Here is a 115,343-nt window from a genome sequence, read left to right on the forward strand (position 1 = left end):
CCGATGGGCGGCGCCCGGCGGCGTTGTCGTCACTCGGCGACGCTCCGCGTCGCCTCCCTCCTCCGCCTTGCCGGACTTGCCCCTCGCCCCGCTCCTTCTCCCGCCCCACCTATCCACGCGACCTCTAACTTCGGGGAAATTCCCGGCGGTTGTTCTTGACGTGTGCACGTCTACGCGCGTCATCATGAGGCATGCGAATTCCCCCACGTATCGCCACCCTTGGTGGCCTCGCCGCACTGGTCTCGACTCTGCTCGTCGGTGGAGTCACCACTGCCGCCAACGCCGCCCCCACAGCGGTCGGCAGCATCTGCTACTCCAAGCTGCCGTCCCAGGCCCACGACACGCTCGACCTGATCGACGCCGGCGGACCGTTCCCGTACTCCCAGGACGGCGGTGTCTTCCAGAACCGGGAAGGCATCCTGCCGAGCCAGTCCAACGGCTACTACCACGAGTACACCGTCATCACGCCGGGCTCCTCGAACCGCGGCGCGCGGCGCATCGTCACCGGCAGCAAGGCCAGTGAGGACTACTACACGGCCGACCACTACGCGTCGTTCTCGCTCGTCAAGTACTCCTGCTGATCCCCACCCCGGAAGGTAACCTCCGTCCCATGACGGTGACATACGTGATCGACGGGGCGGAGGTCACCGGCCTCGACCGCTTCTGGCAGGTGATCGGCGCCGCCGTGAACGGGCCCGACGGGTACTTCGGGGGCAACCTCGACTCGCTCGCGGACTGTCTGCACGGCGGCTACGGAACGCCGGACGACGGCGACTTCGTCATCGAATGGCACCGGCACGAGCTCTCGCGCCGGGCCCTCGGCCAGGAGGAGACCGTGCGGACGCTCCAGCGGCGGCTGGAGCGCACGCACCCCGACAACCGGCCCGCCGCGCGGGCCCGTCTGGAGGACGCGCTCGCGGGCCGGGGGCCCACCGTCTTCGACGAACTGGTCCAGCTCATCGAGGAAGAGGCCCCCGGGACGCTGCGGCTCCGCTGACCGCGCCGCGGTCGGCGGAGTGAGGAGTGGCGTACGGGCCGTCAGCGGCGGCGCGGAAGGGTGCACTCCAGACGGCGCCGCTCCGGGCCCTTCGGCAGGTACGCCACGGCCTCCACCGCCGTTCTGCGCGGCCGCCCCGCCGGATCCTCGTCCAGCAGGATCCGCTCCAGCGCGGCCACCGCCCGCGGATCACGGCGCACGGCCAGCCCCCACGCCGCGCGCGCCGCCGTCCCCGCGTCCGGCTCGTTCAGCCGGGCCGCCAGCGCCTCCCGGATCTCGTACGTGTCCGCCGCCGGCTCCGCCAGGGCCATGACCGCGCGGTCCCTGACCACCGCGTCCGCGTCCCGGCTCAGCCGCACCACCGCCCGTACCGCGTCCTGACGGTCCGCCGGTACGAGCCCGGCCGCCGGTACGAGGCCGGCCAGCGCGACGGCGACCCGGCGGCGTACCCCCGCGTCCGGGTGCGCCGTGTGGCGCAGGACCTCCGGCAGCGCCGCGGGATCGCCGTGCTGGCCGAGCGCCACGACGGCCGAGCTGATCAGCTCCGGCTCCACCGCCTGCCGGGACAGCTCGCGCAGCAGGGGCACCGCGCGCGCCGTGTACGGGCCCCCGCCGTCGGCGGCTTCCGCGCCGCCGCCGGGGCCGCCCGCTCCGGCCCCGTCCGCTCCGGTGCCCTGCGGCCCCGCGCCGCCGGTCGCGCCCAGACGCGCCAGCACATCGGCGGCGAACGCCTGCCGCAGCGGTTCGTCGCTCGCGCACCACGCGGCGCAGGTCGCGAAGGTCTCCTCGTCGCCGCGCCGCCACAGCGCGGCCACCGCCTCGGTCCAGTCGTCCCGCTCCGGGTCCCCGCAGCCCAGCGCGCGCCCGGCCAGCTCCTCGTACGGTGTCGCGATCCCCAGCTCCGCCTCCAGCAGCGTGGCGACGGCCGCGTGTCCCGTCTGCTGCTCACGGCCGGCCCCGGAGCCCCCGTCCCTGAGCAGCTCGACGATGACCGTCTCGGAACCGTCCGCCCGGATCCGGCGCACCACCGTCTCGTACCCCTCGGCCTCGTCCCCGTCGCCGAAGGTGCTCAGCAGCCCCTTCCGCAGCTCCTGTTCGACGTCGAGCGCCATCCAGCGCCGGGCCTCGGCAAGCGCCGCCCCGCGCGTGCCGGAGTCCGCGCCGGGATACGCGCCGGAGCCCATGCCGTGATCCGCGCCGGGATACGCGCCCGCGCCCGCCGTGTTGTACACGGAGCCGCTGTCGCGCGCGCCCGCGCCGTACCGCAGCAGGACGCGGACGGCCGCCGTCGAGCCGCGCCGGGCCGCCAGCACCAGCGGCGCCTCTCCGCCGGGGCCCGGCAGATCCGGGTCCGCGCCGTACTCCAGCAGGGTCTCCGCCGTGTCCGCGAAGCCCTGCACCACCGCCCAGACGATCGCCGTGTAGTCGAACGCCTCCCGGCCGTCCGGCGCCGCCCCGGCCGCGAGCAGCGCCCGGACGACCTCGGTGTGGCCGCCGCAGGCCGCCGCGCACAGCGGCAGGTCCCAGCCCTCGGGGCCGCTCGCCCGCTGCGGATCGGCGCCGGCCGCGAGCAGCAGCCGTACCATCCCCGGCTCGTCGCTGACCGCCGCGCGGTACAGAACCGTTTCCCCGTCCGTATCGGTCGCCTCGGCGGACACGCCCGCCCTGAGCAGCCGTACGACGGCGTCGTCCTTGCCGCCGATCACCGCCTCGAACAGGTCGGTGACGCCCGCTGCCGCCTCTTTCGCCATGCTTCGACCCTACGTTTCCCCGGGCGGCCACGTTGCGCCGTGGTGTTCGGCGGAGCCAGGCCCTGCCGTTCAGGTGTCGCAGTGCAGGACGGTCCCGCACAGTCCGCACCGCGCCCGCACCCGTCCGCGTACGGGTACCCGGATCCGCTGGAGACACGTCGGGCAGGGGAACGAGACGCGGGGCCCGTCCGGCCGGCTCTCGAACGCGTACGGTGACGCCGGGTCCGGGGCCGCGCCCGGGTGGTCGAGCGCGTAGCGGCGGTCCTTGGCGTAGCGGTGGCGGCCCGCCCAGCCGGCCGTGGTCAGCGGTGGCTGCTGCTCGTCGCGCTGCGCCTGCGCCCTGCCTTTCGTATACGACGTGTAGGCCTGCGGGCTGGTGAACCAGATCCGCGGATCCTCGTCGAAGACCTCCGCGCGCTTGGCGAGGACGTAGCCGAACTCCTCGGGGGTGAGGTAGCCGAGCTTCTGGCTGGAGTCGCGGTCCTCGCGGTACGCGTCGAGCAGCAGCCAGCCCGCGCCCAGGTAGGTGGTGGCCGTGTCGGTGAGGATCTCGTTGTCCCGGGTGCCGGGGAAGCTCAGCCCGAGCCGGTGCAGCAGGACATGGGTGATCTCGTGGGCGAGCGCGGCGCCGATGTCCCTGCGGTGGGTACGGAAGCGGTCGTTCAGCTCGACGAAGTACTCGGGGCCCGCGGTCAGCTCCACGTTCGCCGCGTGTGTCATCTCCCGGAAACTCACGATCACGCGCGCGTCGGGCAGCCGGAGCTGCTGCACGAGGGCGTGCGCCACCCGCTGGGTGCCCAGATGGAGGTCGTCGAGATCGGAGAAGGCGACATCGGCGGGCGCCACGCTGGTGGCGTACGCCCGGACCCCGTCGGCCGAGAGCCGGTGGTAGAGCGCGGTGATCGCGGCCCGCGCCGTGTCGAGATGCGGATATCCGTGGACGACCTCGTCGCCGTCTCGCACGTCCCTGCCCCCTCCGCCTGCCCCGTGACCGGCTCGTGGGGCGGTCGGGCCCCGCACCCGTCAACTGTACGGCGGTGTACGGACGGGGAGCGGGAGCGCGCCGCGAGAGCGTGCCCGGAGTGCGGCTCGGCTTGCGGCCCGGAGTGTGCCGGGAGTGCGGCCCGGCGCCCGGCCCGGAGTGTGCCGGGCCGCACTCCGGAGTGCGGCCCGGCGTTGTCCGGTCAGCGGGCGTTGGCCGACAAATGATCTACCTCGATGGCCGAAACAGGGTTCTTGTGGCCCGGCGTATTCGCTCCGCATAATCCGGATCACGCTTTCTTGTCGGGCTCATGTCAGTGCAACGCGTCGCGGTGCGGCACGGCGCAGGCCGGCACGGTGCATGCCACCGCGCCGTACCCCACCGTGCCCGTAACACACCGTGACGCAACGCGCGTCGACCCGTGCCCGGTGCACTGCCTCCACCGCATCCCCCACGAAAGGCAGACCGTTGAGCATTCTTGGTGCCCTGAAGAGATGCGCCGCCGTCGGCGCCGTCGCTCTCGCCGCCATCAGCCTTCAGCCGTCCTCCGCCATGGCCTCGCCGCTGCCGGCCCCGGCGCCCGTCGCCCAGGCCGCCGCGCCCCTCGCCCCGCCGGTCGTCGGCGGCACCCGCGCCGCCCAGGGTGAATTCCCCTTCATGGTCCGCCTCTCCATGGGCTGTGGCGGCTCGCTGTACTCCCCGACCGTCGTGCTGACCGCCGCGCACTGTGTGAGCGGTTCCGGCAACAACACGAGCATCACCGCCACCGCGGGTGTCGTGGACCTCCAGAGCACCAGCGCCATCAAGGTCAAGTCCACCAAGGTCCTCCAGGCCCCCGGCTACAACGGCGCGGGCAAGGACTGGGCGCTGATCAAGCTCGCCTCGCCGATCAACCTGGCGACGCTGAAGATCGCCACCACCACGCAGTACAACACCGGCAACTTCACCGTCGCCGGCTGGGGCGCGGCCACCGAGGGCGGCGCCCAGCAGCGCTACCTGCTCAAGGCCACCGTGCCGTTCGTCTCCGACGCGAGCTGCAACGCCTCCTACGGCGGCGACATCATAGCCAACGAGGAGATCTGCGCCGGCTACGCGAGCGGCGGCACCGACACCTGCCAGGGTGACTCGGGCGGCCCGATGTTCCGTACGGACAACTCCGGCGCCTACGTCCAGGTCGGCATCGTGAGCTGGGGCAACGGCTGCGCCCGGCCCGGCTACCCCGGCGTCTACACCGAGGTCTCGACCTTCGCCTCGCAGATCGCCTCGGCCGCCGCGACCCTGTAGCGGCGCCGCGCACGCAGTGACCTGAGGGGGTGTGTGCCGGACCGGTGGGTCCGGCACACACCCCCTCGTCCGCGCGTCTCAGGCGAGGTGCACACGCGGCTCGCCCGCGCCGTCCAGCTCCAGCACCCACACCTCGTTGGCGCCCTCGCGCAGCACGGGGCCCGGGACGTACAGCGACTCCTGCGGCCCGGCGGACCAGTAACGGCCCAGGCAGAAACCGTTCACCCAGACGAAGCCCCGGGTCCACGACGGCAGCGTCAGCCTCGCGTCCCCCGCCCCGGTCACCGTGAACGCGGCCCGGTACAGCCCGCGTTCCGACGGCACCGACGGCACCGCCTCGTACGGGATCCGCGCCACCGCCTCCGCGTCGTCGAACGCGTCGAGCCGCAGCCCCCGTGCCCGTACCCCGTGCAGCTGCTGCCGCTCGTGCAGCACCCCGCCCGTGATGCCCTTCGGCTCACCCAGCCGCGGCCCGTAGTTGACGCGGGCCAGCGACTCCACCCAGATCTCGACCGAGGCCGGCCCGGCCACCGGCTCCAGCAGGGCCGGCGCCCCGTCGCTCAGGGGGTCCGCCTGGGCCCGGGCGCCGTCCACGTACACCACCGCCAGATCCCGCAGCCCGGCCAGCGTGAGCCGCTGCGGCGCCCGCGGGCCAGGGATGTCCACGCGGTAGCGGACCAGGCCCCGGTCCACGCCCAACTCCTCGAAGGCGGGCGGCAGCGCCGACTCGGCCTCGGGACCGCCGAGCGCCTCCATGACCGCGTCCAGCGGCGCCCACCCCGTGAACTCGGCCGTCACGGGCGCGGCCAGCACCGGCGGCGCCTGCGGGATCTCCGGCAGCGGGCCCTCCTGGTACTCCGCGAACACCTCACGGAACAGCCGGAACTTCTCCGTCGGCCGGCCCGCCTCGTCGATCGGCGCGTCGTAGTCGTACGACGTCACATCGGGCTCCAGCGCCCCGTCGTTCAGCTCCCCGGCCCGGTTCGCCCCCGCCCACCCCGCGAAGCTCGTCCCGCCGTGCGCCATGTACACATTGACGGAGGCACCGGCCTCCAGGATCTCCCGCAGCGCGCCCGCCGCCTCCGCCGGCTCCCGTACGGCCGGCTTCCCGCCCCAGTACTCGAACCAGCCGCACCAGAACTCCATGCACATCAGCGGGCCTTCGGGACGGTAGCGGCGCAGCGCCCCGAAGGCCGCGGCCGCGTCCTTGTCGAAGTTGACGGTCGCGAGCACCCCCGGGACCAGGCCCCCCGTCAACATGTGTTCCTCCGGCCCGTCCGAGGTGAAGAGCGGCACCGTGATCCCGCACGCCCGTGTCAGCGCTGTCAGCCGCGCCAGATAGACCTGGTCGGTGCCGTAACTCCCGTACTCGTTCTCCACCTGCACCATGATCACCGGACCGCCCCGGCCGAGTTCCCTCGCCGCGACCTGCGGCAGCAGCTCCCCGTACCAGCGCTCCACCGCGCCCAGGAACTCCGCGTCCCTGGTCCGCACCCGCGCCCCCAGCGGCCCCGTCAGCCAGTGCGGCAGCCCGCCGTTGTCCCACTCCGCGCAGATGTACGGGCCCGGCCGGACGATCGCCCACAGCCCGGCCGCGTGTGCCGCGTCCAGGAACCGGCCCAGCGCGGCGGGGTCGTGGAACCGGCCGGGTTCCGGCTCATGGAGATTCCACGGGACGTACGTCTCCACACAGTTGAGGCCCATCGCGCGCAGCATCCCCAGCCGGTGCGCCCAGTGCTCCTCATGGACCCGGAAGTAGTGCAGCGCGCCGGAGAGCAGCCGCACCGGACGGCCGTCCACCTCGAAGTGCTCTTTCCCCACCGTGAATCCGGTCGTCATCGGCTCAGCCACCGTCCTTCTGGTCGTCCGTCGCGGTCCTCGGCCTCTCCGTGCCGCATCCACCTTGTCCCGGTGGCGGCCGGACGGTCCATGGACAAAGATCGCCATTGGTTGGACGGAACGGTGCGGGGGACAGGGGAGGGAGCCGGGATGACGTACCACACGTGGATGCGTTTCTTCAGCCCCGGCCCCGTCCACCACGGGCTCGGGCTCGTCTGCCTCGGCGTGGGACTCCAGCGGGGCAGCCTCCCCGTCGTCGGCCCCCGCGCCCTCGACCACCACGTCGCCGTCGTCATCAGCACCGGCAGCGGCTGGTTCCGCGGCGCCGACGGACGCCGCACCACCGTCACCGCGCCCGCGCTGCTCTGGCTCACGCCCGGCGTCGCGCACCACTACGGGCCCGACCGGCCGGGCGGCTGGGACGAGAGCTTCGTCGACTTCACCGGGCCCGCCACCGCCACGTACACCGAACTCGGCTACATCGAACCGGACCGGCCCGTCGTCCCCCTCTCCGACGCGACCGGCGCGCGCGCCGCCGTCGCCCGGATCGCCCGCGCCGCCCGCCACGGCAACCCCCTGCTGGAAGTCGAGACCGGCGCCGCCGTCCACGAACTGCTCGTCGCCCTGCGCCGCGCCCGCGCCGACACCGACGCCGAGGGCGACCCCGTACTCCAGGCGCTCGCCCGCGACGCCTGCCGGCCGCTCACCGTCGCCGAGCACGCCGCCCGCCACGGCATGACCCCGGCGGCCCTGCGCGCGGCCGTACGCCGGGCCTCCGGACGCAGCCCCAAGGACTACCTGCTGGGGATCCGCCTCGGCCATGCCAAGGAACTCCTGGTCGCCACCGAACTGCCCGTCGCCGCCGTGGCCCGCCGGGTCGGGTACGACGACCCCGCCTACTTCTCCCGGCTGTTCACCCGCCGCGTCGGCCTGGCGCCCGGGCGCTTCCGGGCGCAGCAGAGCCGTACGGTGCCGGGCGCGTCGGGCGGGGACGGGGACGGCCCGGGCGTACCGGCGGGCTTGGACGGCCCCCGCGTACCGGAGGGCGGGGACGATCTCCGCGTACCGGAGGGCGGGGACGACCCCCGCCTCCCGGAGGACGGGATCCCGCATGCTGACCACCCCGGAGGCCCCGCGCCCCGCTCCGTCTAAGCTGCCGGACCATGACCACGAGCGACCCCGGCACCACCCCCGGCAACGGCAGCGGCGGCGGTAGCGCCGTCGACCCGGCGGTGCAGGCCGAACTGACCCGGCTCCGCGAGAGCATCGACAACATCGACGCCGCCGTCGTCCACATGCTCGCCGAACGCTTCAAATGCACCCAGCAGGTGGGCCACCTCAAGGCCGAACACCAGCTCCCCCCGGCCGACCCGGCCCGCGAGGCCCGCCAGATCAACCGGCTCCGCCAGCTCGCCGAGAACGCCCGCCTCGACCCCGCCTTCGCGGAGAAACTCCTCAACTTCATCATCGCCGAGGTGATCCGCCACCACGAGACGATCGCCGGCGAGAACCGCGCCGACCACCCCTGAGACAGCGCGGATCCAGTGGGGGGAGCCGTGCGCTCAGAGCGCAAAGAACCTTGCTGCGCGGCCCCCGGCCCATCGGGCAGCATGGCTCCATGCCCGTACTGACGCGCGACGAAGCGCAGACCCGAGCCCGGCTCCTCGATGTCCAGCGGTACACGATCACCCTCGATCTGACCACCGGCGAGGACACCTTCGACTCCAGCACCGTCATACAGTTCACGGCCCGGGCGGCCGGAGACACCTTCGTCGAGCTGAAGCCCGCCACCCTGCGCACCGTCACCCTCGACGGCGTGAGCCTGGATCCCGCCGCGCTCGACGGGAACCGGCTCGCGCTCGCCGGGCTCACCCCCGGCGCGCACGAGCTGCGCGTCGACGCCGCGATGCGGTACTCCCGCACCGGCGAGGGCATGCACCGCTTCACCGACCCCACCGACGGCGAGACGTACGTCTACACCCAGCTCTTCATGGAAGACGTCCAGCGCGTCTTCGCCGCCTTCGACCAGCCCGACCTCAAGGCCGTCTTCGAGCTCACCGTCACCGCGCCCGACCGGTGGACCGTCCTCGGCAACGGCATCGCCGAGCGGACCGCCGCCGGACCGGACGGCACGGGCCACTGGAGCATCGCCCCCACGCCCCGGATCTCCACCTACCTCGTCGCCGTCGCCGCGGGCCCCTGGCACTCCATCCGCACCGAACACGCCGGCCTCCCCTTCGGCATCCACTGCCGCCGCTCCCTCGCCCCCCACCTCGACACCGACGCCGACGAGATCTTCGAGATCACCCGCGCCTGCTACGACCGCTACCACGAGAAGTTCGAGGAGCCGTACCCCTTCGACTCCTACGACCAGGCGTTCGTCCCCGAGTTCAACGCGGGCGCCATGGAGAACCCCGGCCTCGTCACCTTCCGCGACGAATTCGTCTACCGCTCCGCCGTCACCGACAACGAGCGGCAGACCCGCGCCATGGTCATCGCCCACGAGATGGCCCACATGTGGTTCGGCGACCTCGTCACCCTCACCTGGTGGGACGACATCTGGCTCAACGAGTCCTTCGCCGAGTACATGGGATACCAGACCCTCACCGAAGCCACCCGCTTCAGGGAGACCTGGGTCGACTTCGGGATCCGGCGCAAGGGCTGGGGGTACGACGCCGACCAGCGCCCCTCCACCCACCCCGTCGCCCCGGACCCCGACGCCGTCCCCGACACCGCCTCCGCGCTCCTCAACTTCGACGGCATCTCCTACGCCAAGGGCGCCTCCGCCCTCCGCCAGCTCGTCGCCTGGCTCGGCGAGAAGGACTTCCTCGCCGGCATCAACACCCACTTCGCCCGCCACAAGTTCGGCAACGCCACCCTCGCCGACTTCATCGACTCCCTCGCCCACGCCACCGACCGCGACGTCCACGCCTGGGCCGAGCAGTGGCTCCGTACCACCGGCGTCGACACCCTCACCCCCCGGATCACCGACCACACCACGCAATGGAGCCTCGACGTCGTCCGGGACGGCAGCAGGCCCCACCGCGTCACCGTCGGCACGTACGACACCGCTCCCGACAACGGCGCCGGCCCCGCCCGCCTCGTCGCCCGCGAACGCCTCGAACTCGACGTGCCCCTCACCGGTCCCGTCACCCTCCCCGGCCGCAGGCCCGCGCTCGTCCTCCTCAACGACAGCGACTACACCTACGCCAAGGTCCGCCTCGACGCGCCCTCCTGGGACACCGCGCTGCACACCCTCTCCGGCATCCCCGAACCCCTCACCCGCACCGTCCTGTGGAACGCCGCCCGCGACATGGTCCGCGACGGGGAACTCGCCCCCGCCGCCTACCTCGACGCCGCCCGCACCCACCTGCCCCACGAGACCGACGTCGCCCTCGTCGAAGGCGTCCTCGACTTCGCCGCCGCGCAGGTCGCCGACCGCTATCTCGCCCCCGAGCACCGGCCCGCCGCGCTCGCCACCCTCACCGCCCTCTGCCGCGACCTCATCCGCCGCACCGAGGACGGCAACCACCCGGGCCTGCGCCTCACCGCCGTACGCCACTTCATCGACGCCGCCACCCAGCCCGACCCCCTCCAGGACTGGCTCGACTCCGGCAGCGTCCCCGGCGGCCCCGAACTCGACCCCGAACTGCGCTGGCGCGTCCTCACCCGCCTCGCCGTCCTCGGCGCGCTCGATACCGCCACCATCGACGCCGAACTCGACCGCGACCCCAGCGCCACCGGCCAGGAGGGCGCCGCCCGGTGCCGCGCCGCCCTCCCCGACCCGGCGGCCAAGGCCCGCGCCTGGGCGCTGCTCTTCGACACCGACGAGCTCTCCAACTACCTCTTCACCGCCACCGCGAAGGGCTTCTGGCAGCCCGAACAGGCCGACCTCGTACGGGAGTACGTGCCCCTGTTCTACCCCCGGGCCACCGCCCTCGCCGACCGCAGGGGCCCGGCCATCGCCGACGCCGCCGGCCGCTACGCCTTCCCCGCGTACGCCGTCGACGAGGAGGCGCTCCGCCTCGGCCAGGACTGCCTGGACGGTACGGAGATGATCCCCTCCCTGCGGCGCAAACTGACCGACCAGCTCGACGACCTGGGCCGCGCGCTGCGGGTCCGCAGGGCCTGAGAGGACACCGGGATCCGTTCCCTCCGACAGGGCGGGACGGATCCCGGAGTGTTTTTCAGCCTTTTCGGCGACCGGCGCCGGATCCCCCGATACCCCTGACAGTGTCGCCTCGTTGTGCCTACCGGAGACCACCACTCGTGGAAGGCAGCACACGCCGATGACCGCCCATTTCACCGACCTCGCCCACCCCCACGACCTGGTGGGCATCGGCATCGGCCCGTTCAACCTCTCCCTCGCCGCGCTCGCCGACCGCATTCCGTCACGGGACGGCGTTCCGGGGGCGGCGGGCGTTCGGGGAACAGGCGGCGTTCCGGAGGCGGGGGGTGCCTCGGCCCCGCTCAGCACCGCCTTCTTCGACCAGAGCCCCGCCTTCCACTGGCACCCCGGTCTGCTCCTCGACGGCGCCACCCTCCAAGTCCCGTTCCTCGCCGACCTGGTGACCCTCGTCGACCCCGCCAGCCCCTGGTCCTTCCTCAACTACCTCAAGGCCGTCGACCGCCTCTTCCCCTTCTACTTCGCCGAGCGCTTCCACATCCAGCGCGCCGAGTACGACGCCTACTGCCGCTGGGTCAGCGAACGGCTTCCCGGACTCCACTTCGGCCACCAGGTCGACGCGGTCCGCTGGAACGGCGAACGCGACGTGTTCGAGGTCGACTTCACCCAGCTCGACGCCGACGGCGAGGCCGAGGCCCTCGGCCGGGTCCACACCCGCCACATCGCCCTCGGCATCGGCACCGAGCCGTACGTCCCCGACCCGCTCAGGCCGCTCGTCGAGGCGCCCACCGTCCCCGTCATCCACTCCGCCGACTACCTCGACCACCGGGACCGGCTCCTCGCCGCCGGACACATCACCGTCATCGGCTCGGGACAGTCCGGCGCCGAGGTCTTCCTCGACCTGCTGCGCGCCCGCCCCGCCGGAGCCGAGCGGATCCACTGGCTGGCCCGTACCGAGGCCTTCACGCCCATGGAGTACTCGAAGCTCGGCCTCGAACAGTTCACCCCCGACTACACCCGCTACTTCCACGCGCTGCCCGAACGCGCCCGCGACGACCTGCTCCCCAGCCAGTGGCAGCTCCACAAGGGCATCGGCCCCGAGACCATCGCCGCCATCCACGACGAGCTGTACCGCCGCACCCTCCACGGGGGCTGGCCCGACGCCGTCCTCACCCCCGGTGTCCACATCCGTACGGCAGGCCGCGTCTCCACCACCAGGCTCGAACTCCACCTTGAACACGGCCGGCAGGCCACGCGCTCCCGGCTCACCACCGACGCCGTCGTGCTCGCCACCGGCTACCGGGAGCGCTCGCTCGACCGGATCCTCGCCGGGCTCGACCCGTACATGTGCCGGGACGCCTCGGGACGCCCCCGCATCGATGCCCACCACCGGCTCGTCCTCGACCCGGGCGTCAGCGGCTCCGCCTACGTACAGAACGCCGAACGGCACACCCACGGCGTCGGCGCCCCCGACCTCGGCCTCGCCGCCTGGCGGAGCGCGACCATCCTCAACCACCTCGTCGGCGGCCGCACCGGGACCGAGCCCTACACCCTGCCCCGGCGCACCGCCTTCACCACCTTCGGACTCGACGGACAGGACCGGACCCACACGGTGCCCGCACCGAGGGGCCTGGTCCCGCTCACCGAAGTCCGCTGAACCCGCTGGAACAGCAGACAGCTCAGCAGATTGCTCGGAAGACGGCTCAGCAGACAGCTCAGAAGACCGGCGTGCCGTCCCGCGTCAGCTTCCAGTCCACCGACGCGAACACCGCCGGATCGACCGTGCCCGTCTCCTTCACCCAGCCGATGATCGTGTTACGGATCTCATCCGAATTCGACCAGAGCTGCTGCGCCCCCGGCACATGCGGGAAGTTACCGCCCCCGCTCGCCCGGTAGTTGTTCACCGCCAGCACGAACTTCGCCGCCGGGTCCAGCGGCTGCCCCCCGAACCGCAGATCCACGATGCGCGAACCCGCGGGCTTCGCGATGTCGATCTCGTACGTCAGCCCCGACACCACATCGTAGTTGTAGTCCGGCGTACCGCCCGCGTTCGTCAGCTTCGCCGTCTCCACCGGCGCGCCCGCCGCCGTCTGCACGTAGTACCGCGCCGAGTACTCCAGGTACGCCAGAATCTGCGCCCCCGTCACCAGGCGCGCCTCCAGCGTGTTCTCGAACGGGTAGAGCCCCGCCGCGTCCCGGATCGTCACCTCGCCGGCCGGGATCCCCGCCGTACGGGAGAAGCACGAGGCCTGCGACAGCACCGGCAGCGCCGCCCACTCGCCGCCCGCCAGCGCCGCCTTCACCGTCTCCGTCTGGACGTGGTTGATCAGGTCGATGATCGGCTCGTCCCGCCACGGCGCGTCCGCCGTGGACATCGCCGCCGTCGACGTACCGATCACCTGGTTGACGTACGCGACGACCTTGCGGTGCTCGTCCGCCAGCAGCCCCGTGATCTTCTTGTCCTCCGCGACCGTGTTCGAGTTGAGGACCTTCGAGGAGACCTTCTCGACCGTCCAGCCGCCCCGGTCCCACACCACCTCGATGTCGAAGAGCGTCAGCCGCTGGCCCCACTTGAGCGGCTCGGACAGCACCACGTCCTTGCCGGTCTTCTGGTTGACCACCCGGCGCTCCGGGATCTCCACGTGCGCGTGACCGACCAGGATCGCGTCGATGCCCGGCACCCGCTCGGCCACCAGGCCCGCCGCGTTCTCCACGTACGGCAGCTGGTCACCCCACGACGACGAACCGTCCGACCCCGAGTGCGCCGACACGATCACCACGTCCGCGCCCATCGACCGCAGCTTCGGCACCCACTTCGCCGCCTGCTCCTCCAGACCCGGGAAAGTCATCTTCCCCTGGACGTTCGCCTTGTCCCAGATCGCGATGCCGGGGTTGGTGAGCCCGAGGATCGCCACCCGTACGTCCCGGCCCTGCGGCGTCCGCAACTTCTTGATGACATACGGCGCGAACGCCGGCTTCAGGGTCTTCGCATCCAGCGCGTTCGCGCCGAGCAGCGGAAAACGCACCTGCTCCTCGAACTTCCGCAGCACCGGAATGCCGTAGTTGAACTCGTGGTTGCCGAGCGCCGCCGCGTCGTAGCCGATCGCGTTCATCGCCTGCGCCACCGGATGCACCGGACCGCGCTTCGCCGTGATCGGGTCGACCTTCGCGTAGTAGTACGCGAGCTGGGTGCCCTGAATGGTGTCACCCGCGTCGATCAGCAGCGTGTTCTGCCGGCCCTTCTCCTCGCGGACCTGCTCGACCAGCGTCGAGATCTTCGCCAGGCCGACATCGTTGTGCGCGGCGTCGTCGAACTCCCTGTCCGTGAAGTAGTCCCAGTTGAAGACGTTCCCGTGCAGGTCGGTCGTCCCCATCACCGTGAACGCGTACCGCTTCTGCGGACGTCCAGGAGCGGAACCCTGACCAAGCCCGGCGGCCTGCGCCGGAGCCGTCCCCCCGGCTGCCAGCGCCGCACCGGCACCGGCGGCGGCCGCACTGCCCAGGAGCGTCCTACGGTTCAGCGGCATTTCTTCTTCTCCCTCGGTTCATTGCACAACCGATCCATTGCACAACGCGCGTAGATTCTGGCTCAGAACCACCGCGCGCAACACCCCCTGAGGGTTTCGATCAGATGACCGTCGGAGGGCGCGCACCCGCGAGTGTCCGACCCGGATGCGAGAGTAGGCACAGCCGCAGAGCCGGCCACCGCCGTACCCGCGCCGCGAGGGAGCCGCCCCATGACCACCGACACCCCGACCCCCACCCCGCCCTACGGCACCCCCGAGACACCGCGGGTCGCCGTCCGCGGCGAAGCACGGCTCGAAGTCGACCCCGAGATCGCCCGCATCTCCATCACCGTCGGCGCCCGCGGCACCGACCGGCGCACCGCCCTCGAAGACCTCACCCGGCGCAACGCCCGGGTCCTCGACCTCGTCAAGGGGTACGGCGACGCCATCGAGAAACTGGAGACCGGAGCCTTCTCCATCACCCCCGAGCTCTCCAAGCACGGCCGCGGCGAGCGCGTCCGCGCCTACCACGGCCGCGTCCACCTCACCGTCGAGCTCTCCGACTTCACCGCCCTCGGCGAACTCACCACCCGCATCGCCGACCTCGAACTCACCAGCGTCGCCGGCCCCTGGTGGTCCCTGCGCCCCGACTCCCCGGCCCGGGGAAACGCCCGCCGCCAGGCCGTACGGGAAGCCGTCAAGCGCGCCAGGGAGTACGCGGAAGCCCTCGACGCCCGCCTCGCCGCCCTGGTCGAGCTCGCCGACATCGGCGCGGAGAACAGCGGGGGATACGGCGGGCCCGCCGCCCCCGGCGCCCTGCGCAGCGTCGCGTACAAGGGCGCCTCGGACGAGGCCGCGCCCGCGCTCGACCTCGAACCGCAGCGGCAGACCGTCTACGCGCAGGTGAACGCACGCTTCACCATGACCCCGCCGGACCTCACCCCCTGAACCCCGCCGAAAACGCTCATCGGAGCACCCCGCCGCACAATTAAACACTTGTCAACAACCTTTAACTCAAAGGTTGTTGGGCAGTCATGCACCGCCAATTCCCTACCGGCCGGTAAGCCCTACGCTCGATATATGCGCCGAGCCAAGATCGTCTGCACCCTGGGGCCCGCCACCGACTCGTACGACCAGATCAAAGCACTGGTCGAAGCCGGAATGGACATCGCCCGCCTCAACCTCAGCCACGGCACCCACGCCGAACACGAGGAGCGTTACCAGCGCGTACGGAAAGCCGCCGAGGAAACCGGCCACAGCGTCGGAATCCTCGCCGACCTTCAAGGCCCGAAGATCCGCCTCGGCCACTTCCGCGAAGGCCCCGTACTCCTTGAACGCGGCGACGAATTCACCATCACCGTCGAACCCCACGAAGGCGACCGCCACGGCTGCGGCACCACCTACGAAGGGCTCGCAGACGACGTCACCACCGGCGAACGCATCCTCGTCGACGACGGCAAGGTCACCCTCGAAGTCACCTCCGTCGACGGCCCCCACGTCCACACCCTCGTCGTCGAAGGCGGCATGGTCTCCGACCACAAGGGCCTCAACCTCCCCGGCGTCGCCGTCTCCGTCCCCGCACTCTCCGAGAAGGACATCGACGACCTCCGCTGGGCACTGCGCCACGGCACCGACCTCATCGCCCTCTCCTTCGTACGCAGCGGCGCCGACATCGAGGACGTCCACCGGATCATGGACGAGGAACACCGCCGGCTCCCCGTCATCGCCAAGATCGAGAAGCCCCAGGCCGTCGAGAACATCGATGACATCGTTGCCGCCTTCGACGGCATCATGGTCGCCCGGGGCGACCTCGGCGTGGAAATGCCCCTCGAACAGGTACCCATCGTCCAGAAACGCGCCATCAAACTGGCCCGGCGCAACGCCAAACCGGTCATCGTCGCCACCCAGATGCTCGACTCGATGATCGACAACTCCCGCCCCACCCGCGCCGAAGCCTCCGACGTCGCCAATGCCATCATCGACGGCACAGACGCCGTGATGCTCTCCGGCGAGACCAGCGTCGGCAAATACCCCGTCGAGACCGTCAGGACCATGAGCCGCATCGTGGAAGCGGCCGAGGAGGACATCCTCGCCAAAGGCCTCCCGCCCCTCACCGACCACAACAAACCCCGCACCCAAGGCGGCGCGGTCGCCCGCGCCGCCGCCGAGACGGGCGACTTCCTCGGCGCCAAGTTCCTCGTCGCCTTCACCCAGTCCGGCGACACCGTCAAACGCCTCTCCCGCTACCGCTCCCCGATCCCCCTCCTCGCCTTCACCCCCGACCCGGCCACCCGCTCCCAGCTCAACCTCACCTGGGGCGTCGAGACCTTCCTCGGCCCGCACGTGGACTCCACCGACGCGATGGTCGCCCAGGTCGACGAAGAACTCCTCAGGATCGGCCGCTGTCAGAAAGGCGACATCGTCGTCATCACCGCGGGCTCCCCGCCAGGGGTGGCGGGCTCCACCAACCTCGTCCGCGTCCACCACATCGGCGAGGACGACTCCCCGAAGTAGCCGCCCGCCCCCCGCACCCTCCCACCCGCACCCCGCTCCGGGGCGCGGGCTCACCGGCGGGCGCCGTCCCCCGCCGCCGCCAGCCGACGGGCCCAGAAAGCACGGTGCGCCCAGCGCGCCTCCTGCGCGTGGACGCCCCGGTGACCACGGACATACGCGGCACGCGCCCGCCGCACCCCCTCCGCGTAGCCTTCCAGCGCCCCCACCTCGCCACGCAGCCGGGCATCGACGGCCCGGCCGGCACTCATCCCCGTGTACAGGGCCGTGAGGACACCCTGCGAGGAGAACGGATCGAAGGCGACGGCCGCGTCCCCGGCCGCGACCCAGCCCTCCCCGTACACCCGGTCCAGATACGCGCTGTACGCGGGCGCCCTACGGGGCACCGCCGACACGGCGAACCCATGCGGCCCAGCCCGCCGCCCCACATAGCGGGTCGCCCGCACCCGCAGCCGCACCTGTTCCGCGGTACGCAGAGCGGCGGAGGGCAGATCCGTATCGGTGAAATAGGTGATCAACCGGCGCCCCCTCGGCAGCGGCGCCGTATACCACCACCCGTCCTCGACGGACTCCACCAGCGAACAGCCGTCAGCGGCGCCCGGGGCCGCGTCGAGCGCCAGACACACAGCCGTCAGCCGGTCACGGACCCGCCGCACGGCACCACAGCGCACGGCGATCGCCGCGCCCCGCCCGGTGGCGTCGACCAGCCAACGGCAGCGCACGGCACGGTCACCGCCCGGGCCACGCAGCACCAAGATCCAGCCGCCGTCGGGCCGGCGCACCGGCCGGCGCACCGCGGTGCCCTCGACGACCTCGGCCCCCGCCGCGCGCACGGCCTCCCGCAACCGCCCGTCGAACACCTTCCGGTCGAGATGCCACCCGGGGCCCTGCGGATCGTTGACGAAGTCCACCGCGCGCAGCTCGTACGAACCCCACGCCGACAGGTTGGCGTAACAGGTCAGATGCCCCGAACCCAGCACCCGGTCACCGGCCCCGAGGTCGTCGAGCAGCACCCCACCGGCGGACACGAGCGCCTCACCGGCCTTCGGCGGCCCGGTACCGGCGTCCGCCAGCAGGACCTGCCGCCCCGCCCGGGCCAGCGCGAGCGCGGCCGCACAGCCGGCCGGCCCGCCACCCGCCACCACCACGTCGTACCCGGTGCGGGGACGGGCGCCCGGAGACCTGCCCGGGGCGGACGCGCGGCTCACAGCCCCTCGTGGAACGGGTTGACGTACGGTCCGATCCATGGAGGGCCTCCGGTCTCCTGCTCCGAAGGCCACAATTAATGCGGCAATATTATTTTTGACATCGCCGCTCCGTCCGGAAGCGGAGCTTCACGCGATCAGGCCAAGGGGGTCCGCCGGCTCCCTCAGTACTTGGGCCCGATGTGGGCATCCATGAGCGCGACGGAGGCGCGCTTGGCGACGGAGATGTTCTTGGCATTGGCGCGTCGCCACTCGACGCCCACGGTGTCGAGGGTGTTGGTGAAGAGCTGGATGATGTCGGCGGACAGGTTGGTGAAGAAGTACCGGGCGTACTCGTACCGCTTGAGTTCGCCGCCGATGATCTTCTCGGTCCAGTTGATGCAGCGGCAGCCGTCCGAGTGGATGAGGCCGCGGATGAGTTCCCACGGGTGTGTGTCCACGATCTTCTGCTGCCAGGGTTCGAGGACGATCGGGCGCGTGTGTTTCATGCCGGGGCCGTGCTGGGGGAACATGCACCAGAGGTGTTTCGAGTAGACCTTGACGTTCTGGCAGCCGATCCGCTGCACCCGGCAAACGGAGTTGTCCGGGAATACCGCACGCATGGTCTGCTCGCATGCGTCCATGAGCCCAGGCCACGTGTTGTCGCAGGTGATCATGAGGCTTGGCACCCTGTGCTGGGAATACTGGATGATGTGTCCATCGCCGAGATACAGCCCCAGCAGATACGCGTATGCCCGTTCGTCGAGTTCGCGTCCGTCGCATCGGGGACACAACGGAACAGGTTTGTCTGGACACTCTCCGCGCTTCGCGCGATCGACGTGGCGCCAGTAGCCGACGGTGCCTGTGGGTACCTTTAGCTGCCGTGCGACGTCTGCGTTCTTCGCGCCGCCGCGCAGCAGGGTGAGTGCTTTCTGGCGTACATCTGTGCCGTGGAAGTTCATGAGGGCACTCTGCGTCACCCGTCATCACGCTAGGTGTGAAAAAGCGGATGTTCACGAGAACGTGAGCATCCGCTTTGAAGGGTGTGCCGGGTACGGGACTCGAACCCGTATGTCCTTTCGAACAGATGTGTTTGAGACATCCGCGTATGCCAAATTCCGCCAACCCGGCAAGGTAGCTGGTGAGAGTGTACCGGCTAACCGTCGAGGCCATCAGCTAGGTACGCTCATGGGGAGCAGCACCATGCCCCGTAACGAGGAGCCCCCGTGACCGCCCCCGAGTCGCCCCAGCCCGTCGACGATGACGACAAGTCGCACGTTCCGCCGCTGACGACGCGTGTCGTCATCGCCGAGGACGAGGCCCTGATCCGTCTGGATCTCAAAGAGATGCTGGAGGAGGAGGGGTACTCGGTCGTCGGCGAGGCCGGTGACGGGGAGCAGGCTGTCGCGTTGGCGCGCGAGCACCGGCCCGATCTGGTGATCCTCGATGTGAAGATGCCGGTGCTGGACGGGATCTCCGCGGCGGAGAAGATCGCGGAGGAGTCGATCGCGCCGGTGCTGATGCTGACCGCGTTCTCGCAGCGTGATCTGGTGGAGCGGGCGCGGGACGCCGGGGCGATGGCGTATCTGGTGAAGCCGTTCAGCAAGAGTGATGTGGTGCCGGCCATCGAGATGGCGGTGTCGCGGTTCACGGAGCTGCGGACGCTGGAGCGTGAGGTCGCGGACCTGACGGTGCGGCTGGAGACGCGGAAGCTGGTGGACCGGGCGAAGTCGGTGCTGCAGACGCAGTACGGGCTGACGGAGCCGGCGGCGTTCCGGTGGATCCAGAAGACGTCGATGGACCGCCGGATGTCGATGCAGCAGGTGGCCGAGGCGGTTATCGAGGACGCGGCGGAGAAGAAGGCGGCGAAGGGGCAGTAGGCCTCTGGTTGTCTCGTACGGGTCTGGTGGTCTCGTACGGGTGAGGGCCCGTCCCCGGGAGAGTGGGGGCGGGCCCTCTGGTGTGTGCGGTCGGCGGGGTCAGTCCTCGCCGAGGTAGGCCTTGCGTACGGATTCGTCGTGGAGCAGGGATTCACCGGTGCCGGACAGGACGATCTTGCCGATCTCCATGACGTGGCCCTGGTCGGCGAGGGAGAGCGCGGCTTGGGCGTTCTGTTCGACGAGCAGGATGGTGGTGCCCTGTGACTTGAGCTCCACGATGGTTTCCATGATCTTCTGCATCATGATGGGGGAGAGGCCCATGGAGGGCTCGTCCAGCATGAGCAGTTTGGGCTGGGACATGAGGGCGCGTCCCATGGCGAGCATCTGCTGTTCGCCGCCGGAGAGGGTGCCCGCCGCCTGCTTCCGCCGTTCGCCCAGGATGGGGAAGAGGTCGTAGGCGCGCTGGATGTCCTTCTCGATGCCGGCTTTGTCTGTTCGGAGGAAGGCTCCGAGCTGGAGGTTCTCCGTGATGGTGAGCCGGGGGAAGATGTGTCGGCCTTCGGGGGAGTGGGCGAGTCCGAGGGCGACGATCTTGTGGGCCGGGACGGTGTTGAGTGGCTTTCCGTCGAAGACGATCCGGCCGCCGGAGGGCTTGAGGAGCCCGGAGAGGGTGCGCAGGGTGGTGGTCTTGCCGGCGCCGTTGGTACCGATGAGGGTGACGATCTGGCCGGCTTCGACGCTGAAGGAGATGCCCTTGACGGCTTCGATCTTGCCGTAGGCGACTTTGAGGTCTTCGACCTCCAGAAGCGCGGTCACTTCGCGTCCCCTTCCGTACCCGTGGTGCTGGTGGTGCCCGTGGTGCCGGCGTCGCGCGGTGTGTCGGCGGCCTCGGCCGCTGCTTCCGCCGCTTCGACCGCGGCGACCTCTTCGCCGCCGGGGGCGCCCTCGAAGGGGGTGCCGAGGTAGGCGGCGATGACGCGTTCGTCGCCCTGGACCACCGAGGGGGTGCCTTCGACGAGTTTCTCGCCCTGGACGAGACAGGCGACGCGGTCGCAGAGGTTGAAGATGAACCGCATGTCGTGCTCGATGACGAGGACGGCGATGCCCTGGTCCCGGATGGCGAAGATGAGTTCTTCGGTGACCCGGGTCTCCTGCGGGTTCATGCCGGCGGTGGGCTCGTCGAGGAGGAGCAGGCCGGGCTCCGCGGCGAGGGCGCGGGCGATTTCGAGCTTGCGCTGCTCGCCGTAGGGGAGGTTGCGGGCGAGGTGGTCGGCCTTGTTCTGGAGTCCGATGAACTCGAGGAGTTCCATGGCCCGTTCGTGGGAGGCGGCTTCGGCCTTCTTGAAGCCGGGGCCGCGCAGGAGCGCGGACCAGAGTCCTTCCTTGGTGCGGGTGTGGCGTCCGACGAGGACGTTTTCCAGGACGGTCATGTTGGCGAAGAGCCGGATGTTCTGGAAGGTCCGGGCGATGCCCGCGTTGGTGACGAGGTGGGGCTTGGGCGGGAGGATGGTGCCCTTGTAGGTGACGGTGCCCTCGGTCGGCACGTACAGGCCGGTGAGGCAGTTGAAGAAGGTGGTCTTGCCGGCGCCGTTGGGGCCGATGAGGCCGACGATCTCGCCCGCGTTCACGCTGAGGTCGACGGAGCGTACGGCGGTGAGGCCGCCGAAGCGCATGGTGACGCCGGTGGCGTCGAGGACGCTGGTGGTTGTGGTCGCGGTCGTCATGTCGTTCACGCCCCCGCCTTGGCGACGCCGGCGTCCTTGCCGGTGGTGCCGTCCGGTACGTCGAGCTGGTCCGTTTCGTGGAATTCGAGTTGGGCGCGCCGGTTGGCGATGAGTCCTTCGGGGCGGAAGCGCATCAGCAGGATGAGGGCGATACCGAAGCCGAGGAGCTGGTAGTCCTGGAGGAACTGGAGCTTCGCGGGGATCAGGTAGAGCAGGGCGGCGCCGATGAGCGGTCCGGTGATGGTGCCCATGCCGCCGAGGATGACGGCCGCGAGGAGGAACGCGGAGTTGGGCGGCACGGGGCCGGCGAACACGTACATCTCGGGGACGACGGTGTGCTGGACGTGTGCCTGTACGGTGCCGGCGAGGCCGGCCAGGGTGGCGCCGAGGGCGAAGGCGATGAGCTTGACGCGGAAGCCGTTGATGCCCATGGCGGTGGCGGCGGTCTCGTCCTCGCGGATGGCGACCCAGGCGCGTCCGATGCGGGAGTCGCCGGCGCGGCTGAAGACGATCACCACGAGGATCATGGCGAGCAGCATCAGCAGGTAGTAGTTGGCGTAGGCGCCGAGTTCGAAGCCGAGGATGGTGTGGGACTCGCCGAAGTTGTACCCGAAGAAGTTGAGGTCGGGGATGTTCGGTACGCCGTTGGGGCCGTTGGTGACGCGGGGGCCGGAGACGCCGTCGAGGTTGCCGACGGCGATGCGGAAGATCTCTCCGAAGCCGAGGGTGACGATGGCGAGGTAGTCGCCGCGCAGCCGTAGGGTCGGGGCGCCGATGACGACGCCGAAGATCAGGGAGACGACGGCGCCGGTGAGGACGGCGGCCCAGAAGGGGAAGTGGACGTCGAAGACGGAGGCGGTGGTTCCGGAGACGAGGGCGGCGGTGTAGGCGCCGACGCCGAGGAAGGCCACGTATCCGAGGTCGAGGAGTCCGGCGAGGCCGACGACGATGTTCAGTCCGAGGGCGACGGTCGCGAAGATGAGGATGTTGACCGCGATGAGGGTGAACTGGTCGGTGCTCTGGGTGAAGGGGAAGGCGGCGGCGGCGACGAACGCGGCCGAGACGGCGATCAGGCGGTATTTGGCGGTGAGGCCGTTGATCCGCGCGATGAGGCCGGCCCTGAAGAGGGCGGTGGCGGTGAATCCGACGGTGAGCAGGTAGCCGGTGAAGAGTTCGGCGTACTCGGTGTCGATGCCGTAGGTGAAGACGAAGAGGCCGACGGCGAAGACGGCGACGATGATCAGGATCTCCGCCCAGGAGGGGAGTTCCTTGGGCCGCTTGGCCTGGCGGGTGTCGTCGGGCAGCAGGAAGGCGGCGGCGACGGGGATGACGGTGACGACGGCGGCGACGAAGCCGCCGGGGTCGAGGTTGACGAGTCCGCCGAGTTCGACGGCGATGGCGATGACCGTGAACCAGGTGGTGGCGAAGGCGCCGAGGGCGAGCATCTGGAGTGCTTTGGTGGCGCCGGTGGGGGTGAGCCAGGTGAGGCCCTTGATGCCGAGTGCCGAGAGCGCGAAGAGCGCGATGAGCAGGCCGGCGGTGAGGGTGAGGAGCTGGAGGCCGCCGGGGTAGCCGTAGACGGTGAGGTCGCCGGGGAACTCGGTGGTGTAGGTCCAGGAGAGGAAGGTGCTGGCCACGGTGGCGATGCCGCCGACGAGGGCGAGTACGCGCAGCTGGGTGGCGCGCTTGGCGTCGGCCGGTGCCGTGGCGGGGGTGGCCTTGGTGGTGTCAGTCGTGTTGTCAGTCATGAGGGTCACGCCCGATCCGCGACGCGCTCACCGAGCAGACCCTGTGGCCTGACGAGGAGTACGACGATAAGGAGGACGAAGGCCCAGACGTTGGCCCATGCGCCGCCGCCGAGCTGCTGCATCCCGGGGATTTCTTCGATGTACGCGATGGACATGGCTTCGGCGAGGCCGAGGACGACGCCGCCGACCATGGCTCCGTAGATGTTGCCGATGCCGCCGAGGACCGCGGCGGTGAACGCCTTGAGTCCGAGGATGAAGCCCATCTCGAAGTTGATCTGGCCCTTGTCGAGTCCGTAGGCGACGGCGGCGACGGCGGCGAAGGCGGCGCCGATCGCGAAGGCCATGACGATGATGCGGTCGGTGTTGATGCCCATGAGCTTCGCGGTGTCGCGGTCCTGGGAGGTGGCCTGCATGGCGCGTCCGCTGCGGCTCTTGGAGACGAAGAGGCCGAGGGCGATCATGCACAGGGGTGCGAGGACGAAGAGGAAGGCGTCGGCGCGCTGGATGTAGAGGCTGTCCGTGATGTGGAAGGACTCGCCCTTGAACTCAGGGAAGCTGACGGCCTTCTTGGCGTCGGGGTAGAACGCCCAGACGAGCTGCTGGAGGGCGATGGAGAGGCCGATCGCGGTGATGAGCGGTGCCAGCCGTGGGGCGCCTCGCAGGGGGCGGTAGGCGAATCGTTCGGCCGCGGTGGCGACGGCCACCGAGGCGAGGGCGCCGCCGATGATCATGAGGGGAATCGCCACCACCAGGGAGGTTCCGTTGGGGAGCCAGGTGTAGATGGTGAGGGCGCCGAAGCCCCCGATCATGAAGATCTCGCCGTGGGCGAAGTTGATGAGCTGCACGATGCCGTAGACCATGGTGTACCCGATGGCGATCAAGCCGTAGAGGGCACCGAGGGCAAGGCCGTTGGCGAGCTGTTGCGGCAGTTCGTTCACCGCAGGGCCTCCGATGGTGTCGGATATGACACCGCGCGAGGGCGCTGTTGCGCCCTCGCGCGGTTCGGTCGGTGTGTGGGGGCGTTGCGGTCCGGGTCAGTCCTCGAACGTGGCGCTCTTGACGTCCTTCCAGACACCGCCTTCGACCTTGTAGACGGTGAGCTGCTTGTTGGTGGTGTCGCCGTACTCGTCGAAGGCGACCTTGCCGGTCACACCGTCGAAGGCGACCTTGCCGGTGGCTTCGAGGACCTTCTCGCGGGCGTCGTCCGGGAGCTTGCCGTCGTTGTCGGCGACGACGGCCTTGACGGCCTGGATGATGGCCCAGCCGGCGTCGTAGGAGTAGCCGCCGTAGGCGGCGTACGGGTCCTTGTAGCCGCCCGCCTTGTAGTCGGTGATGAACTGCTTGGCGGTGTCCAGCTTCTCCACGGGGTAGCCGATGGAGGTGGCGAAGTCGCCGTCGTTGGACTCGCCGGAGGCGGAGATGAAGTTCGGGTCGTAGATGCCGTCGCCGCCCATGGTCGGGACCTGGGCGCCGGTCTTCTTGATCTGGTCGGAGAGCAGGCCGCCCTCGGGGTACTGGCCGCCGAAGTAGACGGAGTCGGCGCCGGTGGACTTGACCTTGTCGGCGGTGGAGGAGAAGTCGGTCTCCTTGACGGTGACGTGGTCGGTGCCGACGACCTTGCCGCCGAGGCGCTTGAACTCCTCGGAGAAGATCGCGGCGAGGCCGGCGCCGTAGGTCTGCTTGTCGTCGACGACGAAGACCTTCCGCTTCTTGGCGTCGTTGTAGTAGTACTGCGCGGCGAACTTGCCCTGGACGACGTCCGTGGCGGCGGTGCGGAAGTAGGAGGCGAAGGGGCGCTTCAGGTCGCCCTTGGCCCAGTTGTCGCCCTGGGAGAGGGCGGGGTTGGTGTTGGCGGGGGAGACCTGGACGAGCTTGGCGGTGTTGAAGACGCCCTGCATCGACTGGGCGACACCGGAGTTCAGGGGGCCGACGACACCGAGGACGTCCTTGTTGCCGACGAGCTTGGCGGCGTTGGACTGACCGGAGGCGGGGACGGCCTGGTCGTCGAGGGCTTCGATCTTGAACTCGACGCCGGGGACCTCGTTGTTCTTGTTCGCGGTCTTCGCGGCGAGGTCGACGGAGTTCTTGATGCCCTGGCCGAGCGCGGAGAGTGATCCGGTGAGCGGCGCGTCGACACCGATGACGACGGTGATCTTGTCGCTACCGCTGCTGTTGCTTCCGCTGTCGTCGCGGGAGCCACAGGCGGTGAGGGTGAGCGCACCCGTTGTTATCGCGGTGGTGAGCATGATCAATGAACGGTGTCGCACGGTTGAGTCCTCTCCCCTGGCGCGGCCTCCTCTGCTGAGGTGCCGGTTGCGTTCGCCGGACTGTACTCGTGCGTACATATGAGCTGATGCTCACACCGGCGGCGCGGTGACTGGGCGTGACTCTAAGCGCAGGTGAGCGAGGTGGGGAGCGGTGAGCTAAGGATGTGACTGTCTTGTTATGCCGAGGCCAACACTTGGTGGGCACAATCCGGGCGAACCGTGACGTTCCACGTTTTCCGAATTTCGACCACATCGTGAGAACCTGCAGTTCCGCTAAGGGACTTGAGCGGTTTTTGGTGCTGACGGCCGATCGGGCAGCGGCGGGGAGCGAAACGGGCAGCGAGGTGTTCCGCGCGGGCAGCGAAGGGATCTCAGTTCACCTGATTGTTACACAGGGTGATGGATGGAGGGGGCGCGCGGAGGCTCGGAGAGGTCCTCCGGGAGCGGTCGGGGTGGTCGGTGCCCGTTGTCCGGACTCCCGGTGGCGCCGCCGCGCGCCACGCACAGAGGGCGGCGTACGGTTCGGCGGGGGTGGCGCGATACAGCGCGGGGGTGGTGCGGGCGGAGGACGCCGATGTCGCGGCGCTGCCGCAGCCTTTGCAGCCCCCGGCGCGGACGGTCGGAGCCAAGGCCTCGGTGAGCGTGACAAGGGCGATCGGCGGGGCCGGGGAGCGGCCCGCGCGCGTGTTGGGACCGGCGGGATTCGTATGGGGGCGGTCAGGATCTGTACGGGAGCGATTCGCCCGCCCGTACCGGATCCGCGCCATCTGCCCGAGACCATGGGGGCACGGTAAGCGGTGCTCCCGGCCCGTCCAAGGGGTCCGTGGAGTCCTGCTGGACGAGTGGGCGGCGACGGTGGCCCCGTCCGCCTCTCCCCGCGGGTGGGACATCGGAGGGGCAGGTCCTACGGCGCGGTGCTGGTGGGGGCCGCGGGCGTGGTGCGCAGCAGGCAGGTCAGCCGGGCGGTGCAGACCCGCTTGTCGTGCTCGTCGGTGATGACGATCTCGTATGTCGCGGTGGTACGGCCGCGGTGGACGGGGGTGGCGACGCCGGTGACCATGCCGCTGCGCACGCCGCGGTGGTGGGTGCAGTTGAGGTCCACCCCGACGGCCATCTTGGTGGGGCCCCCGTGCAGCATCGAGCCGATCGAGCCGAGGGTCTCGGCGAGTACGGCGGACGCGCCGCCGTGCAGCAGGCCGTATGGCTGGGTGTTGCCCTCGACGGGCATGGTGGCGACGACGCGCTCCGCGGACGCCTCGACGATCCGCACCCCCATCCGGGTTCCGAGGTGCCCGCCGGAGATGATGGCGCGCAGATCGATGGAGTGCGCGGCGAATTCGTTGAGGACGTCCTGCGGGAACTGCACGGTGGTCTGCTCACCCATGGGGCTGGCTCCGATCGGCTGCGGTGTCCGCTTGTGTGTGCGGTGTACGCCGTCCTGTGTATCAGATGGCTGAGCGGACGCTTATGGCTCGAGATCGTGATCGTTGATTACCTTCTGTGTGGTGGAGACTCAGGCGGGTGCGGAAACCATTCGAGTTGGCGGAACGCCGGACTCGAACTGGTGTGATCAGCTCATTGCTGAGATAGTCCGGCTGTAACTTGCCGATGGGTGGTCGGAGCAGGGGAGGGCAAGCTGGTCTCAGCCTCGATCCATCGACGTGCTCTGAACCTGGATCCACCGCGTTGACGTGACCACCGGAGTGTGGACACAGGGGTTGATGCCGCGAGTGTGACTCTACGTTCTTCTTGGTGCTGCCGTTCGAACGCGGCAGGTGAGAGGCAGTTGAGGGCGCTGTGGCGGCTGCGGGCGTTGTAGTACGTCAGCTATAGGAAGATCTCCAGCCCCGCCTGGCGCAGCGTCGAGAACAGGCTCTGGTGCATCGCCTCCCTCTTGAGTCCCTGCCAGAATCTCTCCGCGAGGGCATTGTCGTAGCTCGAGCCGATGCGGCCCATGCTCCTGCGGATCCCGAAGCCGTCGCAGACCTGCGCGAACGCGGCGGAGGTGTGCTGGGTACCCCTGTCCGTGTGGAAAATCACCCCGTTCACATGGCCGCCACGGGTCGCCACCGCCATCGTCAGAGCGCCGATGGCCAGTTCAGCGCGCATGTACGAGGCCATCGACCAGCCGATCACCCGGCGTGACCAGATGTCCAGCACGCCGGCTAGAAACAGCCAGCTGCCGCCGACCTGACGTATGTGATGTCGCCGCACCACTCGTCCAGCCGTCCGGCAGTGAAATCGCAGCGGACGAGGTCCGGGGCAGGCAGCGCGAGCCGGTCCGAGAGCGTGGTGCGCTTGCGTCGCCGCAGATACCGGCCCTCGATCCCATGCTGGCGCGCTCGACGCGCTTGCGGCTGACGGCCTGCCCAAAGTCGCGGAGCTCGGTGTGGACGCAGCGGACCCCGTAGGTTCCTTGTGCTCGGTGTGGATCTCGCGGATCTCCGCGATCAAGGCTTCGTCGGCTGCTTGCCGCTCGGCGCGGGCCAGCGTGCCGGCGGTCCACCGGTAGTAGCCGGATGGAGAGAACTGGAGGACCCGGCATATCCGCTGCACGCCGAAGGTCTTGGCGTGCTCGGAGATGAAGTCTCCGCGGCGGGTCTTCACTTCATCTCCTTCGCGAAATAGGCAGCTGCGCGGCGCGGGATCTACCGAGGTGCCATTTCTTCTCAGCCTTCAGCAGTCGGGCGGTCTCTGCCTGCAGCCGGGCGAGCTCCGCCTGGACGTCCTCCACCTCCGGCCCGCGGCCAGGCGACGTGCGACCCTCCGCATCACGTACCCACGTGCGCAGCGTCTCGGGGGGTGACGTTCAGATCGGCCGCGTGCCCTTGTAGAGATCGGCGTGGTGGGTAACGGGCCAGTCGCCCCGGCGGCCCTTCCTCTGCCGGTTGGCGGCCTGGGCCCCGCTTCTCATCAGGTGTCCTTCTGTATCGAGATCAAGCGTGCAGACGATTCCATAATCGGACATCTGTTCGACCTCCATGGGGTCGTCAGGTATAGACCTGTCGGTCGGCTCACGCTAGGATCCGGCAGGCGTACTCGGAGTGCACGTCGATGCACAGAGGGTTGTGTGGATGGTCCGGATGAGTGTCGAAGGGATTCGGCGTGCCGGAAAGGAATAGTCCATCACTCTCGTGGGGATTCTGCTGCGCGGCTAGGCCTTCGGGAGCAGCAGCCCGGACGGCCTGGTCTCGGTTGCGCATGCCGGGAGCGTCTTTGTGCTGCTCGCATCATCTGGTCCGGCGTGCTGCCGTGAAGGCTGCCCAGCCGTTCGCCGTGGTCGATCCGAGCCCGCCGTTTCCCCGCACGTATCGAAGAATCGAAGGAGTGGATTGCCGACATGGCTGACGAAATGGTTCTTCAGGCCCAGAAATGGGTCAATGCGACGTACAAGAGTGTCGTCGGCTACAACCCCGTGACGGAGGATGGGAAGACCGGATGGAACACCATGTACTCCCTGACCCGGGCGTTGCAGCACGAACTCGGGATCACGGCGCTCTCCAATGCCTTCGGTCCCACCACGTTGTCGATGTTGGCGGCCAGGGGGCCCATCAAGGTCGGTGAGTCGAACAAGAACATAGTTAAGATCATCCAGTGTGGTCTTTTTTGCAAGGGTTACAATGCTGGGGCCATCGATGGGGAAATGTCGAACTCTACTTTGTCCGGATTCAAAACGATGATGTACGACATTGGAATCTGGGAACCAGAGATCGACAATACTCTGCCGGCCAAGGTCTTCAAGGCCTTGCTCACCATGGATGCCTACATCTTCCTGTCCGGCGGACTGGAGCAGATCCGCCTCATGCAACAGTGGCTCAATTCCCTCTACTGGAAGAAGTCGACCTTCTTCATCGGCCCGTGCGATGGGTTCTTCTCCCGCGACGTGCAGCAGGCCCTGATGAAGGGTATCCAGTACGAGTCGGGAATTCCGGAAGACTCGGCCAATGGCGTCTTCGGCCCCGCCACGGAAGCAAGTCTGCGGGCTCATACGCTCTCCGAAGGCGACTCCGGAAAATGGGTGCAGCTGTTCTCCGCTGCCTGTGTGGCGAACGGTCCGTCGAACACGAGTGGCGACATCGCCAGCTTCAGCTACGAATTCGGACCGAAGCTCGCGAGTTGGGTGAAGAAGTTCCAGAGCTTCTCTGAGATCAGCGTGACGGGTAAGGCCGACTTCGATACTTGGGCGCAGTTGCTGGTTTCCTATGGGAACCCCGACAGGGCAGCCAACTGTTGCGACACCCGCTTCACCATCACCTCCTCTCGGGCGAAGGCGCTTTACGCTGCTGGCTACCGCGCCGTAGGCCGCTACCTCGACGAGCCGGCCGGGAGCACCCTGAACAAGGAGATACAGCCCGGCGAGCTGGACGCGATATTCTCCGCCGGCTTGAACGTCATCCCGCTGTGGCAGTACGACGCGCGGAAGCTCGCGGACTTCTCCTACCCCAACGGCTTCTCGCACGGGCGTAAGGCGCACGAACGGGCTGAAGGCTACGGATTCAACCGGAGCACAGTGATCTACTTCGCGGTCGACTACGACGCCACGCAAGCGGAGATGGACAAGATCGTTGACTACTTCACCGGCGTGAACGACGCCCTGAAGAGTAACGGCAGCAAGTACATCGCCGGCGTGTATGGTTCGCGGAACGTGTGCGCAAGCGTGTCCGGAGGCGCCTATGTGCCGTACGCGTACGTCTCGGGTATGTCCTACGGATTCTCCGGCAACCTCGGATTCCCCCTCCCGCAGAACTGGACGTTCAACCAGATCAAGGAGTTCAACTTCTCTGCAGGTTCGGACACCTTCGCGCTGGATCGGGTGACCCACCGCACCGGCTCGGACTTCGGTCAAAACTCGGTCAACCAGCCGGGAAGTTCATCGGTCGATGAGTTCATCGCGTACGTCCAGAAGGTGTACGACGCTGCAGTCGCGTACGGAAAGGGTAACGCGAACGAACTGTGCCTGCAGTTCATGCGCTGGGACAAGTACACCGACTCCCGGTGGGGATCACTGTTCGGCGATGTGGACAACGCGTTCATCCAATTCGCGCGCGACCGAGGACTCGGCCGCGCGAGGGAGCAGTCGTACCTCGACCCGTCGATGGGTGTCACCATCAGCCCAGACCACCTGATCGCCAGTGCCGCAGGCTATTTCCTCAAGGGGAATGCCGGAGTCGGCAAGGCGAATCGTGCCGAGCTCGCCAGTTGGGGTGGGGACCTGCTCACGTTCTACGGCGAATGGAGCCGTTCGGACAACGCATCCCCGCTGGACTTCTGCCGCAAGACACTGGCCAGGCCCGACGTCGCGTCTACGTTCTCGCTCAGCGACCTGATCGAGGACATCGATGGGTTCACGGTCGCGACCAAGCTGAAGGCCGGCAGCACGAACATCGTCACCGAACTCAGGAAAATTCTGCTCGGTGGGGGTCACGCAACGCGTTTCAGTGATTTCAAGGCGGCCAGGTTCGGCACCACCACTGACGGCGTCACGAAGACGGCGAAGGCGTTTCTCGAGGACCAGATCGACGACACTCTGCTGTCAAGTACGCGTGCGCTGTTGATCCAGAGGAACTGTCCGCTCCTCAAGGAGCCCTGGAACGAGCCCGACTCCGTGATGGACGAGTTCTACCGGGGATTCGCCGAAGTTCTGCAGCGTCTCATCGGCCAGGAAGCGGCCCGCTGAAGCAGGTGTTTCGACCAGCGGGCTGTACCCGTTGTCCAGATTCTCACGGAAGTGAACTCTCGCTAGAGTGCGCTCATTCTTCATCGCAGCCAGGGTGACAGCAGAGGCAGAATCCTGTGCCCATCGAAAGCGGTAAGTCGGGTAACTTGCCCAGTCATGGGGAAACGCTTGACGCGGGAGACAGGAAGAATCACGCGGCTCTGTGTGTCCGCGAAACCGGATCAGGAAGAGAAAACGCAATGCCGATGCCTTTTATGGGCCTGCTCCTGCTCATTAGTGTGGCGGCTGTGCCGGCGTGCATCCTGCTGATCGTTCTCATGCTGAGGAACCCGCCCCGTTCGCTGTCCAAGCTCTGTGGGATTCTCGCCCTGGTCTTCGGTTTCTCGGCCGCGGCCGTGTACTGCTACGGCTGGTTCTCCGTCACACTCGGGGGTCCGTTCCCAGAGCTGTGCGAGGACAGGAACGCGTCCGGTGCCCCGTTGGCGAGCCTGAATCAGAATTACTGGCCCCTTCGCAACGCCTGCATCTATTCCGACGGCTCGACGGTGGAGCACGTTTCCATGTCGATCAACGTGTTCGTCTGCGTGCCGGCTGGTCTTGCCATCGTCCTGACCTGTGCCGCCGCGTTCCTGTACCGGCGGGCACGACACATTCCCGAAGGGACCTCATGACCATCGAATTCTCGCGTCGCGCTACACTCAAGCAGCTCACCGGCGTCGCTGCCGGTGCCGCACTGGTCTCCTGCGGAGGTGCACTGCTGGCTCCCGCCACCGCCGTTGCCGCGGACACCACGTGGCGCAGATCGGTTTCGGCGAATGGCTGGAGCATTTCGAACGCCCGCTCTTCGTTTACCGGCACCTGCGACATTCAGGGAACCGGCCTGACCGTCGTCCTGCGCGAAGGAGACACCGCAACGGTCCTGGCCTACCTGGCACAGCGTTTCCACTACGACGTCGCCCGGCTGGAGAGCGAGCTCGGCGAGATCGTCGGATACCGCGCCGATCGCGAGGTCAGGGCAGACTTCGAGTCCAACCACCTGTCAGGAACCGCACTCGCGTTGTATCCGGAGGTCTACCCGCTGGGAGTCACGGGGAACTTCTTCCCGTACCAGGTCACGGCGATCCGGGACATCCTTGCGGAACTCGGAGGCGTGGTGAAGTGGGGCGGTGACATGAGGCCGACCATGGAATCCATGTTCTTCATCGACGTGCCGCCGGAGTCGCAGCAACTCAAGCAGGTCGCAGCGACGCTCAGAGAATGGCAGATCACTCCGGGCAAGGGCGCCGGGACTCAGAACTTCGGGGACCCCAAGCGCATCAAGGCGTCGAAGGAACTGGCGAAGAGTCAGAAGGTCTAGTAATCCAGCAGTACTTCGTGGTTTGACCTGGGGAAATATTGAGCGGTGGGAGTGTAGCGGGCAGTTGGCCGTCACGGGCGACTTCTGCCCGCACGACCCTCGAAGGAGTGCCCACGACGGTGGTAGTGGTAGCGGCGCGGGGAAGCTCCCGATCGTGACCACCGAACAGGCACACACCCGGGACCGTAACCTCAACGACCTCTTCGCCACCATCTGGCGCCGTTTCGCCAGTGCTGAACTACGCCGCCGCATGCGGGACTACGTGCGCGCACCGCTCGCCCCGGTAGCACGCAAGAAAGGAGAACACCGAACTCAAGCGGCGAACGACATCCTGAAGGCCGCGGCGAGTTGCTTCACGGCCGAACTCGATCGACCACTCACACGCTCGTAGCGTTTATCGACGAGCACCGGGACGGCTTCGGCGGTGTCGAGCCGATCTGCAGGACGCTCACCGAGCACGACTGCAAGATTGCCCCCTCCACCTACTACGCCCACAAGACACGTCTGGCCGAGCCCTCGCCCCGCACCCTGCACGATGCAGACCTCATGCCCGTCATCCGTGAGGTGTTCGCCACCACCTACCGTGTATACGGGGCTAGAAAGATCTGGCGGGAGCTGAACCGGCAGGGCCGTCAGGTAGCCCGTCGAACGACTGATGCGCGAACTCGGCAGCACCGGCGCTATCTGCGGCAAACGGGTCATCACCACGATCCCGGGCGGCCAGGTCGACCGGGCCCGAATCTCCTCGACCAGAAATCCCCTACGAGAAAGGTGAGTTGATACATCCCTCCGACGCCGTTTCTCAGTAGACGAGTTTCAAGCTTGCCGAGCGTCTGGACGTTGTCAGCATCGCGGCAAGCATTGGATCAGTCGGAGACGCGTACGACAACGCTTGATGGAATCGACGATCGGGTTGTACAAAACGGAGTTGATCAAACTGTAGAGACCCTGACGGACGCTGTCCGAGGTCGCCACCGCGGAGTGGGGCGACTGGTACTGCCACCGCCGACTCCACGGTGAGAGAGGGCACATCCCGCCCGTCGAGCGCGAGACCGACTACTGCCTGGCACCCACGAAACGCCAGGTCACAACCACAAACTGAGATCTCTATCGAACCTGGGGCGGTTCAGTACCTCAGGAGTAGTCGTTGCAGCAAGGGGTGGACACTGGTGCGGTACATGACCGGTGTGGGTGGGTCGACGCGCCAATACTCTGCGTGGTCAGCGGGTGTTCATGGTGCGACGGCTGGCGGTGGGTGCTCGATAGCCCAGGCTGCGGCCAGTCGCAAGTCGTCGTCCGCCGGCTCCGAGACTGGGAACGCCCCGCACTGCCCGCTCCGAAACTAGAAAACCGGTGCTTACCCGATGCGACAGTTGGCTACCAGTTTGCCCCGGATTTCAAAACCTGACGTTTAAGAATAAAGTCCCCATCAGTGAACTGATGAGGACTCGAGAGTGCTGGAATATTTGAGCGAGGCCTTCTATGTATCCATCAGCCAGTCGGTGCATGAGTTCAACAGTGTGTCACCCTCGAACCGGGCAACTTGCACGCCGACGTTGGTGAAACCGCTGCTGTATTCAGCATAAGTAGTCCAGTTCTTGACTGTGCCACTCCCCTCGGTGACAGACCTCCATGGGAAGCTAAGAGGGCTTCCGCCGATAGTCTTTCCCACGACTCTGATTCTGACATGATGGCCGTCGGCCAGTGAGTCGGCGAGGGCCAAGGTGAGATTTACTCTCTTGTCGCCTGAAGTCCATGACGGGGTTGTGAGGGATCCGCTGGCACCGGTTGTTACGCACGCGGCAGTTTGAACTGCTGCGTGTGCCGGACTGGTTGTTACTGCAACAATGAAAATTGAAGAGATTGCGCCCAGTGTGAGTTTTGTGATGCGATTTTTCACGTGATCCTCCTGTGTGGCGTTTTTCGTCTTCCGTGATCGTATGAGCGTGAGTGTGTAGTGTCAATGAATTGGAGGATTCCGGGTATCGGAAGGTCGAAGAAAGGCCAAATTTGGTCTCTTGTGTGTGTCGCTCTCGCGGTCAGGCGAGGGGCTCCTCTTCTGGCTTGAAGAGTGCAGCATGGTAGGGAGGTGGAGATCCGTGGTTATTGAGGTTGAACTCGTGATGTCGCTGGGTTGCTCAGGTGGGTCTGATGGTCGGGCCGGTTTCGGTGAGGCAGCCGTCTATGAGGTCGCTGCGGTACTGGATGTGGCGTAGGCCGTGTCGGATGCGCTGGACGAGGTGTTCGGGGGTGCTGAAGGCGACGTTGGAGAGCCGGCCTCGCCGCAGGAGGGACCAGATCCTTCGACGGGGTTGAGGTCGGGTGCGTAGGGCGGCAGGTAGTAGATGGTCAGCCAGTCCCGGCAGGCGGCGAACTCCCGGAGGCCGGCGGCCTTGTGGACGGTGAAGTCGATCCGGGGCGCGGTTCCGGTCTTGTCGACCGGCCCGTTTCCCCAGACCGCTTCCCGCACCCGGCGTGCCCGTTTCCGAGCACCGGGTGCTCCACAAGTCCTGTTCAGAACACGTGTGTTGTCCTCATTCCAGGCCGAGCCATGGAGTCGGGATGACTGTTCCCCGGTAGCGGTAGCGCGTGGTGGTTGCCTTCGCGGGGTTGAACAGCGGCCTTTCCTCCGAGGCCGGCCACCATCCGACGTCGCAGTAGCGGCGGTGGGGGTCCTTCCAGGTGGACCGGCGGTGTTTGCGGCGCAACCAGCTCCCGACCTGGCGCCACGTGTAGTAGCTCAGGTAGGCGAAGGTCGCGCTGGACACGCCGGGCCGGAAGTAGACGCACCAGCCCTTGAGCGCCGGGTTGAGCTGACGCAGCAGGGCATCGAGCGGCCGGCTCGTGTCCGTTGTCCGGCACATCGTCCTGACCTTGCCGGTTATGGCCTTGACAGCCTTGCCGGACGGATAGGTGTAGATGTAGTGCCGGGTGCTGCCTCGTTTTCGGTGACGCTGGATGCGCCAGCCGAGAAAGTCGAGGCCCTTGTCGATATGGGTGATCAGAGTCTTCTCCGGTGACAGGCGCAGGCCCATCCCGGACAGGACTTCTGCGATCTCTTCCCGGAGAGCTTCGGCATCGTCGTTCGTGCCCGACACCATCAAGCACCAGTCGTCCGCGTAGCGGACGAGCCGGTAGTTGGGCAGGCGGTGACGACGGCGCTTGGCTCTCTCCGTCTGGCTTGAGGCGGGTCCGCCGGGGCCTTGGGCGATGTGCTCGTCCAGGACCGTCAGAGCCACGTTGCTCAGCAGCGGTGAAAGGATCGAACCCTGCGGGGTTCCGGCGCGGTTCTCTCGCAGCATGCGGTCCTCGCCGAGGATGCCTGCTTTGAGGAACGCCTTCACCAGTGCCAGGACGCGCTTGTCTCCGATTCGTTCCCGCACCCGGTCCATCAGGGCCGGATGAGAGATTTCGTCGAAGCACGCCGTGATGTCTCCCTCGACGACCCACTCGTAGGAGCGGGACGCGAAGTAGCGCACCTCAGCCACGGCGTCGTGAGCACGACGATTCGGGCGGAACCCGTAGGAGCACGGGTAGAAATCCGCTTCGAAGATCGGCTCCAGCACTAGCTTCAAGGAAGCCTGCACCACTCGGTCGGCGATGGTGGCGATCCCCAGTCGGCGCAATTTGCCGCCCACCTTCGGGATCACCCGTTCCCGTACCGGCAGCGGGCAGAAGCTGCGGTCCTTGACCTGCGACCGCAGCCCGTCGAGGAAGTCCACGACGCCCTGCCCGGCCTCGATGGAACGGGCCGTGCGCCCGTCCACTCCAGCCGTGCGCGCTCCCTTGTTGCCCCGCACCCGATCCCACGCGACCAGAAGGAACGCGGGATCGGCAACGAGGTTGAACAGATCATCGAACCTGCGATGAGGGTCATCACGGGCCCAACAGTGCAGCTTGGTCTGGATCTTCAGTACCCTGCGCTCCGCTCCGAACAGAACGGAGTCAAGTTCGTCGGTATTCACAGGCGACAGCCTCCTGACCTTCCAGTACGTCCACCGCTGACTTGCTGGTCTCCTTCGCCATGTACGCGCCTCTCGCGCGCTCGGACTACTACGAGACCTCCGCCCCGCCCAACGGCCATCAGTTGGCAACGGACCTGCCCGCCTCCGAACTGGCTGTCCGGCGGGAAGGGCGACCGCAGGCGGTTCCCACGTTCACTGCAGAATCGATCAAGGAGGGAGGTGCCCTCCTCTACCCCGACAGCCTCGCCATGCCTACGCCGCAGGCTTTCGGCATGGCCTCCCCACCGGACCTAATAACCGGCTTCGGAGTTGAACTCCACCCAGACGAGTGACAGTTCACGCGCTGCAACCCGGCCCGTATCCGTCAGGTTTGAGCCGAGCGGGACACTTACAGGGCGTCAGACGGCGGTTCCTCTCGTACACCTTCTCCTCGCTGCTTGCCGGACCCGGGCCGTCTGACAGTGCCGACCCGTCCCGTACTTTGTCGGGGCTGCTTCCCGCCGCCGCCTGCGTTCCCACGTGGCGACTGCCCCCAGCTTCACCGAGCGGCTGCGACCGCCCGGCGGTGGAGTCCTTTCACCTCCACTCGATTCCGTAGCGCCTCGTGGCGCACTTCAGGTTGTCCCAGATGAGGACGATGGGGCCGCCGAGTTGCTGGTGGGCGGCGATCAGCAGGTCCGGGGTAGTCGCGCCAGGAGAAGCTTTTGCGGCCGTCGCGTCGGCCGTCGTCCCTGCGCGGCCGGTAGATCAGCCGGGTCCGGTGCAAGGCAGCGAAGTTAAGGGGTGGCAGGCGCCGTCAAGGGTGAATGTGGGCGGATTGTGCTGCCGAGAGAACGGGACCTCGGATAGAGCTGGGGGATCTGCCAAGATCTTCCAGCTGTGCGAGGCCCCGTTGTGTGACCAGTGTGCCATCCCGCCGCCCGAGGCTGTCAGCGACGACGCCAAGTGTCGCTACCTGCCAGGCCACTTGGGTGAATTGACCAGCTACCTTCCCGTGGAGCTTGTCGATGCCGTGCTGGCTGAGACCCGGACCGTTCAGCAGCGGCTGCGGTGCCTGCCATCACGGGTCGGGGTGTATTTCGTCCTGGCCCTGGGACTGTTCCCGTCGCTCGGATACCTGCGTGTCTGGGACAAGCTGACTGCTGGGCTGCCCGGCCGGGAGGTACACCGACCGGGTGAGAAGGCTCTTCGTGATCTGCGCAGGCGGCTCGGGCCGGCTCCGATGAAAGCTCTGTTCGAAGTCCTGGCAGGTCCGCTGGCACAGCCCCGGACTCCTGGGGTGTGCTATCGCCGCTGGCGCACGGTCGCCTTCGACGGGTGCAGCTCCATCAAAGTCCCAGACCGGGAACGAAACCGCAGCTGGCTGGGCCGTCCGAGCAGCGGGTGGGGCTGGGCCGGCTATCCGCTCGTGCGGCTGATGGTCCTGTGCGAGACCGGCACGCGGGGCCTCCTTGGAGCGGTTTTCGGTCCTACGCGCAATGGCGAGATGTTCTATGCCGGCCAGCTGATGCCTCTGCTCTCGCCGCGGATGCTGGTGCTGGCCGATCGGGCTTTCGACGCCAACGACTTCCTGGACGCTGTGTCCAAAACCGATGCTATGTTCCTCATCCGTCTCAACCCACGTCGTCGTCCCGCTGTCCTGGCGGTCCTGTCCGACGGCTCCTACCTGACCCGTTTCGGCGCCCTCCGCGTCCGCGTCATCGACGCTGACATCACGGTGACCACCAGCGACGGCACCCGACTGAGAGACCACTACCGGCTGGCCACCAGCCTGCTGGACCACCAGAGCGACCCCGCCGAAACCCTCATCCGCCCCTATCACGAGCGATGGGAAATCGAGTTCGCCTACTACGCCCTGCGCCACACTCTGCTTGAGGGACATGTACTCCGCTCGGCAGACCCCGTCGGCCTGGAGCAGGAACTCTGGCCCAGCTCACCCTCTACCAGGCCCTGCGAGTGGCGATGGTGGAAGCGGTGGAATCCGTCCCGGGAACCGACCCCGATCGGGCCAGCTTCACCATCGCGCTGGAGACCGCTCGCAGCCGGACCGTCATCGCTCACACCCACGATTCCGCCACAGCACTGGGAAGCATTACGCGAGCCGTCCTGGCCGGGCTTCTGCCGAAACGGCGCCCTCGCACCAGCCAGCGCAAAGTCAAATCACCCACGTCCCGCTACGCCACCGCCAGCCACAACGACCAACGCCCTCCAACCAGCCAGGGCATCGTCTCGCTCACCATCGGTATCCACGATGCCACGCGCACCCCGCCCATCATCCCGACGCCCCAGCACGACCAGCGGCGCGTCACTCGCGGCCCCGGCCGCACCGGCGACGGACCCCGCAACCAGACCCTCCAGCTCATGCGCGCCGCTCCAGACCGAGTCTGGCAACTCCGCGAGATCGCGAAGGCACTCGGATACGCCAACGTCAAGAGCCTCGCCGCCCTGCTGGGCCTGTGGACAACCGAAGGGCTCCTCAGGCGAGTAAGCCGAGGCTTCTACACACTCGCCCCCCCTCGACCCCGGCCAGCGTTGACGAACCAGCCCCACCCCTTAACTTCGCGGCCTTGGGGTCCGGTGGCCCGGTTTGTAGCAGGTCGGCGCGGCGATCGATATTCGTCTGCGGGACCGGCCGCGGACTCGCACCACCGGGGTGCGGCCGCGCTGTGACCAGGTCTTGGCCTGCGGCGGTGTCATGGAGAATCCGGCTTCGTCGCTGAGTGGGCCCGGGGCGCGGTGCCGGGATTGCTCCCGGTCCGTTTCCCCGGACCTCTCGCCGAACCCGCCGTGCCTATTACTAGGCAACGGGCTCTCCACGGTCTCTGCCGTCAGGTTGTTGCAGGGGTCCAGGGGGTGGGGATCGTGTTGCCGCGGTAGCGATACCGGGTGACCGGGATCGCGCTGATCTTCCGCAACTCGATCTCGCCCGCGCTGATCGGCCGCCACCGCCCGGTGGGGGTGGTGAGCCGTCTGCGGACGTCCGTCCAGTTCCAGTGATGCCGCTCTTGCAGCAGCCGGATGACTCGCCACCAGACGAGGTTGTCCAGGTTGCTGAAGGTGCGCTTCGCGACGGCATGCCTGAAGTAGTTGGCCCATCCGTGTGTGACCTGGTTGAGGTTCACCAGGACCACGGCCAGGTCCTGCTGCGACGTTCTGTGGGTGAGGGTACGGATCTTCGCCTTCACCGACCGGATTGGCCGGTCGGCGATGAAGGTGTAGACGTACCACTTGTCCGTTCCGCGTTTGCGGCGCCACTGGATGTGGAACCCCAGGAAGTCGAACCCCTCGCTCAGGTGCACCAGTTGGGTCTTGGCTTCCGAGAGCCGCAACCCGATCGGGGCGAGGACCTGGGCGATCTCCTCGCGCAGTGCCTCGGTGTCCTGCCTGGTCCCTTTGACCAGGACGACGAAGTCGTCCGCGTAGCGGACCAGCCGCCACGAGGGCAGGCCCTTGGCAACCCGACGTTCACGCCGACTGCTGGTGGACAGTTCCCCGTCTGGTTCCCATGGCCGGTGCAGGTGCTCATCGAGCGCCGACAGGGCGATGTTCGCCAGGAGCGGGGAGATGATGCCCCCTTGTGGCGTACCGGTGAACGTCTCCTGATGTTCTCCGAGCTCCGTGAGGAGGCCGGACTTCAGGAATGCCTTCACCAGTGCCAGTACTCGTTTGTCCTTGACCCTCATCCGAACGCGGTCCATCAGTGCGACGTGGTCGATCTCGTCGAAGCACGCCGCGACGTCCGCGTCCAGCACCCATCGGTAGCCGTGGGTGCCATAGAAGTGGATCTCGGCAATCGCGTCCTGGGCTCGCCGTTTGGGCCGGAAGCCGTAGGAGACCGGCTTGAAGTCGGCCTCGAAAATCGGTTCCAGCACCAGCTTCAGCGCGGCCTGGACGACCCGGTCGGCGATCACGGGAATCCCCAGCCGCCGAACCTTCCCCGAACCACCCGGTTTGGGAATCTTGCGCTCCCACACCGGTAGCGGCCGGAACGCGCCCTGCCTGAGCTGGGCCCGTAGGTCGTCCAGGAACCCGGGGACCCCGAATCGCTCCTCAACATCGGCGACCGTAAGGCCGTCCACGCCGGGAGTACGGGCTCCCCGGTTGCCGGCGACCCGGTCAAACGCCACGATCAGCGTCGCCGGGTCGTGCACGAGGTTGAACAGATCATCGAACCGGCGGCCGGGGTCGGCCGCCGTCCAACGGTGAAGCTTGGCCTGCATCTCCGATACCCGCTGGCGTGGACCCACCGGGTCCGACTCCAGCAGAGCGCCGCTGTTCAGCGGTGCGTCTTTCGGCATTGCAGTCTCCTTCGCCTCTCGATACCGCTGCCGCCCTTCCCCATGTGCTCGGGCTTTCCCCGGCTCGGAGTACTACGGCGGCTCCGCCCCACCCGGACCGTTCAGCGGTCGATGCGCCTATCCCCAGCCGGGCACTGGCCTTGCTCTGCAGGGGAGTTGAGAACGGGCGGTTCCCGTGTTCACTGCGATTCGTTCGTTGGAGTAGGAGCCCGACTGTGTCCCTGCGGCATCGCCACGAGTACGCCGTAGACCTTCCTCGTGGCCTCCCGAACGGCTTCGAAATACCGGTCAAGGAGTTCCCCACCACCCCCGGGCAGCGAGTGCACACCGCTTCCGGCCCAGATCCACCAGGTTTCGAGCCGGTGTAGTCGTTAAGAGACGTAAAGACGCCGGTTCCTCGCGTACTCCTCTCCATCCCGCTCGCCGGACCCGCACCATCTGGCAGTACTGGTACGTCCCGGCTTTGTCAGGGCCGCTCCCGCCCTCCCCGGCATCACCCGGATCAGGCTGCCCTCAGCTCCACCTCCCTGCTACGACAGGTCGGCGGTGAAGGTCTCTCACCTCCACACGAATCACAGCGCCTCACGGCGCAACTCGAAGACGAGCCAGGCTCCGCGGGCCGCCGCGAGTCTTCCGCGCAGGGCCACACCTCCTTGACCCAACCGGCCACGGCCTCGTCGTCCCGCTCGATGGCGCGTCGGGCCGGGACCTGGCAGGACCAGCCGCCTCGCACCAGGAGCTTGCGCACGCCCTGGACCGTGTAGGTCAGGTGAAAACGCCGGCCGATCACCGTCTTCACACGGATCAGGGTCCAGCGCTGGTCTTCCCGGCCGTGCGCGGCTGGCCCCTTGGCCAGCTCCGCCTCCAGCTGCGCGAACTACTTCTGGCTCAGCCTCGGCAGCGACGCCGGCCCCTGCGACCGCAGAGCCCGCGGACCGCTCTCGTCCCACATCTGCCGCCATCGCTGCACCGAGCGGACGCTGACGCGCAGGTCGGCGATCAACGAGCTCGCCTCGCCCCGGGCGAACCTCTCGGCCGCCTCGAGCCGTAACTCTTCGCGGAACTTCAGCCGCTCGGCGGTCAGCCCGCCCCCTTGCGGATACCGCATGCCCCGGTGATACCCCACGGGCGACGAGCCGTCAGCCCCAACGACATCACGAGTTCAACCTCAGTGGGCAGGTATCCGGCCGTGGCTGCCTCCTGGGCGGCGTCTGCGGGTTGGATTCAGGTTTCCCCTGAGGTGCGGCGGGATGTGGCAGCGGTTCGGATGTGAAGTTGCCCCGGTGTGATGGACAACCTTCCGCTTTGGGACACTGGGTCCCGCAAGGAGGAGTTCATCGTGCCAAGGACGCGTCCGGCCTACCCGCCGGAGTTCCGTCGCCAGATAGTCGAGCTGGTCAGGACCGGCCGTTCGCCGGAGGAGCTGGCGAAGGAATTCGAGCCGTCCGCCCAGACCATCCGCACCTGGGCCAACCAGGACTGCGTGGACGCCGGGGAACGCCCGGGGCTGACCAGCGACGAGAAGGAGGAACTCGCCTCAACTGCGCCGTGAGGTGAAGCAGTTGCGTGAGGAGAAGGAGATCCTCCGTAAAGCCACGGTTTTCTTCGTCCGGGAGACCAGCCGGTGATCTGCTACCGGCCGATCGACGAGAACAGGGCCACACCACGACGTCTCCCTCATGGCCCGGCTGCTGGGTGTGTCGCGGCAGGGCTACTACGCCTGGAAGGACCGCGGCCCGTCCCGCCGTCGCAGGGAGGATGCCGAGCTCGCGGAGAAGATCCGGGGGCACCACGAGCGGTCGCACGGGACCTACGGCGCCCCGCGCATCCTCGCTGACCCGCGTGAACTCGACGGCCTGTGTGTGGGCCGCAAACGTGTCGCCCGCCTTATGCGCCAGGCCGGGCCGGCCGGCGTGCACCGCCGCACCGGCCGGGCATCGCTGACCGCCAGGACCGGCGGGCCCAGCCAGCCCCCGACCTGATCGGCCGGGACTTCAGATCATGGACTTCTTCTCCCGCAGGATCGTCGGCTGGGCCATGGCCGACCACATGCGAACCGAACTGGTCACCGACGCCCTCACCATGGCGGTCGCTGCCCGCCGCCCGCGCCCCGGACTGGTGCACCACAGCGACAAGGGGGCGCAGTACACGAGCCTGACGTTCAGTCAGCGCTGCGAGGAGGTCGGCATCCGGCCCTCCACCGGGCGTACTGGATCTTGCTATGACAACGCCGTGACCGAGAGCTTCTTCGCATCACTGGAAACAGAACTCATCGAGCCGCACTGTCTTCCCCACCCGCCAACAGGCCGAGCAGGCCGTGTTCGCCTACATCGAGGGCTTCTGCAACCCAAGACGCCGACACTCGGCGAACGGCCAGCTCAGCCCGGCCGACTTCGAACGCCGACACGCCGCAGAAGCAACAGGTAAGGTCCCCTACGCCGCCGCATAGCTCACAAACCCGTCCGTGTCCGTCAGGCCGGGACAACTTCAATGGTGCTCATGGAATTGCGTGAGCGTGCGGTGTGGATATTGCATCACAGGCCGGAGGTCTTGATTAAGCGGCTGGCCTCTGAAGTGGGCGTGCGTCCTGAGGTCCTGTGCGGCTAAATCCGCAAAGCGGAAGCTGTCCGCAGCGAGCCCGAATGCTGACTGGCCACCTCTGAATGTGAGGAACCTGCCGCGCTGCGTAGTGGCGGCACTCGAGCGGGAGGATGGCACTCTTTGTGTGGTTCTGTCCTTTTTTTGCGGTTCGGTCCGGCTCGGTGGCCGCGTTTTTCACGACCACCCTCACTTGAAGGCGGAGCCTGTACTCCGGGAACCTGCACATCCCTATGCCCACCTGCTACAGCTGGTGCCGTGGTGAACGGGAGCCGTGCGAACGCCTTCGACGCGATGTCGAGCTGGCCGGACGTATCACGCAGATCCATAGGAGTCCGGCGAGGTCTACGGCTTCCCCGCCAAGAGCCGAAAGTCGTCCTTACCCTGGAATTGGTCCAGCGAGGCTTCACTCTACGCGGACCCAACCGGCGGTGGGCCACCGACCTGGCGATGCCCCCTGCCAGCGGGATCGCTATGGATCTCGGTGATTCGAGAAGCCTTCTCCCGCCGCCGGATGGCCTGGGAGAACTCCGCCCGCGCGGACGTGGACCTCGTCCTGTTGTTGCTGGGGTACGTCCTGGCGTCCTGTGAGTTCGGGCCCTTACGCTCGTGCATCGCAACTCTGCCTCAGTGGATCGAGAGTGGTTGCTCGTTGAGGACCTCGGCAGCGGTCTTCGACCCGAGTGTCTTCCGGGGGCGGGTGTTGAGGTCAGCGTCGAGGTCGCGGCGCACCTGTTCGGGTCGGTGCCCTCGGGGAAGTTCTGCCGCAACGGACCGTTGGTGTTCTCGTTGGTGCAGAGTTGCCCCGGGCATTGCGGATCGCAGAAGCAAACCTGTAGTCCGGTGTTGATGCTTAGCTGGGTGGCTGGGCTATCTCGCTTTCCTGGCCCCAGATGAGAGATCTGCGCAGTTCCTGCGGAATCGCGGTGACGGTGGAAGTGATGGCGTCCGGGCAGGTGCAGCAGCATGGCGAAGCGGGTGGTGTGCTCCGCCAGAGTGCCGATCGTGGAGGTGCACAGCCGGTGATCAAGTCGCCTACCCGTCGACAGAATTCATTATGAAATTTCTGATGGTGAGGCTCCTTTGCCGTTGCACAAGGGCTCACATCACTCGAAGCGGACGATGACGGACTTGCTCGTCGGGGTGTTGCTCGTGTCCGCGGTGGCGCCCAGGGGGACCAGCACATTGGTCTCCGGGTAGTACGCGGCGGCGCAGCCGCGGGCGGTGGGGTAGTGGACGACGCGGAAGCCGGGGGCGCGGCGCTCCACACCGTCGGTCCATTCGCTGACCAGGTCGGTGTACGAGCCGTCGGCCAGGCCGAGTTCGGCGGCGTCCTGGGGGTTGACCAGGACGATCCGGCGCCCGCCCTTGATGCCGCGGTAGCGGTCGTCCAGGCCGTAGATCGTGGTGTTGTACTGGTCGTGGGAGCGCAGGGTCTGGAGCAGCAGCCGGCCTTCGGGCAGCTTCGGGTACTCCACGGGCGCGGCGGTGAAGTTGGCCTTGCCGGTGGCGGTCGGGAAGCGGCGCTCGTCGCGCGGGGCGTGCGGGAGGGCGAAGCCGCCGGGGTGGGCGACGCGGGTGTTGAAGTCCTCGAAGCCGGGGATGACGCGGGCGATCCGGTCCCGGATGGTCGCGTAGTCCTTCTCGAACTCCTCCCACGGGGTGAGGGACCGCGGGCCGAGGGTGGCGCGGGCCATCCGGGCGACGATGGCCGGTTCGGAGAGCAGATGGGGGCTCGCGGGCGGCAGGTTCCCCCGCGAGGCGTGCACCATGCCCATGGAGTCCTCGACGGTGACGATCTGCCGGACGCCTGCCTGTATGTCCTTGTCGGTGCGGCCGAGGGTGGGCAGGATCAGCGCCCGGGCGCCGGTGACCGCGTGGGAGCGGTTGAGCTTGGTCGAGACGTGGACGGTGAGGCTCGCGCGGCGCATCGCGGCCTCGGTGACGTTGGTGTCGGGGGTGGCGGCGACGAAGTTCCCGCCCATCGCGAAGAAGACCTTGGCCTTGCCGTCGCGGAGCGCCTCGATGGACCGTACGACGTCGTAGCCGTGGTGGCGCGGCGAGGTGATGCCGAACTCCTGGTCGAGGGCGTCGAGGAAGGCCGGGGCGGGCCGCTCGAAGATGCCCATGGTGCGGTCGCCCTGCACGTTCGAGTGGCCGCGTACGGGGCAGACGCCGGCGCCGGGGCGGCCGATGTTGCCGCGCAGCAGCAGGAAGTTGACGACCTCGCGGATGGTCGGCACGGAGTGCTTGTGCTGGGTGAGGCCCATGGCCCAGCAGACGATGGTGCGCTTCGAGGCGAGGACGAGGGCGAGGGCCTCCTCGATCTCGGCGCGCTCCAGGCCGGTGGCGGTCAGGGTCTGGTCCCAGTCGGCGGTGCGCGCCGCGGCGGTGAACTCCTCGTACCCGTGGGTGTGTTCGCGGACGAACTCCTCGTCGACGGCGCCCGGGGTCTCGACGATCAGCTTGTTGAGCAGCCGGAAGAGGGCCTGGTCGCCGCCTATGCGGATCTGGAGGAAGAGGTCGTTGAGCGCGGCGCCCTTGAGCATGCCCTGGGGGGTCTGCGGGTTCTTGAACCGCTCCGTGCCCGCCTCGGGCAGCGGGTTCACCGAGATGATCTTCGCGCCGGCGGCCTTGGCCTTCTCCAGCGCGGAGAGCATCCGGGGGTGGTTCGTGCCCGGGTTCTGTCCGGCGACGATGATCAGGTCGGCCTGGTGCATGTCTTCGAGGGAGACGCTGCCCTTGCCGATGCCGATGGTCTCCGAGAGCGCGGAGCCGGAGGACTCGTGGCACATGTTGGAGCAGTCCGGCAGGTTGTTCGTGCCGAACTCGCGGGCGAAGAGCTGGAGCAGGAACGCGGCTTCGTTGCTGGTGCGGCCCGAGGTGTAGAAGAGGGCCTCGTCGGGGGAGCCGAGCGCGGTCAGCTCCTCGGCGATGATCGCGAAGGCCCGCTCCCAGGTCACCGGTGTGTAGTGGTCGGCGGAGCGGCCCTCGGCGTCCCGGTCGAGGAGCATCGGCCGGGTGATCCGGCCCTGCTGTCCCAGCCAGTAGCCGCTGCGGGTGGCGAGGTCGGCGACGGAGTGGGCGGCGAAGAACTCGGGGGTGACCCGGCGCAGGGTGGCCTCCTCCGCGACGGCCTTCGCGCCGTTCTCGCAGAATTCGGCCGTGTGCCGGTGGTCGCCCTCGGGCCAGGCGCAGCCGGGGCAGTCGAAGCCGTTCTTCTGGTTGACCTTGAGGAGGGTCTGCGCGGTGCGCCGCACCCCCATCTGCTGCTGGGCGATACGGAGTGTGTGTCCGATGGCGGGGAGCCCCGCCGCCGCGTGCTTGGGGGCAGCGACCTGGGGGGCGTCCTGTACCGGATCACCTGTGGGCGGCTTGCTGGCCATCGCGCTCTCCCTCGGGCGTGGGTCTTTCGCGTACGGGCCCGATCCTGTCACGGGCCCCCGACAACCATCGGACGAGGTCCCCGCGCGGTCCCGGCGTACGGCTTCCACGGCCGTCCCGCGGGCGCCGGGCGCCGGCTTCGCGGCGGGCTCGGAGGCGGGGCGGCGGGTGCGGCCGGTCGGGATTGTCAGTGGGGCGTGGCAGGATCGGGTGCGTGGCTGAGACAGCATCGAAGAAGACCGCAGACAACCGTCCCCGCCTGCTCCTCATGGACGGGCACTCCCTGGCGTACCGGGCGTTCTTCGCGCTGCCTGCGGAGAATTTCACGACCGCGACGGGCCAGCCGACCAACGCCATCTACGGCTTCGCGTCGATGTTGGCGAACACGTTGCGTGACGAGGCGCCCACGCACTTCGCGGTGGCGTTCGACGTGTCCCGCAAGACCTGGCGCTCCGAGGAGTTCCCGGAGTACAAGGCGAACCGCTCGAAGACGCCCGACGAGTTCAAGGGGCAGGTCGAGCTGATCGGCGAGCTGCTGGACGCGATGCGCGCGGACCGGTTCGCGATCGACGGCTTCGAGGCGGACGACGTCATCGCGACGCTGGCCACGCAGGCGGAGGCGGCGGGCTTCGAGGTGCTGATCGTCACCGGCGACCGGGACTCCTTCCAGCTCATCAGCGAGCACACGACGGTGCTGTATCCGACGAAGGGCGTCTCGGAGCTGACGCGGTTCACCCCGGAGAAGGTCCAGGAGAAGTACGGGCTGACCCCCGCGCAGTATCCGGACTTCGCGGCCCTGCGCGGCGACCCCTCCGACAATCTGCCCGGCATCCCGGGGGTCGGTGAGAAGACCGCCGCCAAGTGGATCAACCAGTTCGGTTCGTTCGACGCGTTGGTGGAGCGCGCCGACGAGGTCAAGGGCAAGGCCGGACAGAACTTCCGCGACCACCTGGAGTCCGTCAAGCTCAACCGCCGGCTCACGGAGATGGTCCGTGACGTCGAGCTGCCCAAGACCCCGGTGGACCTGGAGCGCGCTCCTTACGACCGGGCGGCGCTCAAGGGTGTCCTCGACGTGCTGGAGATCCGTAACCCGAGCCTGCGCGAGCGGCTGCTCGCCGTGGACCCGGGGGCGGCGGAGGACGAGGCCCCGGCGCCCGCCGCGGGCGTCGAGCTGGACGGCGCCGTGCTGGGCTCCGGCGAGCTGGCGCCGTGGCTGGCGGCCCACGGCGGACAGCCGCTCGGTGTCGCCACCGCGGACACCTGGGCGCTGGGCACCGGCAGCGTGAGCGAGATCGCGCTCGCCGCGGCGGACGGGCCCGCGGCCTGGTTCGACCCGGCGCGGCTCGACGAGGCCGACGAGCGGGCCTTCGCCGCCTGGCTCGCCGCCGCCGACCACCCCAAGGTGATGCACAACGCGAAGGGCGTGATGCGCGTCGCCCCCGAGCACGGCTGGCGGGTCGGCGGCGTCACGATGGACACCGCCCTCGCCGCGTATCTGGTCAAGCCGGGCCGCCGCTCCTTCGCGCTGGACGCCCTCGCCATCGAGTACCTGGGCCGCGAGCTGGCCCCCGCGGCGGCCGCCGACGGGCAGCTCGCCTTCGGCAGCGACGAGCAGGCGGAGGCCGACGCGCTGATGGCGCAGGCCCGCGCGGTCCTCGACCTGGGCGGCGCGTTCACCGAACGGCTGGGTGAGGTCGGCGCCACCGAACTGCTCGACGACGTCGAGCTGCCCACCTCCGTTCTGCTGGCCCGCCTGGAGCGGCACGGCATCGCCGCGGACCGGGCCCATCTGGAGTCCATGGAGCAGCAGTTCGCGGGCGCGGTGCAGCAGGCCGTCAAGGAGGCGTACGCGGCCGTCGGGCGCGAGTTCAACCTCGGCTCGCCCAAGCAGCTCCAGGAGGTCCTCTTCGGCGAGCTGGGACTGCCCAAGACCAAGAAGACCAAGACGGGTTACACCACGGACGCCGACGCGCTGGCCTGGCTCGCCGCCCAGACGGAGCACGAGCTGCCGGTGATCATGCTGCGCCACCGGGAGCAGGCGAAGCTGCGGGTCACGGTCGAGGGGCTGATCAAGACGATCGCCGCCGACGGCCGGATCCACACCACGTTCAACCAGACCGTCGCGGCCACCGGCCGGCTCTCCTCCACCGACCCCAACCTCCAGAACATCCCGGTCCGCACCGACGAGGGCCGGGCGATCCGCCGCGGCTTCGTCGTCGGCGAGGGCTACGAGTCGCTGATGACGGCGGACTACAGCCAGATCGAGCTGCGGGTGATGGCCCACCTCTCCGAGGACGCCGGCCTGATCGAGGCGTTCACCTCCGGTGAGGACCTGCACACCACCGTCGCCTCCCAGGTGTTCGGCGTGGGGAAGTCCGCGGTCGACCCCGAGATGCGCCGCAAGATCAAGGCGATGTCGTACGGACTGGCCTACGGCCTCTCGGCGTTCGGTCTCTCCCAGCAGCTCAACATCGAGGCCGCCGAGGCACGTGGCCTGATGGACACGTTCTTCGAGCGCTTCGGCGGCGTACGGGACTATCTGCAGCGTGCGGTCGTCGAGGCCAGGGCCACGGGGTACACGGAGACGATGCTGGGCCGCCGCCGCTATCTGCCCGACCTGAACAGCGACAACCGCCAGCGCCGCGAGATGGCCGAGCGGATGGCGCTCAACGCGCCCATCCAGGGCACCGCCGCGGACATCGTGAAGGTCGCCATGCTCCGGGTCGACCGGGCGATGGAACAGGCCGGGCTCACCTCCCGGATGCTCCTCCAGGTCCACGACGAAATCGTCCTGGAGATCGCCCCGGGCGAGCGCGAGCGGGTGGAGGAGCTGCTGCGCCGCGAGATGTCGGGCGCGGTCGAGCTGCGCGCGCCGCTGGACGTCTCGATCGGCGTGGGCACCGACTGGGAGTCCGCGGCGCACTGATCCAGGGCGGCCCCCCGCCTGCCGTCGGCCCGGGCTCCGCAATCCGCGGCCGGCCCGGGCTCGGTGGCGCGAAACGGAGGGCCGGGCGGAGCCGTCCGGGCAGGCGGAAGCGGACCGGCCACCGGCGGTTACGCGCCCGTACGGACAACTGGGCGACGCGGAGGTGGCGAACTGGTGAAAACGGCCGACCGACCGGTGTGCTGGGGCCAGGAGTTGACATAGGGTCGCCTGAGTCCTCGCGCGGGGAGCGCGAACAGCCGTCCACGGGGAGGGACCCGACCTATGCCAGCGCTATTCGGCAGCCGACTGCGCAGAGGAGCGACCACCACCGCCGTGGCCGCCGCCGCGATCGCGGCACTCTCCGCGTCCCAGGCACCCGGTGCCATCCCCACCGGCACGGGCGGGTCCCAGGCCGCCGACGCGACGCCGTCCCCCGACACCGCGGTGACCGGCAACTCCCCGTACTACACCGAGCTTCCGCCGCTCACCACCCCGGACAAGCCCGGCACCTCGATAGACCTGCCGGCCAAGGGTCCGACGGAAGCGGGTATACCGGCCACCGTCCTGGCCGCGTACAAGAGGGCGGAACAGACCGTCACGGAGGACAAGCCCGGCTGCAACCTGCCGTGGCAACTCCTCGCCGCGATCGGGAAGGTGGAGTCCGGCCAGGCGCGCGGCGGCCAGGTCGACGCCAACGGCACCACGCTCGCGCCGATCCTCGGCCCCGTCCTCAACGGCGTCGGCTTCGCCAACATCTCCGACACCGACAACGGCCGCTACGACGGCGACACCACGCACGACCGCGCCGTCGGCCCCATGCAGTTCATCCCGTCCACGTGGGCGACCTGGGGTCAGGACGGCAACGGCGACGGCCGCAAGGACCCCAACAACATCTACGACGCGGCGCTGGCGGCGGCCTACTACCTCTGCGCGGGGGACCGTGATCTCTCCGTCGAGGCCGACCTCCACCAGGCGATCCTCGGCTACAACCGCTCCACGGAGTACCTGAACACGGTCCTGACCTGGTTCCGGTACTACAAGAACGGCACGCACGAGGTCCCGGACGGCCAGGGCGTGCTGCCCGTCGGCCCCGGCCCCGGCAGCCCCTCCACCACCCCGCCCACGACGCCCGGCCCCACCGTCCCGCCGTCCGCGTCGACGCCGAACAAGCCGGTCGCGTCTTCCCGGCCGAACACCCCGAGCACGCCCGACGCATCCCCGTCGAAGCCGCCGGCGTCCGAGCCCGGCACCCCGAAGCCGCCGACCGGCACCCCCAAGCCGCCCACGCCCGGCACCCCCAAGCCGCCCGCCCCCGGCGGCGGCGAGACCCCCGGCACCCCGGACCCGGAGCCCGTCGTCGCGAATCTGGTGAAGACCGGCTCCGGCACGGCCACCGCCGTGGCGGGCAGCCGCTTCACCGAAGGCGCCTCGGTACGTGCCATGGACGAGTCGGGCGAACCGGTCGCCGACGTACCCGTACGGTTCGAGATCGTCGGCGACACCGACGCGCGCTTCGTACCCGGCAGGACCGGGCTGACCGTCGTCACCGGCGAGGACGGCGAGGCCACCGCCCCGGTCGTCCAGGCCGGCGAGCGGACCGGCACCTTCACGATCCGCGCCACCGTCGTCGGCGAACCGGACATCGGCGCGGTCGACCACACGGCGAAGGTGACGGCTCGTCAGGCCGACGGACTCGCCAGGACCGCCGAGGCGCCACTGACGGCCGCGCCCGGCGCCGAGTTCGCAGACCTGGTCGAGGTCAAGGCCACCTACCAGGGAGCCGCCGCTCCGAACGTGGCCGCGAGCGCCGCCTTCGTCACCTCCGCGACCGACGACACCGCCCCCGCCGACAGCCCCTACTTCAAGGACGCCGACGGCAACCCGCTGCGGACGCTGACGGAGCTCAAGACCGACGCCGACGGCGTCCTCCAGCTCCCGAAGATCTTCGCGGGCGACACCGCGGGCACGTTCCTGCTCCGTATCAGCACCGAGGGCGGCGCCACCCTGACCGTCGAGCTGACGGTCGCCTGACCCACCGCGCGGAGGCCGGGAGCGGGAAACTCCGCCCCCGGCCTCCGTTGTTGGTTGCCGCCCCCCCAGTTACCGCCCCCGGCCTCCGCGCCGTACGGCCGGTGCTGTCAGCGCCGGTTGTTCAGGCGGCGCGTCGCCACCGCCGTCGACGGGTCCTCCGGCCACGGGTGGCGCGGGTAACGGCCCCGCAGCTCCGCCCGTACGGCCCGGTAGCCGTCCTGCCAGAACGACGCCAGGTCCGCCGTCACCGCCGCGGGCCGCCCCGCCGGCGAGAGCAGGTGGACCAGTACCGGAACGCCCGCCTCCCCGGCCACCCGCGGCGTGTCCCGCAGCCCGAACAACTCCTGGAGCTTCACCGCGAGCACCGGCTGCGGCCCGCCGTACTCCACCCGTACGCGCGAACCGCTCGGCACCTCGATCCGCTCCGGCGCCAGCTCGTCCAGGCGCGCCGCCTCCCCGGTCGACCAGGGCAGCAGCCGCCGCAGCGCCTGCCCCGCGTCCAGCCGGCCCAGATCCGCGCGCCGCCGCGCCCGGGACAGCTCCGGCTCCAGCCACGCGTCGGCCCGCGCCAGCAGCGCCCCGTCCGAGACGTCCGGCCAGCCGCCGCCCAACTCCCGGTGGAGAAACCCGAGCCGCTCGCGCAGCCCCTCCGCGTCACGCGTCCAGCGCAGGAGCCCCAGCCCCTCGCGTTCCAGGCCGGCCAGCAGCGCCCCGCGCACCAGCCCCGGATCCGGCTGCTTCAGCGGGCGCACGGACAGCTCCACCGCGCCCAGCCGTGCCACCCGGGTGGCCACCACCTCGCCGCCCTCCCAGCGCACCTCCTCGCCCTCGGAGTACGCGGAGCCGCCCACCGCCCGCGCGGTGTCCTCGTCGATGACGGCGGCCAGCCGTACCCGCGCCGACGCGGCGGTTGCGGGCCGGTCCGCCACCGCCACCGCCAGCCAGCCCGCGCCCCGCAGCGCGGAGCCCCGGCCCAGCTCGGCCCCTGTCCCCGAGACCATCAGGAACGCCCCCTCGCCCCGGGCACGGGCGACCCGCTCGGGGAAGGCGAGCGCGGTGACCAGCCCCGCGGCGGCGTCGTCGGACGCGGGCCCGGCCCCGGCCCCGGGGCGCGCGCCCGCCACGGACGAGGTGAGCCGCCGTACCTCCTGGCGCCAGCGCGCCGCGTACCCGTCCCCGCTCCCGTGCTGCTCGCCGCCGCCCCTGCGCGCCGTACGCCACGCCGCCGCCAGGTCGTCCCCGTACGCCCTCGGCGGTTCCTCGCTCAGCAGCGCCACCACCTCCGCCGCCCGGCCCGCGCCCACCTCGGCCGCGCCGTCCAGGAGCGCCCGCGCGAGCCGGGGGTGCAGACCGAGCCCGGCCATCCGGACGCCGCGCGCCGTCGCCCGGCCGTCCCCGTCCACCGCGCCGATCGCGGCCAGTACGGAGCGAGCCGCCGCCAGCGCGCCCGCGGGCGGCGCGTCCAGCAGCGCGAGTCCCCCGGCCGACGGGTCGCCCCAGCACGCCGCCTGGAGCGCGAACGCCGCCAGATCCGCGACCTTGATCTCGGGGGAGGGGAAACGTGCCAGCCGGCCGTCCTCCGCCTCCGACCAGCAGCGGTACACCGTCCCGGGGGCCTCGCGCCCGGCCCGCCCGGCGCGCTGTCCGGCGCCCGCACGGGACACCCGTACCGTCGTCAGCGCACTCAGCCCCCGGGCGTGATCCGTACGGGGCTCGCGCGCCAGCCCGGCGTCCACGACGACCCGTACGCCCGGCACGGTCAGGCTGGATTCGGCCACCGCCGTGGCCAGCACCACGCGGCGGCCCGACGCCGCCCCCGCCAGCACCGCGTCCTGCACGGCGGCGGGCGCCCGGCCGTGCACCTGGAGCACCTCGGCGCCGCACTCCCCGAGCAGCCCCGCGACCCGGCCGATCTCGCCCACCCCCGGCAGGAAACACAGCACATCGCCGGCGCGCTCGGCGAGCGCCCGGCGCACCACCGACGCCACATGTGCCAGCAGCGCCGGATCGACCCGCATCCCGTGCGGCGGGCGAACGGCCGCCGAGGGCGGCGCCCACACCACCTCCACCGGATACGACACCCCGCTCGCCGTCACCACCGGCGCGTCCCCGAGCAGCCGCGCCCACCCCGCCGCGTCCGTGGTCGCGGACGCCGCCACCAGCCGCAGCTCGGGCCGGAGCGCCGCCCGTACGTCCAGCAGGAACGCCGCCACCGTGTCCGCGTCGAGGTGGCGCTCATGGCACTCGTCGAGGATCACCACGTCGACCCCGGCCAGCTCCTGGTCCCGCTGGAGCCGCTGCAGCAGGACGCCAGTGGTCACCACCTCCACCACCGTGGAGCGCCCCACCGCGCGCTCCCCGCGCACGGTGAATCCCACGCGCTCCCCGACCCGCTCGCCCAGCAGCCACGCCATCCGGCGGGCCGCCGCGCGCGCCGCGATCCGACGGGGCTCCGCGACGACCACCCGGCGTACCGGGCCCTGCGCACTGTCCGCACCATCCCCGAGCAGACCGGCCAGCACCAGCGGCACCAGCGTCGTCTTGCCGGTGCCCGGCGGCGCGCACAGTACCGCGCAGCCGTGCGTGTCGAGGGCGCGGTCCAGCGCGGGGACGGCGGTACGTACGGGCAGGCTGCCGAGGATGTCGTCGCGGATCACCCGCCCAGTGTCGCCCGGTGAGGCCGGGCGCGTACCGCCCGGTGCCGCCGGCCGCGAGGGCCGCGTACCTCAGTCGCGCTCCTCAGTCGCGCTCGCAGACGAAGATCGCCGTCCCCGGGATCAGCGCGCCGCGCAGCGGGGACCAGCCGCCCCACTCCTGGGTGTTCCACGCCGGCCACTCCGGCTCCACCAGGTCGATCAGCCGGAAGCCGCCGGCCACCACGTCGCGTACCCGGTCGCCGACCGTCCTGTGGTGCTCCACGTAGACCGCGTGCCCCGCCTCGTCCTGCTCCACGTACGGGGTGCGGTCGAAGTACGACGCCCCGGCCGTCAGCCCCTCGGGCCCCGGTTCGTCGGGGAACGCCCAGCGCACCGGGTGCGTCACCGAGAAGATCCAGCGCCCGCCGGGCCGCAGGACGCGCCGTACCTCGCGGAACACCTTCACCGGGTCCGCGACGAACGGGATCGCGCCGTACGCCGAGCAGGCCAGGTCGAAGGAGCCGTCCCGGAAGGGCAGCGTCCCCGCGTCCGCCTGCACCAGCGGGAAGGTACGGCTCCGTCCCTCCCCGATGCGCAGCGCGTGCTGGAGCTGGCGGTGGGAGAGGTCCAGCGCCACGGGGTGCGCGCCCTGTGCCGTCAGCCAGCGCGAGCACTGCGCGGCGCCCGCCCCGATCTCCAGGACGTGCTTGCCGCGCAGTTCCTCCGCCGGGCCCAGCAGCTCGGCCTCCACCTCGTCGAGCCCCTCGGGGCACCAGACGAAGCGGTCGTCGCCGAGGAAGCTGCCGTGCTCGATCTGGTAGTCGTCGGCGTTCCTGTCCCACCAGCCCCGGTTGGCGCGGCTGCTCTCCGTCTCGCCGGAGTCACGGCGGGTCGCCTCGGGCTCGATCGCGGCCTCGGCTCCGGGCTCGGAACCGGACCCGTCCACGGGCTCCGCCGCGGCTTGTTCCTGCTGCTCTTGGATCATCATGTCCGTCGTCGTAGGGTGCGGGCGGAGGCCCTTGTGGCCTCATCAAACGCAGTTTGTGCCGGGTATGGGATGTTCCGCCCCGGGTGTGCGCCTTCGCGCATTGACCGTGCCCGGCTGCCCCCGTATGCTAAAGGTTGCGCTGCGGGCTTGCGCGCCTCAGACGTAGCAGCCGCGCTCGCACTCTGTAAGTACGTTTTCCTCGGTCGGCGAGGCGCTTTCCCTGAGTTCCTCGGGGACGGCGCTCCCTTGGCTGTCCGGGTTCTTGCAGGTGGCGATACGGGCTCCCGGCGTAGCAGTACCTACGACTCACTGTCCGCACCGGAGCCCTTTCCCACATGACGAGCAGCACCGAGACCACCGCCACCACCCCGCAGGTTGCGGTCAACGACATCGGTAACGAGGAAGCCTTCCTCGCCGCGATCGACGAGACGATCAAGTACTTCAACGACGGCGACATCGTCGACGGCGTCATCGTGAAGGTCGACCGGGACGAGGTCCTGCTCGACATCGGTTACAAGACCGAAGGCGTCATCCCCTCCCGCGAGCTTTCGATCAAGCACGACGTCGACCCCAATGAGGTCGTCGCCGTGGGCGATGAGATCGAGGCCCTGGTTCTCCAGAAGGAGGACAAGGAAGGCCGTCTCATCCTGTCCAAGAAGCGTGCGCAGTACGAGCGCGCCTGGGGCACGATCGAGAAGATCAAGGAAGAGGACGGCATCGTCACCGGTACCGTCATCGAGGTCGTCAAGGGTGGTCTCATCCTCGACATCGGCCTCCGTGGCTTCCTGCCGGCCTCCCTCGTCGAGATGCGCCGCGTCCGTGACCTCCAGCCCTACGTGGGCAAGGAGCTCGAAGCCAAGATCATCGAGCTGGACAAGAACCGCAACAACGTGGTCCTGTCCCGCCGTGCCTGGCTGGAGCAGACCCAGAGCGAGGTCCGCCAGACCTTCCTCACGACCCTGCAGAAGGGCCAGGTCCGCTCCGGCGTCGTCTCCTCGATCGTCAACTTCGGCGCGTTCGTGGACCTCGGCGGCGTCGACGGTCTCGTGCACGTCTCCGAGCTGTCCTGGAAGCACATCGACCACCCCTCCGAGGTTGTCGAGGTCGGCCAGGAGGTCACCGTCGAGGTTCTCGACGTGGACATGGACCGCGAGCGTGTCTCCCTGTCGCTCAAGGCGACGCAGGAAGACCCGTGGCAGCAGTTCGCCCGGACGCACCAGATCGGCCAGGTCGTCCCCGGCAAGGTCACCAAGCTCGTTCCCTTCGGCGCGTTCGTCCGCGTCGACGAGGGCATCGAGGGTCTGGTCCACATCTCCGAGCTGGCCGAGCGCCACGTGGAGATCCCGGAGCAGGTCGTCCAGGTCAACGACGAGATCTTCGTCAAGGTCATCGACATCGACCTGGAGCGCCGCCGCATCAGCCTCTCGCTGAAGCAGGCCAACGAGTCCTTCGGCAGCGACCCGGCCTCGGTCGAGTTCGACCCGACGCTCTACGGCATGGCCGCGTCCTACGACGACCAGGGCAACTACATCTACCCCGAGGGCTTCGACCCCGAGACCAACGACTGGCTCGAAGGCTTCGAGACGCAGCGTGAGGCGTGGGAGGGCCAGTACGCCGAGGCGCAGTCGCGCTTCGAGCAGCACCAGGCCCAGGTCATCAAGTCCCGCGAGGCCGACGAGGCCGCCGCTGCCGAGGGTGCTGCCGCGCCCGCCGGCGGGGGCAGCGCTCCGGCCGCCTCCGGTGGCGGTGGCTCGTACTCCTCGGAGTCGGCGGACAACTCCGGCGCCCTGGCGTCGGACGAGGCGCTCGCCGCGCTGCGCGAGAAGCTGGCCGGCGGCCAGAGCTGACGCTCGGGCAGTCTGTCGTAGGTAGCAGGACCGCTTGAACGTAAGGCCCGTTCCCCTCGGGGAGCGGGCCTTACGCGTGTCCGCGTGTCCGCGCCTCTCCGTGTCGCGGGCGCCCGCGTGTCCTCCGTGTGCGGGTGCCCGCGTGCCCGCGTGTGCGCGTGCCCTGATCCGCTCAAGAAGGCACGCGGGCCGGGAGGTTAGGTGGGTGGGACGTGGGGAATGCCTGCGCCCCATGACGCGTTCTTCGTTATGAACACGAGGAGGAGCGGTAACCGTGCTTGATCCGCAGGGTTTGTACGAGTGGGAGCCCAAGGGCCTCGCCGTCGTCGACATGGCGCTGGCGCAGGAGTCGGCGGGCTTGGTCATGCTGTACCACTTCGACGGCTACATCGACGCGGGGGAGACCGGCGACCAGATCGTCGAGAACCTGCTGGAGTCGCTGCCCCACCAGGTGGTGGCCCGTTTCGACCACGACAGGCTGGTCGACTACCGCGCGCGGCGCCCGCTCCTGACGTTCCGGCGCGACCGCTGGACGGCTTACGAGACGCCCACGCTCGACGTACGGCTGGTCCAGGACGCCACGGGCGCCCCGTTCCTGCTGCTCTCGGGCCCCGAGCCGGACGTGGAATGGGAGCGCTTCGCCCTGGCCGTACGGCAGATCGTCGATCGCCTCGGCGTACGGCTGTCCGTCAACTTCCACGGGATCCCGATGGGCGTGCCGCACACACGCCCCGTCGGCATCACACCGCACGGAAACCGCACCGACCTGATGCCGGGTCACCGCTCCCCGTTCGACGAGGCGCAGGTGCCCGGCAGCGCGGAATCGCTGGTGGAGTACCGGCTGATGGAGTCGGAGCACGATGTGCTCGGCGTCGCCGCGCATGTCCCGCACTACGTCGCCAGGTCCTCGTACCCGGACGCGGCGCTGACCGCCCTGGAGGCGATCACGGCCGCGACGGGGCTGGTGCTGCCGAGCGTCGCGCACTCCCTGCGTACGGAGGCGCAGCGCACCCAGACCGAGATCGAGCGGCAGCTCGGCGAGGGCGACGACGAACTGGTCACGATGGTGCAAGGGCTTGAGCACCAGTACGACGCGATGGCCGGCGCCGAGACGCGGGGCAGTCTGGTCGCCGAGCCGGCGGAGCTGCCGTCGGCCGACGAGATCGGCCGCGAGTTCGAGAAGTTCCTCGCGGAGCGGGAGGGCGACGGCGGCGCGTGACGCCCGGGCGCGGGCCCGCCTTCACGGCTCTGCCGCGTCCGCTCTGCCGCATCCGCTCCGTCGCCGGCATCGGTGGCCCGTGTGTGTGCTGCGGCCGCGTACGGGCCCCGGTCCGTCCAGGGCCAACCGAGAGGCCCTAGTCTTGCGCCATGCTGAGGTTGGGACTTACCGGCGGAATCGGCTCGGGGAAGAGCGAGGTCTCTCGCCTGCTGACCGGATACGGGGCGGTGCTGATCGACTCCGACCGGATCGCTCGGGATGTGGTGGCGCCGGGAACGCCAGGGCTGGCGGCTGTGGTGGCCGAGTTCGGCCCGGGCGTCCTCACCCCCGACGGCGCCCTCGACCGGCCGGGACTCGGCCGGATCGTCTTCGGTGATCCGGAGCGGCTACGGGCGCTGAACGCGATCGTGCACCCCCTGGTGCGGGCGCGATCGGCGGAGCTGGAGGCGGCGGCGGGCCCGGACGCGATCGTCGTCCACGACGTACCGCTGCTCGTCGAGAACGGCATGACGGGGCTGTACGACCTCGTCGTGATCGTGGACGCCACCCCCGAGACCCAGCTGGACCGGCTCGTACGGCTGCGCGGGATGACGGAGCGCGAGGCACGCGAGCGGATGTCCGCGCAGGCCACCCGCGCGCAGCGGCGCGCCGTCGCCGACGTGGTGATCGACAACGACGGTCCGCTGGAGCTGCTGGAACCGCAGGTACGCGAGGTCTGGCGGACGGCGACCGAACGGGCCCGCCGCGAGGAATAGCGCCGCTGTGCGCGGCGTTGAGAGCGCGAAGTAAGGGAAGGATGCGAACGTGCCAGAGAGCCCGGAGACCCACATCATCGACTATCGCGCGGCGGAGCAGCTTCTCGCCGCGCGCGACCCGCGCGGGGCGGTCAAACTGCTGGACTCGGTGATCGCGTCCCACCCGGAGAACACCGCGGCCCGGCTGCTGCGCGCCCGCGCGTTCTTCGCCGCCGCGCAACTGCGCCCCGCCGAGCTGGAATTCGAGCTCGTCCTGGAGAGGGAGCCGGACAACGCGTTCGCGCACTTCGCGCTGGCCCGCACGTTCGAGCGGTCGGGGCGGCCGGAGCAGGCGAAGCGGCACTTCAGACTCGCGGCGGCGCTGGACCCGAAGCCGGAGTATCTGGAGGCCGCGCGCTTCGACTCGAAGGCGTCGGACACGTAGGAGCCGCGGGGAACGCAGGGCGCGGTAGGACAGGCAGGACAAGCAGGACACGTACGTCATGTGCGTCACGTACGCCACGTAGGACGCGGGGGACGCGCGCCTCGCCGAGGCGCGCGTCCCCCGCGCCGGGCGGCTGCCTCAGACGGTGTGGTGCCCGGTGCGGTGGCGCCGCCGCATCCGGTGGCGCTCCAGGTCACGGATGCGTTCGCGGTCCTGCGGCAGGACCGGGTTCGGGCCGTGACCCGGTGGGTACGGCGGGACATCCCGGCCCGGCTGGAAGCGCGGCCCCTGCCGGATCCGCCGCAGGACCACGGCCAGATCGATCGCGACGATCAGCACCAGCACGCCACAGGCCGCCGCCCACCCGGGCCGGCCGGCCATGGCGAACGCGGCGGTGCCGAGGCCGGTCCACACCAGCCCCCACAGACTCAGCCAGAACCGCATCCGCAGTGCGCTGCGCGCGGTGACAGGTTCACTTCCGGTGCGCCGCATGGCTCTCGCACCTCCCGTTCCGCCCTCACCCCTGGTGTACCCGCGCGACGCACCGGTGAACGCGTCAGTGCACGATCGAGTAGCTGCGCCAGGGCCCGGCGCCGGGGGCGATCACGTCGGACAGCGTCGTCGCGATGTACGTCGTGTTCTTGCCGGTGCAGTCGGCCGTCGGGTACGCGATGAGGTCGAGCACGGTGCGATTGGCGATCGAGACCGCGCCGACGGGTTTCAGCCGGTGACAGCCCGTGACCGAAGGAGTGGTCACCTGGATCCGGAGCTTCTGCCCCGTGTCGTACGTGATGGTGCCCACCGCGGCCCGGCCGAGACCGGAACAGCCCGCGACGGCGAGGGTCAGGAGCGCGGTCCCGGCGGCGATGCCGAGGCGCCGGTGAACAGTCACGGACATGTGCGGGCCCTCGTCTCGGAAGCGGCGGAATCGGGCGGGAGGAGAGCGGGAAACGGGCGGGGAGGCGGCGGAAAGCGGGCGTGTGCTGGTCACCCTGCCGGATTTGGGCCACCGCGGCACCGTGAGCGCGGCCGGTCGGGCTACGCGCCGGTATCTTCCCGCTCCGCGCGTATCGACCACCGGTCATACAAGGCATACCGTGGTTAATAGCACCTCGGTCCGGCGTCAGGCGTCAGGGGGCTCATCATGGTCGAGGAACTGGTCATAGTGGTCATAGCGGCCGTCTGCGCGTGCGGGCTGTACGCCATGGCGGCGGCCCGGGTCGTCAAGCAGTACGAGCGCGGCGTGGTCCTGCGCCTCGGGCGGCTGCGAGAAGGCATCAGGGGTCCGGGATTCACCACGGTCATCCCGTTCGTGGACCGGCTGCACAAGGTCAACATGCAGATCGTGACGATGCCGGTGCCCGCACAGGACGGCATCACGCGCGACAACGTCACGGTGCGCGTGGACGCCGTGATCTATTTCAAGGTGGTCGACGCGGCCGACGCGGTGATCCGGGTCGAGGACTACCGGTTCGCGGTCTCGCAGATGGCGCAGACATCGCTGCGCTCGATCATCGGCAAGAGCGACCTGGACGATCTGCTGTCGAACCGGGAGAAGCTCAACCAGGGCCTGGAGCTGATGATCGACAGCCCGGCGATCGGCTGGGGTGTCCAGATCGACCGGGTCGAGATCAAGGACGTGTCGCTGCCGGAGACCATGAAGCGGTCGATGGCCCGCCAGGCGGAGGCGGACCGGGAGCGGCGGGCCCGCGTCATCAACGCGGACGCGGAGCTCCAGGCGTCGAAGAAGCTCGCCGAGGCCGCCAAGCAGATGTCGGGACAGCCCGCGGCCCTGCAGCTGAGGCTGCTCCAGACGGTCGTGGCGGTCGCCGCCGAGAAGAACTCCACCCTCGTCCTGCCGTTCCCTGTCGAACTGCTGCGCTTCCTGGAGCGGGCCACTCCCGCCGAGGCCGCGCAGGCGGTCGGGGCGGTCTCCGGAGCCGCCCGGGCCGCCGCACCGGCCCCGGCGGCCCCGTCGGCGGGCACCGGGCTCCCGGAGTCCGCTTCGGCCGAGCCGTACCGGTCCGTCGAGAAGCCGGAGCCGGAGCCGGAGCCGGAACCGGAACTGGAATCGGAGCCGGAGCCGGAGCCGGGACCGCTCGACGAGCCCGGGACGGCGGCGGCACCCGGGATGGCAGAGGCGCCGGGACCCGTCGGGACGGCCGCGCGGGCCGAGGCGGAGCCGGACGTGCTGAGCGACCGGCTCGTCTCCCACGAGGCGTCGCCGCCGGCCCAGCCCCACGTCCAGCCGCACATCTGACCGGCGGGGCGTGGCGCGCCGAGGGCCGACACCGTGGTGCGCGACCCGGCAGGGCCGGGTCGCGGGCCGGGCGGCCCCGTTCCCGTCGGTGACGGAGTTCCTGGGGATCCCGTACGCGACCGCCCCGCGCTTCGGCAGGCCGCACCGAGCCGAGCCGTGGGAGGGCGTCCGGCCCGCGGTCACGTATGGCCCGACGGTGCCGCAGGCCCCGTACGCGCCGCCCCTCGACGTCCTCCTGCCGCAGCACACCGTCCCCGGCGCGCCCGGGGAGAGCTGCCTCAACCTGAACGTCTGGACCCCCGCGACCGGTCCGGAGGCCCGCCTTCCGGTGCTGGTGTTCGTGCACGGTGGGGCGTTCACGAACGGCTCGGGATCACTGCCCGCGTACGACGGCGGTACGTTCGCCCGCGACGGCGTGGTGTGCGTGACGTTCAACTACCGGCTCGGGGCCGAGGGCTTCCTTCATCTCGACGGCGTACCGGACAACAGGGGGCTGCTCGACCAGATCGCCGCATTGGAGTGGGTGCGGGAGAACATAGCCTCCTTCGGAGGTGACCCGGACCGTGTCACCCTCTTCGGGGAGTCGGCCGGGGCGATGAGTATCGGCGTCCTTCTGACGACGGAGCGAGCCCGGGGTCTGTTCCGTGGGGCGATCCTCCAGAGCGGCGCGGCCCATCACTTCCTGCGCCCCGCGTCCGCGCGGCTGATCACCGCCCGGCTGGCCGCGAAGCTGTCGGTACCGCCCACCGCGGACGCCTTCGCCGCCGTGCCCGGCGACCGGCTGCTGGCGGCGCAGAGCGAGCTGCGCGCGGAGATCGGTGCCCGGCCCGACCCCGAACTGTGGGGTGAGGCGGCGCTCAACATGATGCCGTTCGAACCGGTCCTCCCGGAGCTGCCCCTGCCGGGCCCCGACCGCGGCGTCCGGCTGCTGGTCGGCAGCAACCGGGAGGAGTACCGGCTCTTCCTCGTGCCCACCGGGCGGCTGGACGCGCTGCCGGAGTCCAAGCTGCGCGCGACCGCCGCGGCGTACGGGCCCGCCCCCGACAGGGCGTCGGCCGTCTACCGCGAGGGGCGGCCCGGCGCGAGCCCCGGCGAGGTGTTCGACGCCCTGGCCACCGACTGGTTCTACCGGATCCCGGCGGTCCGCCTCGCGGAGTCCGTGCCCGGCACGTACCTGTACGAGTTCGCCTGGCGCTCCCCTCGCCTCTTCCGCCACGGCGACGGGCCCGGCCGGATCCTCGGCGCCTGCCACGGCGCGGAGCTGGGGTTCGTCTTCGACCGTCCGGACCACCCGGCGTACACCCCGATGCTCGGGGACCGGCCGCCGGCGGAGCTCGCCGACGCGATGCACCGGACGTGGGTGGCGTTCGCGCGGGCGGGCGATCCGGGCTGGGCGCCGTACGACCGGGACACGCGCACGACGATGGTGTTCGGCGGCGGCCCCGGCGCCGCCTCCGTCGCCGTGCGTGACCTTCGGCCACGGGAGCGTGAACTCTGGGACGGACTGCGCTGACCTGCGCAGACGCTCGGTCGAGGGGCAGTGTCAGACCCCCCGCCTAGACTCGCAGAGGTAATCGGATCTTGGCCGTTCGAGGCAGGAGGGGGAGCACCATGACGTCGCACGGGACCGCGGGGCTGGCGCGCCACGCAGCCGTTTTCCTGCCCGCGGGGCTGCCGCGCGAGGGCCGGGTCGCCTTCTGGGCGCCGGAGGGGGAGCTGCCCGAGGCATCGGGGGACGAGCTGACGGTCGTCCGGCGGGACGGATTCGGCAACGGCGACAGCGCCGGTGACAATGCCGGCGACCGCAACGGCGACCGCGACCGCGTCGGCGCGCGTGGCGGCAGCCGTGGTCATGACGGTGATGGCGGTGCTGCCGGTGGCGCGGCCGGCGGTGTCCGCGCGGTCACGGTCCCCGCCGTGATGATGTCCGTCGCCGACGCGGTCCCGCTGCTGGTCCGTGCCCGGCGCGACAGGACGGCCCACCCTGCGTCCGCCTGCTGGGGCGCCGCCGCGCTGCACGCCCTCCAACTGGCCGCGCGGGGCCGGCTGCTCCCCGGGCTCACCGCCTCCGACCACGACGCCTGGCGGGCCGGCCCGCTCGACGCCGACGACATCGCGCAGTTGCGCGCCGTCGCCGCGGCCATGCCGCCCGAGGCCCATCCCGTGCCGCTGGCGGGCGACGGCCCCCTCCTGCTCGCCGAACCGGAAGCGCTGGTCCGGGCGTTTCTCGACGCGGTGGCCGACTCCCTGCCCCGCACCCCCGCCGCGGCGTACGCGGCGGGGAAGCCGTTCGCCGCGCGGGCCCCGCAGCATCTGCCGGGAGCCAGGCCCTGGGCGGCCGAGGCAGCGGCCGGCATGGACGCGGGCGTACGGGTCTCGCTGCGCCTCGACCTGTCGGCGTACGAACTGTTCGACCACACGGAACCGGCCCCCGACGGCCTCGGGAGGGAGAGCCGGGCCGGCGGCGAGTCCTCGGATGACGTGCGCCGGGCCGGGGCGGCTCTCGTCCAGATCCACAGCCTGGCCGACCCGACCCTCGTCATCGACGCGGCCGGACTCTGGGCCGGCGGCGGCGAGAGCTTCGGCCCGCGCGCCCGCATCGACGCCATGCTCGCCCTGCGCCGCGCGGCCCGGGTCTGGACACCGCTCGCCCGGCTCCTGGAGCGGGACGTCCCCGACGCGCTGCCGCTCTCCGAGGACGAGCTGTACGAGCTGCTCGGGCCCGGCGCGGCCCGCCTCGCGGAAGCGGGCGTCGCCGTGCACTGGCCCCGGGAGCTGGCACGCAGCCTCACGGCCGCCGCTGTCGTCCGTCCCGCGCCCGGCTCGGCCACCGACGGCACCCCGTTCTTCGACAGTGCCGAACTGCTCAAGTTCAACTGGCAGCTGGCGCTCGACGGCGAGCCGCTCTCCGAGCAGGAGATGGACACCCTCGCCGAATCGCACCGCCCGATCGTCCGCCTGCGCGACCAGTGGGTGGTCGTCGACCCCGCGCTCGTACGGAAGGCGCGCAAGCGGGAGCTGGGCCTGCTGGAGCCCGTCGACGCGCTGGCCGTCGCCCTCACCGGCACGGCGGAGGTGGACGGCGAGACGGTGGAGGCCGTGCCCACGGGCGCGCTGGCGGCGCTGCGCGACCGGCTGGTCGCGGGCCCGGGGACGGTCCCACAGCCCCCGGCGCTCGCCGCCACCCTGCGCGACTACCAGCTGCGCGGCCTGGCCTGGCTCGACCTGATGACCTCGCTCGGTCTCGGCGGCTGCCTCGCGGACGACATGGGCCTCGGCAAGACGGTCACGGTCATCGCCCTCCATCTGCACCGCGCCCGCCCCGCCCCGACGCTCGTCGTCTGCCCCGCCTCCCTCCTGGGCAACTGGCAGCGCGAGATCACCCGCTTCGCCCCCGGCGTTCCCGTGCACCGCTTCCACGGCGCGGGACGCACCCTGGACGAGGTGACGGACGGCTTCGTCCTCACCACGTACGGCACGATGCGCGGCAGCGCCGAGACCCTGGCCGCGCACTCCTGGGGGATGGTCGTCGCCGACGAGGCGCAGCACGTCAAGAACCCCTTCTCGTCCACCGCGAAGGCGCTCCGTACGATCCCGGCGCCCGCCAGGGTCGCGCTGACCGGCACCCCCGTGGAGAACAACCTCTCCGAGCTGTGGGCCCTCCTCGACTGGACCACCCCCGGGCTGCTCGGCTCCCTGAAGGCGTTCCGCGCCCGGCATGCGCGGAGCGTCGAGCACGTCGAACACACGAAGAACGCCAAGAGTGTCGACGTCAAGGATGTCGGCAACGAGGAGGCGGTGGAGCGACTGGCCCGGCTGGTCCGGCCGTTCCTGCTCCGCAGGAAGAAGTCCGACCCGGGGATCGTGCCCGAGCTGCCGCCCAAGACCGAGAGCGACCACCCCGTCCCCCTCACCCGCGAACAGGTGTCGCTGTACGAGGCGGTCGTCCGCGAGACGATGGCCGCGATCGAGGAGTCCGAGGGCATCGCCCGCCGGGGCCTGGTGATGAAGCTGCTCACCTCCCTCAAACAGATCTGCAACCACCCCGCGCAGTATCTGAAGGAGGACCCGGCCCGGCTGACCGGCCGCTCCGGCAAGCTCGCCCTGCTCGACGAACTGCTCGACACCATCCTCACCGAGGACGGATCGGTCCTGGTCTTCACCCAGTACGTGTCGATGGCGCGGCTGCTCACCGCCCATCTCGCGGCCCGCGCGGTCCCGTCCCAGCTGCTCCACGGCGGTACGCCCGTCGCGGAGCGCGAGCGCATGGTCGACAGGTTCCAATCCGGTGAGGTGCCCGTCTTCGTCCTCTCGCTGAAGGCGGCCGGCACCGGCCTCAACCTGACCAGGGCCGGCCATGTCGTCCACTTCGACCGCTGGTGGAACCCGGCCGTGGAGGAGCAGGCCACCGACCGCGCCTACCGCATCGGCCAGACCCAGCCCGTACAGGTCCACCGGCTCATCGCCGAGGGCACGGTGGAGGACCGGATCGCCGAGATGCTCGCCTCCAAGAAGGCACTGGCCGACGCCGTCCTCGGCTCCGGCGAGAGCGCGCTCACCGAGCTGACCGACCGTGAGCTGGGCGATCTGGTCTCCCTGCGGAGGCAGTCATGACCGCCGCGCGCACTCCTCGGCACGACGACCGTCGCCGTACGTTCCCCGCCCTGCCGGCGCGCCCGCGTGAGGGGGCCGACTTCGCCGAGACCTGGTGGGGCAACGCCTGGGTGGAGTCCATGGAGGACACCGCTCTCGACACCGCCCGGCTCCAGCGCGGGCGTTCGTACGCGGGCGGCGGCCATGTCGACGCGATCACCGTCACGCCCGGCCGGGTCATGGCGTACGTCCACGGCTCCCGGCCGCGCCCGTACCGTACGGAGATCCGCCTCCGCACCCTCGACGACACCGGCTGGGAGGAACTCCTCGACGCCGCGGCGGCCCGCCCCGACCACATCGCCGCGCTGCTCGACAAGGCCATGCCGCACACCCTCGCGGCCTCCGCCGACCTGCTGCCCACCGCCGGTGACCTCACCCCCGACTGCTCCTGCCCGGACGACGGCTACCCCTGCAAGCACGCGGCGGCCCTCTGCTACCAGACGGCCCGGCTCCTCGACGAGGACCCGTTCGTCCTCTTCCTGCTCCGGGGCCGCGGCGAGCAGGAAGTCCTCGCCGATCTGACGCGCCGCAACGCCGCCCGCTCCGCGGCCGAACGGAGCCCGTCCGCACCGCCGATGCCCACGGTCGACGCGTACACGGCCCTCGCCCCGCGCACACTCCCACAGCTCCCGCCGCCGTTCCCCGTCCCCGCGCACCCGGGCCGACCGCCCGTCTACCCGCAGTCGCCCGGCGCGCCCGACCCGCTCGCCCTCGACCTCCTCGCCGGCGAGGCCGCGGCCCGCGCGCACACCCTCCTCACCACGGGGCTCGACCCTGTCGGCGCCCTCACCCCCTGGCAGGACGCGGTGCGCCTGGCCGCCGCCCACCCCGGCTCGGGGCTGACAGCCTCCACCCGGGCCCTCTACCGGGACCTGGCCGCCGCACTCCACCGCACCCCCACCGACCTGGCCCGCGCCGTCGCCGCCTGGCGCCAGGGCGGCCTGGCGGGGCTGTCCGTGCTGGAGGAGCCCTGGGATCCGCCCGCGGGCCCCTTCGACCGGGCCCGCCCGGCCCTCATGGCCGCCGACTTCCCGCACTTCCGCCCCAGGCGCAACCAGCTCTCCACCGACTCCCTCCAGCTCCGCTTCGGCCGCGACGGGATCTGGTACGGCTACGAGTCGGACCGCGGCCGGGAGGACTGGTGGCCCCGCGGCACCCCCGACACGGACCCGGTGGGCGCACTCACCGCCCTGCTCGGGAGGTGACCGGTAAGCTCGCTCACTCCCGTACTTCGGTAAGCGGACACATCGCACAGCAGTTGAAGGGGGACCTGTGGAAGCCGAGTTGGTGGCACTGGCGGCGGCAGGGGCGACGACACTCGTCCAGCAGATGGCGACGGACGGCTGGAGCGCGGCCCGTGACCGGGTGGCCGGATTCTTCGCCGCGCGGGGCTGGGGATCCGCGGAGTCCGTCGGGTCGGATCTGGACACCGCGCACGCGGACCTGACCGCGGCCCGGCAGGACGACGACGCGGAGGCGGCGAGCGACATCCAGGCCGAGTGGCGCAACCGGCTCCGCCGCACCCTGCGCGCGGACCCGGAGGCGGCGGCGGAACTGCGGTCTCTGCTGGACGAGTTGAGCCCGCCTCCGTCGACCCGGCAGGCCACCCACCTGCACAACACGATCCGAGGCGGCACGTTCAACGAACCGGTCATCCAGATCGGCCAACAGGTCGGCAAGATCGACAAGATCGGCGGTCGGCACTTCGACTACCGCGGACGTGAATGAGCACAGCCGAAAGCCTGCCGCGCGGGGGCCGGGCGGTCCTCGTGGCCCGGGTCCGTGCGACAGGCTTCCGTCAGTCGGCTGCGCGGCCGGTCACGCGCGGCCGGCCGCGCGTGACGCCACATGTCAGGCTGTGTGCAGGGTCAGCCCGTAGCGGTTGAGGATCGGCTTGAGCGGCTGGAAGAAGGTCGTACCACCGCTGGTGCAGTTGCCGGAACCGCCCGAGGTGACACCCTGGGCCTGGTCGCCGCTGATGTAGGAGCCGCCCGAGTCGCCACCTTCGGCGCAGGCGCTGGTCTGCGTCATGGAGTACACGGCGCCCTGGGAGTAGTTGACCGTGACGTTCTTGGCCTGGACGCTGCCGCAGCGCCAGTGCGTCGTGGAGCCGGAACGGCAGATCGAGGCGCCGACCGGGGCCTCGTTGGAGCCGCGCACGAGCTGGTCGGAGACGGTGCCCCAGCCGAGGACGACCGGCACGGTCCACCAGCCGCTGCCGACGTTCACCCACGCGTAGTCGTTGCCGGGGAAGGTCGAGCCCTGGAAGTTGCCGATGTACGAGTTGTCCCAGCCCCTGACCTGGGCACCGGTCGAGCCGCAGTGGCCGGCGGTGACGAAGCCGCCGTGCACCGAGAAGCCTATGGAACAGCGGACGTTGCCCGTGTAGTACGGGTCGCCGCCGACCGTGCCGGCCGCGAAGGTCGTCGGGGCCTCGGCGGTCTCCGCGACGGTGACGGGACCGGCCTCACGGGCCTGGGCCACGAAGGCGCGGACATCGTTGTCGTTCTTCCGCGAGGCGACGACGTCCACCACGACCTGGTTGGTCCTGGTGTCCACGCGCCAGCTGCTGACACCCGCCGGGGCGTCGTCGGCGAGCGCGTCGATCCGGTCCTTCGCCGCGTCGAGCTGCCGCTCGCTGTGCTCGACCAGGCGTACGGTCGCGCCGGTCGCCCGGATCGCGTCGGCCTTGGCCGCGTCGGTGACGGCGACGGTCAGCGTGCCGCTGTCCGCGTTGAACCAGGAGCCACCGTACGAGGCTCCCGCCGCACGCTTGGCCTTGGTCTCGACGGCGGTCGCCGTCTTCTCCGCGGCCAGTCGTGCCACGGCCTGGCTCTCCGTCAGGCCGAAGTCCTTCTGCATCGCCGTGAGCATGCCCGCGGAGGCCGGGGCCTTGACGTCGGAGGGGATGGAGGGGGTAGCGGCGGCGGGGGCGATCCCTGCGGTCACCCAAGTTCCGACGAGGAGGAGCGCGGAGAGACCGGTGCGTACAACTGTTGTGCGTCTCAAGGCAAGTGCCCTTCTGTGTTCCAGCATCGTGGGGGTGGAACAGCAGCGCCTGAGAGCGCTTTCAGGCGATGCCAGCCGGAGCGTAGCGGAGGATGTCTGACAGGTCCATACCAACGGTGGACTCCGGGGCGCGTTCGATCGTTTAACCGTTCGATCGCGGGTGGCCGACTTGTTAGGGTCGGCGTCGTGGCGAAACTCAATCAGATAATTGCCGTCGAAAAGGGCGTGAAGTCCAAGGCTCACCAGGACCTGACGGCGGCTCATCACGGTCTCCAGAAGCCTGCGCTGCTGGCCGGGATCTCCCGTACCTACCAGGCGAAGGACGAGGAGGGCGAGCAGCTTCCGCCCGAGTCCACCCGGGTCCAGGTCAAGGCCGAGGATGTCCTGCGGGAGACGGCCAAGACCCTCACGCGGCTGTTCGACGTGACCGCCACGAAGGACTGGGCGAACTGCACGGCGCGCGCCGATGTCACCGTCGACGGCCGGGTGCTGGTGAGCGACGCGCCGGTGGCGTACCTGCTCTTCCTGGAGAAGCAGCTCACCGACCTCAACACCTTCGTACGCAAGCTGCCGGTGCTGGACGCGGCGGAGTCCTGGAGCCAGGACCCCTCCACGGACGCGTGGAAGACCGAGGCCGTACGGACGCTCCGTACGAAGAAGGTGCCGCGCAACCATGTGAAGGCCGAGGCCACGGAGAAGCACCCGGCGCAGGTCGAGGTGTACTACGAGGACATTCCCGTCGGCTACTGGACCACGGTGAAATTCAGCGGGGCGCTGCCGGCCCGCCGGGTCAACGAACTGCTCGACCGGGTCGAGAAGCTCCAGCAGGCGGTGAAGTTCGCCCGCGAGGAGGCCAACAGCGCGGAGGTCACCGACGAGCGAGTGGGTGACGCCGTATTCGGCTACCTGTTCGGGTAGTTTCGGGTAATCTCGCTCGCGTAACGCAGAGCAGTTCCCCATGATTCCCCGGCCGTCGGCGCAGGGCTTGAGCCCTGTTCCGGTGTGTGCCGGGGTGCGCGAGGAGCGCAAGCTGAAACTGAGGCTTGTCGTGACGGCGCGGTTCCAGTGGAGGTTCGAGTCCTCCCCGCGGCACATCCGTACGGATGGACGGGCCGCGGTGGCCCAACGGGCAGAGGCAGACCGCGATCAATCTCAGACTATTGCTCCAGACTCAGCATTCGCCGCCGATCGCCGGATCGAACGGGCCCAGGCCCCGGACGTCGAAATGCCGGTTCAACTCCGGCCTGCGCAGCTCGATGCGCGGTGGTCCAAAGGCAGGACGCGACGACTTCATGACTGACCTGGGCTCTTAAACGTGCCGGCGTGCTCGATGGGTGGCATCTCAGGGCCCGGGAGGTTGGCTACGCCCCCGGGTCCGCTCCTTTTCCCGGGGCCTCTGGTCCGTTTCTTCCCCCGGACCTCGGCTCCGCTCCTTCGCTCATCCGTCCACGTCGTCGGTCATCCGTCCAGGCCTTCGGCCATCCGGCTACTGGCGGTATCCGCTCAGGAAGCGGCCGATGCGGCTGATGGCCGCGTCGAGATCGTCGGCGTACGGGAGCGTGAGGATCCGGAAGTGGTCGGGACGCGGCCAGTTGAAGCCCGTCCCCTGGACGACCTGGATCTTCTCGCGCAGCAGCAGGTCCAGGACGAACCGCTCGTCGTCGTGGATCTTGTGCACCTTGGGGTCGAGCCGGGGGAACGCGTACAGCGCGCCCTTCGGCCGGACGCACGACACGCCGGGGATCTCGTTGAGCTTCTCCCACGCGCGGTCGCGCTGTTCGTGCAGTCTGCCTCCCGGCGCGGTCAGCTCCTTGATGGACTGCCGGCCGCCGAGGGCGGCCTGAATGGCGTACTGGGCGGGCGCGTTGGGGCACAGGCGCATCGAGGCGAGCATCGTGAGCCCCTCAAGGTAGCTGCGCGCGTGCTGCTTCGGGCCGGTGACGACGAGCCAGCCCGAGCGGAAACCGGCGACACGGTACGTCTTCGAGAGCCCGCTGAAGGTCAGGACGACCAGGTCGGGGGCGAGGGAGGCGGCGGTGTGGTGGACCGCGTCGTCGTAGACGATCTGGTCGTAGATCTCGTCGGCGAACACCATGAGGTGGTGGCGGCGGGCCAGATCGAGGATGCCCTCGACGATCTCGCGCGGATAGACCGCGCCGGTGGGGTTGTTGGGGTTGATGATCACCACGGCCTTGGTGCGGTCGGTGATCTTCGACGCCATGTCGTCCAGGTCCGGGTACCACTCGGCGGACTCGTCGCAGAGGTAGTGCACGGGCCGCCCGCCCGCCAGGGTGGTGACGGCGGTCCAGAGCGGGAAGTCGGGGGCCGGGATCAGTACTTCGTCGCCGTTCTCCAGCAGAGCCTGTACGGCCATGGAGACCAGCTCCGAGACGCCGTTGCCGAGGAAGACGTCATCGACCGTGACATCCGTCAGCCCGAGGTTCTGGTAGCGCTGGGCCACGGCGCGCCGTGCGGAGAGGATGCCGCGCGAGTCCGTGTAGCCGTGCGCCTGCGGCAGCATCCGGATCATGTCCTGCAGGATCTCGTCCGGCGCCTCGAACCCGAAGAGCGCGGGGTTGCCGGTGTTGAGACGGAGCACGCTGTGGCCCGCCTCCTCCAGCGCGTCGGCGTGCTCTATCACCGGGCCGCGGATCTCGTAACAGACCTCACTGAGCTTGCTCGACTGCCGGAATTCCATGCGTTGGCCTCCCCGACCTTGAGTCCGACCTTGAATGCGATACTTGGTTTTACCAAGTGCGAGCTTGGAAAGTCCAACGACATGTCTAGACTGCGTCGCATGCCACGTCGCCGAAGCTATGACCAGTACTGTGCCGCCGCCCGCGCCCTCGACTCCGTGGGCGACCGATGGACCCTGCTGATCGTCCGTGAACTGCTGGCGGGTCCGCGCCGCTACACCGACCTGCACGCGGATCTGCCCGGCGTCAGCACGGATGTGCTCGCGTCCCGGCTGAAGGACATGGAACGCGACGGACTGGCCACGCGGCGCAGGCTGCCGCCGCCGGCCGCCGCGTACGTCTACGCGTTGACGGAGCGTGGACGGCAGCTGCTGCCGGTGCTCGCCGCGCTGGCGGAATGGGGCGCTCCGGCGCTGGACGAGCGGCTGCCGACGGACGCGGTACGGGCGCACTGGTTCGCGGTACCGCTGCTGCGGGCGCTGTCGGGGCCGCTCGACGCGGCGGGGGCCCTGGACACCGCGGAGGGGGTGGTGGAAGTCCGGCTCGACGAGGGGGTGTTCCACGTACGGCTCGGGAACGGCGGAGCGGCCCCGGACGACGGCCGACCGGTGTACGGCGACGGTCCCGCGCCCCGTCCCGACGCCTGCCTCGCCCTGGACGCCGACACCTGCCGGGCGTTGGGCGCGGGCGCGCTGACGGTCGCGGACGGGGTACGGGACGGACGGATCGAGGTGACGGGGGAGGGGGCGCTCGCGAAGGTGCTGCGCGGCGAATGAGGTCTCCTGTCCGGTGGGGCACTCCGCGGTGGGGACTCCCCGGTGGGGCCTGCTCGGGTGGGGCCCGCTCCGCGGGCGGCCGCTCCGGGGCGTCCGCCGCTGGACGATGATGGACCGGTGCGACTCGAAGCGATCACCTGGGAACGGCTGACCGAGGCCCTCGCCGACCGGGTCATGGAGACCCCGCCGGCCGACGGCGGCCCCTGGCTGCGCGTCGCCTTCGACGGCGCCCCGGCCGCCCGGCCCGACCGGCCGGCCGCCGCGCTCGCCGAGGCGCTGCGGCTACGGGGGCGTTCGGTGCTGGCCGTCGGCACCGGCGGTTTCCTGCGCCCGGCGTCGCTGCGGTACGAGTACGGGCGCGAGGACCCGGACACGTACTACAGCGGATGGTTCGACACCGGCGCCCTCTGGCGGGAGGTGCTCGGGCCGCTGGATCCCGGCGGTACGGGGCGCGTCCTGCCCGACCTCTGGGACCCGGCCACCGACCGGGCGACCCGCTCCCCGCACCGCGAACTCGCCCCGGGCGGGGTGCTGGTGCTGCACGGGCCCCTGCTGCTGGGGCACTGGTTCCCGTTCGACCTCACGGTGCATCTGCGGCTGTCGCCGGGCGCGCTGGGGCGGCGTACGGACCCCGGCGAGCGCTGGACGCTCCCCGCCTTCGAGCGGTACGAGACGGAGGTGGACCCGGCCGCGACCGCCGACGTGGTCGTACGGGCCGACGATCCGCGCCACCCGGCGTGGGGCGGCCTGGCCGGGTAGCAGGGAAGCCGCCGTGGCCGGGTAGCAGGGAAGGCGCCATGGGCCGGGTAACCGGGAAGCCGCCGTGGCCGGGGAGTTGGGGAGTCTGTCCGTGCCGCCCATGTCGCCGTCAGCCCGTCACCCCCCTCCGCCAGCCCGTCAGCCCGTCAGCGGCGGTCGCCCGCCCGGGATCTCCACCGCCCGCGCGCCCGCCCGGCAGCCCGCCTCCGCCGCGTGCTCCGGACTCGCTCCGTCGAGGCGCGCCGCCAGGAACGCGCCGGTGAAGGCGTCCCCGGCACCCGTCGAGTCCAGGGCCCGCGCCGGGAACGGCGGGATCCGGGCCGTGACCGCGCCCCGCTCGGCCACCAGCGCGCCGTCGCCGCCCAGGGTCACCACCGCGACCGGCACTCGCCGGCTCAGCTCGGCCGCGGCGGCCGCCGGGTCCGGCAGGCCGGTCAGCAGCCGGGCCTCGTCCGCGTTGGGGAGCAGGGTCTCCACCCCCTCGGCCGCCGCGAGGAAACGATCCGCCCCCAGCTCCTTGAGGAAGCCCGCCGACGCGGGGTCCACACTCACCGGAACGCCTCGTTCCAGCGCCGAGCGCAGTGCGGCGAGAGCCAGCGGACGGCTGGTGGCGGCGAAGAAGAGATAGCCGGAAAGATGCAGCCGGCCGATCCCGTCGAGCAGTCCCGGCGACCACTCGGCGGCTGACAGACGCAGCGCGGCGCCGCTGTCGGTGAGCAGGGTGCGCTCGGCGGACGCGTCGACCAGGCAGATGACCGTGGCCGTTGGCGCCCGCGCGTCGACGACGAGGCGGGCCCGCACCCCGGCACGCCGCAGCCGTTCCGCGTGCCAGTCGCGGGCGTCCGCGCCCACGCCGGCCAGCAGCCGGACATCCGCACAGCCGCGGTGCGCCGCCCAGCAGGCGGCGTTCGCCCCGGCGCCGCCGGGCAGCGTACGGATCTCGGCGGCGGTGTCGGTCCCGTGGGCGAGCGGGGTGCCGTACCGCGCCACCACGTCGGTGACCACGTCCCCGATCACCAGCAGCCCGCTGCCCGGTCCGCCGTGAGGGCCCGTCACCCGGCGTCTTCCGTTCGCGCGCCTTCCGGCCACGCGCCGCTTTTCCGCGCGGCCGCGGCGGCGATCCGGGCCGCGAGCCGGACGTTGCCGCGCACCGCCGCGAGATTGGCCTCCAGCGAGGCGCCCCCGGTCCGCCGCATCAGCAGGTCCAGCAGGAACGGGGTGACGGCCTGACCGCTGACGCCCCGCTCCGCGCACTCGGCGAGCGCCTCCGTGAGGACGCGGTCGTGCAGCGCGGGATCGAGCTGGTCCGCCTCCGGTACGGGGTTGGCGACGACGATCGCGGCGGCGGGGCCGGCCAGCGCGTCCTGCGCGCCCATCACCGCGGCGACCTCCTCGGGCGTCCGCACCGTCCAGTCGACCGGCTCGCCGGAGGAGGACAGGTAGAAGCCGGGGAAGAGGTCCGTTCCGTAGCCGAGGAGGGGGACACCCAGCGTCTCCAGCCGCTGGAGCGTCGCCGGGACGTCCAGGATCGATTTGACCCCCGCGCAGACCACCGTGATCCGTGTCCTGGCCAGCAGCCGCAGATCGGCGGACTCGTCCTGGGTCTCGGCCCAGCCGCGGTGCACCCCGCCGAGGCCGCCCGTCGCGAAGACCCGGATCCCGGCGCGCGCGGCGAGAAACGCCGTGGCGGAGACGGTCGTCGCGCCGCTCGCGCCCGTCGCGATCGCGGGCGCGAGATCGCGATGGCCCAGTTTCCGTACGGAGTCGTCCCGCGCGACCCGGGTCAACTCCTCCTTGTCCAGGCCGACACGGGGCCGGCCGTCGAGCACGGCCACGGTCGCGGGAACGGCGCCGCCGGACCGTACGAGTCCTTCCAGCTCCTCTGCGACCGCGAGATTGCGGGGGCGCGGCAGACCGTGCGCGATGATCGTCGATTCCAGGGCGACCACGGGGCGGCCCGTGGCCAGCGCCTCCCGTACCTCGGGGGAGAGCTGCCATGCGGTGGGTTCGGTGTCCGGCATGTCCCCATCCCTGGCACGGGTGGGGCCGGCCCAAACGTGCCGACGCGCACCAACGCTCCCGGCGGCCGGACCGCTTGCCACCCGTCCACGGGCGACGGGGAGCCTCAGAACAGCGGCTCGGGAAGCACCCCCTCCAGGGCCAGCAGCCGGCGCTTCGTCTCCAGACCGCCGCCGAAACCGCCCAGCCCGCCGTCGCTCTCCACCACGCGATGGCAGGGCACGACCACCGGCAGCGGGTTGGAACCCATCGCCGCGCCGACGGCCTGCGCCGCCGCCGGCTGACCCACCCGCCGGGCCAGATCGCCGTAGCCGACCACCGTGCCGTACGGGACACCCACCGCCAGTTCGCGCAGCACCTGCCGGTTGAAGCCCGAGGAGAGCGTCCAGTCCAGCGGCAGTCCGAACTCCCGCAGATCGCCCGCGAAATAGGCGGACAGCTCGCGTATCGCCCCGGCCAGCAGGCCCGAGGCGGACTCGACGGGCTCGGTGCCCAGCCGGTCACCGAGCTGGGCGAGTGCCCGCTCCCGCACGCCCGGCCCCGCGTGGAAGACGACGCTCACCAGCCCCTGGCCCGTCGCGGCCAGCAGCAGCGGCCCGATGCCGCTCTCCATGACGGTCCACTCCGCCGCCGGCGCCGCCGACACCGGCGACCGCCCGTACTCGCTCATGGGAACCACCGTACGGTCCGGCACTGACAACCGGCCCCACCGGCGACAACGAGGCCGGTCACCCGCCCAGGGCCGGTCACCCGCCCAGGGCCGGTCCGGCGGATCGCGTCCGGCTCAGCCGACCGCGTCCCGCACCACGTCGGGGTTGTTGGTGATGATCCCGTCCACGCCGAGGTCCCTGACCCGTACCGCGCCCGCCGCGTCGTTCACCGTCCAGGTGTGCACGGTCAGCGGCTTGCCGTGCGGGCCCTTCAGCCGGTGCACCGCCGCCACGTACTCCTCGGTCAGTGAGGTGTGCGTCGGGTTGATCTGGTCCGTGAACGCCGCGTACGACGGCAGCTCGGCCACCGGCGGCGTGCCGAGGAAGCCCGTCGTGATGTCGGGCCGGGCCTCGTGCACCGCCCGGACGCTGTCCGCGCCGAAGCTCTGGACCACCAGCCTGTTCCTGACGTGCGCCCGGTCCAGCCACCCTTCCTTGCGCAGCACCCGCAGGATGTCCTTCTCGATGTCCGGATACAGCTCGGGGGCCTTGATCTCCAGGAGCAGCTTCTGCTGGTTGGCCTCGACCGCGCGCAGATACTGCTCCAGGGTCGGTACGCGGGTGCCCGCCCACTTCTCGCCGAACCAGCTTCCCGCCTCCAGCCGGGCGATCTCCGCCGCGGTGAAGTCCTTGACCTTCCAGGGCGCCCGGTCCGGGAAGACCCGCTCCGCGTCCGTGGTGCGCCGGAGGTTGTCGTCGTGGATCACGACCAGCCGGCCGTCCTTGGTCCGCTGGACGTCGTTCTCCACCCAGTCGATGCCCAGGTCCCCGGCGGCGTCGACGGCCGGGAGGGTGTTCTCCGGCGCGTAGGCGGAGGCACCGCGGTGCGCGATCACGAGCGGGCTGCCGCAGCGTACCGCCTGGTCCGCGGTGGTGGGGGCGGTGGTATCCGTGGCGGCCGTGGCGGTGCCGGGGAGGACCAGCGCCGAGATCCCGAGCAGGGCCGCGGCCGTGGTGACTGAGGTGCGTGCGTACACGTGGACTCCTCGCGTCGTGAAGTGGTCGTGAGGGGGCGTGCGGTGACGATCTGCCCGAGGGTGTCAGCCTTCGGCCAACGGAGGACAGGCGAAGGTTGGCCACAACATGAAGTCACAGCGTGGGGTGGCATCGTGAAGACACGCCGGGGGAGAGCTGTCCGGGAGTTGTGGATCCGTCGGAACGGACCCAGTCATGTCGATAAATCACCGAGTAGCTGTTTGAATCCGGGGCCGAGGGTCCTACTCTCCCGTAACCAGCGCGTCCGTACAGTGAGCACAAGGGGCGAAGGGCAAACCGATATGCAGGGCACCATCGACGGATTCAGCTACGGTCTCGTCACACCCGTGGCGGCCTTTCTCATGGCCGTCCTCGGCGCGGCGCTGGGCCTGCGCTGCACCATGAGATGCCTGCGGACCAGACGCGCCTGGAAGCCGGGCGGGCTGGCCCTCGGCGCCGCCTCGATCGGCTCCGGCGTGTGGACCATGCACTTCATCGCGATGACGGGGTTCGTCGTCGCCGAGGTACCCGTGGGCTACGACAGGCTGACGACCTTCGCCAGTCTCGTGATGGGCATCCTCATGGTCGGTGTCGGGATCTTCATCGTGGGCTACCGCGCGTCGACACCGATGGCGCTGATCACCGGCGGGATCATCACCGGCCTCGGCATCGCCACCATGCACTACCTCGGCATGGCGGGGCTGCGACTGGACGGGGGGAACATCGACTACGACGTCGGCAGGGTCGCCCTCTCCGTGCTGATCGCCGTCGCCGCCGCCACGTCCGCCCTGTGGGTCGTGGTCTCGCGCCGGGGATTCCTGGCCAGTCTCGCCGCCAGTCTGGTCATGGGCGTCGCGTCGACCGGCATGCACTACACGGCGATGACCGCCGTCCACGTCCACCTGGAGGAGGCCGGCGGCGCCGCGGTCGGCGAGCGGGCCACCGAACTGCTCCTCCCGATGCTGATCGGCCCCGCGGTCTTCCTGCTGCTGGCGGGCGTGGCGGTCGCGGTCGACCCGCTGCTGGTGACGGGCGGCCGCGACCGGGAGCGGCGCGGGGGCTCCGCGGCCGCCGCGTGCGGGCGGTCCGGGGTGCCCGCGCAGCGCATCCGGCCGCGCCTCGCCTACCGCGACCCGGCCGACAGGACCGCCGCCAGAGCCTCCCGCCACGGCGCCCCGGACCTCCACGACTGGTGACCCCGGACAGGGCGCGCGGACGGCTCCACGGCCGGGCCGGGGGCGGCTGGGGACCCCACTGTCAGTGCGGGGTCGTACGGTGGATTCATGCGGCCCGTTTCCAAGATCGAACGTACGGTGGCGCCTTTCGAGGTCGTCAGCTCCTACCAGCCCAGCGGCGACCAGCCCACGGCCATCGCCGACCTGGAGCGGCGTGTGCGCGCGGGGGAGGAGGACGTCGTCCTGCTCGGCGCGACCGGCACGGGAAAGTCGGCGACCACCGCCTGGATGATCGAGAAGCTTCAGCGCCCCACCCTGGTGATGGCGCCGAACAAGACCCTCGCCGCCCAGCTCGCCAACGAATTCCGTGAGCTGCTGCCCAACAACGCCGTCGAGTACTTCGTCTCGTACTACGACTACTACCAGCCCGAGGCGTACGTCCCCCAGTCGGACACCTACATCGAGAAGGACTCCTCGATCAACGAGGAGGTCGAGCGGCTGCGGCACTCCGCGACCAACTCCCTCCTCACCCGCCGCGACGTGGTCGTCGTCGCCTCCGTCTCCTGCATCTACGGCCTCGGCACCCCCCAGGAGTACGTGGACCGGATGGTGCCGCTGAAGGTCGGCGCCGAGCTGGACCGGGACGAGCTGCTGCGCCGCTTCGTCGACATCCAGTACACGCGCAACGACCTGGCGTTCACCCGCGGCACCTTCCGCGTCCGCGGTGACACCATCGAGATCTTCCCGGTCTACGAGGAGCTGGCCGTCCGCATCGAGATGTTCGGTGACGAGATCGAGGCGCTCTCCACGCTGCACCCGCTCACCGGCGAGGTCATCAGCGACGACCAGGAGCTGTACATCTTCCCGGCCAGCCACTACGTGGCCGGACCCGAGCGCATGGAGAAGGCGGTCAACGGCATCGAGCGGGAGCTGGAGTCCCGCCTGGCCGAGCTGGACAAGCAGGGCAAGCTCCTGGAGTCCCAGCGCCTGCGGATGCGGACGACGTACGACATCGAGATGATGCGCCAGATCGGCTCCTGCTCCGGCATCGAGAACTACTCGATGCACTTCGACGACCGCGCCCCCGGCACCGCGCCCAACACCCTCCTCGACTACTTCCCCGAGGACTTCCTGCTGGTCATCGACGAGTCGCACGTCACCGTGCCGCAGATCGGCGCGATGTACGAGGGCGACGCGTCCCGCAAGCGCACCCTGGTCGACCACGGCTTCCGGCTGCCGTCCGCCCTCGACAACCGGCCGCTGAAGTGGGAGGAGTTCCAGGAGCGGATCGGCCAGACCGTCTACCTCTCGGCCACGCCCGGGACCTATGAGCTCTCCCGCTCCGACGGGTTCGTGGAGCAGATCATCCGTCCCACCGGACTCGTCGACCCGGAGGTCGTCGTCAAGCCCACCGAGGGCCAGATCGACGACCTGGTGCACGAGATCCGCGAGCGCACCGCGAAGGACGAGCGCGTCCTGGTGACCACCCTCACCAAGAAGATGGCGGAGGACCTCACCGACTACTTCCTGGAGCTGGGCATCCAGGTGCGCTATCTGCACAGCGACGTGGACACCCTGCGCCGGGTCGAGCTGCTGCGCGAGCTGCGCGCCGGGGAGTTCGACGTCCTCGTCGGGATCAACCTGCTCCGTGAGGGTCTCGACCTGCCGGAGGTCTCCCTGGTGGCGATCCTCGACGCCGACAAACAGGGCTTCCTGCGCTCCGGCACCTCACTGATCCAGACCATCGGCCGCGCCGCGCGCAACGTGTCGGGGCAGGTCCATATGTACGCGGACAAGATCACCCCGGCGATGGAGAAGGCCATCGACGAGACCAACCGCCGCCGGGAGAAGCAGACCGCGTACAACACCGAGCGCGGGATCGACCCGCAGCCGCTCCGCAAGAAGATCAACGACATCGTCGCGACCATCGCGCGCGAGGAGGTCGACACCGAGGCCCTGCTCGGCACGGGGTACCGGCAGTCGAAGGACGGCAAGACCAGGGCACCGGTGCCCGCCCTCGCCGGGCAGTCGGCGAAGAGCGGCAAGGCCGGCGCCGTCGGCGCGGTGGTCACCGACCGGCCCGCCGCCGAACTCGCCGCGATCATCGAGGAGATGACCGAGCGGATGCGGGCGGCCGCGGCCGAGCTGCAGTTCGAGATCGCCGCCCGGCTCCGCGACGAAGTCGGCGAACTGAAGAAGGAATTGCGGCAGATGAGAGAGGCGGGACTCGCCTGACACACCGGACACCTGGTGTGTTGCAAGACCGACACAAAAACGGTCCAAGCCTCCTGCGCCGTCCGTGCGGCTGCGTAGGGTGCCGCGTACGCGTAACCGCACACGGACGGTTGCGGGGGAAACCATTCGAGAGGGGACAGCGCGTGGTGGATGTATCCAAGGGCGGCGCGTCCGGGGGACCCGGGGTCAACCTGACCAAGGGCCAGGCCATCAGCCTGGAGAAGAAGGGCGGCGGCTCGCTGACCGCGGTGCGCATGGGCCTCGGCTGGCAGGCCGCGCCGCGCCGCGGTCTGTTCGGCTCCCGCACCCGGGAGATCGATCTGGACGCCTCGGCGGTCCTCTTCGCCGACAAGCAGCCGGTCGACGTGGTCTTCTTCCGTCACCTCGTCAGCGACGACGGTTCCGTCCGGCACACCGGGGACAACCTGGTCGGCGGCGCGGGACAGGGCGGCGACGACGAGGCGATCCTCGTCGATCTGGCGCGGGTGCCGGTCCATATCGACCAGATCGTCTTCACGGTGAACTCCTTCACCGGGCAGACGTTCCAGGAGGTGCAGAACGCCTTCTGCCGCATCGTCGACGAGACCAACGGCCAGGAGCTGGCGCGCTACACGCTCGACGGCGGCGGCCAGTACACCGCCCAGATCATGGCGAAGGTCCACCGGGTGGGCGGCGGCTGGCAGATGACGGCCCTCGGCAACCCGGCCAACGGCCGCACGTTCCAGGACCTGATGCCGTCGATCCTGCCGCACCTGTAGGACCGGCCGGCGGACCCGCAGGCGTACGCGCGGCTCCCGGCGGCCCGGCCCTGCCCGGGCCGCCGGGAGCAGCGCCGCCGCACCCGCGATGCCCGCGACACCCGTACGGTGCCCGTGACACCCACATCTGAAGAACGACGCGTGATCGACGAGGGGACAGAGGCGATGACGGCGGAGCTGGTCCGGGGGCAGAACCACGCCTTGCCCCACACCCGACTGGAGATCCGGGTGACGGCCGGCGCTCCGGTGATGGCCTGTGCCACGCTCGCCGACGACCAGGGCGCCGTGGCCGGCCCGGAGTGGGTCGTCCACCCCGGCTCGCCCCGCCTTCCCGGTATCGAGGTGTCCCGCCAGGCCACTGCCGCACTGCGCTTCCACGTCGATCTGGGGGCCCTGCCCGGACAGGTGCATCTCGTCCACGTGCTGCTCGCGCTCCCCGAGGGGACCGCCGGCCCCGACCGGTTCGGCGCCACCGCCGCGCCCTTCGCCGCCGTCACCGCCACCGACGGCACCGAGATCGCGACCTTCACCCTCACCGGCCTGGACACCGAGTCCGCGGTGGTCGCCCTGGAGCTCTACCGCCGGCAGGGCGCCTGGAAGGTCCGCGCCGTCGGCCAGGGGTACGCGGGCGGCCTCGCCGCGCTCTTCGCCGACCAGGGCCTGCCGGAGGCCGCGGCCTTCGCCGCCGGTGTCCAGGAGGCCGTGGCCCGGCACCTCGCCGGTGCCGTACAAGCCCCCCTGACCGGTGCGACCGGCACGGCGGGCACCGCCGGCGCGGCGGGCACCACCGGCGCCGCCGGCGCGACGGGTACCACGGGTGCGGCCGGCGCGACCGGTGCGCAGGACGGCGCACGGGCCAGGAGCGAGGGCCGCAGGCCGTCCGCCGCCCCCGGGGAATCCGCCGCACCCGGCGCGACCGCCGGTACGGGCGGGGCCGGTGGCGCGGTCAACTACACGCATCCGGGGCGCAGGACCGCCGCGCCCCCCACGCCACCGCCGGCCGCGTCGCCCACCCCGCCCGGAGAGCCGCCCCGCCCCGTCGCCGGGGACGCCACGGGCTGGTCCATGGACGAACGCCTCTACAACCAGGTCTGGGGCATGTTCGAGGACCTGGCCCGTACCGTCGCCGCCTACCGCAGCGCCATGGACTTCGCCGAGTCCCGGCTGGACCAGGAGCTGGACCGCGCCCTCTCCGACCCCCGGCAGCGGATCGGCGGCGCGGGCGACGCCGCCCGCGCGGAGGCCCGCGCCCGGCACGACCGGCTCGCCGCCCAGGCCCGCGAGGTCCTCGACCGCGACCTCGCCCAGCTCGTCGCCGAGTCCGAGGTCGTCGAGCCCGCGCTGCCGCCCGCGTACGCCCGCTGGGACAGCCCCGTCTGGCACGCGTACCGCGTTCCGATGGAGATCCCGATGGCGCTGCGCCTCGGGGATGTCCATCTGCCCGAGCGTCCGGACCTGCGGATCCCGATGCTCGTACGGCTGCCGCTGGAGCGCGGGCTGTGGATCGACAGCGGCCGGTCCGGTTCCGACGCCGCCCTGATGACGGACGACGCCCAGCTCCGCGCGGCGGCCGTGGACACCGCGGTCACCCTCGCCGCCCGGCTTCTCGCGGTCTACCCGCCGGGCGAGTTCACCGTCCATGTGATCGACCCGGCCGGTTCCGCCGCCGTCCCGCTCGCGCCGCTGGCGATGTCGGGCGCGCTCGACCGGCCGCTCGCCGCGGGCGCCGCGGGGGTGTCCGCCGTGCTCGGGCGCCTCACCCAGCGGGTGGACCTCGTCCAGATGGCGATACGGGGCGGCGCCGCCGAGTCGCTGCCGCCGGACCTGGACACCGCCGAGCAGCTCCTGATCGTCAACGACTTCCCGCACGGCTTCGACGACCGCGCGGTGACCCAGCTCCGCTACCTCGCCGACGAGGGCCCGGCGGTCGGCGTCCATCTGCTGATGGTCGCGAACCGCGAGGACGCGAGCGCGTACGGACCGGTGCTCGACCCGCTCTGGCGCTCGCTGCTCCGGATCAGCCCCGTGCCCGACGACCATCTCGCCGACCCGTGGGTCGGCCACGCCTGGACGTACGAACCCCCGGTGGTCCCGCCCGGCAGCCAGGTGCTCCGGCAGGTGCTGGACCGCGTCGCGGAGTCCCGGCGGACAGGAGGGCGCTGAGCCCTACCCCGGGTGCGGGGCGTTGACTCGTACACTCGCGGAATGTGCTGAGCAGCACACTTGAAGATCCTTTACCTTGCTCTTTACCTTTCCTTGGTCTTTCCTGTACTGTTCCAGGCAGCGGAGGGGAGTACTCCCACATCGCGACGTGCCCGTCAATACGGACCGCCATCGGTCCCGGGGCGTCGGCCCGTGGAGCGGCAGTGCCGCCCGGGTGGAAGAGACCTCCGGCAGCGACGACGCTGATCAGTAGCCGTACGAAGCCGGAGGAACAGTGGAAGTCTCCACGACCCTGTGGGTGCTGACCATTCTTGGTCTCAGCGCCCTGATAGCCGTCGACTTCTTCATCGGGCGCAAGCCCCATGACGTGTCGACGAAGGAAGCCGGTATCTGGACAGTCGTCTGGATCGTGCTCGCCGCCCTGTTCGGTCTGGGCCTGCTGCTCTTCGGTACGGCCCAGGCGTCCGGCGAGTTCTTCGCCGGGTTCGTCACCGAGAAGTCGCTCAGTGTCGACAATCTCTTCGTCTTCATCCTGATCATGGCGAAGTTCTCGGTGCCCTCGCACCTCCAGCAGCGCGTGCTGCTCATCGGTGTGCTGATAGCGCTGGTGCTGCGCGCGGTCTTCATCGCGGCGGGTGCCGCGATCATCTCCAGCTTCTCGTGGGTCTTCTTCATCTTCGGCGCGTTCCTGATCTACACCGCCTGGAAGCTCATCCAGGAGGCACGCGCGGACGACGAGGAGGAGGAGTGGGAGGAGAACCGCCTCCTCAAGTCGGTCGAGAAGCGCTTCGGCGTCGCCGACAGGTACCACGGCACGAAGCTCTTCATCCGTGAGAACGGCAAGCGGATCCTGACCCCGCTCATGGTGGTCATGCTCGCCATCGGTACGACCGACGTGCTCTTCGCGCTGGACTCCATCCCCGCGATCTTCGGCCTGACCCAGGACCCGTACATCGTCTTCACGGCCAACGCCTTCGCCCTGATGGGTCTGCGGCAGCTCTACTTCCTCATCGGCGGACTGCTGAAGAAGCTGGTGCACCTCAGCTACGGCCTGTCGGCCATCCTGGGCTTCATCGGCGTGAAGCTCGTGCTGCACGCGCTGCACGAGGCCGGCGTGGCCGTCCCGGTCGTCACCCTCCCGTTGTCGTTGAGCGTCATCTGCGGCGTCCTGATCGTCACCACGATCACCAGCCTCATCGCCTCCAAGAAGCAGGCGGAGCGCGAGGCGGCCGAGGCGGCGGCCGGCGACGGCAAGGCCAAGGACAGCATCGAGGCCTGAGCCCGCGCGGCGGCGGGACCCCGGCACCACGGAAGCGGGGCGGGTGGCAGCACAGCCACCCGCCCCGCTTCCGTGCTGTTACGAGTTGTCACGGCGCGCCCCGCCGCCGCGGCGCCGGGGTCACCAGCCGCGCGCCCGCCACTCCGCGAGATGCGGGCGCTCCGCGCCGAGGGTGGAGTCGTTGCCGTGGCCGGGTCGGCCTCAGGGGCGTGTGCCGGCGCCGAAGCCGGTCCATCGCAGCTCGGGCGGCAGATGGCCCATGTCGTTGTACAGCAGCACCGTCGGCGCCGTGCCGTCACGGTACTCGATCGCCGTCAGCGCCGTGTTCCCACAGTTCAGGCCGAGCCAGCGGGCCGGGGGCGCGTCGAGGGCGTGCCGGACAAGCCAGGCCACCGGGTAGGCGTGGGTGACCAGGACCTCGTGGGTCTCGGTCGCGGCGGGGCGGGCGAACCTGGCGGTGAAGGCGGCGGCCTGGCGCTCTCCGGCCGCGGCCTCCTCGGCGTCGTACCCGTCGAAGAACGGCGCCCACTCCGGCGTGAGTTCGGTCGGCACATGGGGCACGTGGTCGCCCAGTTCCGGGGCCTCCCGCACGGTGGCCCCCGGCAGGTGGGCGCCGATGATCCGCGCGCAGCGGACCGCCCGGGGCAGGGGCGAGTGCCATAGCGCGTCGATCGGCAGGGCGGCCAGGCGCCGCCCGACCAGATCCGACTGCCGCTCTCCGACGTCGGTCAGTTCGCCCCACGCGTCGGCGGCACCGTGGCGCAGCAGGTAGAGGTGTCGAGTCGGCATCGCCGATCTCCTTTCGGGGTCCTGGGGCGCGTCAGGGCTCGCCGCGGGATGCCAACACGGCGTGGGCCGCGGCGAGGCGCTGGGACTCGTCCCGTTCCGAGTGGTCGCCCGAGACGTCGTCGGCCCAGGCGAGCAGCCGGCGAAGATGGTCGCCGGCCGGGTCGGCGACGACGCGGGGGCGGCCGAGGACGACCTCGCCGCTGGTCCCGTCGATGGTGACGAGGGTGCCGTCGTCGAGGGAGAGACCGCCGGCTGTCACGGTGCCGGCGTCGCTGTCGAAGACGAGGTCGGCGCCCACGACCGCGGGCTTGCCCAGGGCGCGCGCGACGACCGCGGCGTGGCTGGCCGGTCCGCCGCGCGCGGTGACGATTCCGGCGGCGGCGGCGAGGCCGTGCATGTCGTGCGGGGAGGTCTCCGGGCGCACCAGGACGACCGGGGCGTCCCTGGCCAGGCGCACCGCCCGCTCCGGAGTGGTCGCCACCCGGCCGACCGCGACGCCCGGGCAGGCGCCGACTCCCCGGGCGAGGACGTGGGTCTCGTCGGACGAGGCGATGCGCGGTGTGCGGACGTGCCGGAGGTGCTCGGTCGAGACCCTGAGCAGCCCCTCGTGACGGCCGATGACCCGCTCGTCGACCAGTTCGGTGACGAGGCGGACGGCGGCGGCACCGACGAACCGGCCGGGCCTGGCCTGGAGGAGCCACAGTTCGCCGGACTCGTAGGTGAACTCGACGTAGCAGGCGTCCCGGTAGCCCCCCTCGATCCGGCCCAGGGCGTCGAGCAGCTCCGTCCACACCGCCGGCTCCCGGTCGGCGAGAGCGCGCAGCGGCCGGGTCGTCGACTCGCCGCACACGACGTCCTCCCCCTGATGCCCGAACAGGACCTCGCCGTACGGGGTGTTCTCGCCGGTGTTGGGGTCGCGGCTGAACGCGACCCCGGTGCCGCTGCGGACGTCGCGGTTCCCGAACACCATCGACTGGACGATCGCGGCCGTGCCGAGGTCGTGCGGGATGTCGTGCACGGCGCGGTAGGCGCGGGCGCGCGGCGCGTCCCAGGACGAGAACACGGCCTCGATCGCCAGCTCCAGCTGGCGGTTGGCGTCGTCCGGGACCGGCGCGTCGTCGGTGGTCGCGGCGGCGAGGCCGGACAGGAACCGCTTCCGCGAGGCCTCGGCGAACGCCCGGTCGCCCGTCTCGGCGGCCAGGCCGGCGGTGGCCCCGGTGGTGAGGCCGAGGTTGAGGATCGTGCTCATCATGCCGGGCATGGACACGCTGGCGCCGGAGCGGACCGACACCGCGAGCGGCTGCCGCACCCCGCCGAAGGCGCGGCCCGTGGCGCGTTCGAGGTCGGCGACGCCGGCCGCGAGCTCATCGTGGAGCCCGTCGGGCAGGCGGCCGTCCCGCAGGAAGGCGCGGCAGGCCTCCGTGGTGACGACGAACCCGGCCGGCACCCGCAACCCGAGGCGGTGCAGGAGGGCGAGGCCGAGCGCCTTGCCGCCCAGAGTGTCCGCCCCCTCGCCCACCTCTGCGGAGAGCGCGCGGATCCATCTCATCGCTGCTTTCCCAGGGTGGCGAGCAGGTCCTCGTGCAGTTCCGCCCACACGGTGTGGTAGGCGGTGGTGCTGTCGGTTACGTACTCCAGCTCCCCAGCCGCAGCGCGGTCGAGGGCCCCGGCGAGGCGGATCCGGTAGCGGCCGAAGCGGGGCAGGGCGTCGGAGAGTCCGGCGCAGACGGGGGCGACACGCCGGTCGAGGTCGGCGAACCGGTCGAGGACCCGGGCGTCGTAGGCCGGGTCGCGGTGGTCATTGGCGCTCATGACCCCGTCGACACTGCGGAGTTGCCAGGCCCCGCAGAGGTCGAGCAGCTCCGGGTTGAGGACAAGGAACCGGTCGAACGCTGCCTCGACGGCCCCGCGCGCGCCGGCCGAGTCGAGCTCGTGGGCGATCCGCTCGGCGTCCGCGGCGCGGCCGGCGTCGGTGAGCGCCCAGCAGGGCGCGTCACCGGGGAACCGGGTGACGAGGCCGGCGACCCCGAGATCGATGAGCTCGGACTCGACGGCAGGTTCGTCCAGGCCCGTGACCGCGTGGAGGCGGCCGAGGCCGGCGGCACCGGCACAGCGCAGGGCGTGCAACACCCACAGGTTGGTGTCCGTGGTGTGAGTTTCCGACCAGGTCATGTCGTGTCCCCCGGGTCTGCGGTTCTCTTCGTGAGAAGGCTGTCAGTGACTTGCGGCGCGAATCTCTTGTGCAGGGACTGCTTTGACGACCTCACGGCTGCTGCCATCGCGGCCCATGTTCTTCCTTCTCGGCGTGCGTTCTCGACGAAGTGCGTGACGAGTTGTCGGGCGGTGTGGTTCAGGTCTGCCGCGAGCGCGGTCGCGACGGCGAGGTGCTCGATGTCCGACGCTTCCGGGTTGCGCGAGAGGATTCCGAGGATCAGTGAATCGACCGATATCGATGCCGTGGCGCGCTTCGGCCGGCCGGCGTCAGTCGGCATCGTCATTCCCCGCGGCCGTAGGCACGGATGGCGAGTGGGCAGAAGACGAGGAACAGCGCGGCCGACCACAGCAGGGCGCCGCCGAGGCTTCCCGTGTCCGGTGTCCCGTTCAGCAGGGCACGGCAGGCGTCCATGACGTGGGTGACGGGGTTGACATCCGCCCAGGCGCGGAGCCAACCGGGCAGAGTGTCCGTCGGGGCGGCCAGGCTACTGCCCAGTTGAAGGGGCAGGAAGGCGATGAAACTGAAGGCCATCACGGCGTCGGCGCTCTTGACGAGGACGCCGATGAGGACCGTGAGCCAGCTGAGACAGAACCCGAACAGGATCGCGAGCCCGGCCGCCCCCAGCGCCGCGGGGAGGCTTCCCTGGATGCGGAACCCGAGCAGCGCGCCGATGGCGGACAGGACCGCGACGGCGATCAGATAACGGAGGATGTCGGCCGCCACCGAGCCGAGCAGCGGCGCCGTGCGACTGATCGGGAGGCTGCGGAACCTGTCGGTGACGCCGTTCTTCAGGTCGAGGTTGATGGCCGAGCCGGTGGAGATCATTCCGGCCAGTCCGGCGCCCATGACGAGGATCCCGGGGAACACATACTGCAGGTACTCGCCGGTGGAACCGGCGACCGGACGGCCGAACAGATAGAGGAAGAGGATCATGAACAGCGCGGGGGTGATCACGCCGTTCACGATCGGGCCCGGGTTCCGGCTGGTCTTGACGAGGCTGCGCCGGGCGAGGACCGCGCTGTGTCGCAAGGTGGCGAAGCGTCGGGTCCCGGCGGTGCCGGCGGGGATCGTGGTCACGCTGCGTCCTTGACGTCGGTGGTACGGGTCCCCGTCAGGGCCAAGAAGACCTCGTCGAGGCTGGGAAGGCGGAATGCGAGTTCGCTCACGTCGATGCCGTGGTGCCGGAGTTGGGCGGTGATCTCGAAGAACTCGGCGTCGCCGGCAACCGGCACGACGAGTTCGTGGGAGGCCGACCGGTCGGGTTCTCGCCCTGCGACACCGGCGACGATCGCGGCGGCGGGATCGAGGTCGCCGACGTCGGCCGGCCGCAGGACGATCGTGTGTCCGCCCGTCTCCCGCTTGAGGTCGACGGGTGTGCCGGACGCGATGACCCGTCCGTGGTCGATGACGGCGATGTCATCGGCGAGAGCGTCGGCCTCTTCGAGGTACTGCGTCGTGAGGAGGACCGTGACGCCGGCCCGGGCGAGCTCGCGGATCGACCGCCACAGCTCTTCGCGCTTCCCGGGGTCCAACCCGGCCGAGGGCTCGTCGAGGAACACGACCTCGGGCTGCCCGACCAGGCTGGCGGCGAGGTCGAGCCGACGCCGCATCCCGCCCGAGTAGGTGGCGACGAGCCGGTCGGCCGCGTCGTCCAGACCGAAGCGGGAGAGCAACTCGCCGGCCCGCCGGCGGGCCTCATGCTGTCGGAGGTCAAGGAGTTCGCCGAGCATGACCAGATTGGACCGCCCGGTCAGCTCGTCGTCCACGCTCGTGTGCTGCCCGGAGAGCGCGATCCGCCGGCGGACCCGGGCCGGATCCCGCCGTACGTCGATCCCCGCCACGCGCACCTGGCCGGCGTCGGGGCGCAGCAGGGTCGCCAGCACGCGGACCACGGTCGTCTTTCCGGCGCCGTTGGGGCCCAGCAGTCCCAGCACGTGTCCGCGTGGAGCCGACAGGTTCACTCCGTCAACGGCGGTTGTCCCGCCGAATCGTTTGACCAGTGCGTCGACCTCGAATCCGCTGTCTCCCATGACCAGTCTCCCATGCTTGGTGTTTCCGGATGTCATCATCATCCGGATGCTTTTTGTATCATGACATGGCGGAGACGGAAGGGGACCCGATGGCGAGACTGACCCGCGCGCAGCAGCAACAGCGGACCCGCGACACGGTGCTCGTCGCGGCACGGGAGGAGTTCGCCGAGTACGGCTACGCCGAGGCGAAGGTCGACCGCATCGCCGAGCGGGCCGAGCTGACCAGGGGCGCGGTCTACTCCAACTTCACCGGCAAGCGCGCGCTCTACCTCGCGGTGCTCGCCGAGGCCGCCGAGCGCGCCAGGGCCGCCGCCGAACCGCCGAGGGAATCGCCCGACTCCGCCGGGCGGGCGCTCGGTGCGTTCGCCCGGGTCTGGCTCGAACGACTGCCACTCGCCGGCGACACCCCGGGGAGCGGGCACCTTCAGCTGCGCTCGCTGTCCGGGGTGCTCGACACCGCGCCGGCCAGGGCCGCGCTGGCCGAACTCGTACGGTTCGATGCTCTGTTGCTCGCCCTGGCCCTGGAGTCGTGCCCCGGGTCCGGCGCCCGGATGGTGCGCCCCGCCGTGCTGGCCCTGACCCTGCTGCACGGCGCGGCCGGCCTCACGGAGAACGCCCCCGGGATCGGCGACCCGTTCGACCTTGCCGACGCCGCCGAACACCTGGCCGGCATCGCCCTCACGGACGACGCGGAGCCACCCCACCTGCCCTTCGTCGTTCCGGCGCGGCCGACGGAGGACCGGTGGGCGGCACCCGGCGGCCTGCCCGACGAGATCACCGGCCGCCCGGTCGACCTCGGCGACGACGGCGTGGTCGTCGCGTTGGGCGTGGCCCGGCTGTCCGCGGCCGAGGAGGCGGTACGCGCGGCACGGCCCGGCGACGAGGTGACGATCGTCGTCGTGACGGACGACCCGGCCGAGACCGGCCGGCTGGCACGACTCCGGCTCTTCGATCTCGTCGGCTGCCTGCGGCGGGTCTTCGCGGCCGGGGAACTGCCGCGGCTGCGCGTCGTGTTCGACGACGACGGCGCGGTCGCCGCGGCCCTCGGCCGGGACTCGGCCGACGACGGCACCGAGTTCGCGGTCCGGGTGGCCGGCGGACTGATCGTGGCCCGCGGGGAGGGGCGCGGCGCCGGCCACGCCGTGGCCTGTCACGGCGCCGTCGACCGTGGCCGACGGAAGCGGCCCGAGGCCACCTGATGCCCCGTCGGCCGGGGTCGGGAAGTCGCCGCGGAAGGTGTGGTGCGGGCGGTGGCGGGGTCGTACGCCTGTCACGGTGTGACCGTCCGTGCCGCGTGCGGCGCTGGGCGCCTGCCTCACCGCCCTCGCGGCCGCCGGACGCCCCGGCGGCCCCCTGGCCGGGCCATGCCTGGTACGGGCTTCTCCACCGCCTTGTGGACCATCACGTGGTCGCCGAGGAGCGGGTCGCGGCGGGTGATGTGTCCCAGGCGGCTCCGCGGGAGAGGCGGAGCCGGTCCGGTTCACATCGGCCGCGTGCGTCGGGTCAGTCGGCCGCGGGGCGGCCCGGCGTCCAGGAACGGAGCTTGTCGGGGTTGAGCACGGCCCAGATCCTGGTGATCCGACCATCCCGGATGTCGAACGACAGCACGGTCACAATGACGCCGTCGACCTGCACCGCCAGACCCGGACCGCCGTTCACCGTGCGCTCCAGAATCGTCAACCCGGCTGCCGCACGCGCCCGGTGGACGTAGAAGCGGGCGATCGCCTCGGCGCCCTCGACCGGGCGGAGCTCGGCCCTCACGCGCCCGCCGCCGTCGCCCGTGGCCGTGGCCCCGGGCGCCAGTACAGCGAGCAGGGCGTCGATGTCCTGGGCCTGCCAGGCCTGCTTAAAGGCCCTGACGACGTCGGCGCGACGTGTTGTCCGGGGCTCCGGTGGCCGCGCGGTACGTACGCGCCGACGGGCGGAGGACGCCAACTGGCGGCAGGCCTCCTGCGAGCGGCCGACGATCTCGGCGATGTCCGCGAAGGGGTAGCGGAAGACGTCGTGCAGGACGAACGCGACCCGCTCGGCCGGGGTCATCGCGTCGAGCACGACGAGGAACGCCATGGTGACCGATTCGTCGAGAGCGACTCGGTCCGCGGGATCAGGGACGTCGGCCTCGGTACCGCGCCCGCTGAACCACCGTGCGTTTCCCGGCAGCGGTTCCGGGAGCCAGACCCCCACGTAGCGCTCGCGCCGGGCCCGTGCCGAGCCGAGCAGGTCCAGGCAGATACGGCTGACGACGGTCGTCAGCCAACCGCCGGGGGAGGCGATGGCGCCGCGCTCCTGCGGGGACAGCGCGTACCACCGGGTGTACACCTCCTGGACCACGTCCTCGGCCTCCGAGAGGGAGCCGAGCAGGCGGTACCCGATGCTGAGCAGCTGGCGCCGCTTGCTCATGATCGTGGCCAGTTCGGGATCGTTCTCCCATGGGGAGGCGCCAGAAGAAGCGAACTGGTCGGTCGCGTCGGTCGGGTGGGTAACGGTCTCGTCAGCCTCCTGGGTCCGGCCTCTCCGGAGCCTCCTGGGTCCGGCCTCTCCGGGACGTTCGCCTCACATCCTGCCGGGCTGCGTCGTCCTCATGGAGGAACACCCGGGCCCGCTCGACAGCAGCGGGCATGACCGCAGGAAAGGCACTTCTCGGCATCTGTGAATGTGGCGATTGTGTGTTACAGCCAGACGGGGACGGTGCATTCGCTGGCTCGGGCTGTTGCCGAGGGGGCGGAGAAGGCGGGTGCGCAGGTCCGTGTGCTGAAGGTGGCGGAGACGGCGCCGGCGGAGGCGGTGGAAGGGAAGCCGGAGTGGGCGCGGCATCTGCGGGAGACCGCGGATGTGGCGGAGGTGGCTCTGGATGATCTGGAGCGGGCGGACGCGGTGCTGTTCGGGACGCCGACCCGGTTCGGGAACCCGGCCAGTCAGCTGAGGGCCTTCATCGACACGACGGGTCCGCTGTGGTTCACGGGCAAGCTTGCCGACAAGGTCTACTCGGCGTTCACCGCCTCGAACACCGCGCACGGCGGCCAGGAATCCACGATCCTCGCCCTGTCGAACACGTTCTACCACTGGGGCGGCATCATCGTCCCTCCCGGCTACACCGACCCCGTCCATTTCACGTCGGGCAATCCGTACGGCACTTCACACGTGGTCGGCGAAGGCGCACCCAGCGGGACCACCCTCCAGGCCGCCGCCCACCAGGGCCGCCGCGTCACCGAGACAGCAACAGCCCTCAAAGCGGGCCGCAGCAACTGACCCACACTGACACCCGAGCCGCTGTCCACGGGGTCGGAGGTTCGTGCCCCCGGTAGGACCGGGGGCACGAACGGCGCGTCCCGCGCCGTGGCGGCATGGACATCAAGAACCGTTTCACCGGACCTCTCGCCCTGCGCGGCGCGGGGACGGTCACCAGCCTCGCGCGCGCCACTCCGCGAGGTGGGGCCGCTCCGCGCCGAGGGTGGTGTCCATGCCGTGGCCGGGGTAGACCCACGTCTCATCGGACAGGACGTCGAATACCTTGGTCTCCAGGCCGCCCATCAGGGAGCTGAACTCCTCCGGCCGTGTTGTCCGGCCAGGGCCGCCCGGGAAGAGGCAGTCGCCGGTGAAGATATGGGCGTGGTTGTGCGGGTCGTCGTAGACGAGGGCGATCGACCCCGGGGTGTGCCCCACGAGATGGACCGCCGTGAGGGCGACCTCACCGACCCGGACCGTGTCCCCGTCCTCGACGAGCACATCGGTCGGGACGGGGATGCCCTCCGCGTCGTACCGGCCCGCGTAGGTCCGTGCCCCGGTGGCCGCCACCACCTCGGCGAGGGCCTGCCAGTGGTCGCCGTGCCGGTGGGTGGTGACGACGGAGGCGATGCCCTCGTCGCCGATCAGGGTCAGCAGGGTGGCGGCGTCGTTGGCCGCGTCGATCAGGAGCTGTTCGCCGGTGGCCCGGCAGCGCAGCAGATAGGCGTTGTTCTCCATCGGCCCGACGGCGACCTTGGAGATCATCAGGGCGGGCAGTTCATGGACGTCCGCCGGTCCGCCGACCGTCACGGTTCCGCTGTATGTCATATGGATCACCCTAGGCGAGTTGGCGCGTCATGGGCCGGTGGCGGCGAGGGGGACCACAGGGGCTAGAGCGGCGGCAGTACGGGCAGGGGGCCGGCCGGGGAGGTCGTCAGGGACGCGCCCCCGCGGCGGCCCGCGAGCCAGCCCATCAGTTCCGGCGCGGGGCCGGTGACGGTGAGGGGGGTGCCGTCCGGGCGCCCGGTCCGCCAGTGGCGGCCGTCGGGGGTGGTCAGGGCCAGCGGCGGGACCTCGGCATGGCCGGCGAACCGCTCCACCAGGAAGTCGATCTCCCGTCCGGTGAACTCCTCGGGCAGATCTTCCAGCGTCCGGCCGATCCCCAGGTCGACATGGTGCAGCTCGACCTCGACCAGCCGCCGGAACGGCACCCGGGCCGCCACGTCGGTGACGCCGTTGCGCAGGGTGATCACGCGGCTCCAGTCGGCGGGCCGCCCGGCGGCCTCCAGGAGACGGTCGCCGGAGTCGCGTACGTCGGCGAGGTGCGCGGCGAGCGGCCTCGGGGCGTCCCGCTCGATGTCCGCGTCCCGGGTCGCCGCGTCCCGGTACATCGGCCGGCCTTCGAGGACATTGGCCAGTGCGTCCGCGTTCCTGGCGATATGTGCCAGGACATGGCCGCGACTCCACCCCGGGAGCCGTGACGGTGCGGCGACGGCCGCGTTGTCCAGTGCGGCGGCCGCGCTGAGGAGTCGCTCGGTCGCTTCGCGTACTGCTGCCAGGTCACGCGCGTGATCGATCATGGCGCCGACGATAGCGCCGCCACCCGATCGGGTGAAGTCGGTGGAGAGCCGCCGTAAATCGAATGCGCGTGCTATAAGCTCGGCGGAGGCAACCTGGCCAAGAGGAGAATCCCGTCCGGCACTCCCGCGCCGGGCGCTCCGTCTCTCGCAAATTCATCCTTCTGGCGGTCCCCCGTACTCTGGGACGGGGGCTCTGCCCTTGCTTCTCTTCAGAAAGGTGCGGACCGGCGTGGCCGACCGTCTCATCGTCCGTGGCGCGCGCGAGCACAATCTCAAGAACGTCTCGCTCGACCTGCCCCGTGACTCACTCATCGTCTTCACCGGGCTCTCGGGATCGGGCAAGTCCTCCCTCGCGTTCGACACGATCTTCGCCGAGGGGCAGCGCCGGTACGTCGAGTCGCTCTCCTCGTACGCCCGGCAGTTCCTCGGTCAGATGGACAAGCCGGACGTCGACTTCATCGAGGGGCTCTCCCCGGCCGTCTCCATCGACCAGAAGTCGACCTCGCGCAACCCGCGCTCGACGGTCGGCACGATCACCGAGGTCTACGACTACCTCCGGCTGCTCTTCGCCCGGATCGGCAAGCCGCACTGCCCCGAGTGCTCCCGGCCGATCTCCCGCCAGTCTCCGCAGGCCATCGTGGACCGGGTGCTCGAACTGCCCGAGGGCAGCCGCTTCCAGGTCCTCTCCCCCCTCGTGCGCGAGCGCAAGGGCGAGTTCGTGGACCTCTTCGCGGACCTCCAGACCAAGGGGTACAGCAGGGCCAGGGTCGACGGCCGGACGATCCAGCTCACCGAGCCGCCCACGCTCAAGAAGCAGGAGAAGCACACCATCGAGGTGGTCGTCGACCGCCTCACGGTGAAGGACAGCGCCAAGCGGCGGCTGACCGACTCGGTCGAGACCGCGCTCGGGCTCTCCGGCGGCATGGTCGTGCTCGACTTCGTCGACCTCCCGGAGGACGACCCCGAGCGCGAGCGGATGTACTCCGAGCACCTGTACTGCCCGTACGACGACCTGTCCTTCGAGGAGCTGGAGCCCCGCTCCTTCTCCTTCAACTCGCCCTTCGGCGCCTGCCCCGACTGCACCGGCATCGGTACGCGCATGGAGGTCGACCCGGAGCTGATCGTCCCCGACGAGGAGAAGTCCCTCGACGAGGGCGCGATCCACCCCTGGTCCCACGGCCACACCAAGGAGTACTTCGGACGGATGATCGGCGGCCTCTCCCAGGCCCTCGGGTTCCGTACGGACATCCCCTGGGCGGGGCTGCCGCAGCGTGCCAAGAAGGCCCTGCTCCACGGCCACAGGACACAGGTCGAGGTCCGCTACCGGAACAGGTACGGCCGCGAGCGCGCCTACACCACCCCCGCCTTCGAAGGGGCGGTCTCCTTCGTCAAGCGGCGCCACACCGAGGCCGAGAGCGACACCAGCAGGGAGCGCTTCGAGGGGTACATGCGCGAGGTGCCCTGCCCGACCTGCGAGGGCACCAGGCTCAAGCCGATCGTCCTGGCCGTCACGGTCATGGACAAGTCCATCGCCGAGGTCTCCGCGCTCTCGATCAGCGACTGTGCCGACTTCCTCGCCAGGCTCACGCTCAACGCGCGCGACAAGAAGATCGCCGAGCGGGTCCTCAAGGAGGTCAACGAACGGCTGAGGTTCCTGGTCGACGTCGGCCTCGACTACCTCTCGCTGAACCGCGCCGCGGGGACCCTCTCCGGTGGTGAGGCCCAGCGCATCCGGCTCGCCACGCAGATCGGCTCCGGTCTGGTCGGGGTGCTGTACGTACTGGACGAGCCGTCCATCGGACTGCACCAGCGGGACAACCACCGGCTGATCGAGACCCTCGTCCGGCTGCGCGACATGGGCAACACCCTGATCGTTGTGGAGCACGACGAGGACACGATCAAGGTGGCCGACTGGGTGGTCGACATCGGCCCCGGCGCGGGTGAGCACGGCGGCAAGGTCGTCCACTCGGGGCCCCTGAAGGGACTGCTGGCCAACAAGGAGTCGATGACCGGCCGGTATCTCTCCGGCAAGCGGTCCATCCCGACCCCCGACGTGCGCCGGCCCGTCGACCCGGGACGGCGGCTCACGGTGCACGGCGCCCGGGAGAACAATCTCCGGGACATCGACGTGTCCTTCCCGCTGGGGGTGTTCACGGCGGTCACGGGCGTCTCGGGCTCCGGCAAGTCGACGCTGGTCAACGACATCCTGTACACGCATCTTGCCCGGGAGCTGAACGGCGCGAAGTCGGTGCCGGGGCGCCACACCCGGGTCGACGGCGACGATCTGGTCGACAAGGTGGTCCATGTCGACCAGTCGCCCATCGGCCGTACGCCCCGCTCCAACCCGGCCACGTACACCGGTGTTTTCGACCATGTCCGCAAGCTCTTCGCGGAGACGATGGAGGCGAAGGTCCGCGGCTACCTCCCGGGCCGCTTCTCCTTCAACGTCAAGGGCGGCCGCTGCGAGAACTGCTCGGGCGACGGCACGATCAAGATCGAGATGAACTTCCTGCCGGACGTCTACGTCCCCTGCGAGGTCTGCCACGGCGACCGCTACAACAGGGAGACGCTGGAGGTCCACTACAAGGGCAAGTCCATCGCCGAAGTGCTGAACATGCCGATCGAGGAGGCGCTGGACTTCTTCGAGGCCGTGCCGACGATCTCGCGCCACCTCAGGACCCTCAACGAGGTGGGCCTCGGCTATGTCCGGCTCGGTCAGTCCGCGCCGACCCTCTCCGGTGGTGAGGCACAGCGGGTGAAGCTGTCGAGCGAGCTGCAGAAGCGTTCCACGGGCCGTACGGTCTACGTCCTGGACGAGCCCACGACGGGTCTGCACTTCGAGGACATCAGCAAGCTGATCGCGGTGCTGTCGGGGCTGGTCGAGAAGGGCAACTCGGTGATCGTCATCGAGCACAACCTGGACGTCATCAAGACGGCGGACTGGGTGGTCGACATGGGACCCGAAGGCGGCAACGGGGGCGGGCTGGTCATCGCGGAGGGCACGCCGGAGCAGGTGGCCGGGGTCCCGGCCAGCCACACCGGCAAGTTCCTGCGGGAGATCCTTGACCCCGAGCGGATCAGCGACGCGGCGACCCCGGCGAAGAAGGCCCCGGCGAGGAAGACGGCGGCCAAGAAGGCGACGGCGGCGGCCAGGACGGCCGCCGCGCGGACGACGGTCACCGCGACGACGGCCGCGGCGAAGAAGGCCGTCGCGAAGAAGGCTCCGGCCAAGAAGTCCGCCACCGGTTCGCGCCGCTCCTGACACCGGCGCCGGGTCCCCCCCCGGCTTCCGTCGTACGCCCGTGCCGTCCGGCCCGGATCCGGCACAATCCGCAGGATGGACGAGACGGTGCGGGCGGACGACGGGGTACGGCTCTGGGCCACGCGAGCGGCGGACGGGCCGGGCGAGCCCGTGATCCTCTGCCACGGCGGCCCGGGCCTCTGGGACACCCTGGAGGCCCCGGCCGCGCTGCTCGCCGGCACCGGCGGCGGCGAGGGGACACGGGGCCGCCCCGTCGTCCGGTGGGACCAGCGGGGCTGCGGACGCTCCCAGCGCTCCGGGCCGTACCGCGCCGACCGCTCGGTGGCCGATCTCGACACCGTACGGCGCCACTTCGGCCTGGAGCGCACGGCACTGCTCGGCCACTCCTGGGGCGCGCATCTCGCCCTGAGCTACGCCCTGGCCCACCCCGCCCGGGTCAGCGCGCTGATCTACGTCTCGGGCACGGGCATCGACGAGGACGCCACCTGGCACCCGCACTACAAGGACGCCTTCCACCGGAAGCTGGGCGCGCACCGGCGGCGCTGGGAGGAGCTGAGCGACCGGGGCGAGGACCGCACCCCGGAGGAGGGCCGTGAACTGGCCGTCCTCCAGTGGTCGGTGGAGTTCGAGGCCGCACCGGACCGGGCGCGGGAGTACGCCGAGGCCATGGCGACCCCCTGGTTCGGCGTCAACCACCCGTGCAACACCGCCCTGGTCGCGGAGATGCGGCAGAGCCTCGCCACGGGCTCGCCGCGCGAGCGGTGCGCGGCGCTGGAGGTCCCCGTACTGATCGTGGACGGCGAGCGGGACATCAGGCCCCGCTGGGCGGTGGACTCGCTGGAGCGCGCCCTGCCGCGGGTGACCAGGACCACCCTGGCCGGTGCCGGCCACCTGCCCTGGACGGAGGACCCGGAGGGCTTCCGCGCAGCGGTCGCCGCGTTCCTCGGCTGAGCCCGTCCCCGGTGCCGCGACCGGACGAACAGGCCTGGATGTTAGTTACCCAAAGCATTTTCTACCCCAGGTGTGTGTATGGGGCAAGTGCTTCTTCGGCCATCCGGAACCGGCATGATGGGGCGGATGGACGGTCCCCCTGCCCGCGAGCGCGATGCCCCCGGCGGCATCGCCGAACTGCAGGTTCTGCTGAGTGCCCTCGCGTACGACATCACCCGGCCCCGCTCCCACGAACTGCTCGTGAGCATGGCCGGGGCCCCCGTCGACCGGGCGGGCGTCGCGCTGCTGCGGGTCCTGGTGCACGAGGGGGAGCCGCTGCGCATCGGCCGGATCGCGGAGCGGCTCGGCGTCCGCGCCCCGCATGTCACCCGGCAGGTCAGGGAGTTGGAGCGGCAGGGTCTCCTCGTGCGGGTGGCGGAGGCGGCGGACCGGAGGGCCCAGCGGGTGGCGCCCACCGGCAAGGGGCTCGACACCCTCGCGCGGCTCGACCGGGCGGCCCAGGCGCTGCTCGCCGAGAGCCTCGAAGGGGTGCCCGCCGACCGGATCGGTCACACGATCGAGGTACTGCGCCGGATCTCGGTCGCCCGACGGCCGGGCGATCCACTCGTCGGCGGCCGCTGAACGGCCGCCGGAACGGCCCCGGTATCGTCACGTATGTCACCGACACCCCTCCGTGCCGAGGGCACCCGTTCGGACCCCCAGAACAGTGGAGACACCATGGCCGGCTCGCCCGCCCCCCGCCGTACCGTGCTGAAGGGCGCCGCGCTCGCCGGTGCCGCCGGGCTGGGGGTGGCGGCCTGCTCCACCGAGTCGAAGCTCGGCCACGCGGAGACGCCCACGCCCACCACCCCGGTCGAACTGGGCGCGGCGTCCGACGTGCCCGTCGGCGGCGCCAAGCTCTACAAGAAGCAGCGCGTCGTGGTGAGCTGCCCGGCGAAGGGCCGGTACAAGGCGTTCAGCGCGCAGTGCACCCACGCGGGCTGTCTGCTCGGGGAGCTGGAGGGCACGGTGGGCGACTGCCCGTGCCACGGCAGCAAGTTCGACGTCACGACGGGGCAGGTGCTGCGCGGCCCGGCCACCGTCCCGCTGCCCGAGGTGCCCGTCACGGAGCGGGACGGAAAGCTCGTCGCGGGCCCCGAGGCCTGAGAGCCTGTCGGGCCACCCGGCCCGAGGCCGCGCGGAGGTCCTGCTGTCGGTCCCCGACAGTAGGGTGGAGTGTATGGCCGACCCCTCCAGCTACCGCCCCAAGCCGGGACAGATCCCCGACTCGCCGGGGGTCTACAAATTCCGCGACGATCACCGCCGGGTGATCTACGTCGGGAAGGCGAAGAGCCTCCGGCAGCGGCTCGCCAGCTACTTCCAGGACCTGGCGGGTCTGCATCCGCGCACCCGCACGATGGTCACCACCGCCGCCTCCGTCGAGTGGACCGTCGTCTCCACCGAGGTCGAGGCGCTGCAGCTCGAATACTCCTGGATCAAGGAGTTCGACCCCCGCTTCAACGTCAAGTACCGCGACGACAAGAGCTATCCGTCCCTCGCGGTCACGCTCAACGAGGAGTTCCCGCGCGTCCAGGTGATGCGCGGCGCCAAGAAGAAGGGCGTGCGCTACTTCGGACCGTACGGACACGCCTGGGCCATCCGCGAGACGGTCGACCTGATGCTCCGTGTCTTTCCCGTACGGACCTGCTCCGCCGGGGTGTTCAAGAACGCGGCACGTACCGGCCGGCCCTGCCTCCTCGGCTACATCGGCAAGTGCTCGGCGCCCTGCGTCGGCCGCGTCACCCCGCAGGAGCACCGCGAACTGGCGGAGGATTTCTGCGACTTCATGGCCGGCCGCACCGGCACGTACATCCGCCGTCTGGAGCGGCGGATGACGGAGGCGGCCGAGGAGATGGAGTACGAGAAGGCCGCCCGGCTGCGTGACGACATAGGCGCGCTGCGCCGCGCGATGGAGAAGAACGCGGTCGTGCTCGCCGACGCCACCGACGCCGACCTGATAGCGGTCGCCGAGGACGAGCTGGAGGCCGCCGTCCAGATCTTCCACGTACGCGGCGGCCGGGTCCGCGGCCAGCGCGGCTGGGTCACCGACAAGGTCGAGGCCGTCAGCACGGCCGGCCTCGTCGAGCACGCCCTCCAGCAGCTCTACGGGGAGGAGCGCGGCGACGCGGTCCCCAAGGAGGTGCTGGTCCCCGCGCTGCCCGCGGACCCCGCCGGGACCGAGGCGCTCACCGAGTGGCTGAGCGAGCGGCGCGGCGCCCAGGTCTCCCTGCGGATCCCGCAGCGCGGCGACAAGAAGGACCTGATGGCGACCGTCGGGCGGAACGCGCAGCAGTCCCTCGCCCTGCACAAGACCAAGCGCGCCAGCGACCTCACCACCCGCTCCCGCGCCCTGGAGGAGATCTCCGAGGCGCTCGGCCTGGACAGCGCGCCGCTGCGCGTCGAGTGCTACGACATCTCGCACTTCCAGGGCGACGACGTGGTGGCGTCGATGGTGGTCTTCGAGGACGGCCTCGCCCGGAAGAGCGAGTACCGCCGCTTCCAGATCAAGACGTTCGAAGGCCAGGACGACGTCCGGTCGATGCACGAGGTGATCACGCGCCGCTTCCGCCGCTACCTCCTGGAGAAGGAGAAGACCGGGGAGTGGTCGGAACAGCCGGAGCAGCAGTCCGAGCGGCGGTCCGAGCCGCAGCCCGACCAGCAGCCTGAGCTCCTCACCGAGGACGACGGCCGGCCCAAGCGCTTCGCCTACCCGCCCCAGCTGCTCGTCGTCGACGGCGGACAGCCCCAGGTCGCGGCGGCCAAGCGGGCCCTGGACGAGCTGGGCATCGACGACGTCGCCGTCTGCGGTCTCGCCAAGCGCCTCGAAGAGGTCTGGCTGCCCGACGAGAGCGACCCCGTGGTGCTGCCCCGCTCCAGCGAGGGCCTCTACCTCCTTCAGCGGGTCCGGGACGAGGCGCACCGCTTCGCCATCACCTATCAGCGGGCGAAGCGGGCCAAACGGGTCAGGACGAGCCCGCTCGATGACGTCGCGGGCCTCGGCGAGTCCCGCAAACAGGCGCTCATCAAGCATTTCGGCTCGGTGAAGCGGCTCCGGCAGGCGACAATCGACCAGATCTGCGAGGTGCCGGGCGTGGGCCGCAAGACGGCCGAGTCCGTAGCCGTGGCCCTGGCCGCGGCGGCCCCCGCGGCACCCGCCGTGAACACGGCGACAGGAGAGATCATGGAAGACAACGGGGGAACGGCGCATGACTGAGCACGACCGGGACGGAGCAGGGCACGTGAGTACGGGCACCACGAAGGAGAACGGCGAGGCCGTCGAGGCGGCCATCCCCGAGCTGGTGATCATCTCCGGCATGTCCGGCGCGGGCCGCAGCACCGCGGCCAAGTGCCTGGAGGACCTCGGCTGGTTCGTCGTGGACAACCTGCCGCCCGCGCTGATCCCCACCATGGTGGAGCTGGGCGCCCGCTCGCAGGGCAACGTGGCGCGGATCGCCGTCGTCGTGGACGTCCGCGGCCGGCGCTTCTTCGACAACCTCCGCGAGTCGCTGGCGGACCTCGACGCCAAGCAGGTCACCCGGCGCATCGTCTTCCTGGAGTCCTCCGACGAGGCGCTGGTGCGCCGCTTCGAGTCCGTACGCCGCCCGCACCCCCTCCAGGGCGACGGGCGGATCGTCGACGGCATCGAGGCCGAGCGCGATCTGCTCAGGGAGCTGCGCGGCGACGCCGACCTGGTGATCGACACCTCCAGCCTCAACGTCCACGAACTGCGCGCCAAGATGGACGCCCAGTTCGCCGGCGACGAGAAGCCGGAGCTGCGGGCCACGGTCATGTCGTTCGGCTACAAGTACGGCCTGCCCGTCGACGCCGACCTGGTGGTGGACTGCCGCTTCCTGCCCAATCCGCACTGGGTCCCCGAGCTGCGCCCCTTCACCGGGCTCAACGACGAGGTCTCCGCGTACGTCTTCAACCAGCCGGGCGCCAAGGAGTTCCTCGACCGCTACACCGAGCTGCTGCAGCTCATCGCCGCCGGATACCGGCGTGAGGGCAAGCGGTACGTGACCGTCGCCGTCGGCTGCACGGGCGGCAAGCACCGCTCCGTGGCCATGTCCGAGAAGCTCGGTGCCCGTCTCGTCGCCGAGGGCATGGAGACCGTCGTCGTCCACCGGGACATGGGGCGCGAGTGACCGGACGCACCTTCCGGATGCGCCGGCTGCGCCGGGGCATCCCCGCGCTGTCGGGGCGCGGAGCGGCCGCCCAGCCCAAGGTCGTCGCGCTCGGCGGCGGCATGGGGCTCTCCGCGTCCCTCGCCGCGCTCCGCCGGATCACCGGCGATCTCACGGCGGTCGTCACGGTGGCCGACGACGGAGGCTCCAGCGGCCGGCTCCGCGAGGAGCTGGGGGTGTTGCCCCCCGGCGACCTGCGCAAGGCCCTCGCCGCGCTCTGCGGTGACGACGACTGGGGCCAGACCTGGGCCAGGGTGATCCAGCACCGCTTCCAGTCCCAGGGCGACCTGCACGAGCACGCGGTCGGCAATCTGCTGATCGTCGCGCTCTGGGAGCAGCTGGGCGACCATGTCCAGGCGCTGGACCTGGTCGGCAAGCTCCTCGGCGCGCACGGCCGGGTGCTGCCCATGTCGGCCGTACCCCTGGAGCTCCAGGCGCTGGTACGGGGCCACGACCCGGCGCGCCCGGACGAGGTCGACACGGTGCGCGGCCAGGCGACCGTCGCGCTCACCCCGGGTGAGGTGCAGTCCGTCCACCTGGTGCCGAACGACCCGCCGGCGGTCCCCGAGGCGGTCGCCGCGGTCCTGGACGCCGACTGGGTGGTCCTCGGCCCCGGCTCCTGGTTCTCCTCGGTGATCCCGCATCTGCTGGTGCCCGAACTGCTCGACGCGCTCGTCGAGACGAAGGCCCGCCGGGTCCTCTCGCTGAACCTCGTACCGCAACCCGGCGAAACCGATGGCTTCTCACCGCAGCGTCATTTGGAGGTTTTGGGGCGACACGCCCCTAAACTCGCCTTGGACGTGGTGCTGGCCGACGAGGCCGCCGTGCCCGACAGCGAATCGCTCTCCGATGCCGCCCGGCGGTTCGGTGCCGCCGTCGAGCTGGCGCCGGTGGCAGCGCCCGGCGGTTCCCCCAAGCACGACCCGGAGCTGCTGGCAGCCGCGTACGACCGTATTTTTCGGATGCATGGAAGGATCGGCCCATGGCGATGACGCCAGCGGTGAAGGACGAGATCGCCCGCCTCCCCGTCACCCGGACGTGCTGCAGGAAGGCGGAGGTCTCGGCGATCCTTCGGTTCGCGGGCGGGCTGCACCTGGTGAGCGGGCGCATCGTGATCGAGGCGGAGCTGGACACCAGCATCGCCGCGCGCCGGCTCCGCAAGGACATCCTGGAGATCTTCGGACACAATTCCGAGCTCGTGGTGATGGCACCCGGCGGGCTGCGCCGCGGCAGCCGTTACGTCGTACGGGTGATTACGGGCGGTGACCAGCTCGCCCGTCAGACCGGCCTGGTCGACGGCCGGGGCCGCCCGATCCGGGGGCTGCCGCCCCAGGTGGTCTCGGGGGCCACCTGTGACGCGGAGGCCGCCTGGCGTGGCGCGTTCCTGGCGCACGGCTCGCTCACGGAACCCGGCCGCTCCTCCTCGCTGGAGGTGACCTGCCCGGGCCCGGAGGCCGCGCTCGCACTGGTGGGCGCGGCCCGCAGGCTCCAGATCGCCGCCAAGGCGCGCGAGGTGCGCGGGGTGGACCGCGTGGTCGTGCGGGACGGTGACGCCATCGGCGCGCTGCTCACCCGGCTCGGCGCGCACGAGTCGGTGCTGGCCTGGGAGGAGCGGCGGATGCGCCGCGAGGTCCGGGCCACGGCCAACCGGCTCGCCAACTTCGACGACGCGAACCTGCGCCGTTCCGCCCGCGCGGCGGTGGCCGCGGGGGCCCGGGTGCAGCGCGCGCTGGAGATCCTGGGCGAGGAGGTGCCCGAGCATCTGGCCGCCGCGGGCCGGCTCCGTATGGAGCACAAGCAGGCGTCGCTGGAGGAGCTGGGCGCGCTCGCCGACCCGCCGCTGACGAAGGACGCGGTGGCCGGCCGGATCCGGCGGCTGCTGGCGATGGCCGACAAGCGGGCGCAGGACCTCGGGATCCCGGGTACGGAGTCCAATCTGAGCGAGGAGCTGGCCGACGGCCTCGTCGGGTAGCCGGGCCCCGCCCGTGCCCCGGTGCACCACCCGGGCCTGCCCCCGCGCACCACCGCTGCCGGTACCGAAAGGTGCCGGCAGCAGGTATTTTGCGGCCCCTCGGGGCACTCTTGACATGATCATGAAGCCTGGTCAGCCTGACGTCTGTTCATGGACATGGCAGTCGACGTCGACGGCAAGAGGGGCACATGAGACGAAGAGCGGGATCGATCCTGGTGGCGGGCGCGCTGCTGCTGGGCGGAATGACGGCGGCCACCGCCGCCCAGGCACAGCCGGCGCCCGGCGCGACGGCCGGAGAGGGGACCGCCGCCGACGCGGTGAAGGTCTTCGACGCCGAGGTCACCAAGGAGCAGGTCCCCCTGCTCCTCGCGGCCGGCCAGGACGCGCACGAACTGAGCGAACGGGCCCCCGAGAAGGGCACCGCGAAGGTCGAGGTCTTCCTCACCGACGCCCAGGCGCGCGACCTGGAGCGGCAGGGCGTCACCGTCACCGAACGCACGGTGTCCGCCGGGGCCGCCGGACGGCTCCGGGCCGCCGGGGACGGGGTGTTCCGCCCGTACAGCGGTCCGGGCAACCTCCAGGAGGAGATCGTCAGCGCCGGGCAGGCCAACCCCCGGATCGCGAAGGTCGTCTCCCTCGGCAAGACCCTGCGCGGCCAGGACATCCTCGCCCTCAAGCTCAGCAAGGGCGCGCGGACCACCAAGGACGGCGCCAAGCCGTCCGTGCTGTACATGTCCAATCAGCACGCCCGGGAGTGGATCACCCCCGAGATGACCCGCCGGCTGATGCACCACTACATCGACAACTACGGCAAGGACCGGCGGATCACGAAGATCGTCGACTCCACCGAGCTGTGGTTCGTCCTCTCCGCCAACCCCGACGGCTACGACTTCACCCACAGCTCCGACAGCAACCGGCTGTGGCGCAAGAACCTCCGTGACGTCAACGGGGACGGGCAGATCACCTCCGGGGACGGCGTCGACCTCAACCGGAACTTCGCCTACAAGTGGGGCTACGACGACGAGGGTTCGTCGCCGCGCCCGGCGAGCGAGACCTACCGCGGCGACGGCCCCGGCTCCGAGCCGGAGACCCAGGCCATCGACCGGTTCCAGAAGCGCATCGGCTTCGACTACGGCATCAACTACCACTCCGCCGCCGAACTGCTCCTCTACGGCGTCGGCTGGCAGGTGGCCACCCCGACCCCCGACGACGTGCTCTACAAGGCACTCGCGGGCACTCCGGAGAACCCGGCGGTCCCCGGCTACTACCCGCAGGTCTCCTCCGAGCTGTACACCACCAACGGCGAGGCCGACGGGCATGCCGCGAACGTCAACGGCACGATGATGTTCACCCCGGAGATGACGACCTGTCAGACCGCGTCCGCGCTCGACCCGGACGACGCCTGGGAGGCCAAGGACTGCCGCTCCGGCTTCAACTTCCCCGACGACGAGAAGCTGATCCAGGGAGAGTTCGCCAAGAACATCCCCTTCGCGCTCTCCGTCGCCGAGACCGCCGCCCACCCCGACCAGCCGTCCTCCGCGGTCGGCCTGACCGCACCCGACTTCACCACCGACCCCTTCACCACCTCGTACGCGCGCGGCACCGGCCAGGAGGTCTCCGTCACCGCCCGCAAGGCGCTCCGGAACAAGGAGCTGAAGTACCGCGTCAACGGCGGCCGCGTCCAGACCGGGAAACTCCACGCCTGGAAGGGCGGCAAGACCTACGGCGGCGAGGACAACCTCCACTTCGACGAGTACCGCGGGACAACCGGCCTCGCTCGTACGGGTGACAAGGTCGAGGTCTGGTTCACCGCGCGCACGGCGAGCGGGAAGCCCACCGCCAGCGAGCACTTCAGCTACACCGTGGCCGAACGCCCCCGCGCCGACACCCTCGTGATCGCCGAGGAGGGCGCGCCCGCCCAGCGGACCGGCGCCTACGTCGACGCGCTGCGCGCCACCGGCCGTACCGCCGCCGTCTGGGACGTCGCCACCCAGGGCGCCCCGCACCCGCTCGGCGTCCTCGGCCACTTCTCCGCCGCCGTCCACTACACCGGCGCCACGGCCCCCGGCGGCGCCACCCAGCTCGCGCTGCGCGCCTTCCTCAACGAGGGCGGCAAGCTGATCGAGGCCGGCCGGCTCGCCGGCGGCAGCACCCGGATCGGCCGCGCCGCCACCGACGACATCAGCCAGTACTACTTCGGCGCGTACGGCCGCACCGCCACCTCCGGCGCCACCGGCTTCACCGGCGCCGGGACGCTCACCGGCGCGGGCGGCGCCCTGACCGATCTGCCCGGCACCCCGCTGAACCAGGTGGGCGCGTACACGGTCACCTCCGACACGCTGGACCCGGCGGCGTATCCGCAGTTCGCCGGCGCCCAGACGGGCTCGTACGCGGGCGTGAGCAACCCGTACGCGCCCTACGCCGGCCAGTGGATGGCCGCCACCGCCCACCAGGACAACGCCTGGCGCCGCCTCACCCGCACCGTCGACCTGACCGGGGTCAGCGCGGCCGACCGGCCCGAGCTGCGCCTCGCGCTCAACTGGAACACGGAGGAGGGGTACGACCACGCCCTCCTGGAGGCCCGCACCAGCGGCGGCGAGGACTGGACCACCCTGCCCGAGGCCGGCGGCGCGAGCAGCACCGCCGTACCCGCCGAGTGCGAGGCGGGCTTCTTCCTCCAGGGCCACCCGTTCCTCGGCCACTACCTGACGCTCGGCGCCGACGGCTGCACCGCCACCGGCACCAGCGGCGCCTGGAACAGCCTCACCGGCGCCTCCGACGGCTGGCAGCAGGTCGCCTTCGATCTGAGCGCGTACGCGGGCACCAAGGCCGAGCTCTCGCTGAGCTACGTCACCGACCCCGGCAGCGGCGGGCGCGGCCTCTTCGCGGACGACGCGCGCCTGGTCGTGGGCGGCGCGGAGCGGGAGACCGAGGGCTTCGAGACCTCGATGGGCGCGTGGACCGTGCCGGGACCGCCGGCCGGCTCCCCGGCGGTCGCGGGGGACTGGGCACGCTCCCGGACGCTCTTCGCCTCGTACGCCTCGGTCACCACGCGTGACACCGTGCTCTTCGGATTCGGCCTGGAGCACCTGACCGACGCGGGGGAGCGCGCCGCGCTCCTGGACAAGGCGCTGCGCTCGCTCCGGCGCTGATTCCGCAGTCGCGCGCCGGGCGCGCGCGCCCGTACCCGTGCCGGCGGCCGTGCGCCGGCACGGGAACGGGGCCGGGTGCGGGCTGTCCCCGGACCCCGCCGGTTTCCGGGGACACTCGATGTCACCGGCGGGGCCGTGGAGAGGTAGGGTCGTAAGCGGTCGGGGACATCCCATACAACTCGCCGGCGTCGAAACCCGGCGTACCTAACGAGGAGATCGGTTCGTGACGATCCGCGTAGGCATCAACGGCTTTGGCCGCATCGGTCGTAACTACTTCCGCGCGCTGCTGGAGCAGGGTGCAGACATCGAGATCGTGGCTGTCAACGACCTGGGTGACACCGCGACCACGGCACATCTGCTGAAGTACGACACGATCCTGGGCCGCCTCAAGGCCGAGGTGACCCACACCGCCGACACGATCACTGTCGACGGTCACACCATCAAGGTGCTCTCCGAGCGCAACCCGGCCGACATCCCCTGGGGTGAGCTGGGCGTCGACATCGTCATCGAGTCGACCGGCATCTTCACCAAGAAGGCCGACGCCGAGAAGCACATCGCGGGCGGCGCCAAGAAGGTCCTCATCTCGGCTCCGGCCTCGGACGAGGACATCACGATCGTGCTGGGTGTCAACGAGGACAAGTACGACGCGGCCAACCACCACATCATCTCCAACGCCTCCTGCACCACCAACTGCGTGGCGCCGATGGCCAAGGTGCTCCTGGAGAACTTCGGCATCGTCTCCGGCCTGATGACCACGGTCCACGCCTACACCAGCGACCAGCGTCTCCAGGACTTCCCGCACAAGGACCTGCGCCGGGCCCGCGCCGCCGCCGAGAACATCATTCCGGCGAGCACCGGCGCGGCCAAGGCCCTCGGCCTGGTCATCCCGGAGCTGGCGGGCAAGCTCAACGGCATGGCGATGCGCGTGCCGGTCCCGACGGGGTCCGTCACCGACCTGGTCGTCGAGACGGAGCGCGTGGTGACCAAGGACGAGGTCAACGCCGCGTTCCAGAAGGCCGCCCAGGGCGAGCTCAAGGGCTACCTGGACTACACCGAGGACCCGATCGTCTCCTCGGACATCGTCAACTGGCCGGCGTCCTGCACCTTCGACTCCTCCCTGACCATGGTCCAGGGCAAGAGCGTCAAGGTCATCGGCTGGTACGACAACGAGTGGGGCTACTCCAACCGCCTGGTCGACCTGACCGTCTTCGTCGGCGCCCGGCTCTGACGGACACTCCGCGACACGCACCAGGGCGCGTTGCGAAAGTAGCGCCGTCCGCCCGCAGGGCGGGGCTCGCGGCGTCTGGTGCGTGCGATCGCAAGGCGGAGGATCGTCCTCGTACTGGACGTACTTGGACGACTCCGACAACGCAGCGAGCGTGCGTGCCAGGCGTCGCGTGCCAGGCGGGACTTTCGCGACACGCCCTGGGCACCTCGATATGAGTGACAGGGCTCGGCCGGCGCACGAGAGGCGCCGTTCGAGCCCTGTTGGTCTGTCTGTCCAGAGATCCCAAGGAGCCCAGCAGCAGTGAAGACGATCGACGAACTCCTCGCAGAAGGGGTCGCCGGCCGGCGCGTATTCGTCCGTGCCGACCTCAATGTGCCGCTCGACGGCACGACCATCACCGACGACGGCCGTATCCGCGCCGTACAGCCGACGGTCGCCCGGCTCGCCGAGGCCGGCGCCCGGGTCGTCGTCGCCTCGCACCTGGGCCGCCCCAAGGGCGCCCCCGACCCGGCCTTCTCGCTCGCCCCCGCCGCCGCGCGCCTCGGTGAACTCCTCGGCGCCGAGGTGGCCTTCGCGACCGACACGGTCGGCGACTCCGCCCGCGCCACCGTCGCCGCCCTCGCCGACGGCCAGGTCGCCGTCATCGAGAACCTCCGCTTCAACGCGGGCGAGACCGCGAAGGACGACGCCGAGCGCGGCGCCTTCGCCGACCAGCTCGCCTCGCTGGCCGATCTGTACGTGGGCGACGGCTTCGGCGCCGTGCACCGCAAGCACGCCTCCGTCTACGACCTCCCGGCCCGGCTGCCGCACGCCGCGGGCGGCCTCATCGCCACGGAGGTCGGCGTCCTCAAGCGGCTCACCGACGACGTGCGGCGGCCGTACGCCGTCGTGCTCGGCGGCGCCAAGGTCTCCGACAAGCTCGGCGTCATCGACCACCTGCTGGAGAAGGCCGACCGCATCCTGATCGGCGGCGGCATGGCCTACACCTTCCTGAAGGCGCAGGGCCACGAGATCGGCACCTCGCTCCTCCAGGAGGACCAGATCCCGGCCGTCCAGGGCTACCTCAAGCGGGCCGAGGAGCGCGGCGTGGAGTTCGTGCTCCCCGTCGACGTCCTCGTCTCCGCGGAGTTCCCGGACCTCAAGGCCAAGGCGCCCACGCACCCCGCGACCGTGGCCGTGGACGCCATCCCGGCCGGACAGATGGGCCTGGACATCGGCCCCGAGACCGGCCGGCTGTACGCCTCGAAGCTCGCCGACGCGGCGACCGTCTTCTGGAACGGTCCCATGGGCGTCTTCGAACACCCCGACTACGCCGAGGGCACCAAGGCCGTCGCCCAGGCGCTCGTCGACTCCCCGGGCTTCTCGGTCGTCGGCGGTGGGGACTCCGCCGCCGCCGTCCGGATCCTGGGCTTCGACGAGAAGGCATTCGGCCACATCTCGACCGGTGGCGGCGCGAGCCTCGAATACCTCGAGGGCAAGACGCTTCCCGGCCTCGCCGCACTGGAGGACTGAACCCGCATGACCGCTTCGACCGAGAAGACCGGCCGCACCCCGCTGATGGCGGGCAACTGGAAGATGAACCTCAACCACCTTGAGGCCATCGCCCACGTCCAGAAGCTCGCCTTTGCCCTGAGTGACAAGGACTACGACGCCGTGGAGGTCGCCGTGCTGGCGCCCTTCACCGACCTGCGCTCCGTACAGACGCTCGTCGACGGCGACAAACTCAAGATCAAATACGGTGCCCAGGACATCTCGGCGCACGACTCCGGCGCGTACACCGGCGAGATCTCCGGCCCCATGCTGGCCAAGCTGAAGTGCACCTTCGTGGCCGTCGGTCACTCCGAGCGACGCCAGTACCACGCCGAGACGGACGAGATCTGCAACGCCAAGGTGAAGGCCGCGTACAAGCACGGCCTGACCCCGATCCTCTGCGTCGGCGAGGGCCTGGACATCCGCAAGGCCGGTGACCAGGTCTCCTACACGCTCAGCCAGCTCGACGGCGGCCTCAAGGACATCCCGGCCGAGCAGGCCGAGTCCGTGGTGATCGCGTACGAGCCGGTGTGGGCCATCGGCACCGGCGAGGTCGCCACCCCCGAGGACGCGCAGGAGGTCTGCGGCGCGATCCGCGGCCGGCTGGCCGAGCTGTACTCGCAGGAGCTGGCCGACCGGGTCCGGATCCAGTACGGCGGCTCGGTGAAGTCCGGTAACGTCGCCGCGATCATGGCGCAGCCCGATGTGGACGGCGCTCTGGTGGGCGGCGCGGCGCTGGACGCCGACGAGTTCGTCAAGATCGTCAGGTTCCGCGACCAGTAGGACCGACCCGGTCGGTCCCGGTATGCGGGGGCGCGGATCCGTCGTACCCTGGCGGGGGTCGAGTGGGTATTTCCGGTGCGTAATCGCGGGAGATGCCACCCGGCCCCCGCTGTTCTTTATGCTTTATGCGTTCTGCTGATAATCAGTCCCGTTGATCCAGTCCGAGGAAGTTGGTCCAGCCGTGGTTATGGGGTTCTCGATCGCCCTCATCGTCTTCAGCCTGCTGCTGATGCTGCTGGTGCTGATGCACAAGGGAAAGGGCGGCGGCCTCTCCGACATGTTCGGTGGCGGAATGCAGTCCTCCGTCGGCGGGTCCTCGGTCGCCGAGCGCAACCTCGACCGCATCACCGTCGTGGTCGGGCTGCTGTGGTTCGCGTGCATTGTCGTGCTTGGCCTCGTGCTCAAGCTGGACAGCTGACCCGGACCCCGGGTACGGCCGCGGTACGGGGCCGCGGGCGCGGCCTATCATGGGTTGCGCGACCGGCTGCAGGAGGGTAACTCCCTTCACTGGACGCGCGTTGGGCCTTACGTAGACTGGGGCGCCCGGCAGCGGAGCTGCCTACCGATGCATTGCGGCACCATCACGCAGGGAGTTACGACCGTGGCAAGTGGCAACGCGATCCGGGGAAGCCGGGTCGGAGCGGGGCCGATGGGTGAGGCCGAGCGCGGCGAGTCCGCGCCCCGCCTGCGCATCTCCTTCTGGTGCTCGAACGGGCACGAGACGGTGCCGAGCTTCGCCAGTGACGCACAGGTTCCGGAGACGTGGGACTGCCCGCGCTGCGGATTCCCGGCCGGTCAGGACCGGGACAATCCGCCGGACCCGCCGCGCACGGAGCCGTACAAGACCCATCTCGCTTATGTGCGGGAGCGGCGCAGTGACGCGGACGGCGAGGCGATTCTCGCCGAAGCCCTCGCCAAACTGCGCGGCGAACTTTAAGGACCGTACCGCTTCCGGTACGGGAGAGATTTTCCGGCCGGACACGTGGCGCGTGTCCGGCCGAACCGTTTTTGCCCGCGTCGCGTCCTTTCGGCGCCGCCGCTCTCCGGCCGCATTGTCAGTGGCACCCCTTACGGTCTGTAGCAGTCGACCGGAGGGGAGCGGTGATGACATCTGTCGGCACGGTGGAGGTACGGGCGCCCGCCTGGCGCGGGGGGTTCGGGCGGTTGTGGTCCGCCGCGGTCGTCTCGCGGTTCGGCGACGCGCTGCGGACGGCGGCCCTGCCGCTGCTCGCCGCCTCGCTCACCGACGATCCGTTGCTGATCGCCTCGGTGACGGCCTGCGGCTATCTGCCATGGCTGCTGTTCGGGCTGGTCGGCGGGGCGGTCGCGGACCGGGTGGACCAGCGGCGGGCGATGTGGGGCGTCGACCTGGTGCGCGGCGCGCTGATGGCGGCGTTCGCCGTGGCCGTCGGCCTCGGCCACGCGTCGATCGCGCTCCTCCTCGCCCTCGCCTTTCTCCTCACGACGCTCCAGACGCTCTTCGACAACGCGGCCACCGCCCTGCTGCCCTCGCTCGTGCCGCAGCCGGCCCTCGCCGGTGCCAACGCCCGGCTGATGACCGGGCAGCAGCTAGCGAGCGGTTTCCTCGCCGCCCCGCTGGTCCCCGTGCTGCTGGTCGTCGGGGTGGCCGCCCCGCACGCGGCCAACGCCCTCACGTACGGGGTGGCGGCCCTGCTGATCGCCTCCCTGCGGATCGCGGCGCCGGAGCGGCCGCCCCGCACATCGGGATCCACCCTGCGCGCCGAGATCGCGGCGGGGATCCGGTTCCTGGCGGCGGACCGGACGCTGCGCGGGCTGTGCCTGGCCACGACGCTCTGCAACGTCGCGATGGGCGGACTCATCGCCACGCTGGTGCTGCACGTCACGGGCTGGCTGGACGGCGGTGACCGGGCGTACGCGCTGACGCTCACGGCCTTCGGCGCGGGGAGCGTGGTGGGCGGTCTCATAGCCGGGCGGCTCACCGAGCGGATCGGGCGCCTCCGGGCGATATTCCTGGCCGGGGCCCTGCAAATCTGCTGTCTGGTGGCGCTGGGCTCGGTGCGGGAGATCTGGGTGCCCGCCCTCTGCCTCGGGGTGTTCGGCACGATGAACATGGTGTGGAACGTCAGCCAGACCACCCTGATGCAGGAGCGCAGCCCCCGCGAGATGCTGGGCCGGATCAGCTCGGCCTTCCGTACGCTCTCGCTCGCCGGGGCGCCGCTCGGCGCGCTGCTGGCGGGGGCCGCGGCAGCCGGCTGGGGACTGAACACCCCCGCCCTGCTCGCCGCCGGGCTCTTCGTACTGGCTGTCGCCTCGCTCGGCACTCTGATCAATTAAGTTGGGACCGGCAGTGGGGGCAGACAGACTCGCAGGCGTACACAGACACGCACGCACACAGGCACGAGAAGAAGTGGGCTGATGTCCGAGATGAACGCGGAAAGCCGTACCAGGCTCAACCGGACGCCCGAGTGGAGCGCCCTGGGCAAGCACCGGGAGCAGCTGGCGGGGACCTCCCTCCGGGAGCTGTTCGCCGCCGACCCGGCGCGCGGCACCGGCTACACCCTCCAGGTGGGTGACCTGTACCTGGACTACTCCAAGCACCTGGTGACGGACGAGACGCTGGCGCTCCTGCGCGAACTGGCCGCGTCCACCGGGGTCACGGAGCTGCGGGACGCGATGTTCTGCGGCGAGAAGATCAACACCACGGAGGACCGCGCCGTCCTGCACACCGCGCTCCGCGCCCCGCGCGACGCCGTGATCGAGGTCGACGGGGAGAACGTCGTCCCGGCGGTGCACGCAGTCCTCGACCGGATGGCAGCCTTCGCCGACCAGGTCAGGCACGGCGAGTGGACGGGCCACACGGGCCTGCCCATCAGGAACATCGTCAACATCGGCATCGGCGGCTCCGACCTCGGCCCCGCCATGGCCTACGAGACGCTGCGCTCCTTCACCGACCGCGACCTGACGGTCCGTTTCGTCTCGAACGTGGACGGCGCGGACCTGCACGAGGCGGTACGGGACCTGGACCCGGCCCAGACGCTCTTCATCGTCGC

91 protein-coding genes, 1 tRNA gene and 8 pseudogenes (1 of these 100 running past the window's edge) are annotated in these 115,343 nt (G+C 70.4%); 58 read left to right on the forward strand and 42 right to left on the reverse strand.

Annotated elements, in window-relative coordinates:
- Nucleotides 1-191: 191 nt before the first annotated feature.
- Together AB0P17_RS07445 and AB0P17_RS07450 are read left to right on the forward strand one after the other, a co-directional pair.
- Nucleotides 192-581, forward strand: coding sequence for a ribonuclease (locus AB0P17_RS07445; protein WP_365808485.1), 390 nt, complete (start codon nt 192-194; stop codon nt 579-581).
- A gap of 29 nt (nt 582-610) precedes the next feature.
- On the forward strand, nt 611-997 hold the full coding sequence (locus AB0P17_RS07450; protein WP_365808487.1) for a barstar family protein: 387 nt from the start codon (nt 611-613) through the stop codon (nt 995-997).
- Between the two features lie 41 nt (nt 998-1,038).
- On the opposite strand, the gene AB0P17_RS07455 is transcribed toward AB0P17_RS07450, so the two are convergent.
- The gene (locus tag AB0P17_RS07455) at nt 1,039-2,748 is read right to left on the reverse strand and encodes an ankyrin repeat domain-containing protein (RefSeq protein ID WP_365808489.1); all 1,710 of its coding nucleotides are present in this window, start codon (nt 2,746-2,748) and stop codon (nt 1,039-1,041) included.
- Nucleotides 2,749-2,817: 69 nt separating this feature from the next.
- On the reverse strand, nt 2,818-3,711 hold the full coding sequence (locus tag AB0P17_RS07460) for a hypothetical protein (protein WP_365808490.1): 894 nt from the start codon (nt 3,709-3,711) through the stop codon (nt 2,818-2,820).
- A gap of 487 nt (nt 3,712-4,198) precedes the next feature.
- Between AB0P17_RS07460 and AB0P17_RS07465 the strand changes: the two genes are divergently transcribed.
- Nucleotides 4,199-5,014 carry a serine protease gene (locus AB0P17_RS07465; protein WP_365808492.1) on the forward strand — a complete coding sequence of 272 codons (816 nt, stop codon included), beginning with the start codon at nt 4,199-4,201 and terminating at the stop codon, nt 5,012-5,014.
- Nucleotides 5,015-5,092: 78 nt separating this feature from the next.
- Here the strand turns inward: AB0P17_RS07465 and AB0P17_RS07470 are convergent, their stop codons facing one another.
- Nucleotides 5,093-6,853 carry a beta-galactosidase family protein gene (locus AB0P17_RS07470; protein WP_365808494.1) on the reverse strand — a complete coding sequence of 587 codons (1,761 nt, stop codon included), beginning with the start codon at nt 6,851-6,853 and terminating at the stop codon, nt 5,093-5,095.
- A gap of 150 nt (nt 6,854-7,003) precedes the next feature.
- Between AB0P17_RS07470 and AB0P17_RS07475 the strand changes: the two genes are divergently transcribed.
- The 4 genes from AB0P17_RS07475 to AB0P17_RS07490 all read left to right on the forward strand — a co-directional run bounded on the left by AB0P17_RS07475 (nt 7,004) and on the right by AB0P17_RS07490 (nt 12,636).
- Nucleotides 7,004-8,005, forward strand: coding sequence for an AraC family transcriptional regulator (locus AB0P17_RS07475; RefSeq protein WP_365808496.1), 1,002 nt, complete (start codon nt 7,004-7,006; stop codon nt 8,003-8,005).
- 11 nt (nt 8,006-8,016) lie between these two features.
- Entirely contained in the window at nt 8,017-8,382 is a 366-nt protein-coding gene (locus AB0P17_RS07480) for a chorismate mutase (protein WP_365808498.1), read from the forward strand.
- A gap of 89 nt (nt 8,383-8,471) precedes the next feature.
- Nucleotides 8,472-10,985, forward strand: a complete 2,514-nt coding sequence (gene pepN, locus AB0P17_RS07485) for an aminopeptidase N (protein ID WP_365808500.1) — start codon at nt 8,472-8,474, stop codon at nt 10,983-10,985.
- Between the two features lie 157 nt (nt 10,986-11,142).
- Nucleotides 11,143-12,636, forward strand: coding sequence for a SidA/IucD/PvdA family monooxygenase (locus tag AB0P17_RS07490; RefSeq protein ID WP_365808502.1), 1,494 nt, complete (start codon nt 11,143-11,145; stop codon nt 12,634-12,636).
- 58 nt (nt 12,637-12,694) lie between these two features.
- Here AB0P17_RS07490 and AB0P17_RS07495 read toward each other — a convergent pair whose 3' ends face one another.
- Complete coding sequence (locus AB0P17_RS07495; protein WP_365808504.1) at nt 12,695-14,506, reverse strand: 5'-nucleotidase C-terminal domain-containing protein; 1,812 nt, start codon at nt 14,504-14,506, stop codon at nt 12,695-12,697.
- A 210-nt stretch (nt 14,507-14,716) separates the two neighbouring features.
- Between AB0P17_RS07495 and AB0P17_RS07500 the strand changes: the two genes are divergently transcribed.
- Entirely contained in the window at nt 14,717-15,433 is a 717-nt protein-coding gene (locus AB0P17_RS07500) for an SIMPL domain-containing protein (RefSeq protein WP_365808506.1), read from the forward strand.
- 132 nt (nt 15,434-15,565) lie between these two features.
- Nucleotides 15,566-16,999, forward strand: a complete 1,434-nt coding sequence (gene pyk, locus AB0P17_RS07505) for a pyruvate kinase (RefSeq protein WP_365808508.1) — start codon at nt 15,566-15,568, stop codon at nt 16,997-16,999.
- Nucleotides 17,000-17,049: 50 nt separating this feature from the next.
- Here the strand turns inward: pyk and AB0P17_RS07510 are convergent, their stop codons facing one another.
- The 3 genes from AB0P17_RS07510 to AB0P17_RS07520 all read right to left on the reverse strand — a co-directional run bounded on the left by AB0P17_RS07510 (nt 17,050) and on the right by AB0P17_RS07520 (nt 19,311).
- Complete coding sequence (locus AB0P17_RS07510; protein WP_365808510.1) at nt 17,050-18,204, reverse strand: FAD-dependent oxidoreductase; 1,155 nt, start codon at nt 18,202-18,204, stop codon at nt 17,050-17,052.
- A gap of 161 nt (nt 18,205-18,365) precedes the next feature.
- Nucleotides 18,366-19,142, reverse strand: a complete 777-nt coding sequence (locus AB0P17_RS07515) for a helix-turn-helix domain-containing protein (RefSeq protein WP_365808512.1) — start codon at nt 19,140-19,142, stop codon at nt 18,366-18,368.
- An 84-nt stretch (nt 19,143-19,226) separates the two neighbouring features.
- Nucleotides 19,227-19,311 (reverse strand) — tRNA-Leu (locus AB0P17_RS07520).
- Nucleotides 19,312-19,406: 95 nt separating this feature from the next.
- Here AB0P17_RS07520 and AB0P17_RS07525 point away from each other — a divergent pair.
- Complete coding sequence (locus AB0P17_RS07525) at nt 19,407-20,060, forward strand: response regulator (protein WP_365808514.1); 654 nt, start codon at nt 19,407-19,409, stop codon at nt 20,058-20,060.
- Nucleotides 20,061-20,159: 99 nt separating this feature from the next.
- Here the strand turns inward: AB0P17_RS07525 and AB0P17_RS07530 are convergent, their stop codons facing one another.
- From AB0P17_RS07530 to AB0P17_RS07565, 8 genes are all read right to left on the reverse strand, one after another.
- The gene (locus AB0P17_RS07530) at nt 20,160-20,876 is read right to left on the reverse strand and encodes an ABC transporter ATP-binding protein (RefSeq protein WP_365808515.1); all 717 of its coding nucleotides are present in this window, start codon (nt 20,874-20,876) and stop codon (nt 20,160-20,162) included.
- Nucleotides 20,873-21,784 carry an ABC transporter ATP-binding protein gene (locus tag AB0P17_RS07535; protein WP_365808815.1) on the reverse strand — a complete coding sequence of 304 codons (912 nt, stop codon included), beginning with the start codon at nt 21,782-21,784 and terminating at the stop codon, nt 20,873-20,875. The genes AB0P17_RS07530 and AB0P17_RS07535 overlap by 4 nt, the downstream gene beginning before the upstream one ends.
- A gap of 5 nt (nt 21,785-21,789) precedes the next feature.
- A complete protein-coding gene (locus AB0P17_RS07540; protein ID WP_365808517.1) occupies nt 21,790-23,532 on the reverse strand; it encodes a branched-chain amino acid ABC transporter permease in 1,743 nt (580 codons plus the stop codon).
- 5 nt (nt 23,533-23,537) lie between these two features.
- Nucleotides 23,538-24,470 (reverse strand): branched-chain amino acid ABC transporter permease, encoded by a 933-nt coding sequence (locus tag AB0P17_RS07545; RefSeq protein WP_365808518.1) that lies wholly within the window; start codon nt 24,468-24,470, stop codon nt 23,538-23,540.
- A 96-nt stretch (nt 24,471-24,566) separates the two neighbouring features.
- Nucleotides 24,567-25,799: a branched-chain amino acid ABC transporter substrate-binding protein gene (locus AB0P17_RS07550; protein WP_365808519.1), complete on the reverse strand. Its 1,233-nt coding sequence runs from the start codon at nt 25,797-25,799 to the stop codon at nt 24,567-24,569.
- A gap of 904 nt (nt 25,800-26,703) precedes the next feature.
- Nucleotides 26,704-27,183: a hotdog fold thioesterase gene (locus tag AB0P17_RS07555; protein ID WP_365808521.1), complete on the reverse strand. Its 480-nt coding sequence runs from the start codon at nt 27,181-27,183 to the stop codon at nt 26,704-26,706.
- A gap of 443 nt (nt 27,184-27,626) precedes the next feature.
- Complete coding sequence (locus AB0P17_RS07560; protein ID WP_365808522.1) at nt 27,627-28,406, reverse strand: DDE-type integrase/transposase/recombinase; 780 nt, start codon at nt 28,404-28,406, stop codon at nt 27,627-27,629.
- Between the two features lie 202 nt (nt 28,407-28,608).
- Entirely contained in the window at nt 28,609-28,782 is a 174-nt protein-coding gene (locus tag AB0P17_RS07565; protein WP_365808524.1) for a hypothetical protein, read from the reverse strand.
- A gap of 357 nt (nt 28,783-29,139) precedes the next feature.
- Between AB0P17_RS07565 and AB0P17_RS07570 the strand changes: the two genes are divergently transcribed.
- From AB0P17_RS07570 to AB0P17_RS07595, 6 genes and pseudogenes are all read left to right on the forward strand, one after another.
- Entirely contained in the window at nt 29,140-31,476 is a 2,337-nt protein-coding gene (locus tag AB0P17_RS07570) for a glycoside hydrolase domain-containing protein (RefSeq protein ID WP_365808526.1), read from the forward strand.
- Nucleotides 31,477-31,715: 239 nt separating this feature from the next.
- On the forward strand, nt 31,716-32,147 hold the full coding sequence (locus tag AB0P17_RS07575; RefSeq protein ID WP_365808528.1) for a hypothetical protein: 432 nt from the start codon (nt 31,716-31,718) through the stop codon (nt 32,145-32,147).
- Nucleotides 32,144-32,833, forward strand: a complete 690-nt coding sequence (locus AB0P17_RS07580; RefSeq protein WP_365808530.1) for a hypothetical protein — start codon at nt 32,144-32,146, stop codon at nt 32,831-32,833. The genes AB0P17_RS07575 and AB0P17_RS07580 overlap by 4 nt, the downstream gene beginning before the upstream one ends.
- A gap of 154 nt (nt 32,834-32,987) precedes the next feature.
- Complete coding sequence (locus tag AB0P17_RS07585; protein ID WP_365808532.1) at nt 32,988-33,224, forward strand: hypothetical protein; 237 nt, start codon at nt 32,988-32,990, stop codon at nt 33,222-33,224.
- Nucleotides 33,225-33,379: 155 nt separating this feature from the next.
- A complete protein-coding gene (locus AB0P17_RS07590; RefSeq protein WP_365808817.1) occupies nt 33,380-33,613 on the forward strand; it encodes an IS3 family transposase in 234 nt (77 codons plus the stop codon).
- 68 nt (nt 33,614-33,681) lie between these two features.
- A pseudogene (locus AB0P17_RS07595) lies at nt 33,682-33,851 on the forward strand (integrase core domain-containing protein); the annotation flags it as partial.
- A 1,120-nt stretch (nt 33,852-34,971) separates the two neighbouring features.
- Here AB0P17_RS07595 and AB0P17_RS07600 read toward each other — a convergent pair.
- Nucleotides 34,972-35,234, reverse strand: a pseudogene (locus tag AB0P17_RS07600) (transposase); the annotation flags it as partial.
- 133 nt (nt 35,235-35,367) lie between these two features.
- Complete coding sequence (gene ltrA, locus AB0P17_RS07605; protein ID WP_365808533.1) at nt 35,368-36,798, reverse strand: group II intron reverse transcriptase/maturase; 1,431 nt, start codon at nt 36,796-36,798, stop codon at nt 35,368-35,370.
- A 1,012-nt stretch (nt 36,799-37,810) separates the two neighbouring features.
- Between ltrA (AB0P17_RS07605) and AB0P17_RS07610 the strand changes: the two genes are divergently transcribed.
- A complete protein-coding gene (locus tag AB0P17_RS07610; RefSeq protein WP_365808819.1) occupies nt 37,811-39,286 on the forward strand; it encodes a transposase domain-containing protein in 1,476 nt (491 codons plus the stop codon).
- A gap of 83 nt (nt 39,287-39,369) precedes the next feature.
- On the opposite strand, the pseudogene AB0P17_RS07615 reads toward AB0P17_RS07610, so the two are convergent.
- The 3 genes and pseudogenes from AB0P17_RS07615 to AB0P17_RS07625 all read right to left on the reverse strand — a co-directional run.
- Nucleotides 39,370-39,495: pseudogene (locus tag AB0P17_RS07615) on the reverse strand (IS630 family transposase); the annotation flags it as partial.
- A 131-nt stretch (nt 39,496-39,626) separates the two neighbouring features.
- Complete coding sequence (ltrA, locus tag AB0P17_RS07620; RefSeq protein WP_365808535.1) at nt 39,627-41,096, reverse strand: group II intron reverse transcriptase/maturase; 1,470 nt, start codon at nt 41,094-41,096, stop codon at nt 39,627-39,629.
- A 502-nt stretch (nt 41,097-41,598) separates the two neighbouring features.
- Nucleotides 41,599-42,204: pseudogene (locus tag AB0P17_RS07625) on the reverse strand (winged helix-turn-helix domain-containing protein).
- A 231-nt stretch (nt 42,205-42,435) separates the two neighbouring features.
- Here AB0P17_RS07625 and AB0P17_RS07630 point away from each other — a divergent pair.
- The 4 genes and pseudogenes from AB0P17_RS07630 to AB0P17_RS07645 all read left to right on the forward strand — a co-directional run.
- Entirely contained in the window at nt 42,436-42,648 is a 213-nt protein-coding gene (locus AB0P17_RS07630; RefSeq protein ID WP_365808536.1) for a transposase, read from the forward strand.
- A 127-nt stretch (nt 42,649-42,775) separates the two neighbouring features.
- Nucleotides 42,776-43,078, forward strand: a complete 303-nt coding sequence (locus AB0P17_RS07635) for an IS3 family transposase (RefSeq protein ID WP_365808538.1) — start codon at nt 42,776-42,778, stop codon at nt 43,076-43,078.
- 67 nt (nt 43,079-43,145) lie between these two features.
- Nucleotides 43,146-43,256, forward strand: a pseudogene (locus AB0P17_RS07640) (hypothetical protein); the annotation flags it as partial.
- 106 nt (nt 43,257-43,362) lie between these two features.
- Nucleotides 43,363-43,545: pseudogene (locus tag AB0P17_RS07645) on the forward strand (IS3 family transposase); the annotation flags it as partial.
- 776 nt (nt 43,546-44,321) lie between these two features.
- Here the strand turns inward: AB0P17_RS07645 and AB0P17_RS07650 are convergent.
- A pseudogene (locus tag AB0P17_RS07650) lies at nt 44,322-44,730 on the reverse strand (IS30 family transposase); the annotation flags it as partial.
- A 70-nt stretch (nt 44,731-44,800) separates the two neighbouring features.
- Nucleotides 44,801-47,080 carry an FdhF/YdeP family oxidoreductase gene (locus AB0P17_RS07655; protein WP_365808539.1) on the reverse strand — a complete coding sequence of 760 codons (2,280 nt, stop codon included), beginning with the start codon at nt 47,078-47,080 and terminating at the stop codon, nt 44,801-44,803.
- Between the two features lie 212 nt (nt 47,081-47,292).
- On the opposite strand from AB0P17_RS07655, the gene polA reads away from it, so the two are divergent.
- Both polA and AB0P17_RS07665 read left to right on the forward strand, forming a co-directional pair.
- Nucleotides 47,293-50,004: a DNA polymerase I gene (gene polA, locus AB0P17_RS07660; RefSeq protein ID WP_365808541.1), complete on the forward strand. Its 2,712-nt coding sequence runs from the start codon at nt 47,293-47,295 to the stop codon at nt 50,002-50,004.
- A gap of 282 nt (nt 50,005-50,286) precedes the next feature.
- Nucleotides 50,287-52,035 carry a lytic murein transglycosylase gene (locus AB0P17_RS07665; RefSeq protein ID WP_365808543.1) on the forward strand — a complete coding sequence of 583 codons (1,749 nt, stop codon included), beginning with the start codon at nt 50,287-50,289 and terminating at the stop codon, nt 52,033-52,035.
- Nucleotides 52,036-52,142: 107 nt separating this feature from the next.
- Here AB0P17_RS07665 and hrpB read toward each other — a convergent pair whose 3' ends face one another.
- A complete protein-coding gene (gene hrpB / locus AB0P17_RS07670) occupies nt 52,143-54,692 on the reverse strand; it encodes an ATP-dependent helicase HrpB (RefSeq protein WP_365808545.1) in 2,550 nt (849 codons plus the stop codon).
- 82 nt (nt 54,693-54,774) lie between these two features.
- On the reverse strand, nt 54,775-55,656 hold the full coding sequence (locus AB0P17_RS07675) for a class I SAM-dependent methyltransferase (protein ID WP_365808821.1): 882 nt from the start codon (nt 55,654-55,656) through the stop codon (nt 54,775-54,777).
- A gap of 338 nt (nt 55,657-55,994) precedes the next feature.
- Here AB0P17_RS07675 and rpsA point away from each other — a divergent pair, with 338 nt between their 5' ends.
- From rpsA to AB0P17_RS07695, 4 genes are all read left to right on the forward strand, one after another.
- The gene (gene rpsA, locus AB0P17_RS07680; protein WP_365808547.1) at nt 55,995-57,506 is read left to right on the forward strand and encodes a 30S ribosomal protein S1; all 1,512 of its coding nucleotides are present in this window, start codon (nt 55,995-55,997) and stop codon (nt 57,504-57,506) included.
- 274 nt (nt 57,507-57,780) lie between these two features.
- The gene (locus AB0P17_RS07685) at nt 57,781-58,725 is read left to right on the forward strand and encodes a PAC2 family protein (protein WP_365808549.1); all 945 of its coding nucleotides are present in this window, start codon (nt 57,781-57,783) and stop codon (nt 58,723-58,725) included.
- A 149-nt stretch (nt 58,726-58,874) separates the two neighbouring features.
- A complete protein-coding gene (gene coaE, locus AB0P17_RS07690) occupies nt 58,875-59,480 on the forward strand; it encodes a dephospho-CoA kinase (RefSeq protein ID WP_365808551.1) in 606 nt (201 codons plus the stop codon).
- 49 nt (nt 59,481-59,529) lie between these two features.
- The gene (locus AB0P17_RS07695; protein ID WP_365808552.1) at nt 59,530-59,904 is read left to right on the forward strand and encodes a tetratricopeptide repeat protein; all 375 of its coding nucleotides are present in this window, start codon (nt 59,530-59,532) and stop codon (nt 59,902-59,904) included.
- A 138-nt stretch (nt 59,905-60,042) separates the two neighbouring features.
- On the opposite strand, the gene AB0P17_RS07700 is transcribed toward AB0P17_RS07695, so the two are convergent.
- A complete protein-coding gene (locus AB0P17_RS07700; protein WP_365808554.1) occupies nt 60,043-60,396 on the reverse strand; it encodes a DUF6343 family protein in 354 nt (117 codons plus the stop codon).
- Between the two features lie 64 nt (nt 60,397-60,460).
- Nucleotides 60,461-60,802, reverse strand: a complete 342-nt coding sequence (locus tag AB0P17_RS07705) for a hypothetical protein (protein ID WP_365808555.1) — start codon at nt 60,800-60,802, stop codon at nt 60,461-60,463.
- A gap of 246 nt (nt 60,803-61,048) precedes the next feature.
- On the opposite strand from AB0P17_RS07705, the gene AB0P17_RS07710 reads away from it, so the two are divergent.
- The 5 genes from AB0P17_RS07710 to AB0P17_RS07730 all read left to right on the forward strand — a co-directional run bounded on the left by AB0P17_RS07710 (nt 61,049) and on the right by AB0P17_RS07730 (nt 68,545).
- On the forward strand, nt 61,049-62,164 hold the full coding sequence (locus AB0P17_RS07710; protein WP_365808557.1) for a slipin family protein: 1,116 nt from the start codon (nt 61,049-61,051) through the stop codon (nt 62,162-62,164).
- 10 nt (nt 62,165-62,174) lie between these two features.
- On the forward strand, nt 62,175-63,677 hold the full coding sequence (locus AB0P17_RS07715; RefSeq protein ID WP_365808558.1) for a carboxylesterase family protein: 1,503 nt from the start codon (nt 62,175-62,177) through the stop codon (nt 63,675-63,677).
- Nucleotides 63,678-63,775: 98 nt separating this feature from the next.
- Entirely contained in the window at nt 63,776-66,778 is a 3,003-nt protein-coding gene (locus AB0P17_RS07720) for a DEAD/DEAH box helicase (protein ID WP_365808560.1), read from the forward strand.
- Nucleotides 66,775-68,022 (forward strand): SWIM zinc finger family protein, encoded by a 1,248-nt coding sequence (locus tag AB0P17_RS07725; RefSeq protein ID WP_365808562.1) that lies wholly within the window; start codon nt 66,775-66,777, stop codon nt 68,020-68,022. The genes AB0P17_RS07720 and AB0P17_RS07725 overlap by 4 nt, the downstream gene beginning before the upstream one ends.
- 67 nt (nt 68,023-68,089) lie before the next feature.
- Nucleotides 68,090-68,545 (forward strand): hypothetical protein, encoded by a 456-nt coding sequence (locus tag AB0P17_RS07730; protein ID WP_365808564.1) that lies wholly within the window; start codon nt 68,090-68,092, stop codon nt 68,543-68,545.
- A 123-nt stretch (nt 68,546-68,668) separates the two neighbouring features.
- Here AB0P17_RS07730 and AB0P17_RS07735 read toward each other — a convergent pair whose 3' ends face one another.
- Nucleotides 68,669-69,826, reverse strand: a complete 1,158-nt coding sequence (locus AB0P17_RS07735) for a S1 family peptidase (protein WP_365808566.1) — start codon at nt 69,824-69,826, stop codon at nt 68,669-68,671.
- Nucleotides 69,827-70,012: 186 nt separating this feature from the next.
- On the opposite strand from AB0P17_RS07735, the gene AB0P17_RS07740 reads away from it, so the two are divergent.
- A complete protein-coding gene (locus AB0P17_RS07740; protein WP_365808568.1) occupies nt 70,013-70,744 on the forward strand; it encodes a hypothetical protein in 732 nt (243 codons plus the stop codon).
- A gap of 568 nt (nt 70,745-71,312) precedes the next feature.
- Here the strand turns inward: AB0P17_RS07740 and AB0P17_RS07745 are convergent.
- A complete protein-coding gene (locus tag AB0P17_RS07745) occupies nt 71,313-72,524 on the reverse strand; it encodes a pyridoxal phosphate-dependent aminotransferase (RefSeq protein ID WP_365808570.1) in 1,212 nt (403 codons plus the stop codon).
- Between the two features lie 81 nt (nt 72,525-72,605).
- Between AB0P17_RS07745 and AB0P17_RS07750 the strand changes: the two genes are divergently transcribed.
- A complete protein-coding gene (locus tag AB0P17_RS07750) occupies nt 72,606-73,298 on the forward strand; it encodes a helix-turn-helix domain-containing protein (protein WP_365808572.1) in 693 nt (230 codons plus the stop codon).
- Nucleotides 73,299-73,415: 117 nt separating this feature from the next.
- Nucleotides 73,416-74,057 carry a uridine kinase gene (locus AB0P17_RS07755; protein WP_365808573.1) on the forward strand — a complete coding sequence of 214 codons (642 nt, stop codon included), beginning with the start codon at nt 73,416-73,418 and terminating at the stop codon, nt 74,055-74,057.
- 138 nt (nt 74,058-74,195) lie between these two features.
- Here AB0P17_RS07755 and AB0P17_RS07760 read toward each other — a convergent pair whose 3' ends face one another.
- The 4 genes from AB0P17_RS07760 to AB0P17_RS07775 all read right to left on the reverse strand — a co-directional run bounded on the left by AB0P17_RS07760 (nt 74,196) and on the right by AB0P17_RS07775 (nt 77,763).
- Entirely contained in the window at nt 74,196-75,113 is a 918-nt protein-coding gene (locus AB0P17_RS07760) for a PfkB family carbohydrate kinase (protein WP_365808575.1), read from the reverse strand.
- Complete coding sequence (locus AB0P17_RS07765) at nt 75,110-76,078, reverse strand: pseudouridine-5'-phosphate glycosidase (RefSeq protein ID WP_365808576.1); 969 nt, start codon at nt 76,076-76,078, stop codon at nt 75,110-75,112. The genes AB0P17_RS07760 and AB0P17_RS07765 overlap by 4 nt, the downstream gene beginning before the upstream one ends.
- A gap of 104 nt (nt 76,079-76,182) precedes the next feature.
- Nucleotides 76,183-76,746, reverse strand: coding sequence for a methylated-DNA--[protein]-cysteine S-methyltransferase (locus tag AB0P17_RS07770; protein ID WP_365808578.1), 564 nt, complete (start codon nt 76,744-76,746; stop codon nt 76,183-76,185).
- A 114-nt stretch (nt 76,747-76,860) separates the two neighbouring features.
- Entirely contained in the window at nt 76,861-77,763 is a 903-nt protein-coding gene (locus AB0P17_RS07775; protein ID WP_365808580.1) for a glycerophosphodiester phosphodiesterase family protein, read from the reverse strand.
- A gap of 300 nt (nt 77,764-78,063) precedes the next feature.
- On the opposite strand from AB0P17_RS07775, the gene AB0P17_RS07780 reads away from it, so the two are divergent.
- The 5 genes from AB0P17_RS07780 (at nt 78,064) to AB0P17_RS07800 (ending at nt 85,371) form a co-directional block, all read left to right on the forward strand.
- Nucleotides 78,064-78,957, forward strand: a complete 894-nt coding sequence (locus AB0P17_RS07780; RefSeq protein ID WP_365808582.1) for an MHYT domain-containing protein — start codon at nt 78,064-78,066, stop codon at nt 78,955-78,957.
- Between the two features lie 87 nt (nt 78,958-79,044).
- Complete coding sequence (gene uvrB / locus AB0P17_RS07785; RefSeq protein WP_365808584.1) at nt 79,045-81,171, forward strand: excinuclease ABC subunit UvrB; 2,127 nt, start codon at nt 79,045-79,047, stop codon at nt 81,169-81,171.
- Nucleotides 81,172-81,362: 191 nt separating this feature from the next.
- On the forward strand, nt 81,363-81,929 hold the full coding sequence (locus AB0P17_RS07790; protein ID WP_365808823.1) for a TerD family protein: 567 nt from the start codon (nt 81,363-81,365) through the stop codon (nt 81,927-81,929).
- A gap of 165 nt (nt 81,930-82,094) precedes the next feature.
- Nucleotides 82,095-84,092 carry a TerD family protein gene (locus AB0P17_RS07795; RefSeq protein ID WP_365808824.1) on the forward strand — a complete coding sequence of 666 codons (1,998 nt, stop codon included), beginning with the start codon at nt 82,095-82,097 and terminating at the stop codon, nt 84,090-84,092.
- Nucleotides 84,093-84,366: 274 nt separating this feature from the next.
- Complete coding sequence (locus tag AB0P17_RS07800) at nt 84,367-85,371, forward strand: TerC/Alx family metal homeostasis membrane protein (protein ID WP_365808585.1); 1,005 nt, start codon at nt 84,367-84,369, stop codon at nt 85,369-85,371.
- A 120-nt stretch (nt 85,372-85,491) separates the two neighbouring features.
- Here the strand turns inward: AB0P17_RS07800 and AB0P17_RS07805 are convergent.
- The 7 genes and pseudogenes from AB0P17_RS07805 to AB0P17_RS07835 all read right to left on the reverse strand — a co-directional run.
- Nucleotides 85,492-85,566 (reverse strand): annotated as a pseudogene (locus tag AB0P17_RS07805) (MBL fold metallo-hydrolase); the annotation flags it as partial.
- A 6-nt stretch (nt 85,567-85,572) separates the two neighbouring features.
- A complete protein-coding gene (locus AB0P17_RS07810) occupies nt 85,573-86,160 on the reverse strand; it encodes a histidine phosphatase family protein (protein WP_365808586.1) in 588 nt (195 codons plus the stop codon).
- A 31-nt stretch (nt 86,161-86,191) separates the two neighbouring features.
- Nucleotides 86,192-87,709 (reverse strand): pyruvate, phosphate dikinase, encoded by a 1,518-nt coding sequence (locus AB0P17_RS07815; RefSeq protein WP_365808587.1) that lies wholly within the window; start codon nt 87,707-87,709, stop codon nt 86,192-86,194.
- Nucleotides 87,706-88,332, reverse strand: a complete 627-nt coding sequence (locus AB0P17_RS07820; protein ID WP_365808589.1) for a transcriptional regulator — start codon at nt 88,330-88,332, stop codon at nt 87,706-87,708. Before AB0P17_RS07820 ends, AB0P17_RS07815 begins: the two co-directional genes overlap by 4 nt.
- A complete protein-coding gene (locus AB0P17_RS07825) occupies nt 88,329-88,652 on the reverse strand; it encodes a hypothetical protein (protein WP_365808591.1) in 324 nt (107 codons plus the stop codon). The genes AB0P17_RS07820 and AB0P17_RS07825 overlap by 4 nt, the downstream gene beginning before the upstream one ends.
- A gap of 2 nt (nt 88,653-88,654) precedes the next feature.
- Nucleotides 88,655-89,452 carry an ABC transporter permease gene (locus tag AB0P17_RS07830; RefSeq protein ID WP_365808593.1) on the reverse strand — a complete coding sequence of 266 codons (798 nt, stop codon included), beginning with the start codon at nt 89,450-89,452 and terminating at the stop codon, nt 88,655-88,657.
- Complete coding sequence (locus AB0P17_RS07835) at nt 89,449-90,405, reverse strand: ATP-binding cassette domain-containing protein (protein ID WP_365808595.1); 957 nt, start codon at nt 90,403-90,405, stop codon at nt 89,449-89,451. Before AB0P17_RS07835 ends, AB0P17_RS07830 begins: the two co-directional genes overlap by 4 nt.
- An 89-nt stretch (nt 90,406-90,494) precedes the next feature.
- On the opposite strand from AB0P17_RS07835, the gene AB0P17_RS07840 reads away from it, so the two are divergent.
- The gene (locus AB0P17_RS07840) at nt 90,495-91,604 is read left to right on the forward strand and encodes a helix-turn-helix domain-containing protein (RefSeq protein ID WP_365808597.1); all 1,110 of its coding nucleotides are present in this window, start codon (nt 90,495-90,497) and stop codon (nt 91,602-91,604) included.
- A 304-nt stretch (nt 91,605-91,908) separates the two neighbouring features.
- Here the strand turns inward: AB0P17_RS07840 and sigJ are convergent, their stop codons facing one another.
- The gene (gene sigJ, locus AB0P17_RS07845) at nt 91,909-92,805 is read right to left on the reverse strand and encodes an RNA polymerase sigma factor SigJ (RefSeq protein ID WP_365808599.1); all 897 of its coding nucleotides are present in this window, start codon (nt 92,803-92,805) and stop codon (nt 91,909-91,911) included.
- A gap of 249 nt (nt 92,806-93,054) precedes the next feature.
- On the opposite strand from sigJ, the gene wrbA reads away from it, so the two are divergent.
- Nucleotides 93,055-93,654, forward strand: coding sequence for an NAD(P)H:quinone oxidoreductase (wrbA, locus tag AB0P17_RS07850; RefSeq protein ID WP_365808601.1), 600 nt, complete (start codon nt 93,055-93,057; stop codon nt 93,652-93,654).
- Nucleotides 93,655-93,804: 150 nt separating this feature from the next.
- Here the strand turns inward: wrbA and AB0P17_RS07855 are convergent, their stop codons facing one another.
- The gene (locus tag AB0P17_RS07855; protein WP_365808603.1) at nt 93,805-94,458 is read right to left on the reverse strand and encodes an MBL fold metallo-hydrolase; all 654 of its coding nucleotides are present in this window, start codon (nt 94,456-94,458) and stop codon (nt 93,805-93,807) included.
- A gap of 62 nt (nt 94,459-94,520) precedes the next feature.
- Nucleotides 94,521-95,210 (reverse strand): maleylpyruvate isomerase family mycothiol-dependent enzyme, encoded by a 690-nt coding sequence (locus AB0P17_RS07860; RefSeq protein WP_365808605.1) that lies wholly within the window; start codon nt 95,208-95,210, stop codon nt 94,521-94,523.
- 229 nt (nt 95,211-95,439) lie between these two features.
- Between AB0P17_RS07860 and uvrA the strand changes: the two genes are divergently transcribed.
- The 16 genes from uvrA to pgi all read left to right on the forward strand — a co-directional run.
- Nucleotides 95,440-98,472, forward strand: coding sequence for an excinuclease ABC subunit UvrA (gene uvrA, locus AB0P17_RS07865; protein WP_365808607.1), 3,033 nt, complete (start codon nt 95,440-95,442; stop codon nt 98,470-98,472).
- Nucleotides 98,473-98,547: 75 nt separating this feature from the next.
- On the forward strand, nt 98,548-99,423 hold the full coding sequence (locus AB0P17_RS07870; RefSeq protein WP_365808608.1) for an alpha/beta hydrolase: 876 nt from the start codon (nt 98,548-98,550) through the stop codon (nt 99,421-99,423).
- A gap of 126 nt (nt 99,424-99,549) precedes the next feature.
- Nucleotides 99,550-100,044, forward strand: a complete 495-nt coding sequence (locus tag AB0P17_RS07875; protein WP_365808610.1) for a MarR family transcriptional regulator — start codon at nt 99,550-99,552, stop codon at nt 100,042-100,044.
- Between the two features lie 96 nt (nt 100,045-100,140).
- The gene (locus AB0P17_RS07880) at nt 100,141-100,569 is read left to right on the forward strand and encodes a Rieske (2Fe-2S) protein (protein WP_365808612.1); all 429 of its coding nucleotides are present in this window, start codon (nt 100,141-100,143) and stop codon (nt 100,567-100,569) included.
- Between the two features lie 73 nt (nt 100,570-100,642).
- Entirely contained in the window at nt 100,643-102,676 is a 2,034-nt protein-coding gene (gene uvrC / locus AB0P17_RS07885) for an excinuclease ABC subunit UvrC (RefSeq protein ID WP_365808613.1), read from the forward strand.
- Nucleotides 102,669-103,607: an RNase adapter RapZ gene (rapZ, locus tag AB0P17_RS07890; protein ID WP_365808615.1), complete on the forward strand. Its 939-nt coding sequence runs from the start codon at nt 102,669-102,671 to the stop codon at nt 103,605-103,607. The genes uvrC and rapZ overlap by 8 nt, the downstream gene beginning before the upstream one ends.
- Nucleotides 103,604-104,638: a uridine diphosphate-N-acetylglucosamine-binding protein YvcK gene (gene yvcK, locus AB0P17_RS07895; protein ID WP_365808616.1), complete on the forward strand. Its 1,035-nt coding sequence runs from the start codon at nt 103,604-103,606 to the stop codon at nt 104,636-104,638. The genes rapZ and yvcK overlap by 4 nt, the downstream gene beginning before the upstream one ends.
- Nucleotides 104,629-105,618 (forward strand): DNA-binding protein WhiA, encoded by a 990-nt coding sequence (whiA, locus tag AB0P17_RS07900; RefSeq protein ID WP_046495602.1) that lies wholly within the window; start codon nt 104,629-104,631, stop codon nt 105,616-105,618. The genes yvcK and whiA overlap by 10 nt, the downstream gene beginning before the upstream one ends.
- 188 nt (nt 105,619-105,806) lie before the next feature.
- A complete protein-coding gene (locus tag AB0P17_RS07905) occupies nt 105,807-108,770 on the forward strand; it encodes a M14 family zinc carboxypeptidase (protein ID WP_365808619.1) in 2,964 nt (987 codons plus the stop codon).
- 223 nt (nt 108,771-108,993) lie between these two features.
- A complete protein-coding gene (gene gap, locus AB0P17_RS07910; protein ID WP_365808621.1) occupies nt 108,994-109,998 on the forward strand; it encodes a type I glyceraldehyde-3-phosphate dehydrogenase in 1,005 nt (334 codons plus the stop codon).
- A 300-nt stretch (nt 109,999-110,298) separates the two neighbouring features.
- On the forward strand, nt 110,299-111,510 hold the full coding sequence (locus tag AB0P17_RS07915) for a phosphoglycerate kinase (RefSeq protein WP_365808622.1): 1,212 nt from the start codon (nt 110,299-110,301) through the stop codon (nt 111,508-111,510).
- Nucleotides 111,511-111,516: 6 nt separating this feature from the next.
- Nucleotides 111,517-112,311: a triose-phosphate isomerase gene (gene tpiA / locus AB0P17_RS07920; protein ID WP_365808623.1), complete on the forward strand. Its 795-nt coding sequence runs from the start codon at nt 111,517-111,519 to the stop codon at nt 112,309-112,311.
- Nucleotides 112,312-112,498: 187 nt separating this feature from the next.
- The gene (gene secG, locus AB0P17_RS07925) at nt 112,499-112,729 is read left to right on the forward strand and encodes a preprotein translocase subunit SecG (RefSeq protein WP_030353663.1); all 231 of its coding nucleotides are present in this window, start codon (nt 112,499-112,501) and stop codon (nt 112,727-112,729) included.
- Between the two features lie 183 nt (nt 112,730-112,912).
- Nucleotides 112,913-113,248: an RNA polymerase-binding protein RbpA gene (locus AB0P17_RS07930; RefSeq protein WP_078854845.1), complete on the forward strand. Its 336-nt coding sequence runs from the start codon at nt 112,913-112,915 to the stop codon at nt 113,246-113,248.
- Between the two features lie 167 nt (nt 113,249-113,415).
- Nucleotides 113,416-114,627, forward strand: coding sequence for an MFS transporter (locus tag AB0P17_RS07935; RefSeq protein WP_365808625.1), 1,212 nt, complete (start codon nt 113,416-113,418; stop codon nt 114,625-114,627).
- A gap of 90 nt (nt 114,628-114,717) precedes the next feature.
- Nucleotides 114,718-115,343: the 5' portion of a glucose-6-phosphate isomerase gene (pgi, locus tag AB0P17_RS07940; RefSeq protein WP_365808826.1), read on the forward strand. The gene runs 1,027 nt beyond the window's last position; only the first 626 of its 1,653 coding nucleotides appear in the window; the start codon lies at nt 114,718-114,720; the stop codon falls past the right edge of the window.

This window comes from Streptomyces sp. NPDC088124, from assembly GCF_040685895.1.
In the GTDB taxonomy this organism is placed as follows: Bacteria; Actinomycetota; Actinomycetes; order Streptomycetales; family Streptomycetaceae; genus Streptomyces.

Excerpts from the sequence above, each read along its gene's own strand:
- AB0P17_RS07815 (WP_365808587.1), bottom strand. The coding sequence starts at position 87,709 with ATGAGATGGATCCGCGCGCTCTCCGCAGAGGTGGGCGAGGGGGCGGAC.
- AB0P17_RS07840 (WP_365808597.1), top strand. The coding sequence starts at position 90,495 with ATGGCGAGACTGACCCGCGCGCAGCAGCAACAGCGGACCCGCGACACG.
- AB0P17_RS07470 (WP_365808494.1), bottom strand. The coding sequence starts at position 6,853 with ATGACGACCGGATTCACGGTGGGGAAAGAGCACTTCGAGGTGGACGGC.
- AB0P17_RS07455 (WP_365808489.1), bottom strand. The coding sequence starts at position 2,748 with ATGGCGAAAGAGGCGGCAGCGGGCGTCACCGACCTGTTCGAGGCGGTG.
- AB0P17_RS07795 (WP_365808824.1), top strand. The coding sequence starts at position 82,095 with ATGACGGCGGAGCTGGTCCGGGGGCAGAACCACGCCTTGCCCCACACC.
- AB0P17_RS07705 (WP_365808555.1), bottom strand. The coding sequence starts at position 60,802 with ATGTCCGTGACTGTTCACCGGCGCCTCGGCATCGCCGCCGGGACCGCG.
- AB0P17_RS07490 (WP_365808502.1), top strand. The coding sequence starts at position 11,143 with ATGACCGCCCATTTCACCGACCTCGCCCACCCCCACGACCTGGTGGGC.
- ltrA (WP_365808535.1), bottom strand. The coding sequence starts at position 41,096 with ATGCCGAAAGACGCACCGCTGAACAGCGGCGCTCTGCTGGAGTCGGAC.
- whiA (WP_046495602.1), top strand. The coding sequence starts at position 104,629 with ATGGCGATGACGCCAGCGGTGAAGGACGAGATCGCCCGCCTCCCCGTC.
- AB0P17_RS07820 (WP_365808589.1), bottom strand. The coding sequence starts at position 88,332 with ATGACCTGGTCGGAAACTCACACCACGGACACCAACCTGTGGGTGTTG.
- AB0P17_RS07590 (WP_365808817.1), top strand. The coding sequence starts at position 33,380 with ATGCCCGTCATCCGTGAGGTGTTCGCCACCACCTACCGTGTATACGGG.
- rapZ (WP_365808615.1), top strand. The coding sequence starts at position 102,669 with ATGACTGAGCACGACCGGGACGGAGCAGGGCACGTGAGTACGGGCACC.
- AB0P17_RS07860 (WP_365808605.1), bottom strand. The coding sequence starts at position 95,210 with ATGATCGATCACGCGCGTGACCTGGCAGCAGTACGCGAAGCGACCGAG.
- pepN (WP_365808500.1), top strand. The coding sequence starts at position 8,472 with ATGCCCGTACTGACGCGCGACGAAGCGCAGACCCGAGCCCGGCTCCTC.
- AB0P17_RS07835 (WP_365808595.1), bottom strand. The coding sequence starts at position 90,405 with ATGGGAGACAGCGGATTCGAGGTCGACGCACTGGTCAAACGATTCGGC.
- AB0P17_RS07665 (WP_365808543.1), top strand. The coding sequence starts at position 50,287 with ATGCCAGCGCTATTCGGCAGCCGACTGCGCAGAGGAGCGACCACCACC.
- AB0P17_RS07825 (WP_365808591.1), bottom strand. The coding sequence starts at position 88,652 with ATGCCGACTGACGCCGGCCGGCCGAAGCGCGCCACGGCATCGATATCG.
- AB0P17_RS07515 (WP_365808512.1), bottom strand. The coding sequence starts at position 19,142 with ATGAACTTCCACGGCACAGATGTACGCCAGAAAGCACTCACCCTGCTG.
- coaE (WP_365808551.1), top strand. The coding sequence starts at position 58,875 with ATGCTGAGGTTGGGACTTACCGGCGGAATCGGCTCGGGGAAGAGCGAG.
- AB0P17_RS07565 (WP_365808524.1), bottom strand. The coding sequence starts at position 28,782 with ATGGAGGTCGAACAGATGTCCGATTATGGAATCGTCTGCACGCTTGAT.
- AB0P17_RS07495 (WP_365808504.1), bottom strand. The coding sequence starts at position 14,506 with ATGCCGCTGAACCGTAGGACGCTCCTGGGCAGTGCGGCCGCCGCCGGT.
- AB0P17_RS07580 (WP_365808530.1), top strand. The coding sequence starts at position 32,144 with ATGACCATCGAATTCTCGCGTCGCGCTACACTCAAGCAGCTCACCGGC.
- AB0P17_RS07855 (WP_365808603.1), bottom strand. The coding sequence starts at position 94,458 with ATGACATACAGCGGAACCGTGACGGTCGGCGGACCGGCGGACGTCCAT.
- AB0P17_RS07750 (WP_365808572.1), top strand. The coding sequence starts at position 72,606 with ATGTCTAGACTGCGTCGCATGCCACGTCGCCGAAGCTATGACCAGTAC.
- AB0P17_RS07770 (WP_365808578.1), bottom strand. The coding sequence starts at position 76,746 with ATGAGCGAGTACGGGCGGTCGCCGGTGTCGGCGGCGCCGGCGGCGGAG.
- AB0P17_RS07780 (WP_365808582.1), top strand. The coding sequence starts at position 78,064 with ATGCAGGGCACCATCGACGGATTCAGCTACGGTCTCGTCACACCCGTG.
- AB0P17_RS07500 (WP_365808506.1), top strand. The coding sequence starts at position 14,717 with ATGACCACCGACACCCCGACCCCCACCCCGCCCTACGGCACCCCCGAG.
- AB0P17_RS07875 (WP_365808610.1), top strand. The coding sequence starts at position 99,550 with ATGGACGGTCCCCCTGCCCGCGAGCGCGATGCCCCCGGCGGCATCGCC.
- sigJ (WP_365808599.1), bottom strand. The coding sequence starts at position 92,805 with ATGAGCAAGCGGCGCCAGCTGCTCAGCATCGGGTACCGCCTGCTCGGC.
- AB0P17_RS07535 (WP_365808815.1), bottom strand. The coding sequence starts at position 21,784 with ATGACGACCGCGACCACAACCACCAGCGTCCTCGACGCCACCGGCGTC.
- AB0P17_RS07880 (WP_365808612.1), top strand. The coding sequence starts at position 100,141 with ATGGCCGGCTCGCCCGCCCCCCGCCGTACCGTGCTGAAGGGCGCCGCG.
- secG (WP_030353663.1), top strand. The coding sequence starts at position 112,499 with ATGGGGTTCTCGATCGCCCTCATCGTCTTCAGCCTGCTGCTGATGCTG.
- AB0P17_RS07480 (WP_365808498.1), top strand. The coding sequence starts at position 8,017 with ATGACCACGAGCGACCCCGGCACCACCCCCGGCAACGGCAGCGGCGGC.
- AB0P17_RS07720 (WP_365808560.1), top strand. The coding sequence starts at position 63,776 with ATGACGTCGCACGGGACCGCGGGGCTGGCGCGCCACGCAGCCGTTTTC.
- AB0P17_RS07700 (WP_365808554.1), bottom strand. The coding sequence starts at position 60,396 with ATGCGGCGCACCGGAAGTGAACCTGTCACCGCGCGCAGCGCACTGCGG.
- AB0P17_RS07445 (WP_365808485.1), top strand. The coding sequence starts at position 192 with ATGCGAATTCCCCCACGTATCGCCACCCTTGGTGGCCTCGCCGCACTG.
- AB0P17_RS07905 (WP_365808619.1), top strand. The coding sequence starts at position 105,807 with ATGAGACGAAGAGCGGGATCGATCCTGGTGGCGGGCGCGCTGCTGCTG.
- AB0P17_RS07570 (WP_365808526.1), top strand. The coding sequence starts at position 29,140 with ATGGCTGACGAAATGGTTCTTCAGGCCCAGAAATGGGTCAATGCGACG.
- AB0P17_RS07450 (WP_365808487.1), top strand. The coding sequence starts at position 611 with ATGACGGTGACATACGTGATCGACGGGGCGGAGGTCACCGGCCTCGAC.
- AB0P17_RS07710 (WP_365808557.1), top strand. The coding sequence starts at position 61,049 with ATGGTCGAGGAACTGGTCATAGTGGTCATAGCGGCCGTCTGCGCGTGC.
- tpiA (WP_365808623.1), top strand. The coding sequence starts at position 111,517 with ATGACCGCTTCGACCGAGAAGACCGGCCGCACCCCGCTGATGGCGGGC.
- uvrC (WP_365808613.1), top strand. The coding sequence starts at position 100,643 with ATGGCCGACCCCTCCAGCTACCGCCCCAAGCCGGGACAGATCCCCGAC.
- AB0P17_RS07935 (WP_365808625.1), top strand. The coding sequence starts at position 113,416 with ATGACATCTGTCGGCACGGTGGAGGTACGGGCGCCCGCCTGGCGCGGG.
- AB0P17_RS07655 (WP_365808539.1), bottom strand. The coding sequence starts at position 47,080 with ATGGCCAGCAAGCCGCCCACAGGTGATCCGGTACAGGACGCCCCCCAG.
- AB0P17_RS07745 (WP_365808570.1), bottom strand. The coding sequence starts at position 72,524 with ATGGAATTCCGGCAGTCGAGCAAGCTCAGTGAGGTCTGTTACGAGATC.
- AB0P17_RS07635 (WP_365808538.1), top strand. The coding sequence starts at position 42,776 with ATGGCCCGGCTGCTGGGTGTGTCGCGGCAGGGCTACTACGCCTGGAAG.
- pyk (WP_365808508.1), top strand. The coding sequence starts at position 15,566 with ATGCGCCGAGCCAAGATCGTCTGCACCCTGGGGCCCGCCACCGACTCG.
- AB0P17_RS07675 (WP_365808821.1), bottom strand. The coding sequence starts at position 55,656 with ATGATCCAAGAGCAGCAGGAACAAGCCGCGGCGGAGCCCGTGGACGGG.
- AB0P17_RS07870 (WP_365808608.1), top strand. The coding sequence starts at position 98,548 with ATGGACGAGACGGTGCGGGCGGACGACGGGGTACGGCTCTGGGCCACG.
- AB0P17_RS07475 (WP_365808496.1), top strand. The coding sequence starts at position 7,004 with ATGACGTACCACACGTGGATGCGTTTCTTCAGCCCCGGCCCCGTCCAC.
- uvrB (WP_365808584.1), top strand. The coding sequence starts at position 79,045 with ATGCGGCCCGTTTCCAAGATCGAACGTACGGTGGCGCCTTTCGAGGTC.
- AB0P17_RS07765 (WP_365808576.1), bottom strand. The coding sequence starts at position 76,078 with ATGCCGGACACCGAACCCACCGCATGGCAGCTCTCCCCCGAGGTACGG.
- AB0P17_RS07810 (WP_365808586.1), bottom strand. The coding sequence starts at position 86,160 with ATGCCGACTCGACACCTCTACCTGCTGCGCCACGGTGCCGCCGACGCG.
- AB0P17_RS07725 (WP_365808562.1), top strand. The coding sequence starts at position 66,775 with ATGACCGCCGCGCGCACTCCTCGGCACGACGACCGTCGCCGTACGTTC.
- AB0P17_RS07575 (WP_365808528.1), top strand. The coding sequence starts at position 31,716 with ATGCCGATGCCTTTTATGGGCCTGCTCCTGCTCATTAGTGTGGCGGCT.
- rpsA (WP_365808547.1), top strand. The coding sequence starts at position 55,995 with ATGACGAGCAGCACCGAGACCACCGCCACCACCCCGCAGGTTGCGGTC.
- AB0P17_RS07555 (WP_365808521.1), bottom strand. The coding sequence starts at position 27,183 with ATGGGTGAGCAGACCACCGTGCAGTTCCCGCAGGACGTCCTCAACGAA.
- AB0P17_RS07540 (WP_365808517.1), bottom strand. The coding sequence starts at position 23,532 with ATGACTGACAACACGACTGACACCACCAAGGCCACCCCCGCCACGGCA.